Annotated in this window: 109 protein-coding genes and 1 pseudogene (2 of these 110 running past the window's edge); 92 read left to right on the top strand and 18 right to left on the bottom strand. The window is 47.0% G+C overall.

The window, feature by feature from the left end; translation table 11 throughout:
• From KSP24_RS07340 to KSP24_RS07330, 3 genes are all read left to right on the top strand, one after another.
• Positions 1-1,083, top strand: the 3' portion of a protein-coding gene (locus KSP24_RS07340) for a sugar ABC transporter ATP-binding protein (protein WP_216974816.1). The gene continues 435 nt to the left of window position 1, outside the view; only the last 1,083 of its 1,518 coding nucleotides appear in the window; its start codon lies off the left edge, out of view; the stop codon is at positions 1,081-1,083.
• On the top strand, positions 1,080-2,066 hold the full coding sequence (locus KSP24_RS07335; protein WP_216974815.1) for an ABC transporter permease: 987 nt from the start codon (positions 1,080-1,082) through the stop codon (positions 2,064-2,066). Before KSP24_RS07340 ends, KSP24_RS07335 begins: the two co-directional genes overlap by 4 nt.
• Before the next feature lie 248 nt (positions 2,067-2,314).
• Positions 2,315-2,587 (top strand): HU family DNA-binding protein, encoded by a 273-nt coding sequence (locus KSP24_RS07330; protein ID WP_014599981.1) that lies wholly within the window; start codon positions 2,315-2,317, stop codon positions 2,585-2,587.
• 71 nt (positions 2,588-2,658) lie between these two features.
• Here the strand turns inward: KSP24_RS07330 and KSP24_RS07325 are convergent, their stop codons facing one another.
• A complete protein-coding gene (locus tag KSP24_RS07325; RefSeq protein WP_058829734.1) occupies positions 2,659-2,934 on the bottom strand; it encodes a hypothetical protein in 276 nt (91 codons plus the stop codon).
• Positions 2,935-2,987: 53 nt separating this feature from the next.
• Between KSP24_RS07325 and mtrB the strand changes: the two genes are divergently transcribed.
• The 30 genes and pseudogenes from mtrB to KSP24_RS07180 all read left to right on the top strand — a co-directional run bounded on the left by mtrB (position 2,988) and on the right by KSP24_RS07180 (position 27,342).
• Entirely contained in the window at positions 2,988-3,218 is a 231-nt protein-coding gene (mtrB, locus tag KSP24_RS07320) for a trp RNA-binding attenuation protein MtrB (RefSeq protein WP_013371682.1), read from the top strand.
• A 98-nt stretch (positions 3,219-3,316) separates the two neighbouring features.
• Positions 3,317-3,868 carry a hypothetical protein gene (locus KSP24_RS07315; RefSeq protein ID WP_040103480.1) on the top strand — a complete coding sequence of 184 codons (552 nt, stop codon included), beginning with the start codon at positions 3,317-3,319 and terminating at the stop codon, positions 3,866-3,868.
• Between the two features lie 117 nt (positions 3,869-3,985).
• The gene (locus tag KSP24_RS07310; protein ID WP_216974814.1) at positions 3,986-4,855 is read left to right on the top strand and encodes a heptaprenyl diphosphate synthase component 1; all 870 of its coding nucleotides are present in this window, start codon (positions 3,986-3,988) and stop codon (positions 4,853-4,855) included.
• 9 nt (positions 4,856-4,864) lie between these two features.
• On the top strand, positions 4,865-5,593 hold the full coding sequence (locus tag KSP24_RS07305; RefSeq protein ID WP_013371679.1) for a demethylmenaquinone methyltransferase: 729 nt from the start codon (positions 4,865-4,867) through the stop codon (positions 5,591-5,593).
• Complete coding sequence (locus KSP24_RS07300) at positions 5,586-6,458, top strand: UbiA-like polyprenyltransferase (RefSeq protein ID WP_013371678.1); 873 nt, start codon at positions 5,586-5,588, stop codon at positions 6,456-6,458. The genes KSP24_RS07305 and KSP24_RS07300 overlap by 8 nt, the downstream gene beginning before the upstream one ends.
• The gene (locus KSP24_RS07295; RefSeq protein ID WP_013371677.1) at positions 6,458-7,117 is read left to right on the top strand and encodes a UbiX family flavin prenyltransferase; all 660 of its coding nucleotides are present in this window, start codon (positions 6,458-6,460) and stop codon (positions 7,115-7,117) included. Before KSP24_RS07300 ends, KSP24_RS07295 begins: the two co-directional genes overlap by 1 nt.
• Positions 7,074-7,940 carry a menaquinone biosynthetic enzyme MqnA/MqnD family protein gene (locus tag KSP24_RS07290; RefSeq protein ID WP_216974813.1) on the top strand — a complete coding sequence of 289 codons (867 nt, stop codon included), beginning with the start codon at positions 7,074-7,076 and terminating at the stop codon, positions 7,938-7,940. Before KSP24_RS07295 ends, KSP24_RS07290 begins: the two co-directional genes overlap by 44 nt.
• Positions 7,937-8,911, top strand: a complete 975-nt coding sequence (locus KSP24_RS07285; RefSeq protein ID WP_129549507.1) for a polyprenyl synthetase family protein — start codon at positions 7,937-7,939, stop codon at positions 8,909-8,911. Before KSP24_RS07290 ends, KSP24_RS07285 begins: the two co-directional genes overlap by 4 nt.
• Before the next feature lie 110 nt (positions 8,912-9,021).
• Positions 9,022-9,465 (top strand): nucleoside-diphosphate kinase, encoded by a 444-nt coding sequence (gene ndk, locus KSP24_RS07280; RefSeq protein WP_013371674.1) that lies wholly within the window; start codon positions 9,022-9,024, stop codon positions 9,463-9,465.
• Positions 9,466-9,495: 30 nt separating this feature from the next.
• Positions 9,496-10,296, top strand: a complete 801-nt coding sequence (locus KSP24_RS07275) for a CheR family methyltransferase (RefSeq protein WP_013371673.1) — start codon at positions 9,496-9,498, stop codon at positions 10,294-10,296.
• A 233-nt stretch (positions 10,297-10,529) separates the two neighbouring features.
• A complete protein-coding gene (gene aroC / locus KSP24_RS07270) occupies positions 10,530-11,699 on the top strand; it encodes a chorismate synthase (protein ID WP_025675657.1) in 1,170 nt (389 codons plus the stop codon).
• Position 11,700: 1 nt separating this feature from the next.
• Positions 11,701-12,795 (top strand): 3-dehydroquinate synthase, encoded by a 1,095-nt coding sequence (gene aroB, locus KSP24_RS07265; protein ID WP_216974812.1) that lies wholly within the window; start codon positions 11,701-11,703, stop codon positions 12,793-12,795.
• A gap of 2 nt (positions 12,796-12,797) precedes the next feature.
• The gene (gene aroH, locus KSP24_RS07260; RefSeq protein WP_013371670.1) at positions 12,798-13,172 is read left to right on the top strand and encodes a chorismate mutase; all 375 of its coding nucleotides are present in this window, start codon (positions 12,798-12,800) and stop codon (positions 13,170-13,172) included.
• Positions 13,173-13,557: 385 nt separating this feature from the next.
• Complete coding sequence (gene trpE, locus KSP24_RS07255; RefSeq protein WP_216974811.1) at positions 13,558-15,108, top strand: anthranilate synthase component I; 1,551 nt, start codon at positions 13,558-13,560, stop codon at positions 15,106-15,108.
• Positions 15,109-15,142: 34 nt separating this feature from the next.
• Entirely contained in the window at positions 15,143-16,189 is a 1,047-nt protein-coding gene (gene trpD / locus KSP24_RS07250) for an anthranilate phosphoribosyltransferase (protein WP_216974810.1), read from the top strand.
• On the top strand, positions 16,179-16,973 hold the full coding sequence (gene trpC, locus KSP24_RS07245) for an indole-3-glycerol phosphate synthase TrpC (protein WP_040103483.1): 795 nt from the start codon (positions 16,179-16,181) through the stop codon (positions 16,971-16,973). The genes trpD and trpC overlap by 11 nt, the downstream gene beginning before the upstream one ends.
• A complete protein-coding gene (locus tag KSP24_RS07240; protein ID WP_040103484.1) occupies positions 16,970-17,656 on the top strand; it encodes a phosphoribosylanthranilate isomerase in 687 nt (228 codons plus the stop codon). Before trpC ends, KSP24_RS07240 begins: the two co-directional genes overlap by 4 nt.
• Complete coding sequence (gene trpB / locus KSP24_RS07235; RefSeq protein ID WP_216974809.1) at positions 17,653-18,849, top strand: tryptophan synthase subunit beta; 1,197 nt, start codon at positions 17,653-17,655, stop codon at positions 18,847-18,849. The genes KSP24_RS07240 and trpB overlap by 4 nt, the downstream gene beginning before the upstream one ends.
• Positions 18,846-19,652 carry a tryptophan synthase subunit alpha gene (trpA, locus tag KSP24_RS07230; protein WP_216974808.1) on the top strand — a complete coding sequence of 269 codons (807 nt, stop codon included), beginning with the start codon at positions 18,846-18,848 and terminating at the stop codon, positions 19,650-19,652. Before trpB ends, trpA begins: the two co-directional genes overlap by 4 nt.
• Before the next feature lie 56 nt (positions 19,653-19,708).
• Positions 19,709-20,635: pseudogene (hisC, locus tag KSP24_RS07225) on the top strand (histidinol-phosphate transaminase); the annotation flags it as partial.
• A 108-nt stretch (positions 20,636-20,743) separates the two neighbouring features.
• Positions 20,744-21,340 carry an RNA polymerase sigma factor gene (locus KSP24_RS07220; protein WP_013310707.1) on the top strand — a complete coding sequence of 199 codons (597 nt, stop codon included), beginning with the start codon at positions 20,744-20,746 and terminating at the stop codon, positions 21,338-21,340.
• The gene (locus tag KSP24_RS07215; protein WP_216974807.1) at positions 21,337-21,963 is read left to right on the top strand and encodes an anti-sigma factor; all 627 of its coding nucleotides are present in this window, start codon (positions 21,337-21,339) and stop codon (positions 21,961-21,963) included. The genes KSP24_RS07220 and KSP24_RS07215 overlap by 4 nt, the downstream gene beginning before the upstream one ends.
• 68 nt (positions 21,964-22,031) lie before the next feature.
• Positions 22,032-22,616, top strand: a complete 585-nt coding sequence (locus KSP24_RS07210) for a histidine phosphatase family protein (RefSeq protein WP_216974806.1) — start codon at positions 22,032-22,034, stop codon at positions 22,614-22,616.
• A gap of 184 nt (positions 22,617-22,800) precedes the next feature.
• On the top strand, positions 22,801-23,910 hold the full coding sequence (locus tag KSP24_RS07205; RefSeq protein ID WP_216974805.1) for a hypothetical protein: 1,110 nt from the start codon (positions 22,801-22,803) through the stop codon (positions 23,908-23,910).
• Between the two features lie 54 nt (positions 23,911-23,964).
• Positions 23,965-24,471 carry a gamma carbonic anhydrase family protein gene (locus tag KSP24_RS07200; RefSeq protein WP_058829726.1) on the top strand — a complete coding sequence of 169 codons (507 nt, stop codon included), beginning with the start codon at positions 23,965-23,967 and terminating at the stop codon, positions 24,469-24,471.
• A 22-nt stretch (positions 24,472-24,493) separates the two neighbouring features.
• A complete protein-coding gene (locus KSP24_RS07195) occupies positions 24,494-24,673 on the top strand; it encodes an IDEAL domain-containing protein (protein WP_013371655.1) in 180 nt (59 codons plus the stop codon).
• A gap of 175 nt (positions 24,674-24,848) precedes the next feature.
• Positions 24,849-25,499, top strand: a complete 651-nt coding sequence (locus KSP24_RS07190) for a DUF1405 domain-containing protein (protein WP_216974804.1) — start codon at positions 24,849-24,851, stop codon at positions 25,497-25,499.
• Between the two features lie 23 nt (positions 25,500-25,522).
• Positions 25,523-26,191 carry a GNAT family N-acetyltransferase gene (locus tag KSP24_RS07185; protein WP_254207663.1) on the top strand — a complete coding sequence of 223 codons (669 nt, stop codon included), beginning with the start codon at positions 25,523-25,525 and terminating at the stop codon, positions 26,189-26,191.
• Entirely contained in the window at positions 26,188-26,418 is a 231-nt protein-coding gene (locus KSP24_RS25215; RefSeq protein ID WP_254207662.1) for a hypothetical protein, read from the top strand. Before KSP24_RS07185 ends, KSP24_RS25215 begins: the two co-directional genes overlap by 4 nt.
• A 78-nt stretch (positions 26,419-26,496) precedes the next feature.
• Positions 26,497-27,342: a sporulation protein YpjB gene (locus tag KSP24_RS07180; protein ID WP_216974803.1), complete on the top strand. Its 846-nt coding sequence runs from the start codon at positions 26,497-26,499 to the stop codon at positions 27,340-27,342.
• A gap of 76 nt (positions 27,343-27,418) precedes the next feature.
• Here the strand turns inward: KSP24_RS07180 and KSP24_RS07175 are convergent, their stop codons facing one another.
• On the bottom strand, positions 27,419-28,288 hold the full coding sequence (locus tag KSP24_RS07175; RefSeq protein ID WP_013371651.1) for a YitT family protein: 870 nt from the start codon (positions 28,286-28,288) through the stop codon (positions 27,419-27,421).
• 215 nt (positions 28,289-28,503) lie between these two features.
• On the opposite strand from KSP24_RS07175, the gene KSP24_RS07170 reads away from it, so the two are divergent.
• The 27 genes from KSP24_RS07170 (at position 28,504) to KSP24_RS07040 (ending at position 54,676) form a co-directional block, all read left to right on the top strand.
• Complete coding sequence (locus KSP24_RS07170) at positions 28,504-28,833, top strand: nucleotide pyrophosphohydrolase (protein ID WP_007430805.1); 330 nt, start codon at positions 28,504-28,506, stop codon at positions 28,831-28,833.
• 50 nt (positions 28,834-28,883) lie between these two features.
• Positions 28,884-29,402: a tetratricopeptide repeat protein gene (locus KSP24_RS07165; protein ID WP_216974802.1), complete on the top strand. Its 519-nt coding sequence runs from the start codon at positions 28,884-28,886 to the stop codon at positions 29,400-29,402.
• Positions 29,403-29,433: 31 nt separating this feature from the next.
• Positions 29,434-30,237, top strand: coding sequence for a 4-hydroxy-tetrahydrodipicolinate reductase (gene dapB / locus KSP24_RS07160; RefSeq protein WP_013371649.1), 804 nt, complete (start codon positions 29,434-29,436; stop codon positions 30,235-30,237).
• A gap of 56 nt (positions 30,238-30,293) precedes the next feature.
• Entirely contained in the window at positions 30,294-30,731 is a 438-nt protein-coding gene (gene mgsA / locus KSP24_RS07155) for a methylglyoxal synthase (protein WP_013371648.1), read from the top strand.
• Positions 30,728-31,420 carry a bacillithiol biosynthesis deacetylase BshB1 gene (bshB1, locus tag KSP24_RS07150; protein ID WP_216974801.1) on the top strand — a complete coding sequence of 231 codons (693 nt, stop codon included), beginning with the start codon at positions 30,728-30,730 and terminating at the stop codon, positions 31,418-31,420. The genes mgsA and bshB1 overlap by 4 nt, the downstream gene beginning before the upstream one ends.
• 85 nt (positions 31,421-31,505) lie before the next feature.
• On the top strand, positions 31,506-32,669 hold the full coding sequence (bshA, locus tag KSP24_RS07145; RefSeq protein ID WP_013371646.1) for an N-acetyl-alpha-D-glucosaminyl L-malate synthase BshA: 1,164 nt from the start codon (positions 31,506-31,508) through the stop codon (positions 32,667-32,669).
• Between the two features lie 54 nt (positions 32,670-32,723).
• Positions 32,724-34,046 carry a CCA tRNA nucleotidyltransferase gene (locus KSP24_RS07140; RefSeq protein WP_137078758.1) on the top strand — a complete coding sequence of 441 codons (1,323 nt, stop codon included), beginning with the start codon at positions 32,724-32,726 and terminating at the stop codon, positions 34,044-34,046.
• The gene (locus KSP24_RS07135) at positions 34,039-35,013 is read left to right on the top strand and encodes a biotin--[acetyl-CoA-carboxylase] ligase (protein WP_216974800.1); all 975 of its coding nucleotides are present in this window, start codon (positions 34,039-34,041) and stop codon (positions 35,011-35,013) included. Before KSP24_RS07140 ends, KSP24_RS07135 begins: the two co-directional genes overlap by 8 nt.
• A 346-nt stretch (positions 35,014-35,359) precedes the next feature.
• The gene (gene panB, locus KSP24_RS07130; protein WP_025678540.1) at positions 35,360-36,268 is read left to right on the top strand and encodes a 3-methyl-2-oxobutanoate hydroxymethyltransferase; all 909 of its coding nucleotides are present in this window, start codon (positions 35,360-35,362) and stop codon (positions 36,266-36,268) included.
• Positions 36,265-37,203 (top strand): pantoate--beta-alanine ligase, encoded by a 939-nt coding sequence (gene panC / locus KSP24_RS07125; RefSeq protein ID WP_216974799.1) that lies wholly within the window; start codon positions 36,265-36,267, stop codon positions 37,201-37,203. Before panB ends, panC begins: the two co-directional genes overlap by 4 nt.
• Positions 37,196-37,579 carry an aspartate 1-decarboxylase gene (gene panD, locus KSP24_RS07120; RefSeq protein ID WP_216974798.1) on the top strand — a complete coding sequence of 128 codons (384 nt, stop codon included), beginning with the start codon at positions 37,196-37,198 and terminating at the stop codon, positions 37,577-37,579. Before panC ends, panD begins: the two co-directional genes overlap by 8 nt.
• 82 nt (positions 37,580-37,661) lie before the next feature.
• Positions 37,662-38,294, top strand: a complete 633-nt coding sequence (locus tag KSP24_RS07115; RefSeq protein WP_216974797.1) for a tetratricopeptide repeat protein — start codon at positions 37,662-37,664, stop codon at positions 38,292-38,294.
• 158 nt (positions 38,295-38,452) lie between these two features.
• Entirely contained in the window at positions 38,453-41,335 is a 2,883-nt protein-coding gene (dinG, locus tag KSP24_RS07110; RefSeq protein WP_216974796.1) for an ATP-dependent DNA helicase DinG, read from the top strand.
• Between the two features lie 27 nt (positions 41,336-41,362).
• Positions 41,363-42,016, top strand: coding sequence for a redox-sensing transcriptional repressor Rex (locus KSP24_RS07105; RefSeq protein ID WP_016822178.1), 654 nt, complete (start codon positions 41,363-41,365; stop codon positions 42,014-42,016).
• Positions 42,003-43,304, top strand: a complete 1,302-nt coding sequence (locus KSP24_RS07100) for an amidohydrolase (protein ID WP_013371637.1) — start codon at positions 42,003-42,005, stop codon at positions 43,302-43,304. The genes KSP24_RS07105 and KSP24_RS07100 overlap by 14 nt, the downstream gene beginning before the upstream one ends.
• 37 nt (positions 43,305-43,341) lie before the next feature.
• Complete coding sequence (locus KSP24_RS07095) at positions 43,342-43,866, top strand: cell wall elongation regulator TseB-like domain-containing protein (RefSeq protein WP_058711568.1); 525 nt, start codon at positions 43,342-43,344, stop codon at positions 43,864-43,866.
• A 303-nt stretch (positions 43,867-44,169) separates the two neighbouring features.
• Positions 44,170-44,703, top strand: a complete 534-nt coding sequence (locus KSP24_RS07090; protein ID WP_013371633.1) for a hypothetical protein — start codon at positions 44,170-44,172, stop codon at positions 44,701-44,703.
• Positions 44,696-46,198 (top strand): AAA family ATPase, encoded by a 1,503-nt coding sequence (locus KSP24_RS07085; protein ID WP_013371632.1) that lies wholly within the window; start codon positions 44,696-44,698, stop codon positions 46,196-46,198. The genes KSP24_RS07090 and KSP24_RS07085 overlap by 8 nt, the downstream gene beginning before the upstream one ends.
• A 136-nt stretch (positions 46,199-46,334) precedes the next feature.
• Positions 46,335-47,207 carry a 3-hydroxyacyl-CoA dehydrogenase family protein gene (locus KSP24_RS07080; protein WP_013371631.1) on the top strand — a complete coding sequence of 291 codons (873 nt, stop codon included), beginning with the start codon at positions 46,335-46,337 and terminating at the stop codon, positions 47,205-47,207.
• Positions 47,204-48,400 (top strand): acetate/propionate family kinase, encoded by a 1,197-nt coding sequence (locus KSP24_RS07075; protein WP_013371630.1) that lies wholly within the window; start codon positions 47,204-47,206, stop codon positions 48,398-48,400. The genes KSP24_RS07080 and KSP24_RS07075 overlap by 4 nt, the downstream gene beginning before the upstream one ends.
• A 132-nt stretch (positions 48,401-48,532) precedes the next feature.
• On the top strand, positions 48,533-49,828 hold the full coding sequence (asnS, locus tag KSP24_RS07070; RefSeq protein WP_025678555.1) for an asparagine--tRNA ligase: 1,296 nt from the start codon (positions 48,533-48,535) through the stop codon (positions 49,826-49,828).
• Positions 49,829-49,831: 3 nt separating this feature from the next.
• Entirely contained in the window at positions 49,832-50,560 is a 729-nt protein-coding gene (locus KSP24_RS07065) for a DnaD domain-containing protein (protein ID WP_216974795.1), read from the top strand.
• A 194-nt stretch (positions 50,561-50,754) separates the two neighbouring features.
• Complete coding sequence (locus tag KSP24_RS07060) at positions 50,755-51,360, top strand: RNA polymerase sigma factor (RefSeq protein WP_330706225.1); 606 nt, start codon at positions 50,755-50,757, stop codon at positions 51,358-51,360.
• Complete coding sequence (locus KSP24_RS07055; protein WP_040103508.1) at positions 51,357-51,827, top strand: hypothetical protein; 471 nt, start codon at positions 51,357-51,359, stop codon at positions 51,825-51,827. The genes KSP24_RS07060 and KSP24_RS07055 overlap by 4 nt, the downstream gene beginning before the upstream one ends.
• A 73-nt stretch (positions 51,828-51,900) precedes the next feature.
• The gene (locus tag KSP24_RS07050; protein WP_216974794.1) at positions 51,901-53,166 is read left to right on the top strand and encodes a multi-tm2 domain protein; all 1,266 of its coding nucleotides are present in this window, start codon (positions 51,901-51,903) and stop codon (positions 53,164-53,166) included.
• A 1-nt stretch (position 53,167) separates the two neighbouring features.
• On the top strand, positions 53,168-53,950 hold the full coding sequence (locus KSP24_RS07045) for a hypothetical protein (protein ID WP_216974793.1): 783 nt from the start codon (positions 53,168-53,170) through the stop codon (positions 53,948-53,950).
• A 114-nt stretch (positions 53,951-54,064) separates the two neighbouring features.
• Positions 54,065-54,676, top strand: a complete 612-nt coding sequence (locus KSP24_RS07040; RefSeq protein WP_216974792.1) for a flavin reductase family protein — start codon at positions 54,065-54,067, stop codon at positions 54,674-54,676.
• Between the two features lie 511 nt (positions 54,677-55,187).
• Here KSP24_RS07040 and mtnB read toward each other — a convergent pair.
• The 7 genes from mtnB to KSP24_RS07005 all read right to left on the bottom strand — a co-directional run bounded on the left by mtnB (position 55,188) and on the right by KSP24_RS07005 (position 62,564).
• Positions 55,188-55,844 (bottom strand): methylthioribulose 1-phosphate dehydratase, encoded by a 657-nt coding sequence (gene mtnB / locus KSP24_RS07035; protein WP_216974791.1) that lies wholly within the window; start codon positions 55,842-55,844, stop codon positions 55,188-55,190.
• Entirely contained in the window at positions 55,844-56,521 is a 678-nt protein-coding gene (locus tag KSP24_RS07030) for a 2-hydroxy-3-keto-5-methylthiopentenyl-1-phosphate phosphatase (RefSeq protein WP_129549496.1), read from the bottom strand. The genes mtnB and KSP24_RS07030 overlap by 1 nt, the downstream gene beginning before the upstream one ends.
• Positions 56,518-57,729, bottom strand: coding sequence for a 2,3-diketo-5-methylthiopentyl-1-phosphate enolase (locus tag KSP24_RS07025; RefSeq protein WP_216974790.1), 1,212 nt, complete (start codon positions 57,727-57,729; stop codon positions 56,518-56,520). The genes KSP24_RS07030 and KSP24_RS07025 overlap by 4 nt, the downstream gene beginning before the upstream one ends.
• The gene (gene proC / locus KSP24_RS07020; protein ID WP_064963007.1) at positions 57,726-58,592 is read right to left on the bottom strand and encodes a pyrroline-5-carboxylate reductase; all 867 of its coding nucleotides are present in this window, start codon (positions 58,590-58,592) and stop codon (positions 57,726-57,728) included. The genes KSP24_RS07025 and proC overlap by 4 nt, the downstream gene beginning before the upstream one ends.
• A gap of 38 nt (positions 58,593-58,630) precedes the next feature.
• Positions 58,631-59,923 (bottom strand): glutamate-5-semialdehyde dehydrogenase, encoded by a 1,293-nt coding sequence (locus tag KSP24_RS07015; RefSeq protein ID WP_025678567.1) that lies wholly within the window; start codon positions 59,921-59,923, stop codon positions 58,631-58,633.
• Positions 59,924-59,935: 12 nt separating this feature from the next.
• Positions 59,936-61,141 carry a glutamate 5-kinase gene (gene proB, locus KSP24_RS07010; RefSeq protein WP_216974789.1) on the bottom strand — a complete coding sequence of 402 codons (1,206 nt, stop codon included), beginning with the start codon at positions 61,139-61,141 and terminating at the stop codon, positions 59,936-59,938.
• A gap of 241 nt (positions 61,142-61,382) precedes the next feature.
• Positions 61,383-62,564, bottom strand: coding sequence for a pyridoxal phosphate-dependent aminotransferase (locus KSP24_RS07005; protein ID WP_216974788.1), 1,182 nt, complete (start codon positions 62,562-62,564; stop codon positions 61,383-61,385).
• 176 nt (positions 62,565-62,740) lie between these two features.
• Between KSP24_RS07005 and KSP24_RS07000 the strand changes: the two genes are divergently transcribed.
• From KSP24_RS07000 to KSP24_RS06980, 5 genes are all read left to right on the top strand, one after another.
• Positions 62,741-63,559 (top strand): carbon-nitrogen family hydrolase, encoded by an 819-nt coding sequence (locus KSP24_RS07000; RefSeq protein ID WP_058711559.1) that lies wholly within the window; start codon positions 62,741-62,743, stop codon positions 63,557-63,559.
• A gap of 21 nt (positions 63,560-63,580) precedes the next feature.
• A complete protein-coding gene (locus tag KSP24_RS06995) occupies positions 63,581-64,861 on the top strand; it encodes a helix-turn-helix domain-containing protein (RefSeq protein ID WP_216974787.1) in 1,281 nt (426 codons plus the stop codon).
• Between the two features lie 238 nt (positions 64,862-65,099).
• Positions 65,100-65,519, top strand: coding sequence for a hypothetical protein (locus KSP24_RS06990; RefSeq protein WP_013371613.1), 420 nt, complete (start codon positions 65,100-65,102; stop codon positions 65,517-65,519).
• 71 nt (positions 65,520-65,590) lie between these two features.
• Positions 65,591-66,391 (top strand): DUF3592 domain-containing protein, encoded by an 801-nt coding sequence (locus KSP24_RS06985; protein ID WP_025678572.1) that lies wholly within the window; start codon positions 65,591-65,593, stop codon positions 66,389-66,391.
• Between the two features lie 78 nt (positions 66,392-66,469).
• Positions 66,470-66,610: a hypothetical protein gene (locus tag KSP24_RS06980; protein ID WP_165082404.1), complete on the top strand. Its 141-nt coding sequence runs from the start codon at positions 66,470-66,472 to the stop codon at positions 66,608-66,610.
• 338 nt (positions 66,611-66,948) lie between these two features.
• Here KSP24_RS06980 and KSP24_RS06975 read toward each other — a convergent pair whose 3' ends face one another.
• On the bottom strand, positions 66,949-67,866 hold the full coding sequence (locus tag KSP24_RS06975; RefSeq protein WP_013371611.1) for a LysR family transcriptional regulator: 918 nt from the start codon (positions 67,864-67,866) through the stop codon (positions 66,949-66,951).
• A 238-nt stretch (positions 67,867-68,104) separates the two neighbouring features.
• Here KSP24_RS06975 and KSP24_RS06970 point away from each other — a divergent pair, with 238 nt between their 5' ends.
• From KSP24_RS06970 to hydG, 3 genes are all read left to right on the top strand, one after another.
• On the top strand, positions 68,105-69,721 hold the full coding sequence (locus KSP24_RS06970) for an alkaline phosphatase (RefSeq protein ID WP_040103517.1): 1,617 nt from the start codon (positions 68,105-68,107) through the stop codon (positions 69,719-69,721).
• A 254-nt stretch (positions 69,722-69,975) separates the two neighbouring features.
• Positions 69,976-71,028, top strand: a complete 1,053-nt coding sequence (hydE, locus tag KSP24_RS06965) for a [FeFe] hydrogenase H-cluster radical SAM maturase HydE (protein WP_267127973.1) — start codon at positions 69,976-69,978, stop codon at positions 71,026-71,028.
• 49 nt (positions 71,029-71,077) lie between these two features.
• Complete coding sequence (gene hydG, locus KSP24_RS06960) at positions 71,078-72,490, top strand: [FeFe] hydrogenase H-cluster radical SAM maturase HydG (protein WP_216974786.1); 1,413 nt, start codon at positions 71,078-71,080, stop codon at positions 72,488-72,490.
• A 146-nt stretch (positions 72,491-72,636) separates the two neighbouring features.
• On the opposite strand, the gene hydF is transcribed toward hydG, so the two are convergent.
• The 7 genes from hydF to KSP24_RS06925 form a co-directional block, all read right to left on the bottom strand.
• Complete coding sequence (gene hydF, locus KSP24_RS06955) at positions 72,637-73,890, bottom strand: [FeFe] hydrogenase H-cluster maturation GTPase HydF (protein ID WP_013371607.1); 1,254 nt, start codon at positions 73,888-73,890, stop codon at positions 72,637-72,639.
• On the bottom strand, positions 73,877-75,325 hold the full coding sequence (locus KSP24_RS06950) for an aspartate ammonia-lyase (protein WP_216974785.1): 1,449 nt from the start codon (positions 75,323-75,325) through the stop codon (positions 73,877-73,879). The genes hydF and KSP24_RS06950 overlap by 14 nt, the downstream gene beginning before the upstream one ends.
• A 1-nt stretch (position 75,326) precedes the next feature.
• Complete coding sequence (locus tag KSP24_RS06945) at positions 75,327-75,917, bottom strand: 4Fe-4S dicluster domain-containing protein (protein ID WP_013371605.1); 591 nt, start codon at positions 75,915-75,917, stop codon at positions 75,327-75,329.
• A 70-nt stretch (positions 75,918-75,987) separates the two neighbouring features.
• The gene (locus KSP24_RS06940; RefSeq protein ID WP_254207659.1) at positions 75,988-77,493 is read right to left on the bottom strand and encodes a [FeFe] hydrogenase, group A; all 1,506 of its coding nucleotides are present in this window, start codon (positions 77,491-77,493) and stop codon (positions 75,988-75,990) included.
• A gap of 32 nt (positions 77,494-77,525) precedes the next feature.
• Positions 77,526-78,155 carry a 4Fe-4S dicluster domain-containing protein gene (locus tag KSP24_RS06935; RefSeq protein ID WP_216974784.1) on the bottom strand — a complete coding sequence of 210 codons (630 nt, stop codon included), beginning with the start codon at positions 78,153-78,155 and terminating at the stop codon, positions 77,526-77,528.
• Positions 78,152-80,314 carry a formate dehydrogenase subunit alpha gene (fdhF, locus tag KSP24_RS06930; protein ID WP_025678582.1) on the bottom strand — a complete coding sequence of 721 codons (2,163 nt, stop codon included), beginning with the start codon at positions 80,312-80,314 and terminating at the stop codon, positions 78,152-78,154. Before fdhF ends, KSP24_RS06935 begins: the two co-directional genes overlap by 4 nt.
• Positions 80,315-80,441: 127 nt before the next feature.
• On the bottom strand, positions 80,442-80,807 hold the full coding sequence (locus tag KSP24_RS06925; RefSeq protein ID WP_216974783.1) for a DUF2294 domain-containing protein: 366 nt from the start codon (positions 80,805-80,807) through the stop codon (positions 80,442-80,444).
• Positions 80,808-81,366: 559 nt separating this feature from the next.
• Between KSP24_RS06925 and KSP24_RS06920 the strand changes: the two genes are divergently transcribed.
• The 24 genes from KSP24_RS06920 to KSP24_RS06805 all read left to right on the top strand — a co-directional run bounded on the left by KSP24_RS06920 (position 81,367) and on the right by KSP24_RS06805 (position 114,761).
• Positions 81,367-84,225 carry an alpha-amylase family glycosyl hydrolase gene (locus tag KSP24_RS06920; protein ID WP_216974782.1) on the top strand — a complete coding sequence of 953 codons (2,859 nt, stop codon included), beginning with the start codon at positions 81,367-81,369 and terminating at the stop codon, positions 84,223-84,225.
• A gap of 302 nt (positions 84,226-84,527) precedes the next feature.
• Complete coding sequence (gene leuC, locus KSP24_RS06915; protein ID WP_013371599.1) at positions 84,528-85,952, top strand: 3-isopropylmalate dehydratase large subunit; 1,425 nt, start codon at positions 84,528-84,530, stop codon at positions 85,950-85,952.
• 21 nt (positions 85,953-85,973) lie between these two features.
• Positions 85,974-86,576: a 3-isopropylmalate dehydratase small subunit gene (gene leuD / locus KSP24_RS06910; RefSeq protein WP_040103521.1), complete on the top strand. Its 603-nt coding sequence runs from the start codon at positions 85,974-85,976 to the stop codon at positions 86,574-86,576.
• Positions 86,577-86,807: 231 nt separating this feature from the next.
• Positions 86,808-88,382, top strand: coding sequence for an N-acetylmuramoyl-L-alanine amidase (locus tag KSP24_RS06905; RefSeq protein WP_216974781.1), 1,575 nt, complete (start codon positions 86,808-86,810; stop codon positions 88,380-88,382).
• 294 nt (positions 88,383-88,676) lie between these two features.
• A complete protein-coding gene (locus KSP24_RS06900) occupies positions 88,677-90,176 on the top strand; it encodes an N-acetylmuramoyl-L-alanine amidase family protein (RefSeq protein WP_025678589.1) in 1,500 nt (499 codons plus the stop codon).
• Between the two features lie 49 nt (positions 90,177-90,225).
• Positions 90,226-90,876, top strand: a complete 651-nt coding sequence (locus KSP24_RS06895) for a GerMN domain-containing protein (RefSeq protein ID WP_216974780.1) — start codon at positions 90,226-90,228, stop codon at positions 90,874-90,876.
• A 213-nt stretch (positions 90,877-91,089) separates the two neighbouring features.
• Complete coding sequence (nth, locus tag KSP24_RS06890) at positions 91,090-91,764, top strand: endonuclease III (protein ID WP_025365090.1); 675 nt, start codon at positions 91,090-91,092, stop codon at positions 91,762-91,764.
• A gap of 67 nt (positions 91,765-91,831) precedes the next feature.
• The gene (locus KSP24_RS06885) at positions 91,832-92,104 is read left to right on the top strand and encodes a hypothetical protein (RefSeq protein ID WP_013310628.1); all 273 of its coding nucleotides are present in this window, start codon (positions 91,832-91,834) and stop codon (positions 92,102-92,104) included.
• 183 nt (positions 92,105-92,287) lie between these two features.
• Positions 92,288-92,740 (top strand): glutathione peroxidase, encoded by a 453-nt coding sequence (locus KSP24_RS06880; RefSeq protein WP_254207658.1) that lies wholly within the window; start codon positions 92,288-92,290, stop codon positions 92,738-92,740.
• A gap of 187 nt (positions 92,741-92,927) precedes the next feature.
• The gene (locus KSP24_RS06875) at positions 92,928-96,596 is read left to right on the top strand and encodes a dynamin family protein (RefSeq protein ID WP_216974779.1); all 3,669 of its coding nucleotides are present in this window, start codon (positions 92,928-92,930) and stop codon (positions 96,594-96,596) included.
• Positions 96,597-96,852: 256 nt separating this feature from the next.
• Complete coding sequence (locus tag KSP24_RS06870; RefSeq protein ID WP_013371589.1) at positions 96,853-98,628, top strand: ABC transporter ATP-binding protein; 1,776 nt, start codon at positions 96,853-96,855, stop codon at positions 98,626-98,628.
• Complete coding sequence (locus KSP24_RS06865) at positions 98,625-100,463, top strand: ABC transporter ATP-binding protein (protein WP_216974778.1); 1,839 nt, start codon at positions 98,625-98,627, stop codon at positions 100,461-100,463. The genes KSP24_RS06870 and KSP24_RS06865 overlap by 4 nt, the downstream gene beginning before the upstream one ends.
• A gap of 129 nt (positions 100,464-100,592) precedes the next feature.
• Positions 100,593-101,777, top strand: a complete 1,185-nt coding sequence (gene purT, locus KSP24_RS06860) for a formate-dependent phosphoribosylglycinamide formyltransferase (RefSeq protein WP_019687815.1) — start codon at positions 100,593-100,595, stop codon at positions 101,775-101,777.
• The gene (locus KSP24_RS06855) at positions 101,770-102,231 is read left to right on the top strand and encodes a GNAT family N-acetyltransferase (protein WP_013371586.1); all 462 of its coding nucleotides are present in this window, start codon (positions 101,770-101,772) and stop codon (positions 102,229-102,231) included. Before purT ends, KSP24_RS06855 begins: the two co-directional genes overlap by 8 nt.
• 204 nt (positions 102,232-102,435) lie before the next feature.
• On the top strand, positions 102,436-103,173 hold the full coding sequence (locus KSP24_RS06850) for a CAP domain-containing protein (protein ID WP_216974777.1): 738 nt from the start codon (positions 102,436-102,438) through the stop codon (positions 103,171-103,173).
• Between the two features lie 227 nt (positions 103,174-103,400).
• Positions 103,401-104,081, top strand: a complete 681-nt coding sequence (locus KSP24_RS06845) for a TIGR00266 family protein (protein WP_016822128.1) — start codon at positions 103,401-103,403, stop codon at positions 104,079-104,081.
• Positions 104,082-104,257: 176 nt separating this feature from the next.
• The gene (locus KSP24_RS06840) at positions 104,258-105,205 is read left to right on the top strand and encodes a GDSL-type esterase/lipase family protein (protein WP_013371583.1); all 948 of its coding nucleotides are present in this window, start codon (positions 104,258-104,260) and stop codon (positions 105,203-105,205) included.
• Positions 105,205-106,281, top strand: a complete 1,077-nt coding sequence (locus KSP24_RS06835) for an ABC transporter ATP-binding protein (protein ID WP_013371582.1) — start codon at positions 105,205-105,207, stop codon at positions 106,279-106,281. The genes KSP24_RS06840 and KSP24_RS06835 overlap by 1 nt, the downstream gene beginning before the upstream one ends.
• Entirely contained in the window at positions 106,274-107,263 is a 990-nt protein-coding gene (locus tag KSP24_RS06830) for an ABC transporter permease (protein WP_013371581.1), read from the top strand. The genes KSP24_RS06835 and KSP24_RS06830 overlap by 8 nt, the downstream gene beginning before the upstream one ends.
• A 98-nt stretch (positions 107,264-107,361) precedes the next feature.
• Entirely contained in the window at positions 107,362-109,341 is a 1,980-nt protein-coding gene (parE, locus tag KSP24_RS06825) for a DNA topoisomerase IV subunit B (RefSeq protein WP_013371580.1), read from the top strand.
• A 22-nt stretch (positions 109,342-109,363) separates the two neighbouring features.
• Complete coding sequence (gene gyrA / locus KSP24_RS06820) at positions 109,364-111,826, top strand: DNA gyrase subunit A (protein WP_216974776.1); 2,463 nt, start codon at positions 109,364-109,366, stop codon at positions 111,824-111,826.
• Positions 111,827-112,101: 275 nt separating this feature from the next.
• Positions 112,102-112,572 (top strand): MarR family winged helix-turn-helix transcriptional regulator, encoded by a 471-nt coding sequence (locus tag KSP24_RS06815; RefSeq protein WP_013371578.1) that lies wholly within the window; start codon positions 112,102-112,104, stop codon positions 112,570-112,572.
• A 217-nt stretch (positions 112,573-112,789) separates the two neighbouring features.
• Positions 112,790-113,275, top strand: a complete 486-nt coding sequence (locus KSP24_RS06810; RefSeq protein ID WP_013371577.1) for a MarR family winged helix-turn-helix transcriptional regulator — start codon at positions 112,790-112,792, stop codon at positions 113,273-113,275.
• Entirely contained in the window at positions 113,259-114,761 is a 1,503-nt protein-coding gene (locus KSP24_RS06805; RefSeq protein ID WP_216974918.1) for a DHA2 family efflux MFS transporter permease subunit, read from the top strand. The genes KSP24_RS06810 and KSP24_RS06805 overlap by 17 nt, the downstream gene beginning before the upstream one ends.
• 93 nt (positions 114,762-114,854) lie before the next feature.
• Here the strand turns inward: KSP24_RS06805 and KSP24_RS06800 are convergent, their stop codons facing one another.
• Positions 114,855-115,343, bottom strand: the 3' portion of a protein-coding gene (locus KSP24_RS06800) for an RluA family pseudouridine synthase (protein WP_013371575.1). It continues 258 nt past the right edge of the window; only the last 489 of its 747 coding nucleotides appear in the window; its start codon lies beyond the right edge, outside the window; its stop codon occupies positions 114,855-114,857.

The raw sequence follows: 115,343 nt of genomic DNA, 5'->3' as shown, positions 1-115,343 counted from the left end.
TCTGAATTGACGCTGGCAGAAAAGCAGCTTGTACTTATCGCACGGATTTTGACACAGCAAGCGAGTACTATCATTTTTGATGAGCCAACGGCACCGCTGAGCGAGGAAGAAACGAGGCGTTTGTTCCGTACCATTCATACCCTCAAGGATGAGGGAGTAGCATGTATTCTTATCACCCACCGATTGCCGGAGGTCATCGAGCACAGTGACCGTGTTACGGTAATGCGTGATGGTGAGCGCGTGTTCTCGGGACCTGCTTCTGATTTAAATGTAGGCGACATTGTCACGTATATGCTTGGGAAAACATTTGATGAGGAATTTCCGAAAACAGAGGTGCCTATTGGTGAAACGGTATTGGAAGCAAGAGGGCTCCGGAAGGGATTGCGGGTTCACGGTGTTGATTTGCAGGTCAGACGCGGCGAAATTCTGTCTATTGTGGGTTTGGTCGGTGCGGGCAAGACGGAGCTGTCACGACTTCTTACAGGGGTAGACAAGCCTGATGTGGGGGAACTGACCTTCAAGGGGCGCTGCATTCGTTTGCGTGAGCCAGCGGACGCGGTAGCTCAAGGAATTGTGTCCATACCCGAGGAGCGGCGTAAGCAGGGGGTCTTGATTGAGGAAAGCGTGGAACGAAACCTTAGTCTTCCGCTCTTGGGCAAGCTGAGTGTTCTTGGTTTCATTAGTCGGCATAGAGAACGTATTAACGGTAATGGGGTTGTCGCCTCTCTTGGTATTAAGACGCCTTCACTGCGCCAGCATGTTAAGTATTTGAGCGGTGGGAATCAACAAAAGGTTGCGATAGGAAAATGGCTTCATTCTGGAGCGGATGTCTTTGTTTTTGACGAACCAACCAAGGGTGTAGATATAGGGGCAAAAAGCGATATTTTCCGTATCATTGGAGAATTGGCAGTACAAGGAAAAGCAATCATTTATCTAACCTGTGAATTTGCAGAAGGTATTGGCATTGGTGATCGGATAGCAGTCATGTATGACGGCAAAATAATAAGGGAATTTGCGCGAGGCGAAGTCGAACAGGAACAGCTTCTGTTGTACGCCAGCGGTGGTGAAGAGGTGCATTCATGAAGGAAAAATGGTTAAATGTCTCGTTTCGTTACGGTGCTGTAGTGGTCATTATAAGTGTGTTGGCGTTTTTCTCAGCCACCTTACCTTATTTTTGGACGTATGATAATTTAATGGATATTCTTGGCTCAATTGCGATTGTAACTTTTGTAGCCATTGGTGTGACATTGTCACTTATCGTGGACGGTTTTGACCTGTCGGTTGGTGCAACGGTATCTTTGACGACAGTCGTCTCAGCTTCGTTGATGGTCTGGTATGAACAGCCTGTTGCAGTGGTCATTATTGTGGCTCTGGTTGTTGGAGCTTTGGTTGGACTATTAAATTCACTTTTGATTATTAAACTGCGTATCCCCGATTTGCTCGCAACTCTAGCCATTATGTATATTGTAAGCGGGGTTCATCAAACGTACGCACAGGGCTATACCATCTACAATCATATGCAGTTTCCTGATGGCAGCAAGGCCCCAGGCGAGATATCTTCAGCATTTCTTTTACTAGGTCAAGGTAAATGGTTGGGTATCCCGATTTCTGTTATTTTACTGTTGCTAGCTGTGGCAGCGGTGCATGTTTTCTTGACCTATACGAAGCACGGGCGTCAAATGTATGTAACTGGCGGGAATGAGGAGGCTGCTCGTCTGTCGGGTATACGGGTAAAAAAAGTCCGTACACTGGCCTATATTGCTTCAGGCGTATTTGCAGCAATTGCTGGTATTTTGTATGCTTCGCGTGTAGGCTCGGGTCAAATTGACGCTGGCTCTCCCTTGCTCATGGAGGCGGTAGCTGCAGTATTCGTCGGCTTTTCAGTGTTTGGAGCGGGTAAACCCAATGTTATTGGTACATTTATTGGTGCGGTGTTGATCGGCGTATTAGTTAATGGACTGACCATGATGAATGTGCAATATTTTGCCCATGACATTGTCAAAGGAGTAGTACTAGTGCTTGCGCTGGCTGTTACTTTTTACGTGCTGAATCGTCGTCGTACTTGAAATTGTCTGTCGACTGTATTACTATAAACCTTGTTCCACGCAAGAAGGGTGCCATAAAACGCCAGTTTCGGCCTATATGGCGGTGGTTAGGTATATTATATGTATATTTAACGACGAAACGGAAACAGATGATAACATTATGGAAGGCAGTATGCCGCCCGGGTTATTTTATACAGGCGACTTCATTATCGGTGGAGAACACCGATAACCTTAATGCTGGACTACACTTGAATTGGGAGGTGAATATGTTGAATAAAACGGATTTGATCAATCAGGTTTCTGAGAGCACTGAATTGTCCAAAAAGGACGTAACCAAAGCAATCGATGCAGTATTTGAGGCGATCGCTGGTGCACTGCAAAACGGAGACAAGGTACAACTGGTAGGTTTCGGGAACTTTGAGGTTCGTGAACGTTCCGCACGTAAAGGACGTAACCCGCAAACAGGAGAAGAAATCGAAATCCCTGCGAGCAAAATTCCGGCATTCAAACCGGGTAAAGCGCTCAAAGACGGAATTAAATAAGATTTCTTACATATTCCCAATGCGCTGAAAGGACCGTGAATTTGATTCACGGCCCTTTCTTTTTGTCCTATTTACTTTGTGGTAGAGGTGCCATGGACTGAAGAAGAGGAAGTTGTCCTGCCGTTTCGCGAGGCATAAGCGATCAGCACCAGGGGTTCACCTGTCAGCTCGGCAAATTCATGTTCCAGCCGTTGAAGCTGCTCAATCTGAGCAGGACTGAGATTGGCGGGACGATAGTTTTCCATCAGATCCGTTCCTTTCGTTAATAGATGGGATTGCACAGATAGTATGGCACAGGAAGCACTATTTGTTGCAGGCAGCGTGGAAAGCATGAGTTGACAAAACAATCTTAAATCTCCATCATAAAAATATAGTTTCGGCTCTCAGGGAGGAAAAGAACATGGAAGATAACGTGACGGGCAGCAGTGAGTACGTCGTAATTAAAGCAAAAAGCAACGGATGTCAGGTTTTTGGTCTGACCAGAGGTCAGGATACACGCCTGCATCATTCAGAAAAATTGGACAAGGGTGAGGTAATGATCGTCCAATTTACGGATCATACTTCTGCCATCAAAATCCGCGGCAAGGCCGTTGTGATGACCAAGCACGGGGTTGTAGATACAGAGGAGTAAAATGCAGGCATAGCCTGCTTTTTTTTGTTGTACAATGAGAGTGAGGACCTTTACCGTAGCAAACCCACATTATGGGGTAGGGGTCAGGGGAGGCTCTGATGAAACCTTGGACTGTACTCGGTGGTTCCATTCTCATAACCACCGCAGCAGCAATATTGCTGCCGTCCTTACAGATGCTGGACTCGGGTACCGCAGCAGTTCGTGAAACACAGGCGACAATTTCGCCCCAGCAACGAGTACTGCTGACGGATGACAATCTGGTAGATACACTGAATGAGCTTCCATTAACCACACCGATTGCAAGTGTAAGCTGGGAACATTCAGTCCTGACCCTGGATGTTAAGCTGTCCAAGGAAGAAACTACGCCACTGGAGATTTATCAAAACATGGCGGAGCTTGCCGCCTTTAGCTTCTACGGAACGTCGAATGTACGGCAATTGCTGTTGCGGGTGGTGACAGAGGACGAATGGTCAGGAGAACGCCATTTGCTGCTAGCATCCGATATACGCCGGAACGAGTGGACGAACGAGGCACTGGAACAACTTAGAAATCGGGAAGGCGCTGAACTGCCAGAAGATTTGAAATCTCGTTTCCGCATTACAGTAACGCCCATGTGGCAAAACAGGTTTAGCGGTGTATATACAAACTAGATGTTTTCTACCGCTGGACCTACAGTACTTTAGTCGCGAATCATTTTAAATTGTGATATAATATAAGGCATTGCAATTATTTGAGTATACCAGAAAGTCATGGCTCGGAGGCTTAGGATGAAACCGTATCGCGTACCTCAATTAGCAAGGAAATATGTGGAATACGACATGATTCAACAACATACGGAAATGCCGGCTTTTCCTGACAGCCGTACCCGTTTGCTGTTTGAGTTTTTGAACCGGAATGCGCAAGGGCTGCATGCCAGTGAGGATGAACTGTACGCTTTGGTTACATCACTTGTGCAGATGGGACTGGATACGCATGATATGATTGATACTTTATCCGGTATACGAAGCCCGGAAGAGATGCGTTCCAGACAGCTGAAAGTGTTAGCCGGTGACTACTTCAGCAGCCGTTTTTATCAGCTACTTGCATTGGCAGGCCGAATCGAGGCCATTTCGAAGCTGAGTGATGCTGTATGTGAAGTGAACGCAGGGAAAATGAGCTTGTACTGGGAGATGAAGCATTTTCGTTTGGATGCTGCTCAGTATTTATCTCAGATGGTTTGCTTCAAACAGGAGCTTTTTTTATCATTGACTTCACTTATTGCAGAACAGGATCAGGAAGTCTGGAAGCAGCTTCTTAACGAATTCGCTCTCTGTGATACGCTGGTGGAGGAATGGGAGAAGCGGGCAGAACCAGACAAGTCCCGTTTCGGATATATGTTCTGGCATATTTACGGTAACGGAGACCAGCATGAGCAGGCGCTGCTTTCAGAGGGTGGTACTGAAACAGAAGTTTGGCGTAAGCTTGTGCTGAAATACAAAGCCGAGGATACGATACTGGACAAGCTTCGCACGGCTGTTACACACATCCGGCAGACCCTGTCAGATGAACAAAACACGGGGATTGAGGAATTTGAATGCATGCTTGAGCCTTTCCTGAAGCTGCTACATAGTTCGCACCCGGTTGTGAGGGAAGGTTAGGTGAACGTCATGGGATCAAGCGACACCAAGCCGAAAGAGCAATTCGTTCATGGCGTGTTTGAAAGTATAGCCGGTAAATACGATTTGATGAACGATATACTGAGCTTTCGCAGACATAAGGCTTGGCGGAAATTTACAATGAAAAAGATGGACATGCATCGCGGCGATACGGCAATCGACCTTTGTTGTGGGACATGTGACTGGACGCTTGCGATGGCGCGTGCAAGTGAAAGTGGTCACATCGTAGGACTGGATTTTAGCCAGAACATGCTAAATGTTGGCGAGCGAAAGATTACATCAGAATCCCGTGAAAAGCAAATCAAGCTTGTTCAAGGCAACGCGATGGATCTACCTTTTGAAGACAATTCATTTGATTATGCGACGATTGGTTTCGGTCTTCGCAACGTGCCTGATCTGCGCCGCGTGTTGCAGGAAATGCAACGAGTCGTTAAGCCTGGTGGGCAGGTCGTATGTCTGGAGTTGTCCAAACCTACTTGGCAGCCGTTCAAGGGAATTTACTACGCATATTTTCAACACATCTTGCCCATGCTCGGCAAATTGTTCGCCAAACGTTATGAGCAGTACAAATGGCTCCCTGATTCGTTGGCGCTTTTTCCAGGAAGGGATGAACTGGCTGACATCTTTCGTGAAGTCGGATTAAAGGATGTTCAGGCTCATTCTCTCACCGGAGGCATTGCGGCATTGCATATTGGAATCAAGGAGAGTCTGCATGTTTAAGAAAATTGCTATTTTTTTGGAAATGATTAAAATTGAACATACCTTATTTGCGCTCCCATTTGCATTTATGGGGGCTGTATTGGGGTCAGTTGTCGTGACGGACAACCTTCCCTCATGGCCGCAGATTGGTTGGATTTTGTTGGCTATGGTTGGCGCTCGTAGCGCAGCCTTCGGCTTCAATCGTATGATTGACCGTGTAATTGACGGGAAAAATCCGCGTACAGCAGGACGCGCCATCCCGGCAGGGCTGCTCAAATCGAGCGAAGTGGTAATTTTCATCATCGTTAGCTTGTTGTTATTATTCTGGGCCTCATTCAAGTTAAGTCCGCTGGCGTTCAAGCTGTTCCCGCTGGCCTTTTTTATGCTTGTTTTTTACTCTTACACCAAGCGTTTTACTTGGCTGTGCCATATTGTACTCGGTTTGACCATTGGTTTGGCACCACTAGGCGCATGGGTTGCAGTAACGGGACAAATGGATTTGACAGCTATCGTACTTTATCTCACGATTGCATTTTGGACCGCTGGATTTGATGTTATTTATGCTTGTCAAGATATTGATTTTGACCAGAGTGAAGGGGTTTATTCTATTCCTGCCCGTTTTGGTGTAGCAGGTGCTCTGAACATCGCCCGGGTGTTCCATGTCATTACGGCGATCGGATTTATTGTGCTGTTCTTTATTGCAGATTTGAGCTGGTGGTATCTGGCGGGCATGATTATTTCATACATTATTTTATTTTATGAGCACTATATCGTTTCTCCAAAAGATCTAAGTCGCTTGCAGACGGCATTCTTTACGATGAACGGTGTACTTAGCATTGTCGTATTTGCTTTTACACTGATTGATTTGGTGGTGCGTCAATACTAATGAATAATCAGGTGAGCAACCATCAAGGCAAACGAATCGTTATTGGCATTACAGGTGCGAGCGGAAGCATTTATGGTGTACGACTGGTAGAGACACTGCTGGACTTGCAGTATACAGTTCACCTGATTGTTTCTAATGCTGGCTGGCGGGTATTGAAAGAGGAGCTGGGCTGGAATGTGACTGACCGGGAAGGAGCTTTGAATGAACAATTCGGAGACCGTCCCGGTTCTCTTGTATACCATCCCTTTACAGATATTGGAGCTTCTATTGCAAGCGGCTCTTATTTGGTCGATGCCATGATTATCATGCCATGCTCGATGGGGACGTTGTCAGCGGTAGCGCACGGTTCGTCTGATAATCTCATGGCACGTGCAGCAGATGTGATGATGAAGGAGGGTCGTCCGCTGATCCTTGTGCCTCGTGAGACACCATTGCATGCTATTCATCTGGAAAATATGCTTAAGCTTGCGAGACTCGGCGTCAAAATGATTCCGGCCATGCCAGCTTTTTATTTTCATCCAAAGACGCTGGATGATATTGTATTGTTCCTCGTAGGCAAAGTATTAGACAGCTTGCGTATAGAACATCAACTGTTTACGAGATGGGGGGATTCCGATGCCGATACCGGACACCAAGACAATCACAATCGGAAAAATTAAATATACAAACGCTTGGCCTATTTTTCATTACTTTAATCCTTCAGAGCTTCTCCATTCGGCGGAGATGGTTTCCAAAGTTCCGGCTGAATTGAATCGAGGCATGCTGAATGGGAGTTTGGATATGAGTGCGATGTCCTCCTTTGCGTATGCATCAGGTGCTGAGGAAATGCTGTTGTTGCCGGATTTATCCGTTAGTGCAGACGGTCCAGTCCAATCCATTTTACTATTTTCACGCAAGCCGCTAAATGAAATCATTAACGGCACCATTGCACTGACGAATACTTCAGCAACATCGGTGAACTTGTTGAAAATTTTGATGCAAAAGGCATGGGAAGGCCAGCCTACTTACTTTGACTGTGAACCAGATCTTGATTTGATGTTGGAACAGGCAGATGCAGGGCTGCTGATTGGAGATCACGCGATCAAGGCGTCCTGGCGAAGTGAAGGCCTGTATGTAACCGACCTTGGGGAAGAGTGGAAACGCTGGACGGGCTACAGCATGACATTTGCTGTATGGGCAGTTCGACGTGCTGTTGCTGCTCAGAATCCCGCTACGGTGGCTGAAATTGCGAGTGCGTTCCGCGTAAGCAAGCAGCGTAGTCTGTCTGACCTGGCACCTGTTATTTCTGAAGCTTGCAAGGAAATTGGAGGTTCGGAAGATTATTGGGAGCGCTACTTTACGAATCTGTGTTATGATTTTGGAGAGAAGCAACAACAAGGTTTAGAGCTTTATTTTCAGTATGCATATGAACTGGGGCTGCTTGACCGACGAGTGAAGCTGCTTCTCTGGAGTGACAATACGCTGACACGGGTGAAAGAATGAAACGATTGGATTTGTTCGGTTTATTAAAAAAGGATATGAACTTCATAGAAGAAGAGCTGTACCGCAGCATTGACAGTAGGGAGCCGTTGATTAATGATACGTCGCTTCATCTGCTTAAAGCAGGGGGCAAGCGTTTGCGTCCCGTGTTTGTATTGCTGGGAGGCAAGTTTGGAGAATATGATCTGGACAAGCTCAAGCGCATAGCGGTACCTCTGGAACTGATTCATTCTGCCTCTCTCGTTCACGACGACGTGATTGATGATGCGGAAATGAGACGCGGCCAACCCACCGTGAAGTCCAAATGGGACAATCGGGTGGCTATGTACACCGGGGACTACATATATGCACGCGCACTATCTATTGCTGCTGGACTGCCGAATCCCGATATTCACCGGGTGCTGTCTAAGGCGTTGGTACAGATGTCAATTGGTGAAATGGAACAAATACGTGATTTTTTTAATGTGGATCAGAGTGTGCGCAATTATTTGCTGCGCATACGGCGCAAAACGGCATTGTTGATTGCAGTTAGTTGCCAATTGGGAGCTATGGCTGCAGGAGCACGGGAAAGAGTCAACTCTCTGTTGTACACCTATGGCTATAACGTAGGTATGGCTTTTCAAATTCAGGATGATTTGCTTGATCTGTGTGGGACAGAAAAAAAGATCGGCAAGCCGCCAGGCAGCGATATGAGACAGGGCAATATTACGCTTCCGGTCATTTATGCGCTTGAACAACCCGAACTGCGGGATGATCTGCTGGCTGAAATCCGGCGGATTCAGGATGGGGACGGGCAAGGAGACACCCGTAAAGCGGTGGATATGATCAAAAAAAGTGAAGGAATCACTAAAGCTGAAATTCTCGCCGACCGATATATTAATAAAGCGCTGAACGCGCTGGACTTACTACCAGATGTCAAAACAAAAAAGACGCTGCGCGATATTGCTCATTTTGTAACACGACGCTCCTACTAAAGTTGTATTTTAGGTTTGCTGTGACAAAATACTTTAACCGTTTCCAATCTTTCTGTTACAATACAGATTAGTACTGTATAAATACATTAGATTGGATTGGGAGTGAGCCGATGGATCGTACGTTTTTGATGGTTAAACCGGATGGTGTACAACGCGGACTGATTGGACGTATTGTCAGTCGTTTGGAAGACAAAGGCTTCAAAATGGCGGCTGGCAAGCTTGTGCAGGTATCTAGAGAACAAGCAGAACGGCATTATGCGGAGCATGTGGGCAAGCCTTTTTTTGAAGAGCTTGTAGGCTTTATCACATCAGGTCCTGTATTTGCCATGGTTTGGGAAGGGGATAACATTGTTACGCTTTCCCGCTTGCTGATTGGTAAAACACAAGTAACCGAAGCTCTTCCGGGCACCATTCGTGGAGACTTTGCTGCACATACACCGTTTAACCTCATTCATGGTTCAGATTCACCGGAGAGCGCAGAGCGCGAGATTGCAAATTTTTTCACACCGGAAGAATTAGTTCGATATGAAAAAACGGTAGCGACCTGGGTGTAAGTTTAATTACGTATGAAGAAGGATGGTAGCATGACGGATCTGGAACTGGGTCAGACGGACCCCGATTACACAGCGTTTATCCGCAAAATCAAGGACAGCACAGGTATTGATCTTGCACAATACAAAGAAGCACAGATGAAAAGGCGGTTAACGACGCTTCGCAACAAAAACGGGTTTCCCAGTTTTGTTTCTTTTTATGATGCCATGATGAAGGAAAAACCTCTATTCTATGAATTTCTGGATCGTATGACGATCAATGTTTCCGAGTTTTGGCGAAATCCCAATCGTTGGGAAGTGCTACGGGATATCATTTTGCCACAGTTGCTTGTGGGAAAGCAGAAGCTTAAGCTGTGGAGTGCGGCCTGCTCGACTGGTGAAGAGCCCTATAGCCTAGCTATGGTTCTCGACGGTAAAGGAATTTTGGGGAATTGCTCTATTACAGCTTCCGATATTGATGATGGCGCATTGGCTAAAGCCAAGGAAGGTAAATATTTGGAGCGTTCGCTCAAGGATGTGCCTGAGCAGGTAGCTAGCAAATATTTTAAACCAGATGGTGCCATGTATCGGATTGATGACCGTTTAAAACAGGCTGTGAAATTTCAAAAGCAAAACTTGCTGCTGGATCGATTTGAGGATGGGTATGATCTCATTATCTGTCGAAATGTTATGATTTATTTTACAGAAGAGGCCAAACATGCGTTATATCAAAAGTTTGCTGCCAGCCTTCGCCCCGGCGGTGTTCTATTTGTCGGTAGTACCGAGCAAATCTTTTCTCCTAACCAATACGGGCTGGAATCGACTGAAACCTTTTTTTATCGCAAAAAAGCATAAGCCTGTACATACCATCCATCGTTTCGTAGGAACTTATTTGTATCCTTAAGTAATGGATGGCTGGCTTATCAACAGCACACGTCCTTTAGCTCTTCTGGCTGAAGGACGTGTTTTTTTTGTTTATCTGCCTCACACGTGGCTTTTCTTGTCAAAGAAAGGTGCGTATACTATAATGAAGCACAGTTAAAGATTTTAGCGATGCACAGTTTAACAGTTTAAAGGGGGAACGCGTCATGAGTTTACGTTATTTAACCGCGGGGGAAACGCATGGTCCCCAGCTAACTGCCATTGTAGAGGGTATGCCGAGTAATTTAAAATTGGATTTTGAGGAATTGAATTTTCAGTTGCACCGTCGTCAGAAAGGATATGGACGGGGGCGGCGTATGCAGATTGAAAAAGATACGGCGAAGATTGCCGGTGGCGTACGTCACGGATATACCACAGGTGCACCAATTGCGCTAGTTGTGGAAAATAATGATTGGAAGCACTGGCAGAATATTATGAATATTGAGCCTATTGAAGGTAGTGATGAAGAGAAGCGTCGGGTTCATCGGCCACGTCCGGGTCATGCGGATTTGAATGGCGGAATGAAATACAACCTGAAGGATCTTCGTAACGTTTTGGAACGCTCCAGTGCACGTGAAACAGCAATTCGTGTGGCATGTGGCGGTTTGGCTCGTCAATTGTTGGCTGAGTTCGGAATCAAGGTGGCAGGTCAGGTCATCCGTATTGGTGAAATCGAAGCTCCTTATCGCGATTTGCCGATTGATGAACTGATTGCTATAACAGAAGCTTCTTCGGTGAGAGTAACCGATCCGGAAACGGAGAAGAAAATGGAAGCATATATTGACCTGATCAAGCAAGAAGGCGACTCCGTCGGTGGGGTAGTGGAATGTATCGTGGAAGGTGTTCCGATTGGTCTAGGCAGTCATGTACAGTATGATCGGAAGCTGGATGCGCGTATCGCACAAGGAGTCATGTCGATCAATGCATTTAAAGGTGTGGAAATCGGCATCGGGTTTGAAGCAGGAGAATTACGCGGTTCACAGGTGCATGATGAGATTCTGTATGATGAGGAACGTGGGTATCATCGTCGTACGAATCGTTTGGGTGGTTTTGAGGGTGGCATGACCAACGGAATGCCCGTGGTGGTTCGTGGCGTAATGAAGCCAATCCCTACACTCTATAAGCCGCTGCAAAGCGTCGACATTGATACGAAGGAAGCGTTCACTGCACAGGTTGAGCGTTCGGATGCATGTGCGGTACCAGCGGCAAGCGTAGTCATGGAGCATGTGGTAGCTTGGGAAATAGCCAAAGCTTTGCTAGAGAAATTCGGCGGGGATTCAATTGAAGAAATCCGCGCGAATATTGCATCCTATGAACAACAATTGGAGCAGTACTAAGATGAGTACGCTGACGGTACAGCTTGGCGAACGTTCTTATCCTATTCATATCGGACGTGGATTGTTGCATCAGGCCGGAGAGTCGTTGAAGGAACGAGGAATTGCACAAAAAAGCCCATTATTGATTGTTTCAGACGAAAATGTAGCGGGATTTTACCTGGCAGCATTGGAGAGCAATCTTCAGGAGTCGGGATACAAAACGGTATCATTTGTCGTTAAACCAGGTGAAACATCCAAGTCGCTTGCTGTATTTGAGCAGGTTATAACAGCAGCCATTGAGGGCGGCCTGGATCGGAATTCAGCCGTTATCGCTCTTGGTGGTGGTGTGGTGGGTGATTTGGCTGGATTTGTGGCGGCATCTTTTATGAGAGGCATCAAGTTCGTACAGGTTCCAACTACAATCCTTGCCCATGACAGCAGCGTGGGTGGTAAGGTCGGCATCAATCATCCTTTGGCAAAAAATATGATAGGAGCCTTCCACCAACCGGAACTCGTACTGTATGACGTAGATACGTTGTCAACATTACCTCCTCGCGAGGTATCTGCGGGACTAGCTGAAATGATCAAGCATGGCTTGATCTGGGATGCCAATTTCGCTCAGTGGTGCCGTGAGCATGCGACGGATTTGCTCGCACTGTATGCGGCGACACTGGAGTATGGACTGGAAAAGGGATGTTCCATTAAAGCCGAAGTCGTGTCGCGCGATGAACGAGAAAACGATTTGCGCGCTATTCTAAACTTAGGTCATACGATTGGTCATGCGATTGAAGCGATTGCGGGATATGGTGAGTTTTTACACGGGGAAGCCATTTCTATTGGTATGGTCGGCTCCGCACTTCTGGGTGTGAAGCTGGGGGCTGATCCTTCTTTGGTAAACGAAACGAAGGAGATGCTGTCTTCGCTGCGCTTACCGACTTCTCTTCCATCACATCTCGATACAGATCGACTGCTTGAAGCGATGATGCATGACAAAAAGTTCAAAGAAGGCAGCATTACTTTCGTTGTCCCACGCAGTATTGGGCGTGTGGAGGTTGTGAAGGATATTTCCGTCTCTTACATCCGGGAAGTCATTGAACAGTTAAAAGAGGAGGCGTAACGATGTACAATCGTGGAATTCGTGGCGCGACGACCGTGGCGAATAATGAAGCAAACGAAATTTTGGAAGCGACAAGCCAACTGCTGGAGGAAATTGTATCCTATAATGAAATTCAGCCAGACGATATTAGTAATGTATGGATAACGGTGACCCATGACTTGGATGCTGCATTTCCAGCCATGGCCATCCGTCAGCTTGACGGCTGGGATATGGTTCCACTCATGTGTGCATTAGAAATTCCTGTGGCTGGTAGCTTGCCCAAGTGCATCCGTTTAATGGTACAGGTGAATACCGATAAATCTCAGCGTGAAATGAAACATGTATATTTGAACGGAGCACAGATGTTAAGACCGGATCTGGCTTCGCAAGGGAAATAATCGCCCGTTTTTGAAGTTGATGGTTGCCAAAGTAACATTCTATGAGATATAGTGTGTGTAGCAGAGTTGAGTAGAGTAGAGTTAGCCAGAGCAGAGTTGAGATGAGAAGAGTGTAGCCTTAGCCAATTCCATATGAGATTACAGAGACCGGCGGTAGCGGGTAAGCTTTTGTCCATGAAGAGACTTTCTTCTAAAGAGAAGCTTATTTGAGGTAACCTGCGTGGTTATGCAAAGGGATGAGTATATGCTTTTGTCTATTTGCTGTAATCATTTTACATATGGAGCATTCTTATAATTTCAATAACTGACAGCCTCTACCTTACGGGTAGAGGCTTTTTTATTCTCTCCATAGGGTTCTGCGCCAATTTGGAAAGGAAGTGATCTCATGTTAACGCCGCATGTGGAGCAAGTGATAGCAATGGCGAATGAATTTAACCTGATTCCTGTGTACAAAAAAGTGCTGGCTGATATGGAGACGCCGATTCGGATATTCCGTCGGTATGCTGAGCGGGACCGTGCCTTTCTGCTGGAGAGTGTAGAGGGAGGCGAGCAGTGGGCGCGACATTCCTTCATCGGAACAGACCCGTTTCTAATGGTCTCAGGTAAAAAAGGTCGATTGATTCTGGAACAGCACGGTAAACGGCAAATATTAAGCGACAAGCCGATTGAAGCGCTCAAAGCATTGCTTCGTAAATACCGTAGTCCGAAACTGAAAGAAATGCCTCCATTTACAGGCGGGGCTATCGGATTTTTTGGATATGACCTGCTTCAATATTACGAAAAGCTGTCGGAGCATTCGGTAGATGATTTGAATATGGATGATATTCGTTTTATGTTCTGTGATCAAGTCATTGTCTTTGATCATGTGAAACAGCAAATTTTGCTGGTTGGCAATGTTCATATAGGTGAAGGGTTCCGCGAGGAGGACATACGTGCTGCTTATGCAGATGTGGAACGCAAGTTGGAGAACACGGCGCAGTATCTGCGCAAGCAGTCCCCACCGGAGCGATTAGGATCAGCTTCCATTCCTGATGATGTGGAACTGGGTGAGATTCAATCCAATGTGACGAAGGAACAGTTTATATCAAACGTGGAGCAGGCAAAGGAGTATATCCGCTCAGGTGATATTTTTCAGGTTGTACTGTCCCAGCGTTTTCACATTGATACAGAGGCCTCTCCACTACAGGTATACCGCGTGCTGCGCACGATGAACCCGTCGCCATATATGTATTATTTGAAAATGGATGACGAGATCATCGTAGGCACTTCGCCGGAGGCACTCGTCAAGGTGGAAAACGGCCGCGTAGAGACCCGGCCGATTGCAGGAACGAGACCGCGTGGTGTAACGGAAACAGAAGATGCGGCACTTGCTGAAGAATTGTTGAAGGATGAAAAAGAACGTGCAGAGCATCTGATGCTGGTCGATTTGGGAAGAAATGATCTGGGCCGTGTATCCCAGTTTGGCACCGTGAAATGTGATACGTTCATGGAGATTGAACGCTATTCCCACGTGATGCACATTGTATCGAATGTGTCAGGTGAGCTGCGTGAGGACAAAGATTTCTTCGATGCTTTCCTGTCTTGCCTGCCTGCCGGCACCGTATCAGGAGCTCCAAAGCTACGGGCCATGGAGATTATTGCCGAGCTGGAACGGGAAGCACGCGGAACCTATGCAGGAGCAATTGGATATTTGGGCTTCTCAGGCAATATGGATGCTTGCATTACGATTCGCACAATTGTGTTTAAAAAGAACCGGGCCTATGTCCAGGCAGGGGCTGGGATTGTGTGGGACTCGGTACCGGAAAGCGAGTATCAGGAGACAGTGAACAAAGCGAAGGCACTGCTGAAAGCAATCCGTACGGCGGAAGCGATGTTCCCAGCAACGACACAGCCTTACAACAGCGTCATCAACCAAGATTATTTGTACACTCCGTAACACACCAAAATCTGATTCTGAGGAGGAGACGACAATGGAACGACATGACATGATGCAAGTAGGGTTAAGCCGGATCATTGAGGGACAGCATCTTTCGCGTACGGAGGCCCGTAGCGTGATGGAACAGATTATGAGTGGGAGTGCTACACAGGCGCAAATCGGCGGGCTCCTGACGGCTCTTCGCCTCAAGGGAGAGACGGTAGATGAAATCACCGGTTTTGCCGAAGCAATGCGCAATTACGCTAGTCCAGTGCAAGCTGGAGAAGGGAACAGTCGTCTACTGGATACATGCGGCACCGGGGGTTCGGGTATTCACAAGTTTAATATTTCCACGATATCTGCTATTATCGCGGCTTCGGTTTCCGTACGGGTAGCAAAGCATGGCAACCGTTCTGCAAGTGGCCGTGCCGGAAGCGCTGATGTCCTGGAGGCACTCGGAGTCAACATTCATTTGACAAGTGATCAGGCGCGATCGTGTCTGGACCGCATTGGCATTTGCTTTTTATTCGCACAGCTGTATCATCCGTCTATGAAGCATGCCGCAGCGCCGCGTCGCGAGCTAGGTGTGCGGACAGTATTCAATATGCTCGGTCCATTGACGAATCCGGCTGGTGCGGATCGACAGCTGTTGGGCATTTATGATGCCGGCAAAACGGAAGTGATTGCCGAGGTATTGAACCAGCTCGGCTCCAAACGAGCCTTGGTTGTCAGCAGTTTGGATGGACTAGATGAAATTAGTATCTCGGCTGCGACGCGAGTATCTGAGCTCAAGGACGGCAAGGTTCACACGTTCGAGCTTCATCCGTCCGATCTGGGCTTGCAGACACATTCTCTAGATCAGGTGTTAGGTGGCGATGCACAGGTTAACGCAGATATCATACGAAGAATTTTGAACGGAGAGCATGGAGCCTATCGTGATGTTGTGCTAGCGAACGCAGGAGCATGTATTTATGTCTCAGGCGCAGCAGCTACCTTGACAGACGGAGTAGCGCGAGCAGCAGAAGCCATTGACTCCGGACTGGCACTTTCCAAGCTGGATCAATTAATACAGGCAACGGGGGAATATCAATATGTATCTTGATAAAATCGTGGTGACGAAGCGACAAGAAGTGGAGCAGCTGAAGCAGCATTTTCAAATTAATAAAGCCGAACGCTTAATTGCGGATTTACCTGTGACGAGAGGATTCGAAAATGCGCTCGCGAGCGGACGCAACCGTCCGCTCGGGCTGATTGCTGAAGTGAAGAAGGCTTCCCCGTCAAAAGGGTTGATTCGACCTGATTTTCATCCGGTGGATATCGCACGTGCATATGAGGGGGCAGGAGCCGATTGCATTTCTGTACTGACAGATGTGACGTATTTTCAGGGAAGTCCTGAATATTTGCAGCAAATTCGCGATCAGGTGAAAATTCCGCTGCTGCGAAAAGATTTTATCATTGATGAACGGCAAATATATGAAGCTCGTCTGTTAGGAGCAGATGCGGTACTGTTGATTGCGGCTATCTTGGAACCCCATGTATTAGGGTCATTCTTACAAATCGCCAAGGATCTTGGGCTGGATGCATTGGTAGAGGTTCATGACAGTGAGGAACTTAAAACAGTGCTGGATCTTGGGACAGCAACCTTAATTGGTGTGAACAATCGTAATCTTCGGACATTTGAGACCCGTCTCCAGACGACAGAGGAGCTGATCTCACTGATCCCTAAAGGGGTTACATTCATCAGCGAAAGCGGCATTGCAGGACCGGAAGATGTGAAGTATCTGCATTCGGTAGGTGCGCACGGCATTCTGGTAGGGGAGCATTTGATGCGTAAGGAAGATGTAGGACAGGCTGTAGCCGAATTGATGGACGGGGTTAAAGCATGAACAAAACGGGCGTAAAAATTTGTGGACTTCAAAGCGTTGAAGTGCTAAAATCTATGGTAAACTTACCGGTCGATTATATAGGTTTTGTGTTTGCTGACAGCAAGCGCCGGATTGACGGCGCACATGCTGGAGAGTTGCTTCGCGTATTGGATGAATGGACTCCAGGCAGCAGACCTCGTAGCGTGGGCGTATTTGTGAACCCTAGTGACGCACTGTTAAACGATGTGATGGAGAAAGCACCATTGGATGTCATCCAGCTGCATGGACAGGAGAGTCCGCAGCGTTGTCGGGAGCTTAAGGAACGTTTTGGCATGCAAGTATTCAAGGCCTGGTCTGTGGATAGCCAAGGGCAGACCGTGAAGGGGAAGATCGAATACCGAGCGGACGAATTGGAGGCTTATGTCGGAACGATCGATGCTTTACTGTTGGATACATACGATCCCCTGTATGGTGGCGGTTCTGGAAAAACGTTTGCGTGGGATCGGATTCCTGCCTATCAGGCTTGGACTCACCAACATGGAATTCCTTTGTTTGTAGCCGGGGGACTGACTGCCGATAACGCAGAAAAGCTGATTAACGAGTATCATCCCGAAGGGCTGGATGTGTCCAGCGGTGTAGAGACGAACGGAGTCAAGGACATTGCAAAAATCACAGCATTCGTAGAAAGGGTGAAGCAGGCATGACACAATTACCTGATAACAACGGACGTTTTGGAACTTTTGGCGGACGTTATGTACCGGAAACGTTGATGAACGCACTGATTGAATTGGAGGAATCCTACCGAAAGTATGCGGATGATCCTGAATTTAAAGCAGAGTTGAACGGACTTCTAAAAGACTATTCGGGTCGGGAAACGCCGCTTTATCATGCGGAGCGACTGAGTCAACATCTGGGCGGGGCTAAAATTTACTTGAAGCGCGAAGATTTAAACCATACTGGCGCTCATAAAATTAATAATGCATTGGCCCAGGGATTGCTGGCGAAGCGTATGGGTAAGCAGAAGGTTATTGCCGAAACAGGTGCTGGACAGCATGGTGTTGCGACGGCTACTGTGGCTGCATTGCTCGGATTGGAATGCAAGGTGTTTATGGGGGAAGAGGATACAGTTCGCCAGCAGTTGAATGTATTTCGGATGCAGCTTTTGGGTGCAGAAGTGATTCCGGTGACATCCGGTACGCGTACACTGAAGGATGCCGGGAATGAAGCTTTGCGTTATTGGGTGAGCCACGTCCATGATACGTTCTATATTTTGGGTTCGGCTGTCGGCCCACATCCGTATCCGATGATGGTGCGGGACTTCCAACGTGTGATAGGCGATGAAACACGCCGTCAGATCTTGGAGAAGGAAGGTAGACTTCCGGATGTAGTCGTGGCAGCGATCGGTGGTGGAAGCAATGCTATCGGCATGTTTTATCCTTTTATAGAGGATCAGGGTGTCGCTTTGATTGGCGTGGAGGCTGCTGGAAAAGGCGTCGAGACGGAATTCCATGCAGCTACCATGAGCAAGGGAACACAAGGGGTCTTCCAAGGCTCTATGAGTTATCTGCTTCAGGATGAGTACGGACAAGTGCAGCCTGCGCATTCCATCTCGGCTGGACTGGATTATCCAGGTGTTGGACCGGAGCATTCATACCTAAAAGATATTGAGCGGGCCAAATATGTTCCGATTACCGATCAGGAAGCACTAGATGCACTTCAGCTCCTTTGCCGTGCCGAAGGAATACTTCCTGCATTAGAGTCGGCGCATGCCGTTGCACAGGTCGCCAAGCTGGCACCTACGTTGACTTCAGATGATATTATCGTTATTTGTTTGTCTGGGCGCGGGGATAAAGATGTGGACTCCATTATCAAGTATTTAGGGGGAAATCCGTCATGAATTTAATTGATCAGGCGTTTGAACGCCTTAAACATGAAGGCAAAACGGCATTAATTCCTTTTCTGACGGTAGGCGACCCGGATGTGGATACTACGATAGAGATCATTCGGCAGTTAGAGTCGGCCGGAGCCGATATATTGGAACTAGGCGTACCTTATTCGGATCCGTTGGCTGACGGTCCTGTGATTCAGCGTGCGTCTGAACGTGCATTGAAACGGCAAATTTCGATCCGCACCTGTATGGAGACCGCGTCTCTGGCTAGAGCGGCAGGTTCAAACCTGCCTTTTATTCTGTTCACATATTATAATCCTGTATTGCAGATGGGAATGGATTCTTTCTTTGTTGGCTTGCAGGAGCACGGTATCAGTGGTCTTATTATTCCGGATCTTCCACTTGAAGAAGCAGAAGAGCTGGGAGGACGTGCAGCAGAGGTGGGTGTGCATCTGATCCCGCTGGTAGCCCCAACGTCTGAACAGCGTATCGAACGAATTGCCCGTCAGGCCCGTGGATTTGTATACTGTGTATCTTCGCTGGGTGTAACCGGAGAAAGAGCTTCTTTTTTTGAAGGTATAGAGGGCTTTATCGCGCAGGTCAAACGGCATACCAGTGTTCCGGTGGCGATAGGCTTTGGTATTTCAAATCGTGAGCAGGTTGTCCGGTTTTCAGACATTTGCGATGGAGTTGTGGTTGGCAGTGCCATTGTGCGCCAGGTGGAGGAAGCCATTCCATTGCTGGAGGATTCTGCACGCAGAGAAGAAGGGCTTTTGCAAATTCGTGATTTTGTGGCACAATTAAAGCAGTAATAGGGTCAAAATAGAAATTTTAAATATAGTTCTGATTGGATAGAGGAGGTAGGGGCATGCAACCTAAACCGCATATTGTACATTTGCCAGTATATCAGCCCGGTAAACCGATTGAGGATGTGAAACGTGAGCTGGGACTCGATGAAGTAATCAAGCTCGCCTCAAACGAGAATCCGTATGGCAGTTCTCCTAAAGTGTTGCAAGCCATTCAGCAGGAGTTTGCTAACATCAGTGTGTATCCTGACGGAAGTGCAGTTGCTCTGACACAAGCACTAGCTAAACGGACGGGTTTAAAAGAAGAACAGTTTATCTATGGCTGTGGCTCTGACGAAATTATTGCGTTGATAACGCGTGCATTTCTCCTTCCAGGGGAAGAAAGCATCATGGCTGATCAGACATTTTCCGTATATAAAAGTAACGTGGAAATTGAGGGAGCAGTTGCAGTTGAGGTGCCTTTGCGTGACGGTGTACATGATTTGGATGCCATGCTATCTCATATCAATGACCGTACAAAAATTATTTGGATCTGTAATCCAAATAACCCAACAGGAACGATTGTACCCGAAGCCGAGTTGATAGCGTTTCTGAACCAAGTACCCAAGCATATCATGGTGGTGCTGGATGAAGCCTACGCTGAGTTTGTAATAGATCGTTCGTATCCAGACGGCATTCGCTTGTTGTCAGCTTATGAAAATTTGGTTGTACTACGTACCTTCTCCAAAATCTATGGTCTGGCTTCGCTACGTATCGGATATGGTATGGGGGCCGAGTCAACCATTCGCTTGATCAATCAGGTTCGGGAGCCATTTAATACCTCACGGGTAGCGCAGGCTGCGGCCATTGCTGCCTTGGAAGATCAGGAATTTGTTCAGGAATGCCGAGATCGTAATGCAGAGGGTAGAGCTTATTTGCAAAATGAGTTGAAACGTCTGGGGCTGGAGTCTTTCCCGGCACATGGTAATTTTATTATGCTGGATGTACGTCTTCATCCATTTGCGCAGAGGGCGCAACTTTTTTTGACCTGTTCGGTATATATAGACAGAATCGAACGGGAAAACAGCACATGTATGGGCGAGGAGGGTCTCACTCGGATGATGACAGATTCCCAGATGATTCAGGAAATCAAACAAGGTAATGTCGAGGTTTATTCAGAATTAATGAGGCGACACCAACGTAAAATTTTAGCTTTTGTTTATCATATGCTGAAAAGTTCGAACCTGGAAATGATTGCTGAAGACTTATGCTCGGAGACGTTTTATAAAGCGTATCGGAGCCTGCATTCTTTTCGCGAGGTAGATGCATCGTTCTCCACTTGGCTATATACAATTGCACGCAATACGGTGCTAAGCGAGCTTCGCAAGCACCGTAGTGGTCAGGTTCCATTGGAAGAGAGCGGTTATGTACCGGTAGCTCCATCGGATGTGATTCCGGAGCAGGCTGTTCTTCGCGGTGAGAAGGTAGAGATGGTTCGTGAAGCAATCAACAGATTGCCTGAGAAGCAGCGATCTGCGCTGATTTTGCGTGAATATGAGCAATTGGATTATCAAGAGATTGCGACTATTTTAGGACAGACGGTCAGTGCGGTGAAGTCATTGCTTTTCCGGGCAAGAACCAGTGTGAAGACGCAGTTGGAGCCTTATTTTTTTGAGCCTCTCTATGAGGAAAACGAAGGGATGAGCAGCCAATGAAATCCAGGGACGCTGAGGATTTGTTCGCTACAGGCAAAAATGTATCGAAACAAGACTCGGAGCGCAGACGGGCCAAAAGCTCGTCTGCCGGGTGGGAGCATGGTTCGGAAGAGAATGATTGGAATTTGTCAAAAGAAAGTCGATCAGCTATTCGTGATATTTCCTTTGAAATAACAGATGATAAGCTAGAGGCAATGAATCGTAGAGTCATGGATCGAATTTATGAAGAATCACCGTGGCTTGTTCCGGGCGAGCATCGACGTGCGCGAGTGAACCCAGCAACCCGTAAGTATATGTCTGTATGGATCGCCGGCTTCTTGGCCGTATTCTTGTGCAGCTTTTTATTTTTGAACTGGAATGGAAGTTCCTCTCAGGAAAATCCCCCCCAAGCGGCTCCTGTCATGGACACGGGTATTTTACCGACAGGCCTGCTGGAAACTACAAGTACATCTCCACAGTATCAATACCACATTAAAGATGTGAACAGTGGCATTATGGATCCGCTGGTTGCAAGCATTGTTCCTACTTACCCGCAATACTGGATGTTGCTGTCTGTATTGGCACTTGCGCTTGCTTTATTTTCTCTGGGCTGGATCCATCGGACGAGAAGAGTTAGAAATTAGCTGGCAGATGGGCTCCATATAAAATTCATTATAATGCCTGAATAACACAACAGCGGGGGACTAACACAATGTTTATTGGCTTGATCAGACATGGATTGACGGATTGGAATGCGGTAGGTAAAATCCAGGGCCACAGTGATATTCCGTTGAATGAGGAAGGGCGTCGGCAGGCACGCTTGCTGGCAGAACGATTGAAGGAAGAGTCTTATCATTGGGACGGGCTTATTACAAGTAGCCTCTCCAGAGCGAAAGAAACGGGGGATATTATTGCCTCTGCTCTGCATTTGCCGTTGCTGGAACCTGATGATCGACTAAGAGAGCGTGCTTATGGTCAGGTCGAGGGGATGACGCAGGCCGAACGCGAAGAAAAGTGGGGAGTTGACTGGCATCTGCTGGATTTGGGGCAGGAGAGCGATGCAGATCTTCAGCTTCGCGCGCTAGCTTTTATGGAGGCTCTTTGGACGGAAAATCGGGACAAGAATCTGCTGGTCGTTTCCCACGGCGGTTTTTTGGCTAATTTGTATAAGGCTCTGTATCAGGAAAAATTCACGGAACGTATTGGCAATTTGTCACTAAGTGTACTCCAGCGTGAGGATGCGGACTGGGAACCGCTTTTGTATAATTGTACAAAGCATTTGCAAGAGAAAAAGTAACTGCAACTTAAATAATTTGTGAAAGACCACGGCTTCTATTCATCATAGAGTCGTGGTCTTTTTGTTTTTTTAATTATACCTTTGCCAAAAAAGAGGTTTAGAGTCTGAAGATTCCGTCAAAGCTGTGGGTACAACAGGTAAGAATCATTTCCGGATGACAGTCCAGTGACGAGGCGATGGAACAATGAATCTGGCGGATATGCTGACATTTGCGGATATTGTGCATTTGAACAGAATCGCAGTGTATTACGATTGTGACTGCAAACCTAATTCCAAGCATGAGTTGATCCAAGGGATTTTGACAAAGCTCGGTAGTAGTAGTTTCTTTGAGACTCAGGTCAAGGAGCTGAGGTTGTCAGAGGTAAGGTTTTTGAACGCGCTATTGTTCGATGACCGACCTTATTTCAGTATGGAGGAATTGATTGCGATTGCCAAACAGTCGGTTGAGAATGACGGAGATGCCGATGAGCGACCACGAGATATTGTGACCCGTCTGCGTTCTAGCGGCTGGTTGTTCAACGGTTCGACGCACAATACGAGGTATTTGTACCAAATTCCGTCGGATATGAAAGAGCGCTTCCGGCGTGTTATGGTACATGATTTTCAAAACGGGATGACCCGGGTAAGCGAGCCGTCGTCGTACCGGGATGAAGGTCATCTACTGGCGGAGGATTTACGGCTTTTCCTTCAATATATGAGACAGCATGAGGTTCTGCTTAATCCTGAGGGAGCTTGGTACCGTCGCAATCAGCAGCAGCTAATGGAGCATTTGCACATTGCGGAGCCGTTGTTGGGTAAAGGAGGATGGCGTTTTGGCTATGGTTCCTCTTTTAAGTTTTATCCGGATCGAATGGCATTACTGTACGATTACGCCCGTCACTCCAAGTATATTGAGGAGAAGGGAGACCAGGTTGAGCTGACCGCAAAAGGGGAGGCACAACAGGAAATTGCAATTGAGGATGAAATGATACAGCTATTCAGGTTTTGGTTAAGATTGTATAAAGGAGCCGTACCCAATCTGCTTTCACTAGTCTATTGGATTGGAGAATGTGCCAGGCCATGGACATCCTCGGAGTCGCTTTTTGTGCATATTGGTCCACTGATCCGACCGTTTTACTATGATACCCCCCGTTCGGTCTTTGATCAGAGGATTATACGAATGATGCTTCACTTGGGTATGCTTCGACAAGGTGAGCATTCAACAGGACCTTCTGTACAAATGACGGCCTGGGGGCAGAAGTTGGCGGGAGAGTGCCGCCTTGGGCGAAACGACTCGGGTATACGGCTCCATTGACAAGCAGTACACATGTTGATAGAATTTCACCCAAAATATGAGAGGGTGAAGTTGATGCTCATTCACTACAACGGAAACATGCCACAGCTCCATTCATCTGTCTATGTGGCAGAAGGAGCAAAAATTGTCGGAAAAGTAACGATCGGCCAAGAGTCCTCCGTATGGTTTAATGCCGTACTGCGCGGGGATATGGCGCCTATCATCATCGGTGAACGCTGCAATATTCAGGACGGCGTCGTGGGACATGTGAACACGGATCAGCCCCTGCTGCTGGCGAATGATGTTTCGGTAGGACATGCTGCCATTATCCACGGTTGTACGATAGGCAAAGGCACTTTAATTGGTATGGGGGCCATTGTACTCAACGGAGCGGAGCTTGGTGAATATGCTTTAATAGGAGCAGGGTCGGTCGTTACGGAAAATACCAAAATACCACCCTATACTCTTTCTATCGGTACACCTGCCAAAGTGGTGCGCGAATTGACAGATGCAGATTTGCAGCGGATGTCACGAACGACACTCAGCTATGTGGCGAAAGGAAAAGAATATAGGATCTCTTAAACTCATGTTGGAGGTGCATCCTATGGATAAAATGAAGGTTACTTATGAGGTAATGTTGGGCCTGTCTGCTGAAATGGTTTTGGACGAGGCATTACGTAAACACCGGAGTGAAAAACTTTACAAGGATATTGATGAGGCGTTAGCCTCCGGAGATGAAGTAGCTTTTCGTCATCTTACGGATGAGCTGAAAGCAATGAGTTAGAACGCTTTTGGTAAGCTTAAGTTGGTCATAAATGACCAAGCGCCAGTTTGAGATTATATCATCAAACCTGACCCGTAACGGCGGTCAGGTTTTTTTGATACGCTTGGATATGATATAGTCTTTGTAAGATAGTGCCTGTGCAAGGTATCTGTCGTATGAACGGAGGATGAAGGGCGTGTCGTTATCTTATTTGTGGAGCCGGTCGTTCTTGACGAGCCGGCCCTTTTTGTGGCTGCTGTTCTGGTGTAATTTAGTTGGAACGGTGTATGGATACATATGGTATGGAGGACAGCTGGAATATACACTGAATTATCACCCGATGTGGCAGATTGTATTTGTGCCTGATAGTCCGACAGCCAGCCTATTTTTTACAATTTCCATAGCCTTTTTGCTCTATCCTCCGCGGTTCAAGAGCTTGAAGATCTTTCGCCAGATTATGGAGGCGTTGGCTGTCGTCACGAGTGTAAAGTATGGCATTTGGGCTTCGGCTATTATTTTGTGGGGAGTTGCGCAGGGGGGAACTATGGTATGGCAGGATTGGATGCTGATAGCATCTCACACGGCAATGGCGGTCGAAGCGTTACTGTTTGTACGTTTTTTTAGCTGCAAATGGATTGCTTTATGCTTAGCCGCACTGTGGACCTTGTTAAATGATACGATGGATTATACCTTTGGCATATACCCTTATCTTCCCAGAACACTAACGGATGATGTACCGCAAGTATGTGTCTTTACCTACATGCTGACCCTTGCTAGTATTGTAGCGGCATGGCTTGCCATGCTGGCGCGCAATCGAAAGGTATCTTCTTATCGTGATATAGCTTGAGTCTTTTGAATGGAGAAATAGAGATGCAAATAGTTATAAATCAGGAGGAATATGTATTCCAAAAGGGCATCCGTGATGATCACAAAATAAAAACAAGTTTTAATGAATTAGCAAAACAGAGTTTTGGCTTTGATTTTGAAGCCTGGTTTCAATTGGGGGATTGGGAGGATAGATATATTCCTTATGTCCTTTTGGATGAGGATTGTGTTGTGGCCAATGTATCTGTAAGTCTAATGGATTTTGATGTATCAGGCGAGAAGAAAAAATATATTCAGATCGGGACTGTAATGACGGATGCAAACTACAGGAATCAAGGTTTGAGTCGGTTTTTAGTAGAGCAAGCGCTGAAAGATTGGCATGGCAATTGCGATGGTATCTATCTGTTTGGAAATGATAGTGTGAAGGATTTTTATCCTAAATTCGGCTTCGCTTCGGCAACCGAGTATCAATATAGCCGGAAGGCACCTACCAGCAACCTGAACATAAAGATTGATAAATTAAATGCGGAAGAACTGCCGGATTTGCAGTTGTTGAAGATGAAGAGTGCTACTTCAATCCGTATTCACTTTTTTCTGCGGAAAACAATGAGTGGTTGGTTTTATTTTATAGTACCTTATTTTTTAAAGACAAGTTTTGGCACATACCTCAATACGAGACGATTGTTGTTGCAGATTTCGAAGGGGATACGATGAATTGTTACGATATTTTTGGAGCGGGCGACATTCCTTTAGATGAAATTCTAGCGGCAGTCATGAAAAAAGATACGAAAAAGGTTGTTTTTGGCTTTACACCAAAAGAACAGGATGTCTGCGAAATTTCTGTGCTGAAGCAGGAAGATACTACGCTGTTTTATATGACTAAGCATCCCAACAGATGTAATGAAAATCCACTCATGTTTCCTATTTTGTCCAGAGCATAGCCGGTTTCTAACGTTTCACCTAAAGCCAGTTCTAGTCCCGTTAACCTTGCCATACAGTAAGGTGAGGAGGGATGTCCCATGATTAGGGGTCGGGGGGTTCGTATTACGTTACGTGTGGTTTTGAGTATTGTGTTATCCATGGTCCTGCTGCTGTCCGTCTACGTCCCTCCAGGTATGGCAGAAGCGCGCGATCAGTCAAAACCCGAAGGTAATACCAAGGAAATTGAAGAACTGGATCATGCAGCTGCAACACTGTACCGTAACGTAATGGACGGGAATATTGAAAAAGCACGCGCGGATGTAGCCGAGGTGAGCAGATGGTTCAGCACTGGACAGGTGCAGGCAGCGCTATCTGTAGAGGCCATTCATGCTCTATCCGGCAGCATTCTGGAGGTGCAGCAAGCTACACAGTCGGTTCAAGCATCACCGGATGAATGGGTGAAGGCAGCTGCGAATTTACGGCTTGCGACAGATGCGCTTGCGCACCCGCGCCAGCCCTTATGGCAGCAGTATTATAAGATTTTAAGAGAAGATGTTAGCGGCTTGAATAACCAGTTTGCTAAAGGGAACATGAAGGGATTCAAAGCTGGTACCGAAGTGCTGGAAGACCACTATGAAACGATTCGTACAGCAGCATTGATCCATGGCAGAACAACCGAGGTCGTGCGGACTGATTCCTGGATTTCCTACGTCAAAGGATTGGGAGATCAGCAAAATGCAGATGCCTCAGCGATTAGAGGAGCATTGGACCAAGGCAACCCGACGTTTAATGCCTTGTTTGGACGTGAGAAAGACGCTACCGCACTGGCGCCATTTATCCCGCGTGAGAGTGAGCGCCGGGCTGAATGGGCCATCGGCATGATTGTCCTGCTGGCGCTGGCTTACGCAGGTTATCGTAAATATCGGGCTGGTTTCATTGGGTGACGATGAAAGTTTGAACATTCGCATCGTTGGCTGTGGATCCATCCATATATGTCAGCCCATTGCCCGGATTACCGGGCTATTCCTCTTTGAACCCTTCGCCATGCACATCATGCACATCCTGAATGATAATAAACGCCCGTGGATCAACTGATTTAACAATTTGATGCAGTCGCCGTATTTCCTGACGGGACACGACACAATAGGCAACATGCTTGGCCTGTTTGGAAAATGCACCTACAGCCGGAATAATCGTAACTCCGCGATCCATGTCCCTGGTAATAATATCTGCAATGTCCATCGTGTGGTCGCTGATAATCATAAAAGCTCTGGCGGAATAAGCCCCCTCTTGTATAAAATCAATAATTTTGGACGCAATGAACACAGCGACTAATGTATATAGAATTTTTTCTTTGGGTATGTAAAGTAGTGAAGCGCCGATGATGACAATATCAATGACCAGCATAATCCTTCCCATACTCCAGCCAAACTTCCGGTTTAAAATACGAGCGATAATATCCGAGCCGCCAGTAGTGCCGCCAAAGCGGAACACAATACCTAACCCGGCCCCCAGCGTAACCCCCGCATATAATGAAGAAAGTATAAAATCGTGTTCAGTCTGAAACGTCCCCATCCATCCGAAATGAATCATTTTTTCAAACAACCACAGAAAGAATGTGAGCGACCCAATACCGACCCCCGTATATATAATCTGCTTGCCCCCAAGCATTTTCCATCCAATTAAAAATAATGGAATGTTCAGAAACAAAGTGGAGAGAGAAGGTGAAATCGAAAAAGCATAATTTAACAGCAGGGTGATCCCTGTGATACCGCCTTCCATCAGTTTACTGGGTATAATAAAATAAAGCAGACCGAATGCATAGATGGCGGTGCCGAATACGATGGGCAAGATCAATTTAAGCTGTTCCATGGACTTGGATATTTTCATAAGATCCCTCACAGTAGCAGTTTAAGGATGAGCGACTGAATGCAAATTTTTGCTAAATCGCAGGCCCTTATGTTTAGTATACCTTTTTGCGGCAGCTTTAAAAGACAGATGACTGTAAGTTGGCATCGTAAGTTCACAATTAAAAAAAATTTGTTTTAAAATGTGCTTTACGATAACATATGAATAAACCTGCACATGGGGGGATTGCGTGTTTCATGGAAAAATCGTTAGATGAAATTCAACGTGAGGTAGACCAGTATATCTCTCAATTTAAAGAAGGGTATTTCAGCCCTCTGGCCATGTTGGCCCGGATGTCCGAGGAAGTCGGTGAACTGGCAAGGGAGGTCAATCACTCCTTTGGTGAGAAGCCGAAAAAAACGGATGAGGCGGACAATTCCATTGAGCTGGAGCTGGGGGACATCTTGTTCATCACAGTTTGCTTTGCGAACTCATTAGGTATCAATTTGACCGAGGCACATGATAAGGTTATGCATAAATTTAACACGCGTGATGCGAATCGCTGGACCAAAAAGGACACCGATTAGGCATTTTGTACATATGCTGTACCAAACCGGTTACCCGGAGGTGCAGTGTCATGAAGGCGGAGGAATACGTTCAGAAAGCTTATCAGTGCATTTTGCAGAACGATTTTGAGCAGGCGGTGGAGTGGTTTGAAAAAGCGATTTCAGCCCAGCCTGATCATGCGGAGCATTATTTCCGTTGCTCGGTTACCTACGCTCGCAGTGGACGCTTGGAGCAGGCCCTCGCATATGCAGAGCATGCGGTTCGTCTCGCGCCACATCAGGATGAATATGTTCTCCATCTGCATGCGCAGGAAGCCAGGCAGTATACAGACAAGGCCAGAAAAATGATGGAGGTCGACAGAGCTACGCCACAGATGCACCAGGATGCGATTTTGCTGCTCGAACGGGCAATTTCTCTTGATCCGCTATGTGGTGACGCATTTTTGCTGCTCGCATTGATTTATGACGAATTGAATGAATATAAGCTGGCTGTGCAGGCTGCTCGTGAGGCGGCAGCGCTGTTTCCTCACAATGTGCAGCTTGCCAACCTCATGAAGAAATTATGCCAGCAGATGAATGAACAAATCTAGCACAAATGGATGCATAAGGAGTTGTAGGGATATGTCAGAACCAATAAAAGTGGCTGTCGTTGGAGCAGCAGGGCGTATGGGCCGTGAGGTGGTCAAATTGGTTCTTCAGGATGAGGAACTACAGCTTGTAGCCGCAGTGAACAGAACACACGCCGGCAGTGATGCCGGCCTTCTCGTCGGACTACCGGAAGCTGGTATCGCTATTATGGAGGATGTAGAGCAGGCTTTACTGGAGAGCCGAGCAGATGTCATGGTCGACTTTACGGGGCCGCGCTTCGCGTACGCACATACAGCGCTTGCTATTAAGCATGGAGTTCGTCCGGTTATCGGTACGACAGGGTTTACTCCTGAACAAATTGATGAACTGGACAAGCAGTGTCGTGAGCAACAAATTGGGGGTCTGATTGCGCCTAACTTTTCGATCGGAGTCATTTTGATGATGCGGTTTGCGGCTCAGGCTGCGAAATATTTCCCGCATCTGGAAATCATCGAATATCATGGTGACCAAAAATTGGACGCGCCATCAGGCACAGCCATTAAGACTGCAGAACTGATCGCTGAGCAGCGTGAGGAGCTACGACAAGGCAACCCGGAAGAGGAAGAAACGCTAGAAGGATCGCGTGGCGGTTACTATCAAGGCTTCCGCATTCACAGTGTTCGTCTTCCCGGTGTGTTCGCACAGCAAGAAGTCGTATTTGGAGGATTTGGACAATCTCTGAAAATTCGTCAGGACTCCTATGAACGAGCTGGTTATATGCCTGGTGTTAAAATCGGTATCCAGAAGGTAATGGAGCACCCGGGGCTTGTATATGGTTTTGAGCATTACATCGATTAAGAATATACGAATGAATTGATGAATGGAATTATAGAATGAGGCAGGAGGAGTTTGGAATGTTAAAGATTGCATTTATAGCGCATGATCGCAAAAAGGATGAAATGGTTAATTTTATAACGGCATATGAGCATGTTTTTACAGATCACCAATTATATTCAACAGGTACAACAGGTCAGCGCATTATGGAGCAAACCAAGCTTCAAATTCACCGCTTCATGTCTGGGCCGCTTGGTGGAGATCAGCAAATCGGGGCTATGGTTGCGCAAAATGATATGGACTTGATTATATTTTTGCGTGATCCACTCATGGCACAGCCGCATGAGCCAGACATTAGCGCATTATTACGTCTGTGTGATGTACAGGGGATTCCTTTGGCAACCAACGTTGCAACTGCTGAAATACTGGTTAAAGCGCTGGATCGTGGCGATTTTGCTTGGCGTGAGCTGGTACATAAATATAAACCGGGCATTGACCAGCAGGGTGATGTAAAATGACGCTGGACATCCTGATTTTCGGAGCCCATGCCGACGATGCAGAAATAGGAATGGGAGGCACGATTGCCAAGCATACTGCCGCTGGGTTAAAGGTGGGGGTGTGCGATTTGACACGGGCTGAAATGTCATCTAATGGTGATGTAGATACTCGCATGGCAGAAGCTGAACACGCCTCGAAAGTGCTTGGGCTTGCTGTGCGGACGAATTTGGGTCTGCCTGATCGTGGGTTATATGTAACTCCTGAACATGTAGCTGCAGTTACAGCAGAAATCAGGCGCCATGCACCAAAAGTTGTATTTGCTCCTTATTGGGAGGATCGGCATCCCGATCATGTCATGTGCAGCAAGTTAGTAGAGGAAGCTGTGTTTAACGCCAAGTTGAGACGTTTTATGCCAGAAAGTCCTGCGGTACAGGTAGAGCAATTATATTTTTATTTTATTAATGACATCGGCAGAACGGACTTGATCGTGGACATTACCGAGCATTATGAAGCCAAGGAGCAGTCGTTGTTGAGTTATGCTTCGCAATTTCAGGCAGCGCCTGGGAAGGATATGGTATCCACACCACTGAATCAGGGGTACGTGGAACGTGTAAAAGCTCGGGACTCGTTGTTGGGTCAACGTAAGCTGATTTCATATGCAGAAGGATTTGCGTCCAAAACGCCACATCTGGTTAAGCTATTCACATAAGGATTTTATACTTACGCATGTTGTAGAATGCTGAAATACATGGGCATACGAGTGATTACGGATGGACGGAAGGAGGCAGCTTAGCTTGAATGACAAACTGAAAATTGGGATTACCTGTTATCCGTCGCTGGGTGGCTCTGGCGTTGTGGCTACTGAGTTGGGTAAGTTGCTGGCAGAAAAAGGGCATGAGGTCCATTTTATTGCCAATAGCATTCCGTTCAGATTAGGCGGGGCGTTCCAGAAGAATATTTTTTATCATGAAGTTGAGGTTAACGATTATTATGTGTTTAGATATCCGCCATATGATTTGTCGCTAGCGACAAAAATGGCCCAGGTGGCACAAATGAAGAATTTGGATGTACTCCATGTCCATTATGCTGTCCCGCATGCAGTATGCGCTTATTTGGCGAAGGAAATGGTGGGCGATCATTTGAAAGTGGTGACCACCCTGCACGGTACAGACATTACAGTGTTGGCACAGGATGAATCATTAAAGGATCTGATTCGACTGGCTATTAACAAAAGTGATGCTGTGACAGCGGTCTCCAAGGATTTGATTCGTGAGACGATTGATGCGTTGGAAATCACACGACCTATTGATTTGACTTACAACTTTGTAGATAAACGAGTATATTATCCACGAGATGCTGCTGCGCTTAGGAGAGATTTTGCCCAACCGCACGAAAAAATTATGATGCATATTTCCAATTTCCGTCCTGTCAAAAGGGTGGGGGATGTGCTGGATATATTCGACAGAGTGCAACAAAAGATACCTGCGAAGCTGCTGTTGGTGGGAGAAGGACCGGATCTTCCAAAAATTCGTTGTAAAATCGAAAGTTTAGGCTTGCAGGACAAAGTCTTCTTTTTGGGTAAGCAGGATCAAATCGCAGAAGTGATTTCTATGGCAGATGTGCTGCTGCTTCCCTCGGAGAAAGAAAGTTTTGGTCTAGTTGCACTGGAAGCCATGGCCTGTGGAGTACCAACAATTGGTTCCCAGGCAGGAGGAGTACCTGAACTTGTCGTGCATGGAAGTACGGGGTATCTTGCTGAAATCGGGAATACCGAGGCGATGGCGGATTATGCAGTAGAACTGCTCTCCGATGAAGCGATGGCGGAACGTTTCCGTGAAGCGTGCCTGACACGCGCACGTACCGTATTCTGCGATGAGCTGATTACCCGTCAATATGAAGAAATCTATTACCGTGTGTTGGGACGCGAGGTGCCGGATCTTAAACCGATCAGCGTTTAAGGAGGCGGACTCGCGTCCGTTTTTTTATTGAATACTTGCAAAGGGGGAAACCCTGTGAATACAAATACTTGGCAACATGCTGATCCAGAAATGGCTCTTCGCGGCAGAGAGGTCATACATACACTAACCACAGCTGGCCACGAAGCTTATTGGGTTGGTGGCTGTGTGCGGGATGAGCTATTAGGACGAGCTATTCATGATATGGATCTGACCACTTCGGCTGAGCCTGAAGAGGTCTTAGCGCTGTTCCCTCATGTGATTCCGACAGGAATCCAGCATGGGACGGTAACGGTCATGCAGGATGGTCATGCATTCGAGGTGACCACTTTTCGTACGGAAAGCGGTTATACCGATCACCGCCGTCCAACGGAAGTATCCTTTGTGAAGGACATCCGTGAGGATCTGATGCGGCGGGACTTCACGATGAACGCGATAGCGATGGCTGAACATGGGGAGCGAGTGGACCCGTTTGGTGGGGAAGCTGATTTGCGAGCCGCTCTCGTTCGTTGTGTGGGACGAGCCGAGGAACGCTTTGAGGAGGACGGGCTACGAATGCTGCGTTGCATCCGTTTTGCCTCTGTATTTCGGTTCCGAGTGGCCTACAATACCTGGAAAGGTATGATCCGTCGCAGAGAGGGACTTCGACACATAGCCATGGAACGGGTACGAGTCGAGTTAGAAAAGATGCTAGCGGGGCCTGACCCATTACGTGGGTTAGAGATGCTGGGTCGTAGCGGATTGCTCGGCTGTACAAAAGTTCCGGTTCCCTGGGAACAATGTGACGCACAAGCGCTCAAGGAGATCGTGCAGCTGCCAGCAGAGCTGCGGTGGGGTTTGCTCCTTATGTCTTGTAGACTTAGCTCCGAGGCAGCGGACGAGCTTTTAAGAGCTTGGACCTTCTCCAACGCCGTACGTTTGCGTTTGGTTCATTTATTGGAATGGGAGACCGAACTCATCAGCCATGCTGTTGCCATAGCTGACAACTCTGTTTCGAGAAATTCTGACCCTATCAACGACGAGGTGCTGCGTCGTAACTGGATTCGCTTGTTAATTAAGCTGGGAAAGGATACAGCTTCAGACTGGTTGGAGCTTCATAAGACACTGCCTTCTTCGTTCCGTGGATTACCGCCATGGGTAGAAAAGCATGTAAAGAAAATTGCCGAACTGGCTAACTCGTGGACACAGCAGGCTGTCGTCGTTCGTATCAAAGATTTAAATATTACTGGAAATGAACTGGTTCAGGCAATGAATCGACCAGGTGGACCTTGGCTGGGCCAGATGATGGAACGGCTTTTACAAGCGGTCGCTTGCGGAGATATCCCGAATGAAACAGAAACATTGCTTCAGGAAGTGAAACGGGTGATGAGTAGTGAATAATCATGAAAGATTGTTAGGCATACTGGAGGAAGGTTCATCCGATTACGTATCCGGGGAGGAAATTAGCCGACGACTGTCGGTTAGTCGTACAGCGGTATGGAAGCAGATCAACAAACTGCGTGAACTGGGTTATAATATCGATGCCTCCTCACGTCGGGGGTATCGGCTGATTTCTCAGCCAGATCGGCTGGAAGCCTCCAAACTGGCAGATATGTTGAATACTCAATCGTTTGGCCAGCGTATCGTCGTTCTGGATTCAACGGTATCTACCCAGCAGGATGCTATGCGTTTGGCAGAAGAAGGTGCGCCGGAGGGAACGTTAGTGCTTGCGGAGGAACAAACGGCAGGTCGGGGACGTCTGGGGCGGAAATGGTATTCCCCTCGCAGCAAAGGTATCTGGATGAGCATTGTATTGCGCCCCACCCAGCCCTTGGCCTTTACACCACAACTAACCCTGTTAACAGGCGTGGCGGTGTGTAGGGCTATTCGCCGACTGACGGGTGTGGAGGCAGGCATTAAATGGCCAAACGATCTGCTGATTCATGGTCGCAAAGTATCCGGTATTCTGTTGGAATCTGCAACAGAGGATCAAAGGGTTCGCTATTGCATTGCAGGCATTGGCATCGACGTTAATTTGAATGTAGAAGATTATCCGGAAGAGTTATCCCATGTAGGGACATCTTTGAAAATAGAGGCAGGGCTTGAAGTTGACCGTACTGCGCTGATTGCTGCTGTTTTGGAAGAAATGGAGCTGCTAAGCAAGCTATATGCCGAGCAGGGGTTCCAGCCAATAGCCATGCTGTGGGAGGCATTATCTGTGACGATGAACCGCAGCGTACGGGCACATACAGGACAAGGGATAGCGGTAGAAGGTACAGCGGTTGGCTTGGACCCTTCAGGAGCGCTCGTAATAGAAACGAATCAGGGTGAGCGGATTCAGGTTATTTCAGGGGATATACAATTGTAGAAGCGACCCTAGCTGAGTATACGACCACAATCTTTCTGTTTCCTGTGTAAAACTTCACGTGAAAAAGCTGGTGTTTTTTGTTATACTGTGCAGGAGGCGGCATCGGACGGTCCGAGCTGCACTCCAAGGGCACATTGCTCTACTTTAGCAAGTTTGTAAGACCATCATAACTTCATTTGAAGGTTACGTTGGATTCTGCTCTGAGCCGAACAGGACCGAGACAGAAGGGACGATCTCAAAATGAGTGTCTTTTTTGGCTGTTCGGACCTTTTGATGACGCAGATGTACAGGCGTTCATAAAAGGTTATTTTTTGTGCCAAAAAAAGATGGAAGGGAGCCATTCGCAATGGCAGGAAAACAAGCACTGAATATTGTGAAAATGAAAAAAATGAAGCAAGAGGGCATTCCGCTCAGTATGCTGACCGCCTATGATTATCCGTCGGCTAAAATAGCCGAGGAGGCGGGAATTGATATCATTCTCGTGGGTGACTCGCTGGGTAACGTAGTTCTTGGTTACGATTCAACCATCCCTGTGACCTTGGATGATATGGTGTACCATTCCCGGACAGTCGCAAGAGGCGCTGAGCATACATTTATCGTAGCGGACATGCCTTTTATGACATATCACAGCAGCATATCCGAAAGTCTTCAAGGCATCCGCCGTCTGATGCAGGAAGGACATGCGCATGCTGTTAAATTGGAGGGCGGAGCTGAGATTGCCGATGTCGTAAAAGCGACTGTTCAGGCAGGTGTGCCTGTACTGGGACATATCGGGCTTACTCCGCAATCGGTTAATCAAATTGGCGGCTATCGCATTCAAGGTAAGGACGAAGCAGACGCACGCCGGTTGATGGCAGATGCCAAGGCATTAGAGCAGGCGGGTGCCTTTGGTATTGTCTTGGAATTGGTGACTGAGGAAGTGGCAACGGCGATCTCTAAAGAACTTTCCATTCCAACCATTGGAATCGGTGCAGGACGTGGCTGTGACGGTCAAGTACTCGTTTACCACGATCTGATTCAATATGCATCGCCATATTTCAGTAAACGATTTGTAAAAACTTATGCAGATGTAGGCGGCATGATCCGCAGCAGCATTGAGCAGTATGTGAGCGATGTAAAAGGGCGGGCATTCCCGGCCGCAGAGCATGTGTTCAGCGCGGATGACCGTGTTGTGGAGTCCCTGGAGTCCTTGTACGGACAGGCAAAAGGACAAGCGCAGGAACAAGCTAAGGAAAAGGTGGAATCTCAGTCATGATCATCGTAAGAGAAGTGGCTCAACTTCGCAAAGTTATTGCCGAACGTCGCCAACTTGGAGCCAATGGAGCAAAAACTTTACACGATTCTGCCTCTTTACAACAACATAAAGTCGGCTTTGTACCAACCATGGGATACCTGCACGAAGGGCACGCAAGCTTGATGCAAAAGGCGCGTGAAATGGCAGATACGGTGGTGCTTAGCATTTTCGTAAATCCGATTCAATTTGGACCTACCGAAGACCTGGACAGCTATCCTCGCGATGAAGCGCGTGATCTGGAAGTAGCGCGACGTGAAGGCGTGGATATTGTATTTCTGCCGACTGTAGCAGAAATGTATCCGCAGCCAACTCAAACTAAAATTCACGTATCCGCTCTGACAGACCGCTTGTGCGGCGCTTCCCGTCCTGGCCATTTTGATGGTGTAACTACAGTGGTAGCTAAGCTGTTTAACATGGTAGGTCCTGATTTGGCTTTCTTTGGAATGAAGGATGCGCAGCAGGTTGCTGTGCTTCAACAAATGGTGGCCGATCTCAATATGAATGTGACCCTCATACCTTGTCCTATCGTAAGAGAGGCCGATGGTTTGGCTCTTAGCTCCCGCAATGTATATTTGAGTGCGGAACAGCGTGAGCAGGCGTTGGTGCTGTCCCAGTCACTGCGCAAGGTGCAAGAAGTGAGCGAAGATATTGTACAGAACACCATTACGATTGAGCAGTTACATCAAATGGTGGAGTCGACCATCTCCTCATCTCCTTTGGCAGATATTGACTACATTGAAATATTAACATTTCCTGGCCTGGAGCCTCTTCGCCCTGAGCAGCGCCTATGTGATGTGCAAGAAGATGTCATTGTTGCACTAGCCGTAAAATTTGGGAATACCCGACTGATTGATAATATAAGAATACAGAAAGTGGAGGTACTTTCCCATGTTTAGAACCATGATGAAATCTAAAATTCACCGCGCGACGGTTACTGAAGCCAACCTGAACTATGTGGGCAGTATTACCATAGATGAAGATTTAATGGAGACATCAGATCTGCTGGAGAATGAAAAGGTTCAAATTGTAAACAATAACAATGGAGCTCGACTGGAAACCTATGTGATCCCCGGACCGCGTGGGAGCGGCGTGATTTGTCTCAACGGTGCGGCAGCCCGTCTGGTCCAGCCCGGTGATACAGTCATTATTATTTCCTATGCTTCCATGTCAAATGAAGAGGCCAAAACATACAAACCAACTGTGGTATTTGTGGATGAACATAATAAACCAGCCCAAACGGTGAGCAAGGAAGTACACGCAACGATCATGTAATGAATGGGAATGCGGATGAAACCCGTCTTTTAAGCGAAAAATGTGAGTGTATTAATCCATCTTTCGTAAGGGCGGGATGCACATGTTCCAGCATGTATTCGCAGAAATGAACAGCATGTTAGATGATATCGTGAAGCATTACCCATCAGCCCAGGGCCCCCGCAGACAGGAGCTGCTACAGCACTGGAGTCTGCTGCGGAGAATGAGTGACGGAATTATGGATGAGTGGCTGGCCTTTGAGGAAAAAATGGTTTGCCTGCGTGCAGCCGGCTTTTCCGCAGAGGCCGACATGTCTGACGCTGAGCTGCCTGAAAAGGAGCTACCGGCATTTGACCGGGGGCAGGGGTATTATCGATTACTTATGTACCCGGAGGCAATCCAGCAATTTGAGCAGGTGCTGGAGCATTTTCCGGACAGCTGGCAGAGTCGCATCTATATGGGAATGGCGCATTTTCAACTGGATGATCCCGCAGAGGCTATAAGCCAGTTTCAAAAGGTGCTACACCTGACTGAACAGTCAGGGCTAAAAGCGGTCATCTATAATGCGCTAGGCTGTTTGATGGCAAAGCAGGCAGACGTAAAAGAGGCGCAAAAATATTTCGCTCTCGCGCATCAGTTCGATCCAACGCTGCCCGAGCCACTGCACAATATGCAAGCCTGTTTGTCCGGTGCCGAAAAGCTTCGCTACGACAGTTCCTTGTTGACCTGGATGTAGTTGTCAGACACCGAGTAAGACGATGCATGCTCACCTCCTTAGGCGGTGTGTGCATCGTCTTTTTTTGACTGTCTTAATTTCCAAACAGACAATCTTCTGCTATGCTATTATACAGAGTTATTATTTTTGTATGTGTCATAAGAAAGGATTAAGCTCGAATGAAATTTGCGGTATTGGATTTTGAAACGACAGGCACCCAGTCCGCGGATGACATCATTCAAGTCGGACTTGCAATTATAGATCATGATAACAGCATTTCCCGTGTTTACGGCTCTTATGTAAACCCTGGCAGATCTATTCCACCTTTTATCACCGGATTGACCGGAATTACAGATGATGACGTCAAGGATGCACCTGCACTCGAAGAAATGATGATGGAGCTCGTGCCTATGCTGGACGATGTCGTGCTGGTCGGTCATAACGTGGCGTTTGATTTCAATTTTTTGCAAAGCGCTTTGGACCGGTGTGGATATTTACCCTTTAGCGGTAGAATTTTGGATACGATGGATTTTCTGAAAATTATGTTTCCGTCGTTATCTTCTTATCAGTTGGGTTTTGTTTCCTCAGAGTTTGGGCTGGCGCATGACCGCCCTCATCAAGCAGACAGCGACGCGTTGGCTACGGCTGAGGTGTTTTTAAAGTGTCTGAGTGAGCTTCAGGCATTACCTCTGATAACGATACAGCGGCTCAGCGATTTGTTCGCAGAGGAAGACAGTGACCTGGGTTGGTTTCTTGACGGCATACGAGAAGAGAAAGAGCTAGACCCTATTCAGGATTTGGAGAAACATCAGTTTTTTCGTCAGCTTGCGCTTAAAGTGGAAGATTGGACCGAACTGGCTACTCCACGTAGAGAAGATGATCCGAATCCACTCTCAGGCGTTTCCTTTGAGGAGTATATGGATGATGTGCGGGACAATTTGCGTTCATCCTTGAGCCAATATGAGGAGCGCGAGGCGCAAACACAAATGATTGAGGGTGTAAATCAAGCCCTGAGTCAAGATAAGCATTTGTTGATTGAGGCGGGTACAGGAACAGGGAAGTCCCTAGGCTATTTGCTTCCGTCACTATATCACAGTGTAAAATATGGGCAGAGGGTCACAGTAAGCACGCATACCATTAATCTGCAGGAGCAATTGCGAGAGCGTGATATTCCGATGCTGACAAAAGTGATTCCGTTCCCGTTCCGGGCTGCCATTTTTAAGGGTCGGGGGCATTATTTGTGTCTGCGTAAGTTTGAACATAAAATAAACAGAAGAGACTTCGCGACACCAAAGGAAGACTTGATTACAGCGGCTCAAATGATTGTCTGGCTGACTCTGACAGAAACTGGTGATGATGAGGAACTGAACCTGAGCAACCGTGGAGGGGATTTTTGGGAAACAGTAGCTAGTGATTCCGAGTCCTGTCTCGGCCGTTCTTGCCCATGGTTCCGCAAGTGCTACTATCATCGTGCACGTCATGAAGCAGGAACAGCGGATGTGGTTATTACGAATCACTCCAAGCTGTTCACCGACGTCAAAGCAAGTCACCAGCTATTGCCCAGCTATGAACATCTTGTAATTGATGAAGCACATCATCTAGAGGAAGTAGCCGGTAAGCACCTGGGCATGCATATGAAATATTTCACACTCGTGCATACGCTGACTCGATTGTTCAAGGACAGTAAGAACGGACAATTGCCTTCGTTACGTCAGCAGTTGGCAAAGTCGGGGCATGAGAAGTCGACGGAATGGGCCTCGACCATTGATCAGCTGTACCCACTCGTGTTAGAGGTTAAGGAAACTTGGGACCTGCTAAGCGATAAGCTGTTTGGTATGTTGCCAGAGCGGTCTGATGCCACACCGGGTGAAACGGGACAATTTTCTTCGCGTCTCAAACCGTCGGCCAAGCCTGCAAAGTGGGATCAAGCGGCGGCGTTGGAAAATCAGCTTTATGTAACGTTGAGTGAAATTTTGCGCAAGGGCGACAAGCTGATGCTGGATGTCAAGGAAGAACACGACGATTATGCGGCGGATAGTCTCATTACAGATATCACGGGTCTGCTTAAGGATTTGGCGGGGATTAGGGAAAATTTGCGCTTCTTTATACGACTCGATGATGAAACAACCGTATATTGGCTCGAAGCGAGTGGGCAATTCCGTAGTAAATCATTGCAATTTTATGCAGTGCCCGTCGATGTGAGCCGCCAGTTGAAAGAAATGTTTTTTGACAAAAAAAGAAGTATTATTTTGACATCTGCTACTTTATCGGTAGATAAGTCGTTTCAGTACATGACCGATCAACTCGGCTTGCAGGAGGCAGCGGATCAAGGACGATTAATGACGTCACAGCTCCCATCACCTTTTAATTACAGGGATCAGGTGTTGCTGGTCATTCCGCGAGACTTTCCGAGTGTCAAGGGCAGTGTAGGGGATGCACATTTTGTAGAGATGCTCGTTAGCTCTCTAGGAGCGACTGCCCAGGCGACGCGGGGGAGAATGCTTGTTCTGTTTACTTCCTATCGGATGCTCCGGCAAGTGTATGAGCCACTTAAAGAGGCGTTAGCATCCAGCGATATTACCGTGTTAGGACAAGGTGTAGACAGTGGGAGTCGGAGCAAGCTAACCCGTCGTTTTCAGGAAGCCAAGGCTTCTGTATTGCTGGGAACCAGCAGCTTCTGGGAAGGCGTCGATATTCCAGGGAAGGCTTTGACTTGTCTGGCCATCGTTCGCTTGCCGTTTCAACCGCCCAATCACCCGTTACTGGAGGCAAAAAGCGAGTTGCTCCAGCAGCAGAAGAAGAACCCATTTATGAAGCTGTCTGTACCACAAGCAGTTATTCGCTTCAAACAGGGATTTGGGCGGTTGGTACGTACAGCGAGTGACCACGGAGTCGTTATCGTTTACGATACGCGTGTGATCGAATCCTATTACGGAAAGCACTTTTTGTACTCGTTACCGGGACCAAAAATGGAGCATATGCCATCGGAGCAAATGGTGCCCCGCATCGCCGAATGGCTCCAATCCGCCCCGGAGACAGAGGCACAACGGACGGACACCTAAAGTCCGTTACAATTAGGGGGAGCAAGTATGAAATCAGATAAAATTTCAGAGGCTGTCGTACGGAGATTACCCGTATATTTACGTTATCTGAATGCACTGCACAAACGGGAGGTGGCTACGGTCTCTTCTCAAGAGCTGGGACAGAGGTTAGATTTGAATCCGGCCCAAATTCGTAAAGATCTTGCCTATTTTGGCGATTTTGGTCGGAAGGGCATCGGTTACGATGTTTCTTATCTAATTGAGAAAATACGCCATATCCTGAAAATTGACCAGCAAATTAATGTAGTATTGGTCGGAGCGGGTAATCTGGGTCAAGCCCTATCAAACTATAACGCTTATTTAAAAGACAATATGAAGATTGTGGCGGTATTTGATGCGTTCCCGGATAAGGTTGGGACCAGAATCAATACCTTAGTCGTTCAGCCGATGGATGAATTGGAAGCGACTGTGAAAGAAAAAAATATTCGAATCGGGATTATTACTGTACCTGATTTTGAGGCACAACACGTAGCTGATAGGCTCATTGAGAGTGGAATTGGAGCGATTTTAAACTTTGCACCTATCATTCTCAAGGCACCGGCTAACATTCGGATACATGCCACAGACTTTACAACTGATTTGCTTAGCCTCGCTTATTATCTGGAGGACGGAAAGGAAGAAGCACAATATGACAGTGAATAAATGGATGATTAAAAACGGTTCTTTTGCCGTGAATGGACCTGAAGCTGGGGTAATCCATGGTTTTATGATTGTGGAGGATAGCCGTATTACTTACATTGGCGAGACTCTGCCTGCGGGTGAGGAAGAGACGGAAGCAATCGACGGTAACGGGTTATTGTTTTTGCCTGGTCTGATTAATACTCATGGTCATGCGGCGATGTCTCTGCTGCGAGGGTATGGAGATGACTTGGCACTTCAAGTCTGGCTTCAGGAAAAAATGTGGCCTATGGAAGCCAAGTTTACATCTACGGATGTGTATTGGGGAACATCCTTGTCAGTGCTGGAAATGCTGAAAGGTGGAACCACAACTTTCCTGGATATGTACGATCATATGGATGAGGTGGCACGTGTAGCTGAAGAGTCGGGCATCCGTGCAAGTTTGATGCGTGGAGCCATTGGACTCTGTTCAGAAGAAGAACAGCGGATCAAGCTGGCTGAGGCCGTGACTTTTGCCCGTAACTGGCATGGAAAAGCAGACGGACGTATCACAACGATGATGTCTCCGCATGCCCCATACACATGCCCGCCAGCGTTTATTGAGAAATTTGTTCAAGCAGCACATGATCTCGATTTACCATTGCATACGCACATGTCCGAGACGATCGCCGAAGTTGAGCAAAACGTACGCGACTACGGTTTGCGTCCAGTTGCACACTTAGATAAGCTTGGCTTTTTCTCCCGCCCTTCACTTGTTGCCCACGGCGTACACTTGAACGACGAAGAGATAGCTTTATTAGCGGAACGAGGTGTGGCGGTTTCACATAATCCAGGCAGCAACTTGAAGCTGGCAAGTGGTGTAGCTAGAGTGCCTGAATTGCTGCGTGCAGGAGTTACTGTTTCTCTTGGAACAGACGGTCCTGCCAGCAATAATAACCTGGATATGTTCGAGGAAATGCGTCTGGCGGCACTCATTCACAAGGGAGTATCTGGCGACCCAACAGCAGTTCCTGCAAATGAAGCACTGCGTCTGGCAACAGAGTATGGTGCAAAGTCGATTGGTTTAAAAGAAGTAGGAGCGCTGGCAGCAGGCAACAAGGCTGACTTTATCGCGCTAGATCTGAATCAGGCCCATTTCTTGCCGCGTACAGATCTTATTTCCCATGCCGTATACTCTGCAAGTGCCAAAGACGTGGCTCATGTGTGGGTAGACGGTCGTCAGGTTGTGAAAAACGGCGAATGCCTGACGATGGACGAGGAACGTATCAAACATGAGGCACAAGCCGCCTTTGAAGGGCTGCTGTCGCGCTAATTCAGGTGTCACATCCCCTTAGAGAGGAAGCACAGGTTTGAAAAATAAGAAGAAATGGATAGCGGTCGCCATTTTGGCCGTAATACTGATCCTGGTCAGCATTTTCTGGTATTATTCCTACGTTACTCAAGACCAGGTGGCTGAGAAAAATGCCGCTATCATTAAGGCCAAGCAATCAGGTGGTCTGGTTAGCACGACTCAGACTTGGAAGTCTGTGTGGGATCAGATTTATTGGGTGGTTCAAGGAAAAAACGCACAGAATGAAAATATAATGGTGTGGGTTCCTTTTCAAAAAATGGAAGGACAACCTAACGTACCTGTCGCAGATCCAAGCGGTGTTCATACCGAGCTGATGAAAAACGGAGTCGACGAGCAAAAAATGACAGCGATAATTCAGCAGCAACTTCCAAATGCAAAAATTGTAAGGCTCCAACCGAGTGTGTTCAATGGCGAATATGTATGGCAACTGTTTTACGATGATGAAAGCCATCATAACTATACCTTTTACCGTTTCTCAGATGGAGCATCGACGGGGATAAAGTATACTTTACCTAATTACTAGCGTGTTATGGGAGTAGTGATGGTGAAAAGAATGTATTGTTAAAAGAATGACTGATTGAAGTTGAAAAGACGTAAATGCGACTTAAATCGTATTTACGTCTTTTTTTGCTGCTACGAAAATCACAACTCCTCCACACATTGCCTTCGATATTAGATTCACGTTATGATATACTATATTTTATAAGTGATAGACAAAAATGATAGAAAAATGAGTTGCTGATCTCTATAAGATCATGCAATTTGGTTGTTTGTTGACATTCGTCCCGTTTCTTCTGGGTTTTACATTTTGAGAGGAGGATGTTGTTTGAAATTGCGTGCAGTTCCTATTGTTGTGGCGGCCGTTTTGGCAGCCTTGTTGATGTTTGGGGGATGGTTCATTTACCGTCAGGTTACAATGCAAAGTCCTCTGGAAAAACTGGTATCTCAATATCCAGGCGTGACAAGCGCTCAAATAGATATTAAACAGGATCAGGTCGTATTGAAACTAGATCTCAAACCGCAGGCGGATGTGGCCGGATTGGTCGATGTGGTTAAGCAAAAAGGGCAATCCATCATTGGCAGCCGTACCATTAAGCTGGATATCGCAGATCGTTCCAATTCAGCACTGAATCAATGGTGGTCTGAGGCTATGTTTCCTGTAGCCGAAGCGATGGAAAATAAAAAGTATACTCAAATTTCATCTACAGTTGAGCAGATGAAAAAGAAAAAAGCAGGTATCAAGGCTGATACCGATATGGATTCAAACAATGTCTATATCCGACTCAGCGAAGGCAATGCGACTAAGTTTATCGTCTTGCCACGTCAATCTCAGCAAATGGGGGTATGGCCTAATGCCTAGATGGATCAAGGAAATATTAATCGGTATTGTGCCGGTGACCATTATATTTCTCGTTTTTATTGGGGTGAATATTATCCCTCTTCTGGTTGCGGGCGTGATGCTCAGCGGCTTGTTAATGCTCATGCATGCTCGTGGCGGCTTGGCCGTAGGTGCCGGGCAAGAGCGCAAACGTAAAAAAAATGGTCCGGACAAGCTGACTTTTGAGGAAATTGGTGGACAAGAAAGCGCTAAACAGGAATTGCGTGAAGCCTTGGATTTTTTGAATCGGCATGATGAAATTTCCAAGTTTGGTATTCGTCCATTGAAAGGCGTTTTGCTTACAGGCCCTCCGGGAACAGGAAAAACGCTGATGGCGAAAGCAGCTGCACACTACACCAATTCTGTGTTTGTTGCAGCTTCAGGCAGTGAATTTGTTGAAATGTACGTGGGTGTCGGTGCAGGTCGTGTCCGTGAGTTGTTTCGGGAGGCTCGCACTCGTGCAGCCAAGGAAAAGAAAGAAAATGCAATTATTTTTATTGACGAGATTGATGTTATTGGTGGTAAGCGTGAGGGTGGACAGCAACGAGAATATGATCAGACTTTGAATCAGTTGCTGACAGAAATGGATGGCATTTATTCGGCAGATACACCGCGGATATTACTTATTGCGGCAACAAACCGTAAAGAAATGCTGGACAGCGCCTTAACGCGTCCAGGACGCTTTGACCGCCATATTCAAGTAGACTTGCCTGATAAGAAGGGCCGTCTTCATATCCTTAAAATTCATGCCAAAAACAAACCGATTCAGGAAGATGCTAATTTGGACAAAATCGCTGAGGAGTCTTACGGTTTTTCCGGTGCACAGTTGGAGAGCGTCATGAATGAAGCGGCCATCTATGCAATGAGACAGGATCGTCAAATGATTGCGCAGAGTCATCTATCCATGGCGATTGACAAGGTGATGATGGGTGAAAAAACAGACCGAGAATCAACATTGGAAGAGAAAAAACGTGTAGCGATTCACGAGCTGGGACATGCTATTATGGCTGAAATCGTCCGTCCCGGTAGCGTAAGTCAAGTAGCGCTCAGCCCGCGTGGGAAAGCGCTCGGTTACGTGCGTCACAATCCACAGCAAGAACATTATTTATATACCAAGCAGTACCTGGAGGAGCAGATTATGATCTCGCTCGCAGGGGCTACTGCGGAAGAAATGTACTATGGCGGTCGAAGTACGGGCTCAAGTAATGATTTTGAGCAGGCGCTGAATATTGTTCATACGATGATGACTTCCGGTTTGACTTCTCTAGGGATTATTAACATGGAAATGGTTACAAAAGAGGAACTTATGCGGGAAAATGGCGAAATTATGAATGACTTGCATAATCGGACTTTGGAGTTGCTGGAAAAGCATCGTCCTGTGTTCGACAATTCTCTTGACATTCTGATGAAGGAAGAAACTCTGTCCGGGGATCAATTTAGATGTCAATTTAGTGAAAATGCTTTATTACCAGCATAATTTTTTATGCTGGTTATTTTTTTTTACTTTTAGTCCGTGCTAAGATATTATTATCTATTGGGACATAAACATGTATTTTTCGACAAAGAAGGATACAATATATGAGAGTGACCAGGAAAGGGTGGAGTTAAGAACCATGCAATTTAAAAAAATCGGCGTCATTGGCGGCGGCACCATGGGACAAGGTATTTCTGAAATGCTCGCGTCCAAAGGAATCGATGTGCTGTTAGTAGAGCAGACACCAGAGAAACTAGACTACGCTTATAATATGATTGAAACAAGTCTAGACAAGCAACTGGAAAAGTGGGCAATCACCCAAGCAGAGAAAAAACTGATTTTATCTCGCATTGAAAAAGTATCCCATCTGGCGGAGCTCGCTAGCTGTGATATGGTCATTGAAACCATTACAGAGAATCTGGACGAGAAGAAAGTTGTTTTCCAAGAGCTGGATCATGTGTGTCCAAGCAACATTATTCTTGCAAGTAATACATCCACGCTGAGCCTGACCGAGCTTGCCAGCTCGACCAAGTATCCAGAGCGTGTTATTGGTATGCACTTTATTTATCCAGTATCCCGTATTGATCTTGTAGAAATTATTCGTGGTTTGAAAACTTCAGACGATACCTTTGAAAACACGAAAATGTTCGTGGAAGAAATCGTGGAGAAAAAAGGAGTCATGATTTATGAATCTCCTGGCTTTGTAACTAGCCGGATTATCTGTCTGCTAATTAACGAAGCAGCTCATGTACTTCAAGAGGGCGTAGCTTCCGCGGAAGACATTGACGATGCTATGCGCATCGGCTACAACTTCCAAAACGGTCCTTTGGAAATGGCTGACCGCTTTGGTCTGGATTCCGTTTTGGCTGCTTTGGAGCGGATGTTCCGTGAATTTGGCGAACTGAAATACCGTCCGTCCATCGTCCTGAAGAAAATGGTGCGTGCAGGTAATCTGGGCGTGAAATCGGGCGAAGGCTTCTTTAAGTATGACAAGGATGGTGACCGGATATGAAAATTCTCGTAATCAACGCAGGGAGTTCTTCCCTGAAATACCAATTGTATGATATGACGGACGAGTCCGTTTTGGCAAAAGGATTGGTAGAGCGTATCGGTATGGACTCTTCAATTCTGACGCATAAACCAACCAATAAGGAAGAATACACTGAAGTTAGCGAAATTTTGGAGCATACTACTGCCATCCGTAAAGTGCTGAATGCACTCACAGATGCAGAGCATGGTGTTATCTCCAGCATTAGCGAAATTCAGGCTGTGGGCCATCGTGTGGTTCATGGAGGCGAAATTTTCAAACAGTCAGCGCTCGTAACTCCTGAAGCGAAGAGTGAAATCCGTCGCTTGTTCGACCTGGCTCCACTGCATAACCCAGCATCCATGATGGGGATTAAAGCGGCTGAATTGAATATGCCAGAAGTCCCGCAAGTTGTGGTATTTGATACTTCGTTCCATCAAACCATGCCAGAAAAAGCTTATATGTACGCCATACCGAGAGTGTTGTACAATAAGTACAAGGTACGTCGTTACGGTGCACACGGCACTTCCCATGACTTTGTAAGTAAGGAAGCTGCCAAATTTGTCGGCCGTCCTTTGGAAGACCTGAAGATTATCACTTGCCATATCGGTAATGGTGGTAGTGTAACAGCAGTTCAAGGCGGTTTGTCTGTAGATACTTCCATGGGTATGACTCCACTGGAAGGACTGATGATGGGTACTCGTAGTGGTGATTTGGATCCAGCAATCGTACCTTATGTTATGAACAAAGAAGAATTGACTGTCAATGAGGTCAATTCGATGCTGAACAAGCATAGTGGACTTCTAGCTATTTCTGGTATCAGCAGTGATATGCGTGAAATCACTGAAGGTATGGAAAAAGGCGAAGCTAATTCTACATTGGCATTTGAAATGTATGAATACCGTCTGCGCAAGTATATTGGTTCGTATGCTGCCGCAATGAACGGGGTAGACGTAATTGTATTTACGGCAGGCGTAGGTGAGAACTCCATCGTTCTGCGTAAGAGAGTGTTGGAACAACTGACATTCCTCGGTATCGAGCTGGATGAATCATTGAATGCTATTCGTTCTGGCGAGATTCGCCGGATTACAACTGCAAATTCAAAGGTAGAAGTACTGATCATTCCAACAAACGAAGAACTGGTAATTGCCCGTGACACGTTCCGTCTGGTTCAGTAGTTCGGTCCCTAAGTGTAAACTTTATACATGTGGAACTAGGGTTTAAGTACCACATGCACCAAACAGCGAGAGCAAACAGCCTGACCCAAGGGGAAGGGCTGTTTGATTTTCGGTTCAAGGAGAGAGACGGTCATGACAAATAAAAGTACGATTGCCCAAGTGGGCCGCCATGTAGGGGAAACGGTTACAATCGGCGCTTGGGTAAACAATAAGCGGTCTAGCGGTAAAATTCAGTTCCTGCAGCTACGTGATGGTAGCGGTTATATTCAAGGGGTTATCGTAAAAAGCGAAGTGTCTGAGGATATTTGGAATGATGCCAAATCCTTGACTCAAGAAAGCTCCCTATATGTAACTGGAATCGTGCGTGAGGAGCCGCGCAGTCAATCGGGCTATGAATTAACGGTTACAGGTATAGAAATAATTCATTTGACCGAAAACTACCCGATTACCCCTAAAGAGCACGGTGTAGATTTCCTGATGGATCATCGCCATTTGTGGCTGCGTTCCGCCAAGCAACGTGCAGTTCTGATCATACGGGCGGAAATTATCCGTGCTGTACAGGAATTTTTCAACGGCAACGGTTTTACGAAGGTAGACCCGCCTATTTTGACTCCTTCTTCTGCAGAAGGCACAACAGAGTTGTTCCATATCAAATATTTTGACGAAGATGCCTATTTGACACAAAGCGGGCAGTTGTACATGGAAGCTGCGGCAATGGCGCTGGGTAAAGTATATTCCTTTGGTCCAACCTTCCGTGCGGAAAAGTCCAAAACACGTCGTCACCTGATTGAGTTCTGGATGATCGAGCCTGAGATGGCTTTTGTGGATCATGAAGAATCCTTGCGCGTTCAGGAGCAGTTTGTAAGCCATATCGTGCAGTCTGTTCTGAAAAATTGTGCGAAGGAGCTTGAAGCCATCGGACGCGATGTTTCGAAGCTGGAGCAAATTCAAGGCGAGTTCCCACGGATTACGTACGATGAGGCGATTGCCTTCCTTCAAGGTGAAGGATTCGATATCCCGTGGGGGGAAGACTTTGGTGCTCCTCATGAAACAGCTATTGCCGAAAGATATAACAAGCCTGTGTTCATTACGCATTGGCCGACTCACATTAAAGCATTCTATATGAAACCTGACCCATCCCGCCCAGAGGTTGTTCTGTGTGCTGATATGATCGCTCCTGAAGGTTATGGCGAAATTATCGGGGGTTCCCAACGGATTGATGATCCAGCATTGATGGAAGAGCGTTTTAACGAGCATAACCTGGCACGTGAAGCCTATCAATGGTATATGGATCTTCGCACATATGGTTCCGTTCCGCATTCTGGCTTTGGATTGGGACTGGAGCGTACAGTAGCATGGATTTGTGGACTCGATCATGTACGTGAAACGATTCCGTTCCCACGCATGCTGTATCGTTTGTATCCATAATCAATGACAGGATCATTCGACAAGACATCAGCGGCAGAATGGGCGGAGGGAGTAGCCTATGCTATGGAAACCGGAATGGTTCAAATTCCCTACGCTCTGCTCAAGCATTATCGGACGCTTCGGCTGACGGATGGTGAAATGCTGCTACTGATGCAGTTACTTGCATTTAAACAAGCGGAACGTAATGAATTTCCGACATGGGAGCAATTGCAGGCTCGTATCGGATGCACTGCAAACGAAATCGCGCTTTATTTCAGTAAGCTCATGAAAGAAGGGTTTTTGCGAATAGATTCCGTGGAAGACCGCAGCTCATCCGTCCAATTTGAACGTTATAACTTGGCGGGTCTGTATCGCAAGCTGGCTGAATGTATGATCGCCGAGCGTTCGGAGCAGCGCGATGAAGATGACATTTTGTTTGCCGGGAAGCCCGATTTACTGAATGGAATATCAGAATCCCCAATTACAGAAGAACGAAATTTATTTACGATTTTTGAGAAAGAATTCGGACGACCATTATCACCGATGGAATACGAGACGATCAGCAGTTGGGTGGATCAGGATCGGTATCCGGAGGAACTGATTTTACTGGCTTTGAAGGAAGCGGTGTTTGCTGGGAAGGTACATTTCCGGTATATAGATCGTATTTTGCTAGAATGGAGCCGAAACCGGGTCCGTAATGCACAGGATGCGAAAGAATATGCCCAGCGATTCCGTGGTGGCGGTCGCAATTAAAGTAGCAGACTGAGCCTTTTAGGTAGTAAATTGATGCACTATGGCTTTCACATTGAAAGGGCGATACATGGACAACCGGGGAGTTTCGCCTGTGCACATGAAGGGCAGAAAATTAAAGTGATTAAGTAGACTTTAATGATAGAGGACACACTTTCCGATTTGGAGGGTGTGTCCTTTTTAAATTTTTTTTCGAAATATGCAGGGGGAGAAAAATTCCTGACGTCTATAGTATTGGGAAGGGGGAGAGCATCATTGATATAGAGAGAATCATTGAACGAATCCGGTCTGGTGATCGGCAGGCGTTTCGTGAGATCGTAGAGCTGTACAGCAAGCATGTATTTCATGTGGCCTATTCGGTACTGCATGACAGCAAGGAAGCGGAGGATGCCGCGCAGGAGGCGTTCGTTCAGGTATACAAGTCTCTCCCCCAGTACCGGAACGAAGGGTTTAAAACGTGGCTGAGCCGAATTGCGCTCCACAAAGCGTTGGATATCAAACGTAAACAAGACAGGCGGCCCGCAGAGCTTATAGACGTGGCGCAATCCCTTGTGCAGCTCCCTTCCCCGGATGAGGATGTACTGGCCCGTCTCATTCGCGAAGAGCAAACGGTAGAACTATCACAAAAAATCGCCCAGTTACCCCAGCAGCATCGGGATATTATTCAAGCTTACTATATGCAGGGTAAAACCTACGACCAAATTGCAGAAGAGACGCAGGTAGCTTTAAAAACGGTAGAGTCCAGACTCTATCGGGCACGACTATGGATTCGAAATCACTGGAAGGAGGAGGAATGGCAATGACTGACCAACAGGATAGACCGTGGATAGAAGGGCAAACGAATGACTGGCATGCATACATTACAGGTGCTTGTTCGATAGAGGAATCTACCCGACTGGAAAAGCTCTTATTGGAAGATGAACAGGCGCTTATGCTATATCTTGTTGCACTGGAGCAATTAGAGCCAACCTTGAAAGATTACTCTGCCTGGATGGACACGGAGCGCTTCACAGATCAGGTAATGGCTGTTCTTCCCGAGATAGAAATGGAACCAAATCAAGTTTTGTTCAAAAAACGCCGCTGGTTTGAAAAACCTGTGTTTCACTACGTTGTTGCCGCAAGTCTGACGTTAATCTTGCTTTCCAGTGGAGCCTTTGACAAAATGATGCCGCAAACAGGCGATAAGCCGATTCCTCCAAAAGAACGCGTCTCTTACAGTGAAGAAGTCATGCAAGCTACGACAACCTGGCTCGATAAATTAAAGCCCTAAATTAAGTTAATTAAAGTCAACTATCTGTTGGGAATTTGTATCAAGATCCCGTAAATAGAAAGGAAGTGTAGCAATGCCTTATACGGAACGAAGCAAGCTCTTGGCATTTCTATTGAACATTATCCCGGGTGTAGGACACTATTACTGGACCAGAAAAGCCAATGCGTTTGTATATACCATTTTGTTTTTCGGATGTCTGGCAGGGGGAATATTTTTTTCAGTGGTAGCAAGTGACGGAACGCCTTTTTTGGTGAGTATTTTTATTGCTGCTCTTTTATGGGGACTCAGCATGCTGCATATCGTGATTAGCTTATTACGTTACGATCCTCGCGCAGTCGCTGCTCCTTATCCCCCTCATGCAGGACCCAATCCATATGGCTTTTACTCGCAAAGTGGACCTTATGTACAGGCTGATTTAACAGGAGAGGTACCAGAGGAGGCAACAGACACGGGCACGAATGCCCCGCGGGCAGGTATGGGATATGCGCCGGGGTATAACCATTATCAACAAGGACATTATGGTATGGCAGGATCACCTGCTTTTCAAAAAGGATCGGACAATGAACGATTTTTTACGATTTTGTTGTCATTCATTCCTGGATTGGGACACCTTCATTTGGGGCTAATGCAGCGTGGCTTGTCTTTTCTGCTATCCTTCTTTGGCTTTGGCGCGATCCTCGTCTTTATTACGAGCATAACGAACGAATCCGGATTTTTGGCGTTTGCGGGCGTGTTGCCGATTATTTGGTTGTATTGCATGTTTGATGCGGTGCAGCATGTACATCGTAAACAAGCCGGAGACATTCTTCAGGACCGAACCTTGTTTGAGGAACTGGAGTATGGAAGAGTTGAGGGACGTCGTAGTAAAATGTTGGCTACCATTTTATCGGTGTTTCCCGGTGCCGGACATATGTATATTGGTTTGCAAAAACGTGGACTCCAGCTCATGCTACTGTTTTTAGGATTTATCTATATACTGGATGTGCTGCATCTTTCACTCTTTTTGTTCCTAATCCCGGTGGTGTGGTTTTACAGCTTTTTTGATGCATTGCAGCAGGTAAGCCGTTATGGACAGGAGCAGCTGATCGACAAGCCTGTGATCGGTATGTTTGCTCAATATCACCGTTGGGTAGGCTTGGGACTGCTTCTGCTAGGTGCATACTACATCCTGATTAACGTACTTGTTCCCACACTGGACCGTCTGTTCCCGGATGGACAAATTTACAATATAGTTGACATGTATTTACGAACCATTATTGTCTCCTTCCTATTAATTGGCGGCGGTGTTTGGATGATGATCGGTAATTCAAAATCTAAGCGAGCAAAGGAGAAACGATAAAATGGATACTGAATTTTCAAAGAGTGAGGCTTCCTTCAAGGGAGCCCATCACTCTCAGAACGATGTGAATGGGGCGATAGGCTTATTGGGCACTTCATCCCATAAGAATGGTCCCTCTAAGAACTCCAACGCGCCAACAGGGGTGTGGAAAGTCGGAAGGCTATCCATGGGGCTGTTCTTGGTGCTGCTGGGCGGTATAACGTTTGCCTCCAGGTTTTGGGGAGCAGGCATACTGGATCAGGCACTAACCTGGTGGCCTGTCGTATTTGTTTTGCTGGGACTGGAAATTTTAATGTATACTGCTTGGAAAGGGACACGTGAGCGCATTCGCTATGACCTGTTCAGTATGTTTATTACGGCGGTATTGGTTTTTTGTTGTATCGGATTTGCATTGGTCAGTTCACTGGGGATCACTCCGCAAGTTAGAGAAATAATGAGTTCGGTTCAGGAAACAAGGATTCTTCCAGACTGGCATGAAAAACTGCCTGCCGGAGTAACTAAGGTGATTGTGCAGGGCGAAGATCCTTATGCGGTCAAAATTGACGCAACCACCTCACCGGAGGTGCACGTGTTCGGGAGTTACGTATATACAGGCAATGAGGATGATTTCAAAGGAACCGAGCTCTATCAGACCAAGCATATTGGAGATACACTATATGTACTTCTCAGCCAGGTTCCCACACGTTTTATGCAAACACATCATCAGTTGGACGTTACCATTGCGGTACCTGAGGGAATAGCGGTTACTGTGCGTGACAGTCAGGGGAATGTGATTGAAAAATAGAGAGTGCTTCCAGCTTCAGCTTTACATTTTGTATTATACGCGCGATACTTGTAAGGGAGCGTAACTTGATGATATGCATTCGAAGAGCGAATGTAACCGGAAAAGAGGGAAAAAATGATTTCATTGAATCCTGACACACTTACAGAGCGTGTAAATTATAAGCTGTTGACCGGAAGTATTATCCCAAGGCCGGTAGCGTTTGTAACGACTTTGAGCAGCGAAGGTGTGCTAAATGGTGCTCCGTTCAGTTATTTTTCCATCGTTGCCGCCGAGCCGCCGCTGCTGTCTGTATCCGTACAGCGTGTCGATGGAGTTTCCAAAGATACAGCACGTAATGCGATGGAGCATAATGCTTTTGTCGTACATATTACAGACGAAGACAATGTGGGGGCGGTGAATGTGACGGCTTCCCGTCTGGCGCCGGAGGAGAGTGAGGTTGCACTGGCAGGTCTTACCCCGATTAAGAGTACAAAAATCGCCGTTCCTGGTGTGACTGAAGCGAAAATACGGTTGGAATGTATTTTGGAGAAAGTGATACCGCTGGGAGGCAAGGAGGATACACCTGCCTGTGATCTATTAATTGGGCGTGTAGTGCAGTATCATTTGTCGGAGGAAGCGTACCAAAATACATATGTGATTGCCAAGGAGTTGCGTCCGGTGAGTCGGTTGGCTGGAAACAACTATGCGAAGCTAGGAGAGCAATTCACGCTGGAACGTCCCCAATAGGGGACGTTTTTTTACAACATCAAGTAAAAGGAAATTGCCAGGCAATGAAAATATTCAAAGATGTTTGTAAGATTTAGGAGATCGAGGGTTTAGAATGGGCTCCTACTGGGTTGGGGTTCCCTGATGAAAAATCATTTGCCATTGCCCTTCATTTAATTTCCAAATGGAACTTCTTAATGACTTATTTCCGGTATCAATCGACTCAGTACAGTATGTTGCATGTACAAAATCTGAAGATAACACCTTTATGTTAAAGTCAGTAATCACAAATGGTATCCTCTAATTCTTTACTCACCTTATCACCCCAGTTGCCTTTCAATTTTCAGTGATACCTTCATCGGATTTAAAAGCTCAATTTGAGAAAAACAGATTAGATTGTATGTCGCCAGTAGGACAGGTTGCTTTTTTAATAAAAAAAAGAACGTTCCGTGCTTTCGCTAGGTTCCGTTCTCGATATTCAATGACCACTTTTACAATTCAATGATATGCATTTTTAATATTTATGATTTATTCATTTCGAAGTTTTTAGTAGTAGGGAGCGATAGGTCGTTTCAAACAGAAATTCAAACGCCTCTAGATGCTTTTTAGCTTCAAACACATCACGACCCCATGCATAAATGCCATGATTACGCAATAAAATTCCTGGAATCTGATCATTCAGCACGCCTGGTACCAGCTTGGCAATCGAGGCGATATCAGCATAATTTGGCAGCACGGGAATCTGGATGGCGGCATTTTCCTCCCAAATGTTAAAAGCCTTAATGAGCTCGATGCCTTGCACAGGTACAAAGCCCTGCTCGCCGTAATATTCGGAAATCAGGTTGTTAAACACGGTATGCACATGAAAAACTGCTCCACAGCCTGTCAGGCGGTAAATTTCGCAATGGATGAGCGTTTCAGCACTTGGCTTGAGGTTTGTGGCTTCTGCTGCTTTTCCGTATTGGTTTACGAACAGAAAATCCTCAGGAGTGCGTTTGGTCTTATCCTTGCCGCTAGCGGTGACTGCAAAATAAAATTGTTCAGGATGAAAATCACCGATTCGGATCGATAAATTGCCGCTTGTGCCTGGGAACCAGTTACGAGAGGCGAATAGCTCCTTGACATCAGCGAGTTCTTCCAACGAACGACGTTTTTCCTCGAATGAAATGTCTGCCAAGTTAAAACTCATTACAGTACCCCCTGCTCCTGTTTTTGCTTTAAATCCTCGATAATATCATCAAATGTCTCAAAGGGTACATGCGGTACGCCAAGCTCTTGACACTTTAATGTCAGATGCGAGCGGGAGTACACAAGATCGGCAATTTTGGCACCTTCAAAATCGGTCAGACTGTCGCCAATCAAAATCCGTTCGTATTGCTCGGGAGGGTATTGACGAATGACGGTCGTTTTGCACATGCCGCAGTCATTCTTACACGGCTCATTACATGGATGCGGCCACGTGATCTGGATGTGAGCCCCGGAAAAGTCCGCTCCGTTGCAAAAGATGTGATCCTGCGGGATGTCGAACGGTTCTAGCAATGGATCAATAAAAAAATCAATGCCCCCGCTAGTAACAAAAAATTCAATCTGCTGCTCTCGTACAAAGTCCAAAAAGCGTGCAAAGCCCTCACGTATACCCGCTTGTCCAAGTACATATGAGATAATGTCTTCTTTAAGCTCTGAAGGCATCAGGGCGAACATCGCATCTACGCCTTCACGAATGGACATATGTCCGCTCACGATTTGATGCATGATGGGCTCATAGCCCGCAGGCTTAAAATGCTTCATAATAGCGACAATATTATCGCTGTTTGTAATGGTCCCGTCAAAATCGCAAAAAATGACAGGCTTCTTGGCAGTGCTCATCGTTCGCCTCCCCACGTGTCGAGCGCAGATTGCAGCTCGGGATGAGTGCGGGCGTATTGTGCCAGCGGGACATTTTGCTGGACCGCTTCAATCGCTTGCACAAAGGCGCGTCCGCCAGCTTCCGTACCCAGCGGATGTCCGTGAATACCGCCTCCAGCGTTAACCACCACATCGGTACTAAAATCGCGGACAATGAGCGGCACTAGGCCGGGGTGTATCCCTGCGGAAGGAACAGGCATGCAGGCCTTCAGCGGTGAATCACGGGTGATCAGCTCATCGCGGATCGCCCTGTTTTCCTCACGTGGCATCGTCACTGAACCGTAAGGAGAAGGGAAGAGGACGAGATCAGCGCCAGCCAGCCGCATAAGCTGACCAAGCAGGACGGACGCCGAAATACCATAATGAGGCGAGGGGTAAGCAGCACCTGCTAATGAAGGATGGGCTGCAATCGGTACTGAAACGGCGGGATCGCTGCTAAGTTCATGCAGCACATCATAACCGTAGGCCAGTACGTTAAATAGTAACGCGTTCGCGCCTGCGTCGATAGCTTTGAGGGCTTGCGCCCTGAGCTGCGAGGTTGGACCGGTTAAATTAGCAGCATACAGCAGCTTTTTACCAGTCTCACGCTCAGCCTCTTCGGCAGCTCGGATACAGGCTTCGACACGTTTTTCAATCGGCGTCAGCGCATTTTCAAATAAGATCTCGTCGTCCTTGATCAGATCGACGCCGCCGAGAGCCTGACGGGTAAACTGTTCACGCAGTTCTTCCAAATTGAGCCCGATCACGGATTTGAAAATGCTCATGAGCAGAGGCCGGTCATACACGCCAAGCTGCTCGCGCAAGCCGCCGATACCGAATTTCGGTCCTGAAAAAGCAGAGAGGAATGCTTCCGAGAACCCCAGCTTCGTCAGCTTAATTCGGCCGTCCATCGAAATTTTGCCGAAGACTGTAACTAGCAATGCGGGAATGTCTCGGCTGAAATTGACATCCGGGTAAGCAATCGTCAAGTCGGCGTATCGCTCACCGGGGCCTCCATCGTGAATATCTACAGATTGAACAGATCCGAGATGTTTTTGCATCGCATCCCGCTTGGCCTGCGGGAGCTCAGTCCAGCTGCCCACCGTCATGCCGATGGCAATAGATTGGGCCTTTTGGTTAAAATCAGCTTTGTCATCGTATATTCGGTAGGTCGCCAGGCAATAGCTCACTCAATTCCCTCCTTAAGTACAGCTCCCATCTCACGGGATCGTTCAGCGCAGCGCTGCACCGCCGCAATCACTGTTTCGTAGAAGTCACCTTTGTCCAGTGTCTCCAATGCAGCTACCGTGGAGCCATTAGGAGACATGATTTTGTGACGAAGGGCAGAAGGCTCCTCTCCGGTCTGCTGTACCATGCGTGCTGCTCCAAGCGCAGTTTGCACTGTTAGTTCATGCGCTTGTTCAGGAGTCAAGCCACCGCGGATTCCCCCAGCAATCATGGCTTCCATTAAGTAGTAGACATACGCAGGGCCGCTTCCGGAAATGCCGGTCAATACATCCATTTTCTCTTCTTCTATAACCGTGACTGTACCTACAGATTCGAACATTGTAAGCACGCTTTTACGTTGACTTTCGCTGATCTCCTTGGAAAAGCTGATGCCTGTGGCTCCCAGCCCAATCGAGCTGGATGTATTGGGCATCGTCCGCGCGATTGGCTGCTTACGACCAAGCAACGTTTGCATGGTACGAATAGACAATCCGGCGATGACTGAAATGATCAGCTGTTCATCTGACAGGAGGGGACCAAGCTGTTCAAGTGCCCCGGCAGCATCTTTAGGCTTCATGGCAAGCACGATCACTGGAGAATGACGCAGCAGTTCTGTTTTGGCGGCATCTTCAGTTTGGAACAATACTCCGTATTGCTGTTGAAGTTCTTCAAGACGAGCCTGATTACTGCGGTTGATGACGGTAATACCGCCGCGTTTGACGACAGAACGATTCGTCATCCCACGAATAATAGCCTCAGCCATTGAACCTGCCCCGAAAAACGTAATTTGCTCGTTAATTAACACTTTTGTTTGTGATTCACACATGGATTCATACCTCCAAAGATACGGATTGATTTATGATATTATTCCCTGATTTGTCCAGTACCGTACACGCGGTATTTGGTTGAAGTCAAGGCAGGCAATCCCATGGGGCCGCGGGCATGTAATTTTTGTGTGCTGATTCCGATCTCCGCCCCAAATCCAAACTCGAAGCCATCCGTGAAGCGGGTGGATGCATTGTGGTACACGGCTGCCGCGTCCACTTCTTGCAGAAAACGATCGGCATGAGCTTTATTCTCAGTGACAATACACTCTGAATGCATCGTACCATAACGGGCAATATGCTCCAGTACTTCGTCCAAATTGTGTACGACTTTAACGTTTAAAATGTAATCATTGTACTCGGTGCCATAATCCTCTTCCGTGGCAGGAACAGCCCAAGGAGCCAGTTCTCGTGTCCGTGCACAGCCGCGCAGCTCAACCCCGGCATCACGAAAACGTTCAGCCAATCCTGTTAAATGTGCTTGTGCATAATCCGAGTGTACGAGCAGTGTTTCCATCGAGTTGCACACGGACGGTCTTTGTACCTTCGCATTGAGTGTAATCGCTTCGGCCATTTCTGTATTTGCTGTAGCGTCCAAGAATGTATGGCATACGCCAGCCCCGGTTTCGATGACAGGCACGGTAGCATTCTGAACAACATTTTGAATGAGTGAACGCCCGCCGCGTGGAATAATCACATCCAGCAAACCGTTCAAGGTGAGCATTTCATTGACGGAGGCACGATCCGAATCTTCAATGAGTTGAAGCGCCTCGCGTGGCACGGCTGTTGCGTCTAGCGCCTGCTGAAGCACTTCAATGATCTTGCGGTTGGAGGAGAGAGCAGCCGAACCACCGCGCAGTACAACCGGATTGCCTGTTTTCAAGCACAGGCCCGCTGCATCCACGGTTACATTTGGACGCGCTTCATATATGATACCGATGACACCCAGCGGTACACGTATTTTTTCAATTCGTAGACCATTGGGACGTTCAATTTGCTCAAGCGTGTCGCCAACTGGATCAGGTAGTGCCGCAATCTGGCGTAATCCTTCGGCAATAGCCCCGATTCGCTCCTCGGTCAGCTTGAGGCGGTCGAGCAGTGATTCGGATGTTCCCAGTTCCCGTCCACGTTTCAGGTCATTATGGTTTGCTGCAATCAGCTCTTCTGTATGGTTCACTAGAGCTTCTGCCATAGCAAGCAATGCTTCGTTTTTTTGTGCTGTAGTCAGTCGGTTCATAACCCCGGCACTTTTTTTCGCAAGACTTGCTTTGGTGCGTACTTCGCTGAATTGGTTATCCGCTGTTATCGCTGTGTTTGTCGTTAAATCACTCATATTATGGCCTCCCTACATACATAATGTAATCCATTCATCCCTGTGGATCACCTCAAGCCGATGGATGGGACCAATTTTGCCCACAACCTCGCCGCTAGGTAAACCTTGTACCATTCTAAGCTGTTCATCATCATAATTGACGATGCCTCGTCCTAACACCTTGTTTTCCGGTCCCAGTACCTCAACGACATCTCCGGCATGAAAGCTGCCCTCGACACGCCGTACGCCAACCGGAAGCAGACTATGTCCTCCGTGTACCAACGCTTCTTCGGCCCCAAGGTCTACATGCACCGAGCCTAGAGGGGTGGACATAAATCCAAGCCATTGTTTTTTCATGGGCAGTGAAGAGAGGTGAGTATCAAAATAAGTGCCCGGTCCGTGTCCTTCGACAGCTGCGTCCAGATCACCATTTGCGCTTACTCGGCCGACATATACAGGTACACCGCCGCGTGTAGCAACTTTGGCAGCCTCGATTTTGGATCGCATGCCGCCAGTCCCTACTGCTGATCCAGAACCTCCGGCTAATGCATAAATCTCCTCAGTAATTTCCTCGATACGTTCAAAACGTACGGCGTTTGGATGCTTGCGCGGGTCAGCTGTATATACACCATCGGTATCCGTGATGATAATCAAATGCTGAGCTTTGACCAGATTGGCAACTAGCGCAGACAGCATATCGTTATCGCCGAATTTCAATTCGTCAATCGATACGGTGTCATTTTCGTTAAAGATCGGGATAACCTGCTGGCGCAGCAATTCTTCTACAGTCATTCCGGCGTTGTTCATCCGTTTGCGGCTCAAAAAGTCACTACGGGTGAGCAGAACCTGCGCGATCACGAGGTCAAAATTTTTAAAAGCCTGCTCATAGGCTTGCATGAGAAGAGCTTGGCCGACGGCAGCTGCCGCTTGCTTCTCATGCAGCAGTTTGGGCCGAAAGGGATACCCAATCTCCCGGAATCCGGCGGCTACAGCGCCTGATGTAACCAGCAGCACTTCATGGCCTTTTGCACGAAGCAAGCTGATTTCCCTAGCAAAATAAGCGATGGCTTCCCGATTCAGGCCACCTTCCACTCCAGTCAGTGAGCTGCTACCGATTTTAATGACGATACGTGTTGACAAGACGTCCACTTCCTTAATTTTACTCTTTTTAATGCAAAAAAACTTCCATCCTTTGTATGCAAAGGACGAAAGTTTGTGCTTCCGCGGTACCACCTTCATTGATGATTCATGATCATCCCACTTAAAACCTGTTAACGGCAGGGACCGCCTGATTGCGCAGGGCGCTCGGGGATAGGAGTTGGGAGAGAGTCCAGGTAAATTCTTGCAGCCTATCGGAATTTACTCTCTGAACAGGACCGGGTCTCTCTTAATAGTCCCTTCAACGCGCTAAATGATATTGGATACAGAATACCACGAAAAGACCAGGTTTGGCAAAGAAGTTGTAGCTGGAAAATACGGCTTAACCAAACAGGTTTAGCTTGCCAATTCGATCAGCTGCCTCGGTCAGACGAGCTTCTGAGCTCAGAAGCCCTGCCCGCACATACCCTTCGCCGCCGCTACCAAAGCCGATCCCTGGAGCGACAGCCACCTTGGCTTCACGCAGTAGCAGATCGGCAAAAGAAGCCGAGCTATAGCCCTGCGGCACAGGTAACCAACTGAAGAAGGAGCCGCTTGGGCGTGGCGCCTTCCAACCTATATGCCCAAGTGCATCATAAAAAGCGTTACGGCGTGATTCATAGCGGGCCACCAGCTGGCCTACGCACTCTTGCGAAGACGTCAGAGCTGTCGCCGCTGCTGCCTGAATGCCGCCAAACAGGCTTACATAAATATGGTCCTGCAGCAGATTAATCAGTGAAATAATTTTGGCATTACCGAGCGCGAAACCAACACGCCAGCCGGCCATGTTGTATGTTTTGGACAAGGTATAGAACTCAATTCCCACGTCCTTAGCCCCCTCAGCCTGAAGGAAGCTCACTGGCCGTTCGCCATCGAATCCAATAGCGCCATAGGCAAAATCACTGGCAACCACAATACCGTTACGTAACGCAAATTCAACCGTATCCTCGTAGAAGGAGAGTGGGGCAGTTGCCGCAGTGGGATTATTCGGATAATTAAGAAACATTAATTTGGCGCGGCGGCGATCTTCTTCGGTAATGGCCTCATAATCGGGCAGAAAACGGTTCTCTTCCTTTAAGGGGAGAAATGACATTTCCGCTTTAGCCAAGGCTACGCCAGACCAGTAATCCGGGTATCCGGGATCAGGGACGAGACACACATCGCCCGGATTGAGTAAAACTTGCGGTAGCTGAACCAAGCCTGTTTTCCCGCCAAACAGGATGGCGACCTCGCTTTCCGGGTCAAGCGTTACACCGTAATCCTCCTGATAGCGCTGGACAACGGCTTCTTTGAGAAAGCTGTAGCCGCGAAAAGGTGAATATTTATGGTACAGCGGGTTATCTGCTGATTCCTGTAAAGCTTTTACAATATGGGGTGGAGTAGGAGTGTCCGGGTTTCCCTGACCGAGATTAATGACATCATGCCCTGCTGCAATTTCACGATTTACATTTTGTACAAGTGTGGCAAAAAATTGAGTGGGTAACTGTTTCATGACGTCAGCCGAGGGAATAGAAAAATGAGTCATCAATGTACACGACCTTTTGGAATAGTTTAAGAAACAATCTATCACGATTTTACCGAGTTGTATAGGGGGAATTGAGCTTTCATGGTTGCGTAATCCAGATTAATCGGGCTATGATGGGAGAAAATACCGGACGACAGGACACGGGAAGTTCCGGCTCACAGAGAGGATGAAGGACTTTGACGTATCAGGAAGCTCAGCCATTCGGTGTGGCACTTATACAAGCTCATATAGAGATAGGAAATCCCCCCGAAAACCACAGTCATATCCGATCTTTAATGGAACAAGCGGTGAAGGCCGAACAAAAGCCAGATCTGATTGTTCTACCGGAAATGTGGAATACGGGTTATGCCTTGGATCGCATTCATGAGCTGGCGGACGAAGAAGGGACGGAGACCCGGGCATGGATAGCAGCATTTGCCGCCACCCATCAAGTGAATGTAGTAGCAGGGTCAATCGCAGAGAAAAAAAGCGACGGTCATGTGTATAATACGATGCTCGTTTTTGACCGTACAGGCAAAGAGATAGCTTCGTACTCCAAAATTCATCTGTTCCGACTTATGGATGAAGAGAAATATTTACAGCCTGGCGAGGAAAAGGTTGTATTCGCACTGGATGGCGGGATTCAGGCTGGGGCGTCAATCTGCTACGATATCCGTTTTCCTGAACTGGCCCGCAGTCTGGCTCTGTCCGGCGCAAATTTGCTAATCGTACCCGCAGAATGGCCTCATCCCCGGCTTCATCACTGGCGTACCCTGCTGACCGCACGGGCTATTGAAAATCAGATGTATGTCATCGCTTGTAACCGGGTAGGTCGTAGCGGAGATACCGATTTCTTCGGGCATTCGCTCATCATTGATCCATGGGGAGAAATGATTGCCGAGGGCGGAGAACAGGAGGAAATTCTCACCGGATCAATTGAATCAGCCTTGGTTCAGGACGTGCGCGGGCGTATTCCGGTGTTTGAAGATCGGCGTCCCCTGCTGTATGACCGATAGTTAGTGTAGAAAGGATAATCCATGCTTAAGGAACGCATTGAATTTTTGTGTAAAAAGAAAAACCTATCCCGTAAAGAACTGGTAGACGGATTGGTTACACCTGCACATTTTGCGAATATACTGGCTGATCGTTACCCGCTGGCTGAGGATCTGGCTGAGCAAATTGCTGAACGGCTAGGTGTACAACCTTCTTACCTATTGCGTGCATCGGCAGAAGATGAGGAGACGCTGGCTACAGCGGATAAGATTTTCACAGAGCTGTCCAAGTTGGCTAATCCCGCTACGGAAAGCTATGTGGATCAGTTGGAGGATCGCAACGATTCGCTCGTGGTGGAAATGACGACTTATTTAATGAAGGCTGTTTATTTTCAACAGTTAAATGACCCAACGGCCTATGATTATTTGCATCAAACCTATTTGAATTTTTACTTGGAGAAGTTTGGTCGCTCGGATGAGGTGGAGCTGCCTGTACCGCTAAAAAAAGCAATTTTATTTTATAAAATTCAGTATTTCCGCTCTAAAAATCATTATTATGATGTACTAAATAATGTTACGCAGCTAATCCGCCTGGTGGAAGAAGGGACGGAAAACTGGCTCAATGCGCAAAACATTATGATGGAGGCCTGCATTCAGGTCAAGCAATTTGATCAGGCAAAGCAGGTATTTGAGCAGACGATGCGCAGAGTATATGATGATCGGCTTTTTCACCGTTTGACGGGTCTGTATGTGGCTTACAGCGGATATTGTTTTGCTATGGGTTCTGTACAGGAAGCACTGTTAACGTTGTCTATGGCGGAGGCCAATTTGGTCTATTTGGAAAATGCAGCAGATATGCTCACGACGATCCTGAACAATCGGATTATTATGCTGACGTCGATTAGCGAGCTGGATAAGGCCTTGGAGGAAGTGGTGCGTTTTGAAGCACTGGTGAGTCGGGAGCGAGAGGAAATGCAACAAATGATGCTGCCCGTTACGCTGATATATCGCTGCGAGATTGCGTTTGCCCGGAAAAACTGGGGGCTGCTCTCACAGCATCTGGATCAGCTGCGTAAAACTAATCTGACAACGGATCAGCAAATGGGGCTTGATTTTTATGAAAGCCAGCTTGCGCTTGCCCAGGGAAAACAGGATGCTTTTTGGAAGCATGCTCAGCAATGCTTGCCTTATTTTGAAGCCCTCCAGCATCCTGCGCGGCTTGAGCAACTATATGAAACGCTGGCTGTAGTGTCCGAGGACAGTCGTCGTTATAAAGAATCATCAGCGTATTATCGTAAACTGGTCTATCTTTTGCGTAAAAAATAGTCTGAATGCATTCGTTTTTCACAAAACGATCAGATGATCGTGTAAAAGAATGCTCCGAAGTGCGCAAAATTTTGTGCAAACTGCCCCAAAGTTCAAAACTAAACCGACAAAATACAGTTTAAAGCTGCTGTTTTTTCGGTTTTTTTGTATGTGCCAAAACATATTGTGATGCCGGATACCGTCTTCTATACTGAATTCATAAGGCACAACAACAATACAAAATATGAGGTGCAGCCACATGATGAACTTTTTCGGCAAGAAGAAAAAACAGCAGGATGCGATAGAACATGCAGATCAACTGATGAATAAGGGCTTATCCGGATTACTTATGAAAGGTCTGGTCCCCAAAGAGCATCGGGAACAGATCAACCAGAGCTTAAACTCGGCAAGACAAGCTCAAGCAGCGGCTAACGGTGGATTGGCGATGGCAGCGACTGCGGTTGTCATTTCGGTAACAGATACCGGGAAGCTCGTAAATTTTGATCCGATTGTGGTGCTTGTACTAGATGTGACGGAAGTTAACGGCAATCGATACCAAAAAACACTGGAAACACTCGTTTCCAAGCTGCAAATTCCGCGGCCCGGAGATACAGTGGGGCTGGGTAGCAATCCGGTAAATCCATCAGAGCTGATTTATATGGGGCTGGTGACAGCATAAATGATTGGAGCGTTTCACCATTCTTGCGGGCATATTTTTAAAATAGATGATTGAAAAAGGGGTTTTGGAGGATGAAAGGATTTTTGAGTCTGATTGGGGTACTTCTGGTGTTTGGCGTAGGGTTTTCGCCTTTTCTGGCTGAATATTTATGGGATGATCCATTTTTGATTATGGATGCTCCGTGGTATCGGCCGTTAATTTATACAGGATTTGCGCTTATATTTCTACCGAGTATTTTAGGTCTATTTTTTGGAGGCGGTAAAGTCAAGAAGGGTGTTCCTGGAGTGGGAATCATTACAAGTGTTCAACAAACAGGGACTTATGTAAATAATCAACCGCAGGTAAAGCTCGGGTTGACCGTAACCAAACAGGGAGAAGACAAATATGATACTGCTTTGACGACAATTATTCCTTTGACCTCCATGGCTCAATTTCAGCCGGGCTCGATCGTTCCGTTGATCGTATCTGAGAAAGACAAAATGAAGGTAGGTCTTGACCTGAAAGGTCAGGTGTCGCAAATGGATTTGCAAGCGTTAATGAATGAGCAGATGGTCAAGCAGGGCGTATCGCCTGAGCTGATGGAAATTGCCAAAACCGGTGAGCAAGCCTATGCGAAGATACTGGATGTCACACCCATGGGGGAAGCGGGGCCCAATAAAATCAAGCTTCAATTTACGCTGACGGTGACGAAAAGCAGTGGCGAAACATTTAATGTAACCACGCAAAAGGATGTTTTCTCTTCCCAACTATCCAAACTGCAGCAGGGAAGTATTATAGAGGTTATATATTCGCCTCAAGATCCTTCGAAACTGGTTATTAAGACACAAGTGAGTGAAGCTGACGTACAGCAAGCATTTGGTTCTTCCCGATAAAAAAAATTGTTCCGCCTGTTTCAGATACAGCCTATAGGTGTATTATAATAGTATCCCGACACCAGGAGGTTGATAACGATGGATAACCAAAGTAGATCCGAACTGGCGAATAGGGATGGCCTGTCACGGCCGAGAGGCTTAAATAGACAGGTTGTCGGAAACAACTATGAAATGGGCTATGATCAGGACAAAAGTCCACCACATCTAGGGAGACCCTGATCACAACAAGGCGAGGACAGACACTTTGGGATCACACAGCACATTGGAACTGAGGTAGGACATTCTTGGATACCAAGACTAGAGACCTTAAGGAAAGAAGTGATGCGGGATGGATAAAGTGGAGTTTCCGAGCAAGCGTAGAGTAATCAGGCGAGGCTGACATGAATTTCAAATGAACATGAAATGTGGTTCGTTGAAGACAGATGGAAGCAACATCGCAACAGTGTAATCGAACCCGTGATCTAATTGCAGTATTGAAAGTATAGGGACGAAGCCCCAGGGCCGTCTTCCTCTCTGGCTTGGGCAGGGGAGGAAGACGGTCCTTTTCACGTTCGAGGCTACTTTTGAGAAAGTTGCTTGACCGTTTCTCGGAAGGTATCAATAAAAGCTTCGGCAGCTTTAGACAAATAACGTCCGTTCCGGTAAGCAATCGCTAGGGTGCGGCTGGGGGTAGGTTCGGCTAGTGGCAGCAATGCTGGAACAAACTCGCTACTGGCGGCCCGTGCGATAAAACGGGGGACGAGTGTCACGCCCATACCTGTCGCGACGAGCGATTGGAGTGTCTCCATATTAGTGCTTTCAAACACCACATTGGGTTCAAAGCCTGCTTGATGACACAGATCCATCGTCAGCTTGCGAAAGCCTTGCCCTTTTTTCAGGACGACAAAAGGCTCGTCTTTAAGTTCTTCCATATGCACGGGCTGCGGCTGGTCACCGATTTTACGCACGGCTAGGGGATGACCCGGAGGAACGGCGAGATCAATCCATTCTTCACCGATGGGCACATAAGAAAGTGTAGGTTCTACTAAGGGAAGAGAGAGCAGGCTGAGATCTGTATCGCCACTTGCCGTTTTTTTCTCCAGATTCATGGAGGAATCTTCGACTAACACGATTTCAATGTCTGGATGAGCCCTCTTGAATACAGGCAGCACATGCGGCAGCAAATGGGAGCCCGTGATAGGCATGCTGCCAACGACGACCTTCCCTTTTCTCAGTTGAGAGATATCGTCCATTTCCTGTCGGAGTTGCTCCACCGCGTCGACTATTTTTTTTGCCTTTTCCACAAAGCTTGCTCCGGCATGTGTTAATTCCACCGTGCTGGTGTTGCGTTGAAACAACAGCACCCCAAGCTCTTTTTCCAGTTTGGACAATTGCTGGCTCAAAGAAGGCTGGGCAATATGCAGTTTTTCTGCGGCACGTGAGAAGTTTTTTTCCGCTGCAATTTGCAGGGTGTACTGAAGCTGTCTGAACTCCATCGAATTTCATGCTCCTTATCTTATAAGCTTTTCCTATTACATTATAGACTGATTATACAATAATAAAATTAAATGCCCAATCCTAACGAATCTCATGTGTCACAAGTTTTATATAGATGAAGTGTTTTTTCACAAATAGCTCCTTTTAATACAGATAATGAATTCCCTTAACATTCTCCTGATAAAACCTAATTAATCTTAGTTCTGGTTGTACAAAAAAGGTCTGGGAGGAAAATGAATGCTAAAATGTTGGGGGATACATACGAAAAAATCGGTGGCTGCACTCGTAGCGACAATGATGCTAACCGTAAGCGGCGGGACAGCGATGGCAGTCGAGAAGGATACATCAATTAAAAATGTAATTATTCTGATTCCAGACGGTATGGCTAATGACGCTACTGCACTGGCTAGATGGTACAAAGGATCATCTTTAACGTTAGACAGCATGGCAAGCGGCATGGTGCGCACGCATTCCGCGGATGCACCGATTGCCGATTCTGCTCCAGCGGGTACAGCTTTTGCCACAGGACATAAATCACACACTGGCTATGTAGGTGTTCTTCCGGATGAAGCGACGATGCCTGGACAACAACCGATCGCAGCAGGTGATGCCAAAAAACCTGTAGCTTCCATTCTGGAGGCTTCCAAGCTAGCAGGGAAATCGACCGGAATTATTGCTACTTCGGAGATTATGCATGCGACACCAGCTGATTTTACCGCACATTATCCTGACCGTAAAAATTATGATGCACTCAGCATGCAACAAGCCTACAACGGAGTTGACGTTGTGTTAGGTGGAGGCGGCAAGTTTTTGGAGCCAGCAGGGCGTAAGGACGGCCAAGATATAATTGCTCAAATTAAAGACCAGGGCTATGATTTTGTCACAACACCTGAAGGGTTGAAAAATTCGACCTCCAACAAGCTCTGGGGCAGCTTTTCTCCCGAAGCCCTCGCGTATAACTTGGATCGCGATGCATCCAAGGAACCTAGTTTGGCAGAAATGACAACGAAAGCCATTGATGTGTTATCCAAAAATGATAAAGGCTTTTTCTTAATGGTAGAAGGCAGTAAAGTGGATTGGGCTGCACATGCTAATGATCCAACGGGAATTATTAGTGACGTGCTTTCATTTGACGATGCAGTGAAAGTGGCTCTGGATTACGCCAAGCAAAATCAAAATACTGTCGTCGTAGCAGTGACAGACCACGGAAACGGTGGATTGACGATTGGTAGCAGTGATACAACTAGCAATTATGACAAAACGCCTTTGGCTTCTTTTATAGACCCGCTGAAAAAAGCGAAGCTAACGGGGGAAGGCTTGGAAGCCAAGCTGAATGCAGATCGCAGCAATATTAAAGAGGTGCTTTCCACGTATTTTGGCATCACCGATTTGACAGACGAAGAAGTAAAGACAATTAAAAATGCTAAAGAAGGTAGCGTGAATTATGCCGTCGGACCGATGATTAGCAAACGTGCCAATATTGGCTGGACTACGGGTGGACATACAGGAGGCGATGTTGTGTTGTACACGTACGCGCCGAACGGAGACCGTCCATCCGGTGTAATCGACAATACGGATGTAAATAAGTATATGACACGTGTACTTGGACTGGATTTGGATACAGTCAGCAAGCAACTGTTTGTTCCTGCAAAAGCCGCTTTTGAAGCTAAAGGAGCCAAGTTTACTGCAGACACGAAAGTCATTACAGTGACCAAAGGCAGTAACAAGCTGGAGCTTCCAGTATACAAAAATATTGCTACACTCAATGGTAAAAATTCTACGCTCAACGGTGTAGTCGTATTTAACGGCGTTGATTATTTTGTACCCCAGCAAGCGATTGATTTGATTCAGTGATAAACAGAACCATCGACAGAAGCTGTTTCTTCCATAAGGGAGGAGGCAGCTTTTTTTTGTGTAGAGATGAATAGGTAGTTTTTAAGTTGAGAATGAAATTGGTTTTCAGAAAATGGGATTTTTTGTGAAACTAGTCACGTTATATTCTCTCTAATGTTGCTAGAATAATACATGTACGATATAAGTCGCTGATGATGTAAAGTCCGGATGGACGAGGGAAGAAGGGATGAGTCACGGACGAATTATTACTGCGTCTGGCTGATGGCAAGGAATGGACGCATACAGAAATGACGGAACTGCTAACACGTCTGGATAGTGAGCCGGCGCTACGAGCTCAACTGCGTCAACTGGCAGCTCGCACCAAATTGGAGCGTTATGGCAAAGGTGTTTTTTTACGAGGATTAATTGAATTCTCAAGTATATGTCGTCAGGATTGCATGTACTGTGGGCTGCGTGCTTCGAATAAACAGGCAGACCGTTACCGTTTGCAGCCGGAAGAAATTCTGGCCTGCTGTGCGGAGGGGTATGAACTGGGTTATCGGACCTTTGTTTTGCAAAGTGGGGAAGATTACTGGTTTACGGCTGCCCGGCTGACGAAACTAATTCGGGAAATTAAAAGCCGTTTTGCAGATGTGGCGGTTACATTGTCCATCGGTGAACGGGATGACGAAACTTATGAGCGATTATACGAGGCGGGCGCGGACCGTTTTTTGCTCCGGCATGAGACAGCTTCACCCAGTTTGTATGCCAAGCTGCATCCGACGATGACGATCGAAAGCAGGCGTAGCCGTCTGCTGGCTTTGCAACGTATCGGCTTTCAGATCGGGGCTGGATGTATGGTGGGATTGCCAGGACAAACGAACAGTGAATTAGCAGACGATTTGGTCTATTTGCATAGTCTGTCCCCAGATATGATCGGGATTGGCCCCTTTTTACCACATAGCAACACGCCGCTTCGTGAGGCCAGCCAGGGGAGCATGGAAAAGGCACTTGATATCATCTCATTATCCCGATTGGTCGTTCCAGATGCGCTTATTCCGGCATCCACGGCCATGGGGACGATTCATCCCCAAGGAAGGGAGAAGGCGCTTCAGGCGGGAGCGAATGTGGTGATGCCTAATTTGTCGCCACTGGCGGTGAGGCCTAAGTATGCGATTTATGAGAATAAAATATGTTTGGGTGATGAGTCTGCCCAATGTAGACATTGCTTGGAGCTGCGGATCCGTGGAGCTGGATTTGAAGTTGATATGGGGCGCGGCGATAGTTTGAGAGTGCAACGACAGCTTATGAGACAGGGGACAGTGTGAGAACGTGACGTAAACATTGCAGTAACCATAAATAAGGAGATGGGTATACGTGAGTGGAGTACGGGAGAAAGTGTCGGCGGATTTTATTAATGAAGCAGAGATTATGGCTGCAGTGGAGCAGGGGAAACAAGAGGCAACCAATCGACAACGCATTTTGGAAATTTTAGAAAAGGGTAGAGCCTGCCGCGGACTGAATGCAAGTGAAGCGGCGGCTCTTTTGCATGTGGATGATCCTGAATTATTGGAAGAGATGTTCAAATCTTCGCGGGCAGTCAAAGAGCAGATTTATGGCAACCGGATTGTGTTGTTTGCTCCTTTATATGTAAGCAATCACTGCGTTAATAACTGCGAATATTGTGGTTATAAACATACCAATGATAGCTTTACGCGTAGCCGCTTGACCCCGGAAGAATTGGTGGAAGAGGTCAGAGTACTTCAAGAACTGGGACACAAGCGACTCGTACTGGAAGCGGGGGAAGACCCAGTCCATTGTCCCATTGACTATATCGTTGATTGTCTGCGCCAGATCTATGAGGTCAAAGTAGATAACGGCAGCATTCGGCGGATCAATGTGAATATTGCATCCACTACCGAAGAGGATTATCGGAAGTTGGCAGAGGTGGGTATTGGAACGTATATTCTATTTCAGGAAACGTATCACCGAGAAAGCTATCGCAAATTTCACTTACAAGGACCAAAACGGGACTTTGATTGGCACACCACCGCAATGGACCGGGCTATGCGTGCAGGTATAGATGATGTGGGGATCGGTGTGTTGTACGGTTTGTATGATTTCCGCTATGAAACTGTAGCCATGCTGAAACACGCCGAGCACTTGGAAGAAGTCTTTGGCTGTGGGCCTCACACGGTCTCGGTTCCACGCTTGCGTCCGGCTGAAAATGTAGACCTGGAGCGATATCCGTACCTGGTCAACGATGATGATTTTATGAAAATTGTATCCGTCCTTCGACTGGCTGTCCCTTATGCTGGTATGATCCTGTCTACACGCGAGGAGCCGGAATATAGAGACCGTGTCATTGGTTTAGGCGTGTCACAGATTAGTGCTGGATCAGCTACGGGCGTAGGTGCCTATGCCAAACAGGACACGGAAGATAAGCCTCAATTTGAGGTGGGAGACCATCGCTCACCATCGGAAATTATTAAAAGTCTATGTCGTGGCGGATATATGCCAAGCTACTGTACAGCTTGCTACCGTGAGGGGCGAACCGGAGATCGCTTCATGGAGCTTGCCAAATCCGGACAAATTCACAATGTGTGCCAGCCGAATTCGCTGCTGACCTTCCAAGAATATCTACTGGATTATGGGGATGAGGATGCACGTGAACTGGGAGCTGCCGCGTTGCGAGAGAATCTGGAGCGTATCCCACGTGAATCGACACGCCGTTTGACGCTTGACAGACTTGAACGATTAGAAGCAGGCGAGCGCGATTTGTATTTTTAGCATTATATAATATGGGTAGTATCATTTCACGCTATGAAAATTCTTATTATTTATAATAATAGCATTTGAACATAAAAAGCAGTCGCGTTGGAATCAGCGCGGCTGCTTTTGTATGTCTAGAGAAAAAATATTAATGGCGAGTTATTTTAGGAATAACTTCCGGCTTCAGCCGCTTGCTCCCAGGCCAGCATAGCAGATGGAAAGCATTCAATAGCGCGGGGAAAGACCCCCTGTACATAAGCGATAAAAACACCATAGTTCACAATCGGCACGCCGGCCGCTTTCGTTTCAGACATTCGGTGAAGCATTGTACGCCGATTGAGCATACAGGCACCGCAATGAATAACCAACGCATATTCACTCAAATCGTCAGGGAAACTGGAGCCGGATGCATGCTCGATAATGAGACGTTTGCCTATCGTTTGGCGGAGCCAACGAGGGATCTTCACTCGACCAATATCGTCAGATTGGCATTGGTGAGTGCAGGCTTCGGCAATGAGTACACGGTCTCCATCCTTGAGGCGATCAATGGCTCTTGCTCCTCGCACCAGTTCGTCCAGATCGCCTTTATGACGGGCAAACAGAATAGAGAAAGAGGTAAGAGGTACATCCTTGGGTGTGTCGGCTGCGACTTTCATAAAGACCTGTGAATCGGTAATGACCAGGCGGGGCTTGCGCCCCAGTCGCTCCAGCGTCAAACGTAGTTCATGCTCTTTGGTCACTACAGCGATGGCATCGCTCTCTAGCGTATCACGGATCGTTTGCTGCTGCGGCAGAATCAATCGACCCTTTGGCGCAGCTTTATCGATGGGAACCACCAGCACGACCAGATCGCCAGGTGACAACAAGTCACCTACGATGCGGAAGCGATCTTCGTTTTGGGGGAGTGTATTCGTGATGGCCTTTTTCAGTTCAGTGTCCCCCCGAAGCATAGCGGCACTGAAAGGAATCAGTGTGAGATTCAATTCGTTCCCCAGCGTTGCAGCCATCGGATCTGATTCAGCAAGGGTATCTATTTTATTAAGTACCCCAATGACAGGAATCTTTTTAGTGCGTAGCTTTTCAAGCAGCTCATGCTCGAATGGTCCGACGCCAACAGTGGCGTCGATGACCAGCAGAGCCAAGTCTGTACTATTAAGAATTTCTAGCGTTTTGTTGCGGCGCAGCTCCCCGATCTCACCCTCATCGTCCAGTCCGGCGGTATCCACCAGAACAATGGGACCCGCAGGAAGTAGCTCCATCGGCTTGAAAACGGGGTCCGTAGTCGTTCCTCCTATAGGTGATACCACAGCGGCGGGCTGGCCGGTCAAGGTGTTCAGAATGCTGGATTTGCCTGCATTTCGGCGACCAAGCAGAACGATATGTGGTCGGTTGCTTCTCGGGGTATCATTCATTCCCATGGTGAGTTCCTTCTTCCTGCCCCGGAATTCCGGGCTTGGTAACGGTATAGGGATGGCACAATTGGTCAATCCGCGCACGGGTCAGTTGACCGCGATCCTCTGCAATATCCTCTGGTGAGCGCCCCTGTGCAATGGCTGCTGATGCAATGGAAGCAGCTTCATCATAGCCAAGTTCCGCGACTAGCGCAGAAGCCATCACAGCTGAGCTGTGCAGATTAGCAGAGCAGCGTTCCTCATGTACGATCAGACCGCGCACACACCGTTCCTCGAACAGTTGAACGGCATTGCTGAGAATGTGCAGAGATTCCAGCAGCGACTCGGCAATCAACGGTAGGAACGCGTTCAGCTCCAGCTGTCCAGAGGCAGCAGCCATCGTGATAGCCGCATCATTGGCCATCACGCGCATCGCTGTCAATCCGGCCATTTCTGCCATCACCGGATTGACCTTGCCTGGCATAATAGAGGAGCCAGCTTGGACCGGAGGCAGCATGTATTCACCGATACCACCGAAAGGACCAGAGGCCAGCAGACGAAAATCGCCAGATATTTTGAGCAGATTTACGGCAGCGGATTTAAGTAGACCCGATACCTCAACGAAGACATCCATATTTTGAATCGGGTCCATGGGGTGGTCGCTACGACATAGTCCTAATCCAGTCTCGTCCGCCAGCTTTTCGACCATCCGGTAGCTGTAAGCCCGAGGCGCATTCATACCTGTGCCAATCGCCGTGCCTCCAATTGGGATTTCTCGCAGCCGTTCTTCGGCTTTATAGAGGCGCCAACGGTCACGCGCTATAGCTTTTGCGTAGGCACCAAAGCCTTGCCCGGCCATCATAGGCAGGGCATCCATTAGCTGTGTGCGGCCTAGCTTGAGCAGGTCGGCATATTCTATTTCTTTTTGCTGTAAAGTATTTTGTAACGAAGACAGCGTGTCACATAAAGGGCGCAGCAGGCGTATCGCAGCAATTCGTAGCGCCGTAGGATAGACATCATTCGTAGATTGGCAGCAGTTCACATCATCCAGCGGATGTACAAGCTCATATTGCCCTGGCTGCCCCCCTAGCTGTACGATAGCCAAATTAGCAATGACCTCATTTACATTCATATGGGTACTGGTGCCTGCACCGCCTTGCATGGCATCTACGGTAAACATATCTTGATGCCGTCCAGCGAGTAATTCATCGCAGGCATTTACAATGGCAGACACCCGGTGAGTAGGTAGCCGTTTCTGCTCACCATTGACTTGAGCAGCCGTTTTTTTCACCAATACAAGAGCGTGAATCAGGTTTCTGTTCACGGGCCTGCCGCTGACTGCAAAATTGTTCATCGCACGTGCGGTGTGAATACCGTACAAGGCCTCCGCAGGAATTTCCATGTCTCCTAGTGCATCCCGTTCGGTCCGCATAACTTTGACCAGAGGAGAAGACGGAGTCATGTTATAGACCCGTCGCCGGAATGCGTGTCATATGCAGCAGCTGACGTGCACTTGCAGCTCGTTTTTCCTCAACCCGTGCATGAACCAGATCTGGCTCGACCAGCTTGAGGGCTTGCGTTGGACATTTTCCAATACAGGCCGGTCCGCCATCCACACCTTCGCACAAATCACATTTGCTGGCAATCATGCGTTCTTTGGGTTGCAAACGACCCGACACATTAGTGTACAGTCCGTCTTGCACGACCGGCTGTCCGTCTCTGTATTGAGGCACCATGGTAATCGCGCCGTAAGGGCAGGCGATCATGCAGGTTTTACAGCCAATGCAACTTTCGCTGTTAATAAGAATGCAGCCGTCTGCGTTCGTAATGGAGCCGTTCGGGCAAGCATTAGCACATGGAGCATCCTCACAGTGACGACACTGGACAGGTGCGGTGACTCCAAAGGATTTGATCACCTTTAAGCGAGGGTGAAAATGAAACTCGTCATCTGGCGAGATAAAAGGGTTCTCCGATGAATGTGCGATAACACATGCGATTTCACAGGTACGACAGCCGATACACTGATCGGGATCAGCTAAAACAAAGCGATTCATACTAACTCGACTCCTCTCTAACTAACGGCAATTTATAATTTCTAATGATTATATCTATGTGTTGAACGTACTAATGAATGGGATAATCGTTATGTCCTTTGACGGACATATCACTGCTGCTGCGGCTCTGCCTGCCGGGTCCACGCTTTTGAAAGGTCGTGTGCAGCAGATGATGTGATACATGACCTAGCGGCTCACCTAGAAATTCATCGTACAGCTTGATGATAAAAGGATTCTCATGCGATTTGCGCACCTGAGATGCAGCATCATGTCCATAGATGGACGATTTACGCGCACGATAAGCCTCAATTTTTTGTTTTTCTAACATGAGCTTGGGTTGCCCTCCTCCGCTGATACACCCAGCTGGACAGCCCATCACCTCAATAAAATGATAATCACATTCGCCTGCCTGCACACGATCCAGGAGCTGATAGGCATGCTGGAGTCCAGCGACGACCGCTACCTTGAGCTGCAATTCGCCCACCTGTACCTCCGCTACTCGAATGCCTTCCTCGCCACGGACAAAATCCAGCTGGAGCTTTGGCAGCTTCTCATTCGTCAGCAGTTCATAACCTGTGCGGATGGCAGCTTCCATAACTCCTCCAGTTACACCAAAAATAGTACCTGCGCCTGAATATTGCCCTAGCGGTGCATCAAATTCCTCATCAGGCAGGTTCATAAAATCAATGCCTTGTTGCTTGATCCAGTATGCAAGCTCACGCGTGGTCAATACCTCATCCACATCACGATAACCGTCGGATTCCATTTCGGGACGATCGCTTTCAAATTGTTTACAGGTACATGGCATGATCGCGACGCTGTAAATATTCGCAGGCTCCACCTCATCCAGCTGTGCACCATAGGTCTTGACCAGCGCTCCCACCATTTGCATTGGCGATTTGCAACTGGATAGATGGTCTAGCAGATCGGGGTATTCAATCTCGGCAAAACGGACCCAAGCTGGACAGCAGGATGTGAACATCGGTAACGGTCCACCCTCGGTTACGCGGCGAATCAACTCAGTGCCTTCTTCCATGATGGTTACGTCAGCTCCGAAATTCGTATCATATACTCGATCAAAGCCGAGGCGACGAAGGGCAGCGGCCATTTTTCCGGGTGTTAGGGTACCAAACGGCATACCAAATTCCTCCGCGAGTGACACACGAATGGCTGGGGCGCACTGCACGATTCGAAGCTGTCCTGGCTTCTTCATCATGTCTGCTACCTTATTCAGGCTGTAGCTATAATAGGCAGCAAAGAGCGGTTCGCCGGTGTCGGCAGGCATATCGCGTTCACGTATACGTTCCTGACGTTTGATGGCGGCTGCCTGCGGAGATGAATCTGCCCAATCTGTGGCGTATACGCTGCAGATTTGCACACATTGACCGCAAATAACACAGCGGTCTGCGTTCACGGTTTGAGGTTCTCCAGGCAGTCCCTCTATGGCATCTACCGGACAAACACCCGCACAGCGTCTGCATCCAGTACAGAGCGTTGGGTCAATATGAATGACGGGGTCTGTAGAATCAGACGTCCTCATACATGGAGGCGAAGAGATCTTGTCTGTTGTTGACATGTTTTTCTACCTTTCTGCGGCTGATTTTGACCTTACAGGCGTGGGAAAAAGACTTCCCGCCGAGGCTCTGGAGGCGAGTCGGATATACCATTGGCCAGCCGTAGCACATGATTTGGACAGGCCTCTACACAAGCAGGCTGTCCGTTCTCTGTTTCCGCGCACAGATCGCATTTGCTTGCCGCAGTGCGGGGAAGCGCGGTTCGATTCGCACGGTGAGTCAGACCGGACTGCGTGATAACGTGTCCGGCTCGATAGACTGGAGACACCTCGATTGCCCCGAAGGGGCAGGCCAAAACACAGGAGGTGCAGCCGATGCATCGGTCCTCATCAATCATGACTACGCCGTCCTCCTGGCGAATGGCCTGCACCGGGCAGGCATGTGCACAGGGGGCATTCTCACAATGCCGGCATTGCACTGGCACATACGTATCCCCGGCGCGCACCACATATACCTTGGGAACCACAGGCACGCTGACGGTTCCGACCGAAGCGCCTATGCCGCCTGCCTGACCATGAACGGCAAAGCACGCTAGTTCACAAGCTTTGCAGCCAATACATTGCCCGCCGTCTGCAACGACGAATGAGGAGGCAACAGCACTTGTTCTATCGGCTGACCCCATTCTACTTGTCGGACGGCTCAGCGTGTTGCGCGCGCCGCTCATCTCGTCACCTTGTCAGCTAAAACGGCTTCCTGAACGTTCATTTGTTTACGAATCTGTTGGTATGATTCATGTACATCACGTTCAGCCTGCGCTTGGTCGGCAATCCGCTCCAACCGGATGGCACAGTATTTTAATTCCGGGGTTTTGGATACCGGGTCGAGAAAATCGGCGGTCAACTCGTTACATGCTCCGACCCACCAGTGATAGGTCATGTAGGTCGCACCTTTCTGCACACGGTCACTGATTTGTGCCCGTGCCATAATGCGTCCCCGACGCGAGGAGATAGCCACAATTTCGCCATCTAGAATGTTTAGATCTGCTCCGTCTTCCGGACTAATCTGAATAAATCCAGGCTCATCAGACAACTGGCGCAATGCACGGCAGTTACCAGTCATAGTACGTACGGAGTAATGGCCTACCTCACGTACTGTAGATAAGACAAGCGGGAATTGTGCATCCGGCTGTTCTTGTGGTGGTCGCCATTCGCAGGCGAATAATCGGCCTTTACCACTAGGTGTGGAAAATTGGTTGCCTTTGTACAAATACGGTGTACCTGGATGATCCTCTGTAGGGCATGGCCATTGTACGCCGCCTTGTTCCTCCATTTTCTGATAGCTGGCACCAGCGAATAAGGGACTTAGGCTTCGCATTTCATCCCAAATTTCCTCTGTGTTTGCATAGGACATAGGGTAGCCCATAGCGGTAGCAACCTCGCTAATAATAGCCCAGTCTGGCTTTACATCACCCTGAGGCTCGACGGCCTTGCGGATGCGCTGAAAGCCACGGTCTGCCGAAGAATACACCCCGTCATGCTCGCCCCAAGCGGTAGAAGGGAGGATGACATCCGCATGCAGTGCCGTCTTGTTCATGAAAATATCCTGCACCACGACAAATTCCAATTTTTCCAGCGCTTCACGCAGCTCGGCAGCGTTCGGATCACTTTGTACAGGATCTTCGCCGAAGATATAATAAGCCTTCAGCTTGTTCTCTTTCAGAATGAGATGCGGTACTTCTGTAAGTGAATATCCTTTTTTACGCGGCAGTTCAACACCCCATGCTTTTTCAAACTTTTTGCGAACTGCAGTGTCGATGACATCCTGGTAACCAGGATACACATTGGGTAATGCACCCATGTCGCAGGAGCCCTGGACATTGTTTTGTCCACGTACAGGTCCAATACCTACATTTGGCTTGCCCAGATTACCAGTAAGCAGGGCAAGGGAAGCGAGACCTTTTACCACATCAACGGCCTGTGAAAATTGACATACGCCCATTCCGTATAGAATTGTAGCGGTAGGAGCCTTGGCATATTCCCTCATAGCCGCCCGAATGTCAGCAGCCTTGACACCCGTAATACCTTCCGCATATTCAGGTGTATATTTTTTAATGTTTTCTACATATTCGGCAAAGCCTTCTGTGTTTGCTTCGACATATCTTTTGTCGTACAGCCCTTCATGTACTAGCACATGACCAAAGGCGTTCACCAAAGCCATGTTCGAGCCGCCTTTTAGAGGTAGCCACATATCCGCGATGCGCCCTGTTTCAGTCATACGAGGATCACATACAATAATTTTGGCACCTCTTTGCTTGGCAGCTACAATACGTCTTGCGACGATTGGATGCGTTTCTGGCGCATTGTATCCAAATACGAAAAGGAGATCAGAATGTTCAATTTCAGGAATAGAGTTGGACATAGCCCCATCCCCAAGCGAGTAGGTTAAGCCTGCTACGGAAGGACCGTGGCAAACACGGGCACAGTGATCAATATTATTGGTGCCAATGACTGCCCGCATGAACTTTTGCATGACATAATTGGCTTCATTCCCCGGACCGCGTGCGGAGCCCGTCCCCATGATAGAGTCAGGTCCATACTTTTCCTTAATTGCTGACAGCCGTTCAGCAGTATACTGAATGGCTTCATTCCATTCCACTTCCTCCATGACTCCATTTTTGCGAATCATGGGCTTGCGCAAGCGTGCAGTCAGAATCTGTGGATCATTCAAAAAATCCCACCCATAATGTCCCTTCAGACACAATGTTCCTTCATTTGTACGGCCATTAGCTGGCTCCGCGCCAATTACCTGTCCTTTGTCCACTAGCAAATGAAGCTGACAACCGCTTCCGCAGTAAGGACATACTGTTAATACCTTGTCTGCCATGTGTGCAGCACCTCTTTTTATATGAAATAGATGAAACTCGTAACATAAAAAAGCCAATACAAAAATGCCGCTTTACGCTGCATCCTGTACTGGCTTATCCGCGAGCGAGGAGATAATCTCCTTCCCGCTAATCCAACCGGGGTATGTGTTGTAGTTCAAGAGTAATGATAATATGTCCGTCTCCATGGACGGAGGGGCAGACCTCCCAAGTGTAAGTGAAGGGACTGCCAAGTGTTTTTTCGGCTTCCCTCATAAACTCCTTTTCCAGATAAGGACGAAGGACATTCCAGTAATCACTGACCTTTTCCACAGCGCCTTCATGAACGAGAATTTCGGACAGATTAGACAAAGTACCTTGGATCTCTACTCTAACTCGGAGTGGTGAGTTCAAAGAAACCTTAACGTTGTCCGGTCCTTTTCCTCGGTAATGCTTGACAATACATACGGCCAGCTTCCTGATGCGCTCACGGTATTCCAATTCGGTATTCAACATCTGGACACTCCGCTTCGAATCAAAATAAAGGCGTACTTGCCGCGCATGCTAGACAGCCTCTGTAGCTAATTTAGAACAGGAAGTAAACGTCCCGACCAAAATGGTCTGCCCAGCACGGCGTATCACTCTTCTATGGTAGAACAGGTTGACCCGGAAAGATGTGAAATTCATTACACCCAACCAAAATTTTACATAGTTTAGATTGGAGGTAGGTATGCTGGGAATTTGCGAGCGAGAGACTTCTGAAAAGTAGCCATTGGTTTTCATAAAGAGTGATTATGGTCAGAGGAAATCTACACACTAGCAAATACATTGACCGAGGAAAAGTATGGATGATATAATCAAAAAAGGAAAAATCATTAATTATTTTGGATCCGTATTTAAACGGGCTTTTTTAAGAGTTTATTTTGTAAGCGCGTACAATGATTTTCCTTACATAACACGGGGGAGGCGATCAATGGATTCATTTTATCCAAAATAAGTGTCTTTCTTTTTTTTTTTATTTTTATGCAACCGGTTGCACTATCTAGCTACTAAATTTTATCAGGAGGGTGTTAACTTGCTAAGAAAAAAAACAGGGAGTTTTATTTCTTGGTTGATTATACTGTCGCTTTGCTTGAACTTTTTCGGTTTACCTGGCGGTGCTTCGGCCAGTAACACCGATTATACAGCCGCCTATACGAATTCCACAGTGAATGCTCTTCCACTGCCAACCGCATCGGCCACTTCTACCGTTACTGCGACGTATGCACCTACAGCATCACCTACATCACCTACATCAACTCAAAACGGATTAACGGTTCACTTTAAAAAGCCTGCAAGCTGGAATTCAGCAATTCGAATCCATTACTGGAATTTGAATCCGGCAACCGTTCCGATTAGTGGGGCGTGGCCCGGAATTCTGATGAAGTCGGACGGAAACGACTGGTATAGCTATACGATTGCCGAGGCGACAGGCTCAAGTCTCATCTTTAATGATGGTAGTGGCAAACAGACGGCCGACTTGTCCCGCAGTGTGAAAGAGGGCTGGTATTACACGGATAACGTATGGTATGATGCCAACCCGGAAACTCCAAAACTTCCGGTGGTTTCCATCTCTCCCGAGCCGAAAACATACGATTCGGCCCAAATGGTAACGCTGTCCAGCACCAACAGTGGCGATAAGATTTATTATACGATAGACGGTTCGACACCTACGACCTCCTCGACCTTGTATACCACTCCAATCAAGGTTGCTTCCTCTTTGACTATCAAAGCCCTCGCTGTCAATTCAATCGGTCAAACTGGAAATGCATCCTCTTTCGATTATGTAATTGACCTAAATGCCGATCTGCAAGCTCCGACAATCACGGCGAATTTGCCTGCCGGGCATTCCGGTTCCTCTGTGACGGTATCCTTCAACCTGAAAGATAACAAGGCGGCAACGACCAAGGCATACTACACGGAGGATGGTACGGAACCTACCACAAGCTCAAAAGTCTACATCCACGGTAACGCACTGGCCGGATTGACCGGACCGTCCATCCTTATCTCCAAGACCACGACATTAAAATTTCTTGTTATAGACGGTGCTGGGAATCAAACCAAACAGAGCTTTGTTTATAATATTGGAGACAAGGGGGATTTTCGGGAAGACACTATTTACTTCGTGATTACTTCCCGGTTTTATGACGGTGATCAAAGCAACAATGTACACGCATGGGATGATACCAAGGCGCGTAATCCGGATTCGGACCCTGCTTGGAGAGGAGATTTTAAGGGGCTGATTCAAAAGCTCGATTATATTAAAGCCCTTGGATTTAGTGCCATCTGGATTACACCTGTTGTGCAGAATGCTAGCGGTTATGATTATCATGGTTACCATGCTATAAATTTTGCCAAAGTAGATCCAAGGTATGAATCGGCGGGAGCTTCTTATCAGGATTTGATCAATGCGGCCCATGCCAAAGGGCTGAAGGTTATTCAGGACATCGTCGTCAATCATACCGGTAATTTTGGTGAAGAGAATCTGTACCCCATGTTTAAGAAAGATCCGGCTAAACCGAATACCGGTAACAACTTGGTGAAAACTACGGATAAGCTGCCGTCAAACTATGATTCCATGACACCCGATCAGCAGTATCAGGCAAGGCTCGCTTTAATGAAGACCGCCGAAACGAATAATAATATTTACCATACAGAGAAAAGTCTTTCCTGGGAGTCCTATACTGTTCAGACTGGTCAGATAGCGGGAGATTGCGTGGATTTGAACACGGAAAACCCTGCAGTTAACAAATATTTAATTGATACCTACAATCACTATATAGACATGGGCGTTGACGCTTTCCGTGTCGATACAGTGAAGCATGTGAGCCGATATATTTTCAACAAGTACTATATTCCTGCCTGGAAGACAAGAGGCGGCTCGGATTTCTATGTTTTTGGAGAAGTAGCCACCCGGTACAGAGATGTTTGGAACAGCGGAATTCCAGCGATTTCAACGCCATTCTATACTTGGAAGGCTTCAAAATCATATCCGGGCGATGGGAAAAATGACTATGCCTCTAATAAAATGTCGGTTGAACAAGAGTGGACGGATAACTCTACTACAGCAGGACAGCCAACCTCGAACAATGCTTTCTTAATCGGCAATACCTATCATACGCCTGACTATTCGATGAAATCGGGTATGGATGTGATAGATTTTCCTATGCATTGGGCATTCAAGACCGCGCATGAAGCCTTCAATATGAGAAGTGGAGATCAATACTACAATGATGCCACCTGGAATGTAACCTATGTCGACTCCCATGACTATGCGCCCGACCAGGCTCCGGAAAATCAAAGATTTGCGGGCACACAAGATACTTGGGCCGAGAATCTCGATCTGATGTTCACCTTCCGCGGAATACCCGCCATCTTCTATGGCTCCGAAATCGAATTTCAAAAGGGGGCAGTCATTGATCCGGGTCCAAATGCACCGCTAAGCAAAACGGGACGGGCTTACTACGGCGATCACATAGAAGGCAGTGTTATGGTACAAGATTATGGCAAATACACAAATGCTACTGGCACGCTTGCGGAATCACTCAACCATCCTCTGGCGAAACATATCAGACAGCTAAATTTAATTAGAAGAGCTGTTCCTGCCTTGCAAAAAGGCCAGTATTCTACAGAAAATGTAACGGGTAATCTTGCGTTTAAGAGAAGATATACCGACAGCGCCAAAGGCATTGACAGCTTTGCGTTGGTCACGATTTCGGGAAACGCAACGTTTTCCGGAATTCCGAACGGAACCTATGTGGATGCAGTGACCGGTGATTCCAAAAAAGTTACGGATGGCAAAATTACCTTGACTTGCTCCGGTAAAGGAAATGCAAGGGTATATGTTTTGAATGGCAGTGGTGGAATTGGAGAAACGGGAACCTATTTGAAGTAAGCAGTCATCGGAGATTGACGATGTACGGTATGGTGATGCACTCAATCTCAATGTTTTAGCGCAAAACGATAATGATATAAAAATAGAGTCATACCAAAGGTCAAAAGGAAAAATAACCTTCGGCCTTTGGTGTTTTAGTCTTGCCTCAATATTTTCTTAAGTGCGCTTATAGGTCAAGACTATCACTTCTATAGATATCATATCTTAGACCAATCAGACACGTCGTGGTATATTGTTGACATCCAAGAGAGAGCCGTACAGCTTCTCTCCACTAGGTTCGAAAAACACAGGGGTGAATATTGATGAGTAAAAAGACCATGTTCGAGAAAATTTGGGATAACCATGTCATCTATCAGGAAGCGGGCAAGCCGAGTATTTTGTACATTGATCTTCACCTCGTACATGAGGTAACTTCGCCGCAGGCGTTTGAGGGACTACGTCTTAGCGGTCGCAAGGTGCGTCGTCCAGAGCTGACGTTTGCCACAATGGATCATAACGTACCGACAAAAGATCGTTACAACATTACGGACCCGATTTCCAAGCAGCAGATTGATACATTAACTCAAAATTGCCGCGATTTCGGTGTCACACTATATGATCTGGATACGGTGGATCAGGGTGTCGTTCACGTTATGGGGCCTGAACTGGGTCTGACTCATCCGGGAAAAACGATTGTTTGTGGTGATAGCCATACCTCCACACACGGGGCGTTCGGAGCGCTCGCTTTTGGTATCGGAACCAGTGAGGTAGAGCACGTATTGGCAACGCAATGTCTCCAGCAAGCAAAAGCAAAAACGATGGAAGTTCGTTTTGTAGGGCGTCGCAAACCTGGTGTGACGGCAAAGGACATGATTTTGGGTGTCATCGCCAAATACGGTACAGATTTCGCTACAGGCTATGTTATTGAGTACACGGGTGAGTCCATCCGCGAGTTGAGCATGGAAGAGCGCATGACAGTGTGTAACATGTCTATTGAAGGCGGAGCCAGAGCAGGTATGATTGCGCCGGACGAAACGACCTTCAACTACTTGCGTGGACGTCAACATGTAGCCCAAGGTGACGCATTTGAGCAAGCGGTTGCTGAGTGGAAAGAGCTTGTCACCGATGAAGGCGCCGAGTTTGATGTCGTGCTGGAGTTTGACGTGGATTCCTTAATTCCACAAGTAACGTGGGGCACCAGTCCCGGTATGGGCACAGATATTTCCTCAACCGTACCCATTCCGGCAGAATTGCCGACAGAAAACGAACGTAAAGCAGCTGAAAAAGCGCTTGAATATATGGATCTGAAGCCAGGCACACCGATCACGGATATTGCAATTGATTATGTGTTTATCGGCTCCTGCACCAACGGTCGGATTGAAGATTTGCGCGCTGCAGCCGAAGTAGCCAAAGGCTACAAGGTTTCTGACAAAGTCACGGCAATCGTGGTACCAGGTTCGGGTCGTGTGAAAATTCAGGCTGAAGAAGAAGGACTGGACGTCATTTTTCAAGAAGCAGGATTTGAGTGGCGCGAAGCGGGTTGCAGCATGTGTCTTGCGATGAATCCAGATGTACTTCAACCGGGGCAGCGTTGTGCTTCAACTTCTAATCGCAACTTTGAAGGTCGTCAGGGACGCGGAGGACGTACTCACCTTGTATCTCCAGCAATGGCAGCCGCTGCGGCGATTCATGGACATTTTGTCGATGTACGAGATTGGAAATTCAAGCAGGAAGAAGTTGTCCGCTAGGATACGGAGGGGGAATTAACGATGGAAGCTTTCACAACTTTAAAAGGAATTGTAGCGCCTGTGGATCGGGTGAACGTGGATACGGATGCTATTATTCCTAAGCAATTTTTGAAACGCATCGAGCGCACAGGCTTTGGGCAGTTTTTGTTCTATGAGTGGCGGTTTGATGAGGCTGGCAATATTAATCCTGAATTTGAACCGAACAAGCCTCGTTATGTAGGGGCATCTGTACTGATTTCTCGCGCCAACTTTGGTTGCGGCTCCTCCCGTGAGCATGCACCGTGGGCAATCATGGACTATGGGTTTCGTTGTGTAATCGCACCGTCTTTTGCGGATATCTTCTATAATAACTGTTTTAAAAACGGTATTTTGCCGATCAAGCTGTCTGAAGAGCAAGTAGAGGAATTGTTCCAGCGCACGGCGAAGCATGATAATTACCAATTAAACGTAGACCTGAATGAAAAAACGATCACTGACGATTACGGTCTGCGTATTGAATTCGATCTGGATGAACATCGCCGTCAATTCCTGCTGCAAGGCTTGGATGATATTGGCTTGACCCTCCAGCATGAGTCTGAAATTCTGGCTTATGAGCAAAAGCGTGCTGCGAAACAAGGCGCATAATGCTCATTTCCAGTCCAATTTTAATATGAAGAAATATAGTTGATTTATTTGATAGACAGACAGCCCGTACTGGCAACTCTTTTGCCTACGGGCTTTTATCATGTTTAGAAAATAAATTGGTAAATAAGGGGTTGACGGTTCGACTCATCATGGTATTGTAAATGTAAAATGGTTGAAGGACTATGTCTGTAATTAGCACAAAAAATACATATATAAGTTAGGGGAATGAGGATGAAGAAATATGGTTGGGTGATACTAGCGGCTATCTTGATTTGGTTATGGCCGTCCTCCCCTCATGTGAATGCGGCTGGAGCAGAATTATTTTTGGATGGCAAAAGGGTGGAAGCGCCCGCAGGTGCCAAGCCTGAAATGGTCAATGGTAAAATCATGGTACCGCTCAGGGTGGTTGGGGAGCAGCTTGGATATCAGTTTAAGTGGGAGCCACAAGCCTATAAAATTTCAATACAAAAAAACAGTACCGATATGTCTATGTATGTAGGCCGTACATCGGCTGATGTGAATGGAAAAACAGTTAGTTTGGATGCACCACCTGTGCTGCGGGGCAGCTCGACCATGGTTCCATTGCGTTTTGTCGGGGAGCAAATGGGGTTAAAAGTGGATTGGAATAATCAAAATAAATCCGTAAATCTCAGTCAGAAGATTGCAACTCAACCAGCGGATAAACAGTCTCAATCCCAACAACCGTCGCAAACGTCAACACAGAGTACAAAAAGCACAAATAAAACGTCTACAGCAACAGCGACAACAATAACTCCGGTTGAAGCAGACAAGCATACGGAAGCCGTACCTTCAACTTCCAAGGAGCAGAATGTAGAACAGACTACTACAAATGCGGTGCTTGTACAAAACATTTCTTTTGAGAATGAAACGTTAAAGATTTCTCTGAACAAAGACCTAACTCCTAAAGTATCCAAAATGACAGGACCTGACCGTATAGTTGTAGATTTACCGGAGACTTCACTGTCGACAGATCTTCTCCAGTCGTTCCCGGTTCGTAAGGATGGCACGCGGGCGTTGGTGAATAGTTACAGTGAGGATGTACAGGAAATCAGATTTGCTCCTGCGGATGGAACAAAAGGGGGCGCACGTATCGTCATTGCTTTGAATAAGGCACGTGATTACGATCTTTCAACAAATGGCATAGGTGATATCACCCTTCAGTTGCGTGAACGTAGTGTGAACCCGGAGATAGTAGCTCCAACGAATGTCGAAGGACGGCGAATCGTCGTAATTGATCCAGGACATGGTGGTAAGGACCCTGGAGCAGGCAGTGTGACTGGACGACATGAGAAGGAATTTACGTTGGCGGTAGCGTTAAAAGTCCAGCAGCTTGCCCAAAATGATCCTGATATTCAAATTGTATTGACTCGCAATGGAGATACGTATCCCACACTGGATGAACGGCCACAGCTCGCTAATAATCAGCAGGCTAGCGTGTTTGTTTCCATTCATGGTAACAGTATGCCAACTTCTAATAACGGAAAAGCTAATGGGTCTGAAACCTATTATGCACGTCAGGAAAGTTTGAGCCTGGCCACGATCATGCACAAGCATCTTGTAGCAGCAACCGAGTTTAAGGATAACGGTATTAAGGTGGCAAACCATGTGGTGACGAGAAAATCACAAATGCCCGCTGTATTACTGGAATGTGGCTACCTTAGTAATCTGTCAAATGAAGCGGCCATGTTCACAGAAGAAACACAGCAGATGATTGCCGAAGGTATTGTCGATGGCCTGAAAGAGTACCTTGGAACAGGCACAGGAGTAACTGAATCACTCAACTAAGAAAGTTTGCAATAAAAGCTGCTTTTTCACCTTTTAATGAAAATTCATGAGGGTGAAAAGTAGCTTTTTTTATTTTTTTGCTGTGACTTTTGACGGGAAGCAAATGGTCCATATTTTTAGTCAAAATTCGACAAAAATAGTTCTTTGGCACGTATATTTCTGTTATGATGGAATATATTCGCAACTTTTGGTGTGAGATAACGTCTATAAGGTTGTCTGATATTACATAAGCGCGTATATCAGGTCGCCGCACCGGAGCATGTGGCAAAAAAATTATGAATGGAAGGGTGACGAATGAAGAAATTTGGTTTTTTGTTGTTATTATTTGTCTTCATGTGGGCGGTTCCGGGTTATGGACATGCGGCTTCGAGTGGAACACAAATCTATCTCGACGATCAACAGTTAAGTGTCCCTAGTGGTGCTAAGGCACAAGTAATTGGCGGAAGTACGATGGTTCCGCTACGCGTAATTTCTGAAAATTTGGGATATGACGTGACATGGAAGCAGCAGGCGCGAACCATAACGATTGAGAAGGACAGTACCTTGATCCGAATGATAATCGGGAGTAAGACGGCGACTGTCAATGGAAGCGACATTAGTCTGGATGCTTCGCCTCTGCTGCGTTCCAATTATGCCCTTGTACCGCTTCGTTTTATCGGCGAGCAAATGGGACTGGACGTAAAATGGGACAGCAGCACCAAGTCCGTAAAATTATATACCCGCAATAGTGGGTCTGGAAACGGGGAATTTACACCTCCTAAGTCCGGAAATAACAGTACAGGTACAGGAAGTGTAACTGCGCCAACCAATAATGCGAGTTCAGGTGTGACGCAGGTGCAGGGAGTCAGTTTCAGCCAAAACCGCTTAACCATCACAACAGCGGGTGCTGTCAAGCCGAAAGCGTTTACGATGACAGGCCCTGATCGGGTAGTGGTGGATTTGCCAGCGACTGCATTTGCGGACAATTTTGGAGACCAGCAGAAGCTGGATAGCAACTTAAATGGTTCGCTGGACATTGAGAATGAAGCGGATGTGTCCGGTATCCGATATGCTTTATTCCAAAAGGAACCATCAACGGTGCGAGTTGTTATTGATTTGAAACATGCCATGAATTATACCGCATATAATGATGGATCGAATCGTGTTATCGTCGATCTGGCTTCCAAGGATTCAGTGAATACAACGCCAGACGCAACGTTACCGGATGGGTCAGAGCCGGACGATACGCAGACATCTCCAGTTAATAGCAATGGTAAAAAGGTCGTTGTTATTGATGCTGGACATGGAGCAAAAGATTCCGGGGCAGTTGGTATTTCAAGAAAAAATTATGAAAAGACCTTCAACCTGGCGATGGCTCTGAAAGTAGAAAGCATATTAAAACAAAACCCCAAGCTTGAGGTTGTGTTAACACGTAGCGATGATACATTTTTGGAGCTTAAACAGCGCGTAAAAGTGGCTGAAAATCTTAAAGCCAACGTGTTTGTGTCCATTCATGCTAACAGCAGCGGTAGCTCAGCTTCCAACGGCACAGAGACGTATTACCAGCGTAGTGCAAGCAAAGCGTTCGCCAACGTTATGCATAAGTACTTTGCTCCTGCGACGGGTCTGACAGACCGCGGCATTCGTTATGGAAATTTCCATGTAATTCGGGAAACGACTATGCCAGCTGTTTTGCTTGAAGTAGGATATCTGAGTAATGCAAAAGAGGAAGCAACACTGTTTGATGAAGATTTTCAAAACCGGGTAGCTCAAGGGATTGCAGATGGAATCACAGAGTATCTCGACGTAAAATAAATCTTCAACAAATCGCTTGCCAACGTCAAGTAAGGAGGGGGACAGACATATGAACAAGAAAATCGTAATTGCAGGTCTGCTGGCACTGTTTGCCATTGCAGGTGCAGGGTGTGCCTCTAAGCAAACATCGGCTCCTGCGACTCCATCTCAGGAAACACAAACTTCAGCTGCACAAAATAGTACACCCGAACAGACGACCCCTGATCCATCAGCTCAGTCTGCTGAAAATAATGGAGCGAGTCAAACACCTGCAACTCCGAAGACGGAGCCTACAAAGACCAAGACGGACACGGAAAAGTCAGGAGATCGTCAAACACAGCAGATCACGGTGTATTATACGGATACACAAGAGAACGGTTTGAAAGAACAAAAAAAGGAAATTACCTATCCGAGCGAGCTGGAAAAATTCCAAAAAGCGTTTGAAGCTCTACAAAAGAGCGGTGATTCTGCTCTGATTCCGTTGTGGTCCGAGAAAATTACCGTGCATAAGATCAAATTGGATAACGGTGCATTGACCTTTGATATTTCCCTGCCGGATGAGGCTCGATTGGGAGCTGGCGGCGAGGAATTGGCTATCGATGCTTTGAAGCAAACGATGTTCCAATTCAAGGAAGTCAAAACGCTGGATTTGCTCGTAGATGGTCAATCTCTGGAGTCCTTAATGGGACATGTAGATTTGGAGCATCCAATGAGCCGCTAATCGATCAGACTGTATGAAAATTTCTTGAGAATTTACACACTTTTCACGTGCAATCTGTGACAGATAATGATAATATAGGAGTGTATTTCTCGCCTATGCAGGCAGTCATGCACAAATAGTATTCGTTTCTTTCCGGATGATTATTTAGAGTGACCGTCTTGATGCGGGCTATCCCGTATCAAGACGTTTTTTTTGCTAGGAGGTAGGATTTCCGTGAATGCAGCAACCGCACGTCATATATTGGACACCATCGGTACGATGTTTCCGGATGCCCATTGTGAGCTGAACCATGACAATGCTTTTGAATTAACGATTGCCGTGTTATTGTCTGCTCAATGCTCCGATCAGATGGTCAATAAAGTAACGGCAGACCTGTTTCAAAAATACAAGTCACCTGAGGATTATTTGGCTGTTCCTCTTGAGGAACTGGAGCAGGATATTCGTAGAATCGGCTTGTACCGAAACAAGGCCAAGCATATTCATAACCTCTGCCGGATTTTAATAGACCAGTACGGGGGAGAGATACCTTCGGAGCATGATCAACTGGTCAAGCTACCCGGTGTTGGCCGCAAGACGGCTAATGTCGTAGTATCTACTGCCTTTGATGTACCAGCTATTGCGGTAGATACGCATGTAGAGCGCGTTTCCAAACGGCTCGGCTTTGCAGGGTGGGATGATTCAGTGCTTGAGGTGGAAAAAAAGCTGATGAAAAGGGTACCTAGGGATGAATGGTCTGTGACCCATCACCGGCTCATTTTTTTCGGACGCTACCATTGCAAAGCTCAAAACCCTCAATGTCAGGTGTGTCCATTGCTGGATGTGTGCAGGGAAGGCAAGAAACGTATGAAAACGTCTCTTATCAGAAAAGATAAGAAACGTAGAGCTTAAAGACCCGAAAGACCTATAAAGGTAATAGAGGGTTTAACCATTTATGTGTAGAAAAGGATGAAGAGTAATGAAGTGCATTTCGGTATATACAGATAATTTTGAGGCGTTCTCCGATATTTTTGAGCAAATTGTAACAACAGAGTTTGCTGAAAACGAAGAGCGCGAGCTAGAGGGAATCACAGTTAGTCATTCTGGTGATGTCCCTGAGCATTACCTGGAGCGTATGTCACAAAAACCAGAAGTGGTCGTAATGAAGGATAAATCCCGTGGAATTACGATCTTACAGCATGGTCAAGTATTTGAAATTTTGCTGCCAGTACTTGAGACTGCAGCTAATTAAGTGTAATTAGCGGACGACATGCGTTGCATGTTCCGGTATAGGCGGCTCGGCTGGTCTAACCAGCCCGCAGGCGCATATACGAACCTTGAAGACCGTCATAAAACGCTGGATATGGATGATTTCACATATTTAAATATGAAATCTTCAATTACATTTTCAGAGGAGTTTCTTAAATGAGCATTTATGATTATTCAGCGTTTTACATTTCAATATCAGGATTTGCAGCGTCTATATGATCAATATAAGGATAGAGGCTTGGTGATTCTCGGGTTCCCATGCAATCAATTTGCCGATCAAGAGGCGGATTCCAATGAAAGTGTGCAAACATTTTGTACTCTGAATTATGGGGTCGCATTCCCCATGTTCCAAAAGGTGAATGTACGTGATGAGCAGGCTCACCCGTTGTTTACATATCTTGCTTCGTCGTTGCCCTTTGAGGGCTTTGATGAAACACATTCGGTTGCCAAAATACTTATTCCTTTAATTCATGAGCGTCATCCTGAGTACTTACCAGGAGATTCGATCAAATGGAATTTCACGAAATTCCTGATTGATCGGAACGGGAAAGTGATCAAACGATTTGAAGCAACGACAGACCCTCTGGATATGGAAGAATATATTGAAGCATTACTGTGATGATCTGTTTTGGACATTATAAAATAAACTTATGGTTTGCCATTTACAAGAACGCGTTCCCGAAAGCCAGGTACAGGCAGGGAGCGCTTTTTTAGTTTTTTTAATGTGATGATTCTCACAGTGGCTTAGGAATGCTACAATATAGCTATTTGGTGCAGATAAGAAACAAGGAGTGAAACCGTAGCTTATGATGCAAACGATTACAGGAGATGCGGACAAGTGGTTGAATACGATAGAACAGATACAGGATAACTTGCGTAAAGCAGGGGATGAAGCGGGAGCGAGGGCGCTAGGGGATTTGATGGAAAAAGCGCATGCGCAAGAGTTGACCATTGCCTTTTGTGGACATTTTTCAGCAGGTAAATCGAGCTTGATTAACAGCCTGTGCGGTAAAACCGTGCTGCCATCTGGACCGGTGCCTACAAGCGCTAATGTAGTGTCCATCCGTCATGGACGTTCGAGAGTGCTTATTCATCCAGCCCGATCGGTAGAAAACCCGGAGCCGGAAATCGTGGAAGCTTCCCTGTCCGAGCTTGCTGAGTATTGTAAAAATGGTGGAGCCTATGAATCAGTTGAAGTATGGGAGGATATACCGATATTATCTGGCGGAGGAGTGCTGCTGGATACACCCGGCGTAGATTCCACAGACCACGGACACGCGATGGCGACACATTCAGCTTTACATTGGGCTGATATTGTTTTTTATGTGATGGACTACAATCATGTCCAATCTGAAAATAATTTGTCTTTTGCCAAAAGTTTGTCGGATTGGGGCAAGCCACTATATTTGATAATCAATCAAATCGATAAGCACCGAGAGCGGGAGCTATCCTTTACACGTTATCGTAATGAGGTGGAAAGCAGCTTTCATGCCTGGCAGGTACATTACACGGACATTCTGTTTACTTCCTTGAAGGAACAGAATCACCCCTGGAATCAGTGGGAGCAGTTGACGTACTTGATTCCGAATTTGCTGGAGCGCAAAGCAGAGCTTTTGGCTTATAGTTTAGTGTCTTCTATGCACCATTTGGTAGAGCAGCATGTGGAGACGGTGCAGGCCGCTGAAGAAGAGGAACTGAACGCACTGCTCAAAGAAGCAGGTGGAGAAGAGGCCATTTTGCGCCTGGACATAGAGCAGAAGGCCTTACAGCAAGAGGATGAACACTGGAGGATGCTTCCAGAGCAGGAGCATAAACGGCTTCGTCAAGAGCTGGATCATCTACTGGAACATGCTCATCTCACGCCTGCGGAGCTACGTGAAGCGGCTGGCGAATATTTAGAAAGCCGCAAGCCGGGCTTTAAAACAGGGTTATGGTTTGCCGGAGGAAAGACGGAGCGAGAAAAGGAGCGCCGTTTGGACCGGCTGGCAGGGATGCTGAGTGATCAGGTGGAGGGACAACTGTTGCCTCATGTGCGTGAGTTACTGAGGTCATGGGGAGAAGGTCAAGGTTTGTGGACCGCTGCGATGGAACAGGAGCTGGATGACATCCGCCCTGCAATGGATCGGCAACTGGTAGAGCAGACAGTAAAGGAAAATGCTTTGTCTCCGGAGTATACGTTGAACTATTGCAAGGACCTGCGCGCTGCTGTGACCGCTGATTGCCGCCGCAAGGCGTTGGCGCTGGTAGACCGCCTGCTGGCCCAGCTTGCGGTACGGGCCGAAGCCAGCCGCGAGGCTCTCGCGGATGCGCGCACTGCGTTGCTGGCGCAGGCGGAAGCTGCGAGCCGTTACAGCACTCGCTTGCAAGCCTTGGCTTCGCACGCCGACCTGCTGCGTAGCATGCTGCCGCAGGCTTCCGCGCCTGGCGGGTTGCCCCGTGTGGGCACGCCTGCTCCTGCGGCCGATACTGCCGCTGCTGCCCCGACAGATACGGCTTCAACAGGTGCCGTGCGTCCAGACATTGCTGGCTCGCACAACGCATCGGTGCAGCCACAAGCAGGCATGACAACAGCGCAGTCTGCCGCCGGGGGCCGCCGTACGCGGCTGGATGCAGCAGCGACAAGATTGAAGGCGGCCGCTGCATTGGTAAGCCCGTACCCTGCGATGCAGGCGGCTGTTCGGGATTTACATGCGCGAGCTGCTGCACTGGAGGACGGGCGCTTTACACTGGCGCTATTCGGAGCATTCAGTGCTGGCAAATCCAGCTTTGCCAACGCTTTGCTGGGCGAAGCGGTGTTACCCGTATCGCCCCATCCGACGACAGCGGCGATTAATCGCATTATGGCGCCTACAAGTCATGAGCGTCATGCCACGGCTGACGTCCACATGAAATCAGTGGATGCGTTGCGGGAAGATCTTAAATACTCATTTCGGTTATTAGGATTGGGAGAGCCAGCATCCGTGGGCTGGCAAGAAGCCGTAAATTCGTTATCACCAGAAGGTATTCATCCTGCGGGAAGGCCTCATTACAGCTTTTTGAAGGCTGCTGCAGCTGGATGGGAAGAAGCTGAAAGCTTGCTAGGACAACAGCTTCAGGTGAATCTAGAGCAATATCGAGATTTTGTCGCATCCGAGCGCAAATCATGCTTCGTGGAGCATATCGACCTTTATTATGATTGCACTTTGACTCGTCAGGGCATCGTGCTGGTGGATACGCCAGGTGCCGATTCTGTGAATGCACGGCACACAGGTGTGACCTTCAATTATATGAAGCATGCAGACGCTCTTGTATTTGTGACATATTATAACCATGCGTTTACGCAAGGAGACCGGCAGTTCTTGAATCAATTGGGCCGAGTCAAAGAGACATTGGCGCTGAATCAGACGTTTTTTATCGTCAACGCATCCGATCTGGCGTCTTCTGAAGATGAACTATATTCTGTGACTCAGCATGTACAGGAACAACTTCAGGCGAACGGAATCCGCAAGCCGCGTATTTATCCGCTTTCCAGCATGCTGGCGTTGGAAGCAGCCGAGCAGGGAGAGGCTTCGCTACGTGCAGCTTCACGGTTTGATGTGTTTGAAAATGATTTTTCGGCATTTGCAGCCGAAGAGCTGGCAGGTTTGTCTATTGCATCTGCTATGCAGGAGCTGGGACGTCTGCGGAGCCGAATAGAACAACATGCTGCTGATGCCCGGTATAGCGCTGAAGAGCGTGAGCTCCGATTAGAGCAATTAACTCGAATTCGTGGGGAACTAGAGAATGTGCTTCTTGGTTCGACTGACAACAATGGTGGATCTGTGCTGTCGGACGAAACCGATGAACTGCTGTATCATGTACGCCAAAGGCTAGCCTACCGGACGGGTGAATTTATGGCAGAAGCGTTCCATCCATCTGTTTTGCGTGAAGGAGTAGGTGATCTTCGTTTGGCCTTTGCATCTTGTGGTCGTGAGCTGATGCGATTGATCGAACTGGAGTTGTCTCAGGAATTGCTGGCAACCACCCTCAGACTAGAAAAAATGGGGCAAGCCTTGGTGCGTAAAGCTATCCAACAGTGCGTAGATCACATGAACCTTCAGTTGAATGGGCTAGATTGCACAGTTCCTGGATTTAGAGAATGGGTTGTCCCCGAACTGAGCGATATTTCCTTACAGGAGTCCATTCAGTGGAAGGATTATTGGAATAGCTTTAAAAATCCAAAGCTATTTTTTGAAGGGATGGGTCGGGCGAATTTACAAACTAGACTGGAGCCCATATTACGCCAGTTAATCGGAGAAGCTGTGGATCAGCAGCGAGAACGAATGTCTTTTTTTTACGTTGCTATGATGCAAGAGGAACAAACATGGCAGAAAGCACAGCTACGAGAGCAAATGCTGGAGACGATTCGTGGTATGGAACATGCACTTAAGGGCGGTGAGGAGCCACAAGTTTGGGAAGAGCTTGCTGATCAGCTCGCGAATTTAGAGTCAATATAAATATGTTCATGATTGTATTAAGTTCAGGACACCGGGTTGTGGGACAATCCGGTGTTTTAAGCATACTTCAAAAAGAAAGGAAAACTGAGGAAATAGCCATATTCAATGATAAGAAAGCGATTTAATTTGTCTAATCACCTACCAATTGCGAACCTGCCTGAAAACGGCCCGTTATCCTCTTTGCCGCCTTGGAACACGGATGGTAAACTTCACTAAGCCATATAACAACGTCGTGCAACTAATGGAGGGACTTGACATGGAAGTGCTCAGGCAACTGCAAGTTTTTTTTCGTGAGAGGAGACATTATCTATTTCTTTCCATTCTATGCCTTGCGATAGCGACGGCCTTGGGACTGGTGTATCCGAACCTGCTCCAACGGCTCATTGATAACGCTATCATTCCCGGTGACTTCGAGAAAGTTCCGGTTCTGGCTCTGACTGTACTGGGAGTCGTGATCATCAAAGGGTTTATGCAATTTTTACATGGTTTTTTTGGTGGACGGCTAGGTAACTATCTGGCGTATCGACTTCGCAATGCCTGTTACGAAAAGCTGCAATTTCTGTCCTTCAGATATTATGACACCGCCAAAACGGGGGATCTTATGTCCCGTCTGACTGGTGATTTGGAGGCGATTCGCAACTTTATCGGGTTTGGTTTTGCGCAACTCCTCAATGTGCTACTGATGGTCGTATTCGGCTCTATCATGATGCTGTATATTAATTGGCAGCTCACCCTCTTTACGATGATCAGCATGCCATTGCTACTCTTCGTCACATTCAAATTTGAATCTCGGATTCATCCCACCTTTCAGGAAATGCGAATTGCTCTCAGCGCCCTGACGACAGCGGTACAAGAAAATATTACAGGTGTGCGAACCGTTAAATCTTTTGCTCGCGAATCCTATGAAGTGGAAAAATTCTCCGTACGTAATGAGCAGTACAAAAGTAACCAAATTCAGGCTGCTTCCTTATGGAGTCGATTTTTTCCTGCGATGGAACTGATTGCCTCGGTCAGTGTGGTTCTTCTCTTGGGCATGGGTGGATATCTAGTTATCCAGAAGTCAATGACCTTGGGGGAACTCGTCGCTTTCTTTAGCTTAATTTGGTACATTATCGGTCCCATCTGGAGCATTGGCTTTCATATCAATAACTATACGCAGTCCAAAGCTTCCGGTGAAAGGGTTTTGGAGTTGCTGAATCAGTCTGTAGATGTAACCGATGAAGCTGATGCACTTACACTCAACGCCGATCAGGTGAAGGGTCATGTGACGTTTGATCATGTTACCTTTGCTTACGGAAATAAGCTACCTGCTGTTGTTGACATCAATCTGGATGCGCCACCGGGATCGGTCATTGGGATTTTAGGAGGAACAGGTTCGGGGAAGTCGACCATTATTCAACTACTCATGCGAGCCTACAATGTGAATGCAGGAAGCATCAAGCTGGATGGGACGGATATACGTCATTTGAAAATTCGCGATTTACGTGCTCAAATTTCTTCTGTGTTTCAGGAGACGTTTCTGTTCTCGTCCTCTATACGAAACAATATTGCATATGGGTTAAGTCATGTCAGTATGGATGACATCATACGCGTTTCCAAGCTGGCTCAGGCGCATGAATTCATAACTGAATTACCGCTGGGCTACGACACTGTTGTTGGTGAACGTGGATTGGGACTGTCTGGAGGGCAGAAACAACGGATCGCCATCGCGCGCGCACTACTCAAAAATCCGAAAATTCTCGTGCTGGATGATGCTACCAGTGCGGTCGACATGGAGACGGAGCATGAAATTCAGTCCGGTTTTCAAGAGGTTATGCGTGGACGCACAACGTTTATTATAGCTCATCGAATCTCTTCGCTTCGTCATGCCAATGAAATTGTAGTGCTTGAGGAAGGACGAATCGTCCAACGTGGAACACATGAACAGCTCATTGCTACTCCAGGTCCATATCAGGATGTGTATCATATTCAATACGCCGATTACATAGCGGAGGCTCCAGACGGTGTATCCGAAGGGCAGGTGAGACCATGAATATTCCAGTAGAAAAAGCCAAACCGTTAAAGAAGCCGACCAATGAGCGCTTTGTCTATCAAGATGATGAGGTCATTGATAAACCGTTTAACTGGGCGGAATTCAAACGTTTGCTAGCATACATGAAACCTTATGCCCGTCAGATTCTGCCGATTCTTCTGGTCATGATGATTCTCGGCACGATTACTAAGCTGACGGTTCCATATTTGATCAGTCTGGCCATTGACAAGGCCATTGCTCCCGCATGGCCTGCACTGCCGAGCGTAAAGTTATTGTTGCTCATTACGGGTGCCGTGCTCTTGTTATATTTAATTCAATGGGCAGCCAGTACGTACCGCATTAAATTCACCAATATTATTGGTCAGCGGGTTATTTACGATTTGCGTGAAGATTTGTTCAAGCATATTCAGAAGCTTTCCTTTAACTTTTTTGATAAAAGACCGGCGGGTTCTGTATTAGTACGTGTGACGAATGACATTAACTCGCTACAGGATTTATTTACGAATGGTGCAGTGAATGTCCTGATTGACTGCGTACAGCTTTTCGGAATTATCGTTATTTTGCTGCTTATTAACTGGAAGCTCGGTTTGGCAGTGATTGTGACCGTTCCGATCATGTTTTTGATCTCGACCAAGCTGCGAGTACGCATCCGTCGCGCCTGGCAAGAAGTACGCATGAAGAACTCGCGTATCAATTCTCATTTGAATGAATCTATTCAGGGAATTCGTGTGACACAAGCGTATACGCAGGAGCAGGAAAACATGGCTTATTTCGACGATATGAACAGCTCCAGTAAAAAATCGTGGGATAAGGCTTCTGCTATGAATCAGGTCTTTGGCCCACTTATTGATATTACCGGAGGATTAGGTACGCTTGTGCTGTTCTGGTTTGGAGCGCATTTAATTCAGACAGATCAGCTTACGGTGGGGCTGCTGGTTGCATTCGCCAACTATGTAGGGAACTTTTGGGAGCCAATCAATCGGCTGGGTCAAATGTACAATCAGCTACTGGTTGCGATGGCTTCTTCAGAAAGAATTTTTGAATTCATGGATGAACAGCCGAATATTGCAAACAAACCGGGAGCAAAAGCCTTACCGCCTATCCGGGGTGAAATTCAATTTGAAAAAGTCATTTTTGAATATGAAAAGGGACGTCAGGCGCTTAAAGGTATTAATCTTTCTGTCGAGGCAGGTCAATCTATAGCGCTTGTAGGTCATACCGGATCAGGTAAAAGTACAATTATTAATTTGCTCAGTCGTTTTTATGACATTACGTCAGGGCGACTTACCATTGATGGTTATGATGTGCGAGATGTCACGGTGGAGAGCTTGCGCAGCCAGATTAGCATCGTGCTTCAGGATACATTTATTTTTTCGGGGACGATACGCGATAATATCCGATTTGGCCGTTTGGATGCAACGGATGAGGAAATTGAAGCGGCTGCGAAGTCGGTCAATGCTCATGAATTCATTGTTCACTTACCAGATGGCTATGAAACAGAGGTAGAGGAGCGTGGAGGGATGCTTTCCATGGGCCAGCGCCAGCTCTTATCCTTTGCTCGTGCCTTACTGGCTAATCCGCGAATTCTTATTCTGGATGAGGCCACAGCTAGCATTGATACGGAAACGGAGCTGAAAATTCAGGAGGCTCTTCAGGTTCTATTGGAAGGCAGAACTTCTTTTATGGTTGCTCACCGTTTGTCCACTATTCGGAATGCTGATCATATCGTTGTACTGGACCATGGGGAAATCCAAGAAAGTGGTAATCATGAACAATTGATGAAAAAACATGGAATATATCGGGGGCTGGTGGAAGCACAGTTCAGATTTTTGTAAAAAAAAGATCAAAAAATCGCGTTTTTTGTAAATTAAAATGCCGAGCACTATTGCATTCTTGGAGCTAAACCCTGAAAATAAAGATGAAAAGAGATCAGAGCAATATCGTCAGAGGGGGAAGAGTTCAAGATGTGGGGTGCTCCTTTTTCTGCCAAGGCTAAGAAGATGCTACTGCTGGGTAGCGGCGAATTGGGAAAAGAAGTCATTATTGAAGCTCAGCGACTTGGCGTGGAATGTATTGCTGTAGATCGCTATGAGCTGGCTCCAGCAATGCAGGTGGCTCATCGCTCTCACTGTCTGGATATGCAGGATGCTGAGGCGTTGAAGGCATTAATTCGCAAGGAACAGCCCGACATAATTGTACCTGAAATCGAAGCTATTGCTACGGGTGCTTTGGAAGAATTAGAGCAAGAGGGATTTCACGTAGTACCAACGGCCCGGGCCGCCCGTCTTACGATGGACCGGGAGGGTATCCGCAGGTTGGCTGCCGAGAAATTACAGCTTCCGACTGCCGCCTACCGTTTTGCAGATCATTTTGAGCAGTTACGGTCGGCGGTTCAAGAGCTGGGCACGCCATGTGTGGTCAAACCCTTAATGAGTTCGTCAGGTAAAGGGCAGTCTGTATGTCGGACACTCGAAGACGCAGAATCCTGCTGGAATACGGCGCTGGAAGGCGCGCGTGCCAAAACGACACGTGTCATTGTTGAAGCTTTTGTCCCGTTTGAGAGCGAAATTACCTTATTGACCGTCAGATCGGAATCAGGCACGACTTTTTGCCCACCGATTGGCCACATTCAAAAAGATGGGGATTATGTCGAATCTTGGCAGCCTCATGGCATGACGGACAAGCAGCTTTCGGAGGCGCAAGACATTGCCCGTACGATTACGGATGAACTGGGTGGTTACGGATTGTTTGGCGTAGAGCTGTTTTTAACGGCTGATAGCGTCATATTTAGTGAAGTATCCCCGCGTCCGCATGATACAGGTATGGTAACCATGATCACGCAGGATTTGTCTGAATTTGCGCTTCATGTACGGGCGATTCTCGGATTCCCGGTGCCTTCGGTCACGCTGCTTACACCAGGAGCTTCAGCTACCTTGAAGGCAGAAGTGGCAACGCGCGATTTCGCAATAAGCGGTCTGCATGATGCACTATTGCTACCCCGGACACAGGTGCGAGTGTTCGGGAAGCCTGAAACCAAGCCGGGACGCCGGATGGCTGTAGCGCTTAGCGCTGCAGAAGATGTGGAGACAGCACGGAAGACAGCCAAAGAAGCTGCCAATATGCTGAAAGTGGAGGTAAATCATGTCTAACAGTGTGATGATTCCAGTACTGACAATTCGTTCCGTAGAGCTTGGCGATTGTGAAGCCGTAACTGGACTACTTAGAGAAGTCGGATACCCGATGACTTGTGGTGTTATGAAAGAAGTTATGGGAACAGCGCAGGAGGACAGTCAAGCGAATATGATGGTTGCAGAAATGGATGGTTGTGTTGTCGGAGTAATCGGCATGCATACGGCTCAAAGCCTGGCCTATCCTGATCCTGCTGTACAAATCACCATGCTGGTCGTGAGCGGGGAGTATCGCGGCGAAGGCATTGGCAAACGATTGGTTGCTTGTGGTGAGGAGTGGGGGCGTGCGCAAGGCTGCTATCATTTATTCATTACTGGAGCGAATAACCGCATCAAACAAGTAGAGGCCCGTGCTTTCTACAACCGAATCGGCTTTGAGAAGCAAGGCTACCGTTTCAGCAAAAAGCTTAGATAATTAGCTTGCAACAAACAATCTAATACTTAAAGCCTCAATATTTTTAACTTAGTCCTGTTCGTCATTGCCGAGCAGGCTATTTTTTTTCCAACTTTTATACCATTGATGATGCTATAAAACATGATATACTGCTAGAGTAAAGATTACAAAGTTGTAACCTGAGACATTCACACCAAGGCACTTATACAACAAGGAGATGACGAAATGAAGAATATGTTGAAAAAAACACTGGTGATGGGAAGCTTAAGCGCCGTTTTATCCGCAGGATTCATCGTTCCGGCATCAGCTTCACCAGCTGACGATTTGTCTGCCCAATTACAACAGTGGTTTCAAAATAACGGATACACAGTCAATATGTCCAATGGGACGACAACAATAACGAAGACTGTCATTAAGGATTATTCTGAAAAGGACAAGGCTAAAACAAAAACAGCAAATCCTTCTTCTGGCAAGCAAACGACGAATCAGGCTAGCCAAAAGGCTTCAAAGACTGTTACCAAGCAACAGACCCAAACACAAAACGCCAACTCAGGTGCAGGTCAGTCTACAGATTCTAATGTACAACTGAGCAAGTCTCAATTTGCAGCCGAGGTGGTAAAGCTTGTAAACAACGAGCGCAGCCAAAAAGGTCTGAAGCCCCTCACCTCTAATGCGAAGCTTACAGAAGTAGCCTTAGCGAAGGCGAAGGACATGAGCACGAACAATTACTTTTCCCATACATCTCCGACTTACGGTTCACCATTTGATATGATGAAAAAATTCGGTGTAACTTATACGTATGCGGGTGAGAATATTGCAATGGGACAAAAAACACCACAAGAAGTAATGAAGGCCTGGATGAATAGCCAGGGACATCGTGAAAATATTTTGAAGGCAGAATATACACAAATCGGTGTGGCTTACTACAATGGATATTGGGTACAAGAGTTCACACGTAACTAAGTTGATAGAAAAAACGTTTCAAACGTCATTTCTGTTTGTAAAAAGATAGTGACGAAACGTAATTTAGAGACCCGCTGACAACGTTCAGCGGGTCTTTTTATGTCGCTTATGACTCTTCAAGCATAAACCATTTCTCTATCCCAGAAAAGACATATGGGACGCGCTTATAGTATGATGACAGTAAGCTGAATGGATAACAGACTACTTTTGGAAAGCTAGGTGAACAAATGAGCTACGAAATCGTGCATGAAGGTGCTTTTGCGATGCTTAAGGTGCAGTTGAACCCCGGAGAAACCATTAAAGCAGAAATGGGAGCGATGGTTTCCATGTCTTCCAGTGTAGATATAAAGGGGACGGTAGACGGTGGGCTGTTACGTGGTTTAGGCAGAATGCTGAGCGGAGAAAAATTCTTTTTTCAAGAGCTGAGAGCAGCCCGGGGACCCGCTGAAGTACTGCTAGCCCCCGCAAGCATAGGTGATGTACAAGCAGTGGAACTGGATGGCACGTACAGGCTGTTGGTCCAAAAGGACGGTTTTTTGGCCTGTACAGAAGGGATTGAGGTTAGTACCAAAATGCAAAACCTGATGAAAGGTTTATTCTCCGGTGAAGGTTTTTTTATTGTAGAAATCAGTGGCCGAGGCACAGTATTCCTATCCTCGTATGGAGCCATTCACCCCATTTATATCGCGCCAGGAGAGGAGCGTATTATTGATAATGCTCATCTAGTGGCATGGCCGGATTATATGGATTATAGAATTGAAAAGGCATCTAAAGGCTGGTTGTCCAGCGTAACGAGTGGGGAAGCTCTTGTATGTCGTTTTCGCGGTGAAGGAACGGTACTGATTCAAAGCCGAAATCCGGGTAGTTTTGGACAATGGATTAGAAGTTTCATCCCTGATAGCAAATAGTTCCTTCCGTCTAATCCCGCTGATGAGAGGAAGGGCTATTCGCACAAAAAGTATAATAAAAGGATGGGAATTTGCCATCCTTTTTTAGTATGTTCATGGAAAATTATATGGGATTGTAATCATTGATTTTCGCTTGAACCAGAACGGTTTATTTGCAAAATGACAGGAGAAGCTTTATGTTTATTTCACCAAGCTATCAGGAGGGAACACGAGTGAATTCATCAAAATGGATTTGGCGGTCTGTCGGTTCCGTTTCCATTGCCGCCACACTGCTATTATTGTACGGATTTATTGCAGCAGTACGAAGTATTACGGCTCCAGAGCCATTGGTAAGTACTCAACCTGTACAATCCGGTTCATCGCAGACACAAACTGCACCATCGGCTACTGCTCAGACGGAAGAGTTGCGTGTAGCTGCCATTGGCGATTCGTTAGCCAAAGGAACGGGGGATGACTCCGGAAGTGGTTTTGTGCGTCGGTCGGTGACTTTGTTAAATGATCAGGAAGGACATAAAGCTCGGCTCATAAATAATCTAGGGATTAATGGACTGACGACTCAAGGACTATTAACCAAGTTGGATGAGCCTGGTGTGTCTTATGTACTGAAGAAGGCTAATGTGATTATAGTTTCGATTGGCGGAAATGATTTATTTCAGGGCGCACAGGCGGCCCAAACCGGCAAAGAGCCACCTACACTCAGCGGTTTGCGCAAAGCTCTGCCTGATGCAGCCAAACGTCTGCAAAAGGTGCTAACAAAGGTAGGGAAAATTAATCCGAATGCTAAAATTGTCTATGTAGGATTGTATAATCCATTCAGTGATCTGCGGGAAATGAAAATTCCCGGTAATCTTGTGGTAACTGAATGGAATATGGCTGCCATGGCAATTACCAACCAAAACAGTAACATGACGCTGGTTCCAACTTTCGATTTATTCGAGCAAAATTTGCCCGTCTATTTATCATCCGATCATTTTCATCCCAACGGACAAGGCTATCAGGCAATCGCTGAACGTATCGCACAAGGATTTGCTGTTACCGCAACGAAGGGTACCGATCATGTAAATCCTAATCAACAGTCTACAAGTAGCCAACCTGCAGAAGCGAAAAAGGGAGGGAACAAGTAATGAGCATCCAATCTGCTGACAAGACCGAGGCTGGCGTGACCCAAGATTCGACATCCACGAATGCAGTGTCCAGTCTTCATTCCTCCAATCAGGTTGGTAGCGCAGACAGAGATAGCAGCAATAATGAAATCGTGCTCTCTGTTCAGCATGTTAAAAAACGAATTAAACGCAAAATGATCATTCATGATGTAACGTTCGACGTTCGCGCAGGTGAAATTTTCGGATTTCTCGGCCCCAATGGAGCAGGAAAAACGACGACTATTCGTATGCTGGTCGATTTAATTAAGCCTACGGAAGGGACGATAACCGTATGCGGTCATAATGTAAATCGTGACCCTGAGCAGGCTTTACGGCATATTGGTTCTATTGTGGAAAATCCAGAGGTGTACAGCTACCTGACAGGATGGGAGAATTTAGAACATTTTGCCCGCATGCAGCCTGGTGTTGATGAACAGCGCATCCGCGAGGTGGTTGAGTTGGTTCGGCTCGATCGTCGCATCCATGATAAGGTAAGTACATATTCACTGGGGATGCGCCAACGTCTTGGTATAGCTCAAGCCTTGCTTGGCAGACCTAAGCTACTCATTTTGGATGAGCCGACGAACGGGCTAGACCCCAAGGGAATCAAAGAGATGAGAGCTTTTATCCGTTTGTTAGCGGCAGAAGGCATGGCTGTATTTGTTTCCAGTCATTTGCTCAGCGAGATCCAGTTGCTATGTGATCGTGTGGCAATTATTAGTCGGGGAAAGGTGCTGGCTGTTGGTGGGGTACAGGAACTGGTTGAGACACACTCACATATGGCTGTATGGCAGCTGGAGCCTCGCGATCAAGGCCTTGCCCTATTGCAAAATTCTCCGTATGTGCACATCATTACGAACGTCGATGAATTAATTGATGACAGCATTGTTGCAGGCAGCGGAGTCGATGCTATTTTTACAGAAATGGATGAAGAGCATATTGCGAAGCTGGTCGCACACATGACAGCTTCCGGTATTTCCGTTAAAGGTGTAACCAAAATTAATCCTACACTGGAGCAACTATTCCTGAAAATGACGGAAGGTGAGATACTTGAATAATATTTTACCGCTCGTACAAAATGAAACCCTTAAAATTATCAAGAAGAAACGATTTTATGTCATTTTACTTGTTTTGCTTGTGCTTGTGCCGATTTTTACGTACGCTCAGATGAAAGTGGCAGAAAACAATCGCAAGAAATTCGGCAATGATTGGCGGCTGGAACTGCGTCAAGCCATTACCGATAACCAAAACTCGCTGGGCAGCGATAGGGTTCCCGAAGAATGGAAGACCTATCGTCGGGTCTTTGTGCAGCAGATGCAATATTATCTGGAAAATGACGTGAATCCTAATGAGCCGAGTGGCGTCACTTTTACCAGAGAGTTTATGGATAACTCCATAAATCTGTTCGTTCCGTTGTTGATCATGGCCATTGCTTCGGACTTGGTTTCAGGAGAACGGACGACAGGCACGATAAAAATGTTGCTGACTCGGCCGGTCAGGCGGTGGAAAATACTGCTGAGCAAGCTGCTGACACTGTATATGTTCGTTTCGCTCATCATTTTGGCCGTATTTGTCATTAGTTATCTCATATCAGGCTTGTTTTTTGGTTTTCGTGGTTTTAATGTTCCGGTATTTACCGGCTTTCAAATTGTTGGATCGACGGTGGATTTGTCTGCTGTACATGCAATTCCACAATGGCATTACCTGATGCTGCAAGCCGGATTGATCTGGTTTGTCAGTCTGGTGGTTGCTTCGTTAGCCTTTATGGTATCTGTTCTGGTACGTAGTACAGCTGCAAGTATCGTGGTCATGATGGCCGCGCTCATTTCGGGCACTATACTGACCAACATGGCTTCATCTTGGCAGAGCGCCAAATATTTATTTATGGTTAACCTCGGATTAACCGATTATTTATCTGGAAGCCCTGCCCCGATTGAGGGAATGACCCTGCCGTTTTCTTTAGCTGTACTGGGCATTTGGGGGGCTGCGGCGTTGATTGTTTCATTCGCCGTCTTTACGAAACGGGATATATTGAATTAAAATGGACAAGGTAAAAGAAAACATCTGTTTGCATTTTTGGTGAAAACCATCAAGAATAAGGCAAAACACGGTTACGATTAGACAAAGGGGGAGCATGAATGGTCGACAAAATCGACTTGTCTGCGGGAGCTTCCGGTACACAGAACGGAGCTTCAGAATATGGCGCGGACGACATTCAAGTGCTCGAAGGGCTTGTGGCAGTTCGCAAACGGCCGGGCATGTACATCGGGAGCACCAGTTCTTCGGGACTGCATCATTTGGTATGGGAAATTGTAGACAACGCGGTGGATGAACATCTTGCCAAGTTTTGCTCTCGCATTGATATCACAATGCATAAGGACGGTTCTGTTACAGTATCAGACAACGGGCGCGGTATTCCTACGGGAATGCACAAAATGGGAATTCCTACGCCTCAAGTTGTATTCACCATTTTGCACGCCGGAGGTAAGTTTGGCGGTTCGGGATATAAAAAGTCCGGGGGTCTGCATGGGGTAGGTGCGTCTGTAACGAACGCTCTTTCGGAATGGCTTGAAGTGGAAATCTACCGGGACGGCAAGATTCATCGTCAGCGGTTTGAATATTGGCAGGACAAGAAGGGCGTGGAGCATGTCGGTGAACCGACCACAGGCCTTGAAGTGCTGGGCAATACTAACAAGACGGGCTCGAAAATTACATTTAAACCGGATATTCGCGTTTTTCAGTCAGGAATTCATTTTAACTACGATACGCTGGCTGAACGCCTTCAGGAGATTGCTTTTCTGAATTCCGGCCTTCGTATTCAGCTTAAAGACGAACGCAGCGGAAAGTCAGATGAATATTTTTATGAGGGTGGAGCAAGTCAGTTTGTTTCTTTTTTGAATGAGGGTAAGGATGTATTGCATGATGTTATTCACTTTAATGCCGAGAAAGAAGACATTGAAGTGGAGATTGCCATCCAATACAATGCCGGCTACACAGAGACGATTGCTTCGTTCGTTAACTCCATTCCGACACGTGGCGGGGGTACGCATGAAACAGGCTTCAAAACCGCTTACACTCGTATCATGAACGACTATGCACGCAAAACAGCGATGTTGAAGGAAAAGGATAAAAACCTGGAAGGTAACGATCTGCGTGAGGGTATGATGGCTGTAATCAGTGTCAAGATGGCCGAGGTTGAATTTGTCGGTCAGACAAAAGATCAGCTGGGTAGTGCTTCGGCGCGGAGTACAGTGGATGCCATCGTATCTGAACAAATGCAGCGCTTTTTGGAGGAAAATCCACAGATAGCGCAAACCTTGATCAGAAAGGCAGTTCAAGCATCCAAAGCGCGTGAAGCTGCACGTAAGGCTCGGGACGAAATGCGTTCTGGCAAGAAACGCAGTGAAAGTTCTAATTTGAATGGCAAACTGTCGCCTGCGCAGTCTAAGGATTTTACACGTAATGAGTTATTTATCGTGGAAGGCGACTCGGCTGGAGGATCGGCCAAACAAGGACGGGATTCCAAAATCCAGGCAATTTTGCCGTTAAAGGGCAAGCCGATGAATCCGGAAAAATCAAAATTGGCGGATATTATGAAAAATGATGAGTATCGTGCGATTACGGCAGCGATTGGCGCGGGGGTAGGAACTGAGTTCACGCTGGAAGACAGCAATTATTCCAAAATCATCATTATGACCGATGCAGATACAGATGGCGCGCATATTCAAGTACTGTTGTTGACGTTCTTTTATCGGTACATGAAAGAACTCATTGATGCAGGACGCATATTTATTGCTCAGCCGCCATTGTATAAAATAACCCGCAAGTCGGGTAAGCTCGAAACGGTTCGTTATGCCTGGACTGACGAGCAGCTTGATAATTACTTAAAAGAATTTGGACGGAATTTTGAGCTTCAACGTTATAAAGGACTCGGGGAGATGAACCCTGATCAGTTATGGGAAACGACAATGAATCCCGAGTCACGCACCCTGTTGCGCGTTCAGATTGAGGATGCTGCCAAAGCTGAACGCCGTGTGTCCACATTGATGGGTGATAAGGTGGATCCACGTAAGCGCTGGATCGTGGAAAACGTGGATTTCACGGAATACGTAGAGTAGTGCTATTAAATGAGGTGTAGACATGAGCTTATCGGAGCAATTTTTGCCAGCTTATCTGGAGGAAATGGTCGGTGACCGCTTTGGCCGATATTCCAAATATATAATTCAGGATCGGGCGATACCTGATGTACGGGATGGATTAAAGCCTGTGCAACGCCGAATACTGTACGCGATGTACGATTCGGGTAATACCCCGGAAAAAGCGTATCGCAAATCCGCCAAAACCGTTGGGGACGTTATGGGTAATTACCATCCTCATGGTGATTCATCTATTTACGATGGGATGGTACGGATGGCGCAACCTTGGAAAATGAGCCATGTACTGGTGGATGGCCACGGCAACTGGGGTTCTCAGGACGACGATCCTGCGGCAGCTATGCGTTACACGGAGGCACGCTTGTCTCCGATCGCAATGGAAATGCTGCGTGATATCGAAAAACGTACGGTTTTGTTCAAGGATAACTTTGATAACTCGGCAAAGGAACCTGTTGTGCTGCCATCCCGTTATCCTAATCTGTTGGTAAACGGATCCAGCGGGATTTCAGCTGGATTTGCAACGGAAATTCCAACTCATAGCTTGCGTGAGGTGATTGACGCCACCATCGCAGTGATGGAAAAGCCGCAGATCGAGCTAGAAGAGATTATGACCTTTATTAAAGGTCCGGATTTCCCGACTGGCGGACTCATTATGGGTGGCGAAGGCATCAAGGATGCTTACAGAACAGGCAAAGGACGTATTTATATCCGTTCCAAAACGGAAATTCAGTCTTTGCGTGGAGGCAAGCAGCAACTGGTTATTACAGAGATTCCATACCAGGTTGTTAAATCCAGGCTCGTAACCGCTATGGAAAACATCCGTTTGGAGAAAAAGGTAGAAGGGATTGCCGAGGTTCGTGACGAGAGCGGGCGAAATGGCCTGCGTATTGTTGTCGAGCTGAAGAAGGAAGCGGATGCAGAAGGTATTTTGGCATACCTGCTGAAAAAAACCGATCTCCAGGTGGCTTATAACTTCAATATGGTAGCCATCGTAAACAAAGCACCACACCAGCTTGGATTAAAGTCCATTTTGGAAGCGTATATAGCTCACCAGCGCGAGGTTGTCACAAACCGTATCAAGTTTGAACTGGAAAAGGCGGAGGATCGCGCACATGTACTGGAAGGTTTAGTCAAGGCGCTGAACATTCTGGATGAGGTCATCGCGGCTATTAAAGCTTCTAAAAATCGTCAGGATGCACAAAATAATTTGCAATGGATGTTTGGCTTTAGTGAACGACAAGCGGATTCCATTTTGACTCTGCAATTGTACCGTCTTACGAATCTTGAAATTACAACTCTCGAAAAAGAACTTACTGACATTCAAAAGAAAATTACTCAATATCGTTCTATTCTGGATAGCGACAGCAAGCTGATCAGTCTGATCCGCAAGGAACTGCTGGAAATTCGTGAAAAGTACGGTATTGACCGTCGCTCGGAGATACAGGGTGAGGTAGAAGAAATTAAGGTAAACCTGGAGGTCATGGTTGCGGCAGAGGATGTGTTGCTGACCCTCTCGAAAGATGGCTATGTGAAACGTACGAGTATGCTGTCGTTCACTCGCTCTGGCGGGGAACGTTCAAACTCAGGTGTTAAAGAAGGGGACTACATTACCCAGTTCCTTGACGTGAATACACTCGATGTGCTGCTCGTCTTCACCCAGCGTGGACAATACTTTTTGCTGCCTGTGCACCAGGTACCAGAGTATAAGTGGAAAGAGCCGGGCACTCCAATTGTCAATGTCATTTCGCTAGCGAAGGAAGATCGGATCGTAAGCGTTATTCCGATCAAAAATATGGAGGAAATCGGCAAAAGTCTGGTGTTTGTAACGAAGAAAGGACAGGTCAAACGAACAGAACTTACGGAGTATGCTACAAAACGCTCCAGTGCTGTAGCAGCCTGCAAGGTGGCTGGCGACGATGAGATACTATCAGTAACGTTAAGCGACAATAGCAAGGATATTATGTTGATTACCCGTGCAGGGATGAGCATACGTTTCAAGGAGCAAGAGGTTAATGCCATGGGCCGCGTTTCAGCGGGAGTCAAAGGTATACAACTGGCGGAAGGCGATGAAATTGTCGCAGCACTATGGGTAGAAGAGGATGAAGGAGAGGTGCTGGTACTGACCGAATCCGGTTACGGTAAGCGTACGCTACTGCTGGATTATCCTTCTCAGGGAAGAGGCGGTAAAGGAATCAGCACCTTCGAATTCAAGGAAGGCAAGCGGGTACGTTCGAACGGAACACGAATTGTGGCTGCTTTCTATTGTCGTGAAGCTGTTCAATTATTTGTCATCACATCAGAAGGGCAGACGATGTCCTTCCTTTCGGAAAAAGCTCCTTTAACCGACCGCAAGGATACAGGCAAGCTGCTGGCTCCTGTGGAGAAGAAGGACGAAATTGTAAATGTGCTGCCGCGTAGTGAACCTCAGAGTTCGCAGACAGTAGAATAATTGTAAAGTCAAGCGTTTTTTAGCTCGAAAAAGAGAGGTCCTCACGTGCCATTCCGGCACGAATGAGGACCTTTTTGCCGTCATGCTGTCGAACCTTGACCTGCCTCCAAATCCGAAGTGAGACTTCCTTCCCCTTTTCATTTGATGCTCCCAAAACGGCAGGAAACTGAAGGGAAATGGCGAAAATTTAATGTGATGAAATACAATCCGGACGGTGGCCCATACGGTAACATTGATGCTTTTACTGACCCTGTTATTCAAAGGAGTGAGGCAAAATGCAAACGACCGAATTTGCAAAAATCTGGTCCAGAATGGCTAAGGACTACAAGGTTCATATGGAGCAGCAACTAGCTCCATCACTAACTGAGGCTCAACTCACGGTGTTGGAGGTTCTGAACGAATACGGCCGCATGAAGCCGTCTCAACTTATCCCATATCTCGCCACCACACCTGCGGCAGTTACGATGCTATTGGATCGGATGGAGCGGAATCGACTGGTCACCCGGTTCAGAGACGTAAAGGACCGTAGAATTGTATGGATTGTTATTTCAGATCAAGGTAGAGAAGAAGTGGAGCGTGGATTGCAAATCAGGGACGATTTTCTGGGTTCTGCGCTAAACCGAATATCTCAGCACAATCAGAATTTGCTGGTTTATTTGTTGGGGAAAATTACAACGAAGTCGAAAACTGCTGTATCAGCCAGTGAAAACGAGGGAATAAAGGAACAAATAGAGCGAGCAGAATAGCTTTCTAAGGCGAATAGAAATGCGCGGGTAAATGCCGATCGTGGTATTCATTTCCGCGCTTTTTTGTGTTCAAGCATAGGTAGTATTTGGGGGAATGTTGACATTTACATAAGAGATGATAAAATAATAGTTATAAATAAATAACATTTCGTATACGAATAGTTACTAGTTTGTGTATATGGGTAAAGAATATGTATTGGGAAGAAGGATGGTTCTAGTGAGTGACAGAGAGGAAGACAGACTTGAGGTGTACCGGATTATTCAATCGGTAAGGGAGGTTAACAAGACAATATTTTATGCTTTCTGGAATGAGGAGCAGCATTTGGATCTGACGGCGATGCAGCACATGGCTTTGGCCATTCTAAATAAACGTCCCAATATTGGGTTATCCGAGCTGGCAGAGATAGCTCATGTGGGAAGCAGCTCTATGAGCGGGGTGGTTGACCGCTTGACCAAGGCGGGATATATCGCTCGTGGACGGCATGAGCATGATCGCAGATCTTTAGTACTGACGCTTACGCCAGAAGGAAAAGATATCATGCAAAAGGTAGACGCCATGTGGATGGAACGCGTCTTGCCAATTCTGGACATCCCGAAGGAGCAGCTAGAGTTGCTCTTGGATGTTCATAAACAAATGATCATGAAATTAACACCGAAGGGAATGAATCAACTTGAGCAGTCCTCAAATGACACTACCAGGTAATGTCCGCAGAGCACCCATTGTGGCCGCTCTGTTGATTGGCGCAATTGTTGCGATTTTAAACCAGACGTTGATAAGTGTGGCTTTACCGAAAATGATGAGTGATCTGAGTGTAGATGCCAATATAGCTCAGTGGCTTAGCACAGGTTTTATGCTCGTAAACGGGGTATTAATCCCGGTGACCGCATTCCTCATTGCCCGTTTCTCTACTCGTAAATTGTTTATTAGTGCGATGACTATTTTTTCAATCGGCACGCTGTTATGTGCAATAGCGCCGAGTTTTAGTATCTTGCTAATCGGTCGGCTTATTCAGGCTGCGGGTGCAGGGATTATGATGCCATTAATGATGGTCGTTATCTTGAACATTTACCCAATAGAGCGTCGTGGCCGTGCAATGGGAACGCTGGGGCTTGCGATGGGGTTTGCTCCAGCCATTGGACCAACCTTATCTGGTTATATAGTGCAGCATTATGACTGGCGAGTATTGTTCTGGATTATCCTGCCGATTTCCGTGATTTCGATTGTGATCGGATTTATTTTTCTGAAAAATGTAACCGAGCAATCCAAGCCTAAGCTGGACATTCTCAGTGTTATTTTGTCTACACTCGGTTTCGGCGGGCTGTTATACGGCTTTAGTGATGCTGGAACATCAGGTTGGGGAAGTATTCCAGTCCTGTCTACACTCATCGTCGGGACGATTGCGCTTATTTTATTTATTGTCCGACAACTGAAGGTAGATGAGCCTATGCTGGAGTTCCGTATCTTTAAATACGATGTGTACAGCTTGACGACAATCATTAATGTTATTGTGACGATGGCTCTGTACGCTGGTATGATATTGCTTCCGATTTATTTGCAAAATATTCGCGGATTTACACCGCTCCAGTCCGGCATGCTGATGTTACCGGGAGCGATTCTGATGGGGATCATGTCTCCTGTGACGGGAGCTATTTTTGACCGAATTGGAGCGCGCTGGCTGTCTGTAATTGGGTTGTTGATCATGACTGTAACGACATGGGAATTTACACGTTTAACCGAATCAACCACCTATTTGACACTCTTAATCAACTATACGGTACGGATGTTCGGGATGTCGTTGCTGATGATGCCGATCCAAACGGCCGGACTGAATCAGCTTCCACAACGATTGAATGCCCATGGTACAGCGATGGGCAATACGCTGCGTATGATTTCGGGCTCGATTGGGACAGCAATTCTAGTGACGGTGATGTCTACTCAAACCAGCAATCGTTTAACCACGATGGTTGCATCTGAAGGACTGAACGTTACGGACAAAGCAGGAATGCTGGCTGCTGGCAATCAAGCTACGATTTACGGTATTAACTCGGCTTTTATCATTGCTACACTATTGAGCGTGACGGCTTTGGTTTTAGCGTTTTTCATCAAAAATACGAATGCACAAAACGCTCGTTCCCGTCAACAGCTGATCAACAGCGAGAAGGGGAATACCGTGGCTTCCTCATCATAAGCATGGATACATTTTAATTTGCTTTTGTGAAAAAAGAGAACCCGCATTGCATGTTTGTTTACATGCAGTGCGGGTTCTTTGTAGTAAGTCTGCTCAATTTTCCGACGTAATCATCTTCTCATAAAGCGACAAGGGCCACTCACTCCAAGGAAATTGGACGGGAGGCAGTGAGTGGAAGCTCATCGCTTCCTTGCTGACCGGATGCGGTGCTCCAGCGAGCAAGGACCAGAGGGCCAGCTGTTGACCAGGACGGCTCAGATTACCGCCATATTTTTGGTCCCCATAGAGGGGACAGCCGATTGCCTGCATCTGTACGCGAATTTGGTGCGAGCGTCCGGTGTGTAGCTTAATTTCCACAAGACTGAGTCCAGCAGCCTGTCCGATAACGCGGTATTCCAAAATGGCTTCCTTGGCACCGGCCGTGCCGGGTCGAACCGTTTTGACCGTGTTGGTACGGCTGTCCTTTAGCAGGTAATGGGTTAGACGGCCTTGAAGAGCCGCAGGAACGCCATTCAGAACAGCTGTATACAGCTTGTGAAAATGACGACTTCGAACCGACTCTGACAGGCGAGAAGCAGCTTT

The organism is Paenibacillus sp. AK121 (genome assembly GCF_019042715.1).
In the GTDB taxonomy this organism is placed as follows: Bacteria; Bacillota; Bacilli; order Paenibacillales; family Paenibacillaceae; genus Paenibacillus; species Paenibacillus polymyxa_C.
Note: the sequence above shows the minus strand (reverse complement) of the source record. Positions and strands in the feature narration are given on the sequence as shown.

Bases quoted from the DNA above. Each gene is read 5' to 3' on its own strand.
- KSP24_RS06815 (WP_013371578.1), top strand. From the start codon at position 112,102: ATGCAAACGACCGAATTTGCAAAAATCTGGTCCAGAATGGCTAAGGAC.
- KSP24_RS06850 (WP_216974777.1), top strand. From the start codon at position 102,436: ATGAAGAATATGTTGAAAAAAACACTGGTGATGGGAAGCTTAAGCGCC.
- trpD (WP_216974810.1), top strand. From the start codon at position 15,143: ATGGAACGACATGACATGATGCAAGTAGGGTTAAGCCGGATCATTGAG.
- KSP24_RS07275 (WP_013371673.1), top strand. From the start codon at position 9,496: ATGACGGATCTGGAACTGGGTCAGACGGACCCCGATTACACAGCGTTT.
- leuD (WP_040103521.1), top strand. From the start codon at position 85,974: ATGGAAGCTTTCACAACTTTAAAAGGAATTGTAGCGCCTGTGGATCGG.
- KSP24_RS07220 (WP_013310707.1), top strand. From the start codon at position 20,744: ATGATGACAGATTCCCAGATGATTCAGGAAATCAAACAAGGTAATGTC.
- KSP24_RS06905 (WP_216974781.1), top strand. From the start codon at position 86,808: ATGAAGAAATATGGTTGGGTGATACTAGCGGCTATCTTGATTTGGTTA.
- KSP24_RS07015 (WP_025678567.1), bottom strand. From the start codon at position 59,923: ATGAGTGATTTAACGACAAACACAGCGATAACAGCGGATAACCAATTC.
- dinG (WP_216974796.1), top strand. From the start codon at position 38,453: ATGAAATTTGCGGTATTGGATTTTGAAACGACAGGCACCCAGTCCGCG.
- KSP24_RS06935 (WP_216974784.1), bottom strand. From the start codon at position 78,155: ATGAGCGGCGCGCGCAACACGCTGAGCCGTCCGACAAGTAGAATGGGG.
- panB (WP_025678540.1), top strand. From the start codon at position 35,360: ATGGCAGGAAAACAAGCACTGAATATTGTGAAAATGAAAAAAATGAAG.
- aroC (WP_025675657.1), top strand. From the start codon at position 10,530: ATGAGTTTACGTTATTTAACCGCGGGGGAAACGCATGGTCCCCAGCTA.
- trpB (WP_216974809.1), top strand. From the start codon at position 17,653: ATGACACAATTACCTGATAACAACGGACGTTTTGGAACTTTTGGCGGA.
- purT (WP_019687815.1), top strand. From the start codon at position 100,593: ATGTGGGGTGCTCCTTTTTCTGCCAAGGCTAAGAAGATGCTACTGCTG.
- KSP24_RS06970 (WP_040103517.1), top strand. From the start codon at position 68,105: ATGCTAAAATGTTGGGGGATACATACGAAAAAATCGGTGGCTGCACTC.
- KSP24_RS07295 (WP_013371677.1), top strand. From the start codon at position 6,458: ATGAATAATCAGGTGAGCAACCATCAAGGCAAACGAATCGTTATTGGC.
- panD (WP_216974798.1), top strand. From the start codon at position 37,196: ATGTTTAGAACCATGATGAAATCTAAAATTCACCGCGCGACGGTTACT.
- gyrA (WP_216974776.1), top strand. From the start codon at position 109,364: ATGAGCTTATCGGAGCAATTTTTGCCAGCTTATCTGGAGGAAATGGTC.
- KSP24_RS06975 (WP_013371611.1), bottom strand. From the start codon at position 67,866: ATGGAGTTCAGACAGCTTCAGTACACCCTGCAAATTGCAGCGGAAAAA.
- KSP24_RS06985 (WP_025678572.1), top strand. From the start codon at position 65,591: ATGAAAGGATTTTTGAGTCTGATTGGGGTACTTCTGGTGTTTGGCGTA.
- KSP24_RS07165 (WP_216974802.1), top strand. From the start codon at position 28,884: ATGAAGGCGGAGGAATACGTTCAGAAAGCTTATCAGTGCATTTTGCAG.
- KSP24_RS06855 (WP_013371586.1), top strand. From the start codon at position 101,770: ATGTCTAACAGTGTGATGATTCCAGTACTGACAATTCGTTCCGTAGAG.
- trpA (WP_216974808.1), top strand. From the start codon at position 18,846: ATGAATTTAATTGATCAGGCGTTTGAACGCCTTAAACATGAAGGCAAA.
- mtnB (WP_216974791.1), bottom strand. From the start codon at position 55,844: ATGAGTTTTAACTTGGCAGACATTTCATTCGAGGAAAAACGTCGTTCG.
- KSP24_RS06980 (WP_165082404.1), top strand. From the start codon at position 66,470: ATGGATAACCAAAGTAGATCCGAACTGGCGAATAGGGATGGCCTGTCA.
- KSP24_RS07030 (WP_129549496.1), bottom strand. From the start codon at position 56,521: ATGAGCACTGCCAAGAAGCCTGTCATTTTTTGCGATTTTGACGGGACC.
- panC (WP_216974799.1), top strand. From the start codon at position 36,265: ATGATCATCGTAAGAGAAGTGGCTCAACTTCGCAAAGTTATTGCCGAA.
- KSP24_RS07045 (WP_216974793.1), top strand. From the start codon at position 53,168: ATGGATACTGAATTTTCAAAGAGTGAGGCTTCCTTCAAGGGAGCCCAT.
- proB (WP_216974789.1), bottom strand. From the start codon at position 61,141: ATGAAGGTGGTACCGCGGAAGCACAAACTTTCGTCCTTTGCATACAAA.
- KSP24_RS06950 (WP_216974785.1), bottom strand. From the start codon at position 75,325: ATGACTCCGTCTTCTCCTCTGGTCAAAGTTATGCGGACCGAACGGGAT.
- hydF (WP_013371607.1), bottom strand. From the start codon at position 73,890: ATGGGAATGAATGATACCCCGAGAAGCAACCGACCACATATCGTTCTG.
- asnS (WP_025678555.1), top strand. From the start codon at position 48,533: ATGACAAATAAAAGTACGATTGCCCAAGTGGGCCGCCATGTAGGGGAA.
- KSP24_RS07055 (WP_040103508.1), top strand. From the start codon at position 51,357: ATGACTGACCAACAGGATAGACCGTGGATAGAAGGGCAAACGAATGAC.
- KSP24_RS06880 (WP_254207658.1), top strand. From the start codon at position 92,288: ATGATTATTCAGCGTTTTACATTTCAATATCAGGATTTGCAGCGTCTA.
- KSP24_RS07315 (WP_040103480.1), top strand. From the start codon at position 3,317: ATGAAACCTTGGACTGTACTCGGTGGTTCCATTCTCATAACCACCGCA.
- KSP24_RS06870 (WP_013371589.1), top strand. From the start codon at position 96,853: ATGGAAGTGCTCAGGCAACTGCAAGTTTTTTTTCGTGAGAGGAGACAT.
- KSP24_RS07210 (WP_216974806.1), top strand. From the start codon at position 22,032: ATGTTTATTGGCTTGATCAGACATGGATTGACGGATTGGAATGCGGTA.
- trpC (WP_040103483.1), top strand. From the start codon at position 16,179: ATGTATCTTGATAAAATCGTGGTGACGAAGCGACAAGAAGTGGAGCAG.
- KSP24_RS07115 (WP_216974797.1), top strand. From the start codon at position 37,662: ATGTTCCAGCATGTATTCGCAGAAATGAACAGCATGTTAGATGATATC.
- KSP24_RS07065 (WP_216974795.1), top strand. From the start codon at position 49,832: ATGACAGGATCATTCGACAAGACATCAGCGGCAGAATGGGCGGAGGGA.
- KSP24_RS07300 (WP_013371678.1), top strand. From the start codon at position 5,586: ATGTTTAAGAAAATTGCTATTTTTTTGGAAATGATTAAAATTGAACAT.
- KSP24_RS07050 (WP_216974794.1), top strand. From the start codon at position 51,901: ATGCCTTATACGGAACGAAGCAAGCTCTTGGCATTTCTATTGAACATT.
- KSP24_RS25215 (WP_254207662.1), top strand. From the start codon at position 26,188: ATGAATTGTTACGATATTTTTGGAGCGGGCGACATTCCTTTAGATGAA.
- KSP24_RS06865 (WP_216974778.1), top strand. From the start codon at position 98,625: ATGAATATTCCAGTAGAAAAAGCCAAACCGTTAAAGAAGCCGACCAAT.
- aroH (WP_013371670.1), top strand. From the start codon at position 12,798: ATGTACAATCGTGGAATTCGTGGCGCGACGACCGTGGCGAATAATGAA.
- KSP24_RS07100 (WP_013371637.1), top strand. From the start codon at position 42,003: ATGACAGTGAATAAATGGATGATTAAAAACGGTTCTTTTGCCGTGAAT.
- KSP24_RS07005 (WP_216974788.1), bottom strand. From the start codon at position 62,564: ATGACTCATTTTTCTATTCCCTCGGCTGACGTCATGAAACAGTTACCC.
- KSP24_RS07200 (WP_058829726.1), top strand. From the start codon at position 23,965: ATGCTCATTCACTACAACGGAAACATGCCACAGCTCCATTCATCTGTC.
- trpE (WP_216974811.1), top strand. From the start codon at position 13,558: ATGTTAACGCCGCATGTGGAGCAAGTGATAGCAATGGCGAATGAATTT.
- parE (WP_013371580.1), top strand. From the start codon at position 107,362: ATGGTCGACAAAATCGACTTGTCTGCGGGAGCTTCCGGTACACAGAAC.
- leuC (WP_013371599.1), top strand. From the start codon at position 84,528: ATGAGTAAAAAGACCATGTTCGAGAAAATTTGGGATAACCATGTCATC.
- KSP24_RS06840 (WP_013371583.1), top strand. From the start codon at position 104,258: ATGTTTATTTCACCAAGCTATCAGGAGGGAACACGAGTGAATTCATCA.
- KSP24_RS07080 (WP_013371631.1), top strand. From the start codon at position 46,335: ATGCAATTTAAAAAAATCGGCGTCATTGGCGGCGGCACCATGGGACAA.
- KSP24_RS06885 (WP_013310628.1), top strand. From the start codon at position 91,832: ATGAAGTGCATTTCGGTATATACAGATAATTTTGAGGCGTTCTCCGAT.
- KSP24_RS06925 (WP_216974783.1), bottom strand. From the start codon at position 80,807: ATGTTGAATACCGAATTGGAATACCGTGAGCGCATCAGGAAGCTGGCC.
- KSP24_RS06990 (WP_013371613.1), top strand. From the start codon at position 65,100: ATGATGAACTTTTTCGGCAAGAAGAAAAAACAGCAGGATGCGATAGAA.
- KSP24_RS07205 (WP_216974805.1), top strand. From the start codon at position 22,801: ATGAATCTGGCGGATATGCTGACATTTGCGGATATTGTGCATTTGAAC.
- KSP24_RS06805 (WP_216974918.1), top strand. From the start codon at position 113,259: ATGACACTACCAGGTAATGTCCGCAGAGCACCCATTGTGGCCGCTCTG.
- ndk (WP_013371674.1), top strand. From the start codon at position 9,022: ATGGATCGTACGTTTTTGATGGTTAAACCGGATGGTGTACAACGCGGA.
- KSP24_RS07335 (WP_216974815.1), top strand. From the start codon at position 1,080: ATGAAGGAAAAATGGTTAAATGTCTCGTTTCGTTACGGTGCTGTAGTG.
- bshB1 (WP_216974801.1), top strand. From the start codon at position 30,728: ATGACGCTGGACATCCTGATTTTCGGAGCCCATGCCGACGATGCAGAA.
- KSP24_RS07240 (WP_040103484.1), top strand. From the start codon at position 16,970: ATGAACAAAACGGGCGTAAAAATTTGTGGACTTCAAAGCGTTGAAGTG.
- KSP24_RS07185 (WP_254207663.1), top strand. From the start codon at position 25,523: ATGCAAATAGTTATAAATCAGGAGGAATATGTATTCCAAAAGGGCATC.
- dapB (WP_013371649.1), top strand. From the start codon at position 29,434: ATGTCAGAACCAATAAAAGTGGCTGTCGTTGGAGCAGCAGGGCGTATG.
- KSP24_RS07305 (WP_013371679.1), top strand. From the start codon at position 4,865: ATGGGATCAAGCGACACCAAGCCGAAAGAGCAATTCGTTCATGGCGTG.
- KSP24_RS07195 (WP_013371655.1), top strand. From the start codon at position 24,494: ATGGATAAAATGAAGGTTACTTATGAGGTAATGTTGGGCCTGTCTGCT.
- KSP24_RS07310 (WP_216974814.1), top strand. From the start codon at position 3,986: ATGAAACCGTATCGCGTACCTCAATTAGCAAGGAAATATGTGGAATAC.
- mgsA (WP_013371648.1), top strand. From the start codon at position 30,294: ATGTTAAAGATTGCATTTATAGCGCATGATCGCAAAAAGGATGAAATG.
- KSP24_RS07105 (WP_016822178.1), top strand. From the start codon at position 41,363: ATGAAATCAGATAAAATTTCAGAGGCTGTCGTACGGAGATTACCCGTA.
- fdhF (WP_025678582.1), bottom strand. From the start codon at position 80,314: ATGGCAGACAAGGTATTAACAGTATGTCCTTACTGCGGAAGCGGTTGT.
- KSP24_RS06900 (WP_025678589.1), top strand. From the start codon at position 88,677: ATGAAGAAATTTGGTTTTTTGTTGTTATTATTTGTCTTCATGTGGGCG.
- KSP24_RS07175 (WP_013371651.1), bottom strand. From the start codon at position 28,288: ATGAAAATATCCAAGTCCATGGAACAGCTTAAATTGATCTTGCCCATC.
- KSP24_RS07215 (WP_216974807.1), top strand. From the start codon at position 21,337: ATGAAATCCAGGGACGCTGAGGATTTGTTCGCTACAGGCAAAAATGTA.
- KSP24_RS06940 (WP_254207659.1), bottom strand. From the start codon at position 77,493: ATGTCAACAACAGACAAGATCTCTTCGCCTCCATGTATGAGGACGTCT.
- proC (WP_064963007.1), bottom strand. From the start codon at position 58,592: ATGTGTGAATCACAAACAAAAGTGTTAATTAACGAGCAAATTACGTTT.
- KSP24_RS06835 (WP_013371582.1), top strand. From the start codon at position 105,205: ATGAGCATCCAATCTGCTGACAAGACCGAGGCTGGCGTGACCCAAGAT.
- KSP24_RS07290 (WP_216974813.1), top strand. From the start codon at position 7,074: ATGCCGATACCGGACACCAAGACAATCACAATCGGAAAAATTAAATAT.
- KSP24_RS07170 (WP_007430805.1), top strand. From the start codon at position 28,504: ATGGAAAAATCGTTAGATGAAATTCAACGTGAGGTAGACCAGTATATC.
- KSP24_RS07085 (WP_013371632.1), top strand. From the start codon at position 44,696: ATGCCTAGATGGATCAAGGAAATATTAATCGGTATTGTGCCGGTGACC.
- KSP24_RS06875 (WP_216974779.1), top strand. From the start codon at position 92,928: ATGATGCAAACGATTACAGGAGATGCGGACAAGTGGTTGAATACGATA.
- KSP24_RS06945 (WP_013371605.1), bottom strand. From the start codon at position 75,917: ATGAATCGCTTTGTTTTAGCTGATCCCGATCAGTGTATCGGCTGTCGT.
- KSP24_RS07180 (WP_216974803.1), top strand. From the start codon at position 26,497: ATGATTAGGGGTCGGGGGGTTCGTATTACGTTACGTGTGGTTTTGAGT.
- KSP24_RS07040 (WP_216974792.1), top strand. From the start codon at position 54,065: ATGATTTCATTGAATCCTGACACACTTACAGAGCGTGTAAATTATAAG.
- KSP24_RS06995 (WP_216974787.1), top strand. From the start codon at position 63,581: ATGCTTAAGGAACGCATTGAATTTTTGTGTAAAAAGAAAAACCTATCC.
- KSP24_RS07285 (WP_129549507.1), top strand. From the start codon at position 7,937: ATGAAACGATTGGATTTGTTCGGTTTATTAAAAAAGGATATGAACTTC.
- KSP24_RS06845 (WP_016822128.1), top strand. From the start codon at position 103,401: ATGAGCTACGAAATCGTGCATGAAGGTGCTTTTGCGATGCTTAAGGTG.
- mtrB (WP_013371682.1), top strand. From the start codon at position 2,988: ATGGAAGATAACGTGACGGGCAGCAGTGAGTACGTCGTAATTAAAGCA.
- KSP24_RS07075 (WP_013371630.1), top strand. From the start codon at position 47,204: ATGAAAATTCTCGTAATCAACGCAGGGAGTTCTTCCCTGAAATACCAA.
- aroB (WP_216974812.1), top strand. From the start codon at position 11,701: ATGAGTACGCTGACGGTACAGCTTGGCGAACGTTCTTATCCTATTCAT.
- KSP24_RS06895 (WP_216974780.1), top strand. From the start codon at position 90,226: ATGAACAAGAAAATCGTAATTGCAGGTCTGCTGGCACTGTTTGCCATT.